The organism is Nitrososphaerota archaeon (genome assembly GCA_027887005.1).
Taxonomy (GTDB): domain Archaea; phylum Thermoproteota; class Nitrososphaeria; order Nitrososphaerales; family Gagatemarchaeaceae; genus UBA183.
Genome location: JAPCJI010000003.1, coordinates 57008 through 170881, shown reverse-complemented (window position 1 = coordinate 170881; position 113874 = coordinate 57008). Strand labels below are relative to the sequence as shown.

The window sequence follows — 113874 nt, the reverse complement described above, 5'->3', positions numbered from 1 at the left end:
ACAGAAGCCAAGATTAGCGAACCCGCTGATCTTGTGGGCGCCAAGGTTGGTATCCCTGAATGGCAACAAACCGCTTCCATTTGGATAAAGGGAATACTTCAACACGAGTATGATGTGCCAATTCGATTGATAGATTGGGTCAGGTTCAGGGGCGAGAGGTACCCGATGAAGCGTGTAAGGAAATTCAAGATACTCGAGGCCCCTGACCTCACTCCCGAGACATCCATGGAAAGAGCTGGGGTCGCCCTTGAAAAGGGAGAGATCGACGCGCTGATAAGTTCAAGGCCCCCAGCAGGGCTGTACAACGGCAAGAGAACAAGGCGGCTCTTTGTGGAATGGAAAGCGGAAGAAGAGCGGTATTTCAAACGTACGGGCATATTTCCCATAATGCACACCGTTGTCCTACAGAGGCAGGTGTACGAAAAGAATCCATGGGTGGCCAAAAGTCTCTTTGACGCCTTCCAGACCTCGAAGGAGTCAGGTTACAGGTATCTGGAGGATCATGGCGACAAGATCAGCCTCGCATGGGCACGGAGTGCGTTGGAGGAGCAGCGGGCGTTGATGGGTCCAGATCCCTATCCCTACGGACTAGGGGATAACAGAAAGACAATCAGCACGTTCATGGAATATCAACGAGAGCAGGAGGTAATCGCGAGGACAGTCCGATTAGATGATGTTTTTCTGCAAGATTTCTCGACCGGATGAAGACCCGAGACTTTCCACGTTTCCTCGTCCACCATCTCCCTTTCGCCATTGAGCATCGGCGAATGGGATGCTAGACCTCTGATTCCGGAAGTGTCACTCACAGTAATGAATCGAATTCGGATGAAGTTCAAGATTTATAATCATCACGAGCCGCGAAACGAAAAAGTTGTCTAGTCAGGAAGAGGTCCTCCGTCAGCCCGAAACCTCCCTGGTGGGGGTGTCCCTCCCTCGCGTTGATTCAAAACTGAAGGTGAGTGGCAAAGCCCTCTACACAAGAGACATGAGTCTGCCCAACATGCTCTACGCAAGGATAAAGCGCAGCCCATTCTCACATGCTCGGATACTCCGCATTGACATGCGTGCGGCTCGGGAAGCCCTCGGTGTCAAAGCAGTCATAACGGGAGAGGATTTCCCTGAGATAGGTACGGAGGACACACCGGCGCTTGCGCGTGGGGAGATTCTTTACGCGAACCAGGCAGTAGTTGCAGTCGCCGCAGAAACACGAGCTCTTGCGAATGGAGCAGTCGACCTCATCGAGGTGGAATACGAGGAGCTCCCACCAATTCTAGATGTAGAGGCTGCTATGCTGCCCAATCCCCCCTCTGTTATCAGCCATCCAGGCGAGAAAACGGAATCGCCCAATGTGGGAAGGCATCTCAAGATTAGGAAGGGAGACGTTGAGGAAGGCTTCCGACACTCAGGCATGATCGTCGAGAACACGTACACGACCGCCATGGAATCCCACTTCCAACTTGAGCCGCTGACCTTCCTCGCGCAACCTGATCCTGACGGAGGCGTAACGATCTGGGGCACAAGTGCTGGTCCGCACAAAATCCAGGCCGAGGTTTCGACTTACATCGGCGTTGATCGCTATCTTGTGAGAGGCAGAGTCCCGTACATGGGCGGGTGGTTCGGAAGCAAGGAGGAATCTCACGTCGCGGCGGTGTGCGCGATGCTCGCAATGAAGACGGGCCGACCCGTCAAGCTCGAACTCTCCAGAGAAGAAACCATGACTGCAACTGGGGTTCGACACTCTTCCAGAATCAGCATAAGAGATGGGCTAAGCAAGGATGGAAAGATACTCGCCCGCGAGATAAGAGCGCTCTACAACGGAGGTGCTTACGGCTCGCTTGGAAATAACGTTATGCGAAACAGCTTATTCGCGGCATGCGCCGTCTACGACATCCCTAACCTCAAGATCGACACATACAGAGTCTACACAAACCTTCCCCCCGGGACAACAAAAAGGGCGCCACTCGGTCTTCAAATGGTGTGGGCGATAGAGTCGCAAATGGACCTGCTAGCATCCAGGATTGGTTCAGACCCCATTGAGTACAGAAAGTGGCATCTTCTGCAAGATGGGCAGGAGAATGCGATGGGTGAACTTGTAGAAGACGCCTCTTTCGAGAGGTGCCTCAATGAAACGGCGAAGTCTATCGGGTGGGGAGTGAAACCGCAGGGAGAAGGAGTTTGGAAAGCAGGTAAGGGAGTCTCGTTGGCTGCGAAGTGGGGGCCCGTTGGCCCACACCAGGCGATGGTCAGAGTAAGAGAGAACGGGAAGGTCGAAATCTGGGCCGAGCTTGTAGAGAATGGTGCGGGAATCTACACGAGTATAGCACAGCTGGTCGCGACCGAGTTTGGGATATCCGCAGGGGACGTAATTGTTATGCCATTTGTTCTAGGCTACTCCGATTCTTCCACGAGTGGACTCTCGGGAGGTGCATCAGCAAGCAGACAACTTGTGAACGTTGGTCGCGCGACCCAACTGGCCTGCCAAGATGCAAAGAGGAAGATTGCTGAGCGCGGGGCCAGAATTCTACACACTTCACCCGAGGGAATAGAAGTAAGCGGAAAAAGAGTATTTGCGAAGACTGACCCAAGAAGGTCAATCATGATTTCGGATCTATTCACGCAAGCGAACATTCTCGCTGGAAAGCTCGCCGTGAGCGGATTGGTGGAAGGGATGGAATTTGTAGGGTACGGGACCGTATTCAAGAAGGCGGCTGAAACTGACCCAGAGACCGGTCGGACGCTGGGGGGAAGAATCTCTCCTTACTATATTCCGGTGTGTCAGGCGGCAGAGGTTGTCGTGAATATTGAAACAGGGTTAGTGAGAATTAGGCGCATCGCTGCTGCAATGGACGTGGGGAAAGCAATAAACCCCGAAATAGTGAAGGCGCAGATCATAGGATCCGTGGCGATGGGTGCAAGCGCTGCACTCGGTGAGGAGATGGTGGTTTCCAATGGAAAGACCGCAAATGCGAATCTGGCTGATTACAAGCTGCTTAACGTGCTGGATGCCCCTGATATTGACCCATTAATCATAGAGACTGCATACCATGATGGTCCATATGGGGCTAAAGGAGCTGGTGAACCTTCAACTCTCCCAACTGCAGCTGCAATTAGGAATGCAATTCATGATGCAGTTGGGGTGTGGCTCAACGACTTGCCAATGACGCCAGAGAGGGTCTTGGAGGCGCTGTCGAAGCGCGTTGAGACACATGCCTAGTTACGGTCCAACGACACTGTTGAGGCCTAAGGACGTTGACGAGGCAGTGAAGCTGCTCAGGGAATACGGAACTTCGGCCAGACTCGTCGCAGGGAATACAACGATCTACGAGCTCGTCGCGCAGGGCGCGCTGGTCGACATTGATTGTCTGATAGATATCACTCATGCCGGCCTGAGTTACGTCAAGGAACGAGAAAATGGGATCAGCATAGGTGCCGCAACCACATTCGCGGAAATGGCGAGGTCACCAGTGCTCGAAAGACCGGAGTACTTTGCCATCAAGGAGACAGCAAAGAAGCTCACCCCGCCTCAGGTGAGAAACATGGGCACCTTGGGAGGCGCGCTTTGCAGTGGGATACCATTTTATGACATGCCGACAACGATGCTCGCACTAGGAGCACGGCTCAGGATTGCCACCACAGAGGGAGAGAGAGAACTTAACGTCGAAGAGTTCTTTCTTGATTATTTCATGACGGCAGTTTCTCCCGAAGAGATTCTTACCGAGGCACGGGTTGAGGGAAACTTGAACACAGGAACTGCGTTTGTCAAGCTGGGAAGGACATCGTCCGATTTCGCGGTTGTAAATGCAGCAGCCAGAGTGGTGCTTGATTCGTCGAAAAAGAGAATTGAAGAAACTCGTATTGCCCTCGGCGCCGTGGCCAACAAGCCAGTCCGCATGGAGATGGCCGAAGGAGCTCTCGAAGGGAAAGTTGTTTCAAAGGACGTCATATTGAGGGCAGCAAAGGAGGCGGCAACCATGGAGCCAACGGCCTCTATTCACGCCTCCAGTGACTACAAGAAGCGGGTCATCCCTGTTCTCGTAAGGGATGCGCTGCTATCGGCAGTCAGCAGAGCGGGGGGGAGTGCAGAAAGTTGAAGATGAATTTGGAGATCAACGGAGCATTACAGGAGGTCGAAGTATCAGTCTCAACATCTCTTGCGGACATGCTTAGGGAGACACTCGGAATGACGGGAACAAAGCGGGGATGCGATTCTGGTGGGTGTGGCATGTGCTCCGTAATTCTCAATGGGTTGATTGTCTACTCCTGCATGACGCCCGCTTGGAAGGCGGAAGGAGGGAAGCTTGAGACTGTCGAAGGACTCGAAAGGAAAGGCAAGCTTCACCAACTTCAGGACACTTTCGTAAGGAATTCCGCTTCACAGTGTGGCTACTGCACCCCTGGAATACTTATGGCGGCGAAGGCGCTCATTGACTCGAATCCCCACCCGACGGAAGATGAGATCAGGGAGGCACTGTGTGGTGTCCTGTGCAGATGCACTGGCTACGTTCCCTACTTGAAGAGCATTCGCGAAGTAGCGGTGCAAAGCGCTATCAGGTGAGAACCAAGAAACCTTGCCCACAACAAATACCGAGTTCTCTCTGGGACTCCCCCGCGACAAACTTTGGGAAATGTTGAATGACCTCAAAAGTTTAGGAAAATGCATACCTGGTTGCGAAGCGGTTGATGTACTCGGGCCTGATGATTCCAGATGGAAAATGAAACTAAGCGTGGGGATTGTAAGCCGCAGGATAGAGGCAAGAGCTCATGTTGCCGAGAGGGTGAAGCCTGAGAGCCTGGTGATCAACCTACAAAGTATTGATGGAGATTTGACAGGAGTTTGGAAGCTGCAGCTGAGCGAAGAGAACCCAACCTCGACCAAGGTGAAACTTACTGCGGAAATTACGGCACGAGGAGCCTTCGAATGGGCTGTCAACCAGATTATCAAATCACAGATGAGCAAAATGGTCTCCCAATTCGTAGATTGTATTTCGAAGTCTATCGAAGGCTGAGCTCCTGGGAGGATCGGGGAACTAGCTGGCGGCAGACTCTATGGTCACTGTTACTCTTTACAACCGTCACATCTCGGAAGTGTTTCACCGAGTCGACAGAAACTCAAACCAAAAGCTGGAACACTTATTACAATAATGTCTTTCGGATTATCGGCCATGCCAGTTTGGGATGACCTCATCAAGGTCTCAGACCAGATGATATTCCGGAGGGCGGGGTACGGTGGCAAGGTTAGGCCCCGAAGGAGACCCGCTTTGCTTGTAATAGATGTGACAACCGCCTTTGTGGGTGACAGACCAGAGCCAATCTTGAAATCGATCGAACGTTTCCCGAACAGTTGCGGCGAAGCCGGGTGGAGGGCCGTCCACAAGATCAAGGAACTGATGCAAGCGGCTAGGTCAAGGTCGGTTCCGGTGATATACACCGCGGGGGTAAGAAGCAGCAAGGCAGAAGCGGGAATGTGGGCTGAGAAGCACAAACGCGTATTGGAAGCAACCGATGGCATCTACAATACGGTTGAGAGTGTTCCAAATGAAATAAAGCCCCAACCTGGAGACATCATAATTTCCAAACTCAAGCCAAGCGCCTTCTTCGGAACACCGTTGGTTGCTCAGCTCGTCTCTCTGGGGATAGACACATTGCTTGTCACGGGCTGCACCACGAGCGGGTGCGTGAGGGCCTCCGTTGTGGACGCCTTTTCTTATAACTACCCGACCCTCGTCGTTGAGGAATGCGTCTTCGACCGGTTCGAAATCTCGCACAAGGTCAACCTCTTTGACATCAATCAGAAGTATGCCAGTGTGATCTCCTTGAGCGAAGCCAAGGCTTACTTGGCCTCCTTGCAAGGGAGGGCGGTGAGGAAAGGAAACAAGGTCTGACTCCCTGCTTCACAACGCGTGGGCGCCGACATCAGGCTCACGGGGGCCCGTTCACAATAGCAAGATGGAGCGGCAGAACGGGAGGTGGAGGGACAGGGAGAAGGTCATGCGGGGCCTCAAGAGGGCAGATTCGCCCGTTGTCAGCGGCCTCCAAATCTTCCACAACTACTTCAGGCCGCACGGAGGGCTTGGAGGCAAGATCCCAGCCGAGGCCGCTGGAAAGTCGCGGGTGAGAACAAGTGGATAACCTTGATACAAAACGGGGCTCTCGCGTGCCGAGTTGCCCAAGCTCAGGATTCCGAGCGACCCAAGGAGGGTGTCGCGGGTCTGTGAGAAGGGGCTTCACGAAGTCCCTCTCAGTTTGGGGAATGGGGCGGCACACGCATGGGAGGCAAGTGAAGAAGAGTCGGCATTCTGGAACATTCTCACAGGTATTCACAGAGATGCCCTTGTCGAACATCAAAACGATAAATGCTTCCTCTGCGGTATCGACTCGATGATGCCATAGGAGCCGAATCTTGATGACCTTGATTCAGAGGCTCAGGGCCCGACGCTTGACTGGAAGAACTAAGGCCCGTCAACTTGACAGTTCGCCCATGGGCCGACGCTTGACGGAGGAGTCGGTGAGCCGCTGTCTTGACAGAACTGTGGAGTGCCCTTCTTATATACGCTGACAGGCCGAGGTCGGCACATGGAAAGAGTCGGACTCGGTCTCGGTTACAGCCCAGAACTCACCGTGAATGACATGTCGAAGTGGGTAATTGATGCAGAGGAGAGGGGTTTCGAGTTGACTTTCTTCTCCGAGACAATAATGACAATGAGAGACGCAATCACGTCATTGACCGCATTTTCTGTCAGGACAAGTAGGATGAGATTTGGATGCACCCAGATACTGAGGATTAGGACTCCTCTGGTAATTGCTCAGACCTTCACGTCTCTGAACGAAATCTCCGGGGGGAGGGTCATACTCTCGGTTGGCGCCTGCACGGATTCCCATGCACGCAAGCACGGACTCCCCCTGCAGAACCCTGCGAAGGTATTGAAGGAACATGCGACGCTGATAAAGAAGTACTGGGAGAACGAGACGGTCAGCTTCAAGGGCGAAACGATTGAGGTAGAGGGGGAAGGTTTGGCGATCAGACCGAAATCTAAGATCCCTCTGCTCCTTGCATCGACAAGCAGGACCGGACTTCGGATTGCGGGGGAAGTTGGCGACGGTGTAGTCGTTAATGCCACCACATCGCCCGAATACGCCCGCAATGCACTCGCTGTAGTAAAGCAGGCGGCCGAGGCGGCTGGGAGGAACTTCAACGACTTCATTATTACAGGTTTGGTAGTGTCGGGTGTTACGGATGGCACCAAGGAAGCAGAGAACGCACTCAGGTGGGAGCTCGCGAGCAAGTTCGATCCTCTCCAGGTGGACTTCGCGGTCAGGCCTCGAATAAGGGTGGGCGAACCTGTGGTTACCGAAGCCCTGATTCAGAAGCTGTCAGAATCGTACAGAATCGGGGGGAAGGAGAAACTGGCCCAGGACATCCCTGAGGACGTAATTCGCAGCCTCACTGCATTCGGAACGGCCCGAGAGGTCAGAGAGCGAGTCGAAGAATACAGGAAGGCTGGCGTGCAACTCCCGATTGTCAGGCCGGCGAGTTCGAAGCTGATGAAATCCGTGATGGACGCCGTTTCATAAGAATCTACACGACGGATGGATTAGGAAACGAAATAGCGGGACATGATGCCGTGCTTTCTCTATGCCGGGGGACCTAGCAATCCATTCTTGAAGTGCAATAAGGTGTGAAGCCTCACCCTCGCTTAGATGGAACCCAGCGAACCAATTCTAGCGAGCGCTTCCTTAAGCTGATGCCTAGGCGCGGCGTAGGAGAATCTCAGGTATCCCTCACCTCTAGAACCGAACGAAACACCAGGAACGGTGGCAACTTTTGCCTTCTCAAGCAGACGGAGGCAAAGGTCGAAGGAACTCGCGTCGACAGAGCTTGCGTTGGCGAACGCGTAGAAGGCACCTTTCGGCGTCATGGATCTGAAACCCTGAATCTGGTTCAAACCTTTTACAAACATGTCTCTCCTGGATGCGAATTCTCCAACCATCTCCTTTACGCAGTCCTGCGGGCCATTTAGTGCCGCCACCCCCGCCGCTTGTGATACAGACGACGAGCAGGTATTCATGCAGGAATTCAATCTAACCATTGCGCTAATTACTTCCTTGGGTCCTGCGGCGTAGCCGAGCCTCCATCCAGTCATCCGGTAAGTCTTCGAAAACGCGTTTATCGTGACGGTTCTGTCTTTCATCCCCTCAAATTTCGCGATGCTGTGGTGCTCGGCCCCGTCGTACACCAATTTCTCGTAGACCTCGTCGGCAATCACGAGAAGGTCCTTCTTTCTCGCCAGATCGGAAATCCCTTCCAAGTCATCCTTCTCCAAGACGCCTCCAGTTGGATTGCTGGGAGAATTTAGGAGAATCGCACGCGTCCTGTCGGTAACGAGCGAAGTCATCTCGCCGATTCTAGGCCTGAACTGGTCTTCCTCTCTGAGGGAATAGTAGGTCGGTGTCGCTTGAACTAGTTTCATCAAAGGCTCGTAGTTCGCCCATCCTGGGTTGGGTGTCAGCACCTCTGAACCCGGGTCGACCAGGGCGAGCATTGCCAAGGAGAGGCCTACATTTGCCCCGCTGGTGACTACGATCTCAGAGGAATCGTAGTCAAGGCTGTTCTCACTGCGTAGCTTTCTTGCTATCGCTTCTCTCAGTTCGGGAGTCCCCGCGCTGGGGGTATAGCGAGTAAGACCATTCGATATGGCCTCTTGCCCTGCCTTGGCGATGTGCGCTGGAGTTGGGAGGTCTGGTTCACCTATCTCCAAGTGTATGACATCAGGGATGAGCTGAGCCTTGTCGTAGATTACACGTATGCCAGAAAGAGGGAGGTCGCGTGCCTTGGTCGAGAGTCTGGCTTGCGCTCCTTTCGTCTTCACTGCACCTTTTCCAGTAATCGTCGCTTCATCTATTCATCCTCGACGTGATTCGGGAGAATTCTTGGTCGGTCAGTGTTCTCTTCCTTCTTATCGCTTCGTCTTTGACGGCCAGCAGAACTTTGTCCACTTTCGCCTCGTCCACGGTCAACCCGAGCTTGTCCGCCCTGTAGAATATGGAGTCTCTCCCGCTTTTCTTTCCGACTGCGATTCTCACCGGGTCATGCCCAACGACGCTAGGAAGGAATGGGAACATTTCGAGTGGCATTCCCAGCTTCTCCAACCGCCTCCACCATCCAGCGATGATTCCAGACTCGGTCTCGAAGAGTCGATCCCCAACCACTGGTTTCTGGGGTGTGAGTCTAACGCGCGAGAGTCGTTCAACCAATTTGGACAGGCTGCGCAGCTTGTCCAGTTTCATGTCAGTCTTCACTCCATATAGCATTTTGAGCGCGACGGCGAGCTCCTCCAACGACGCGTTCCCGCTTCTTTCGCCGAGTCCGTTTACAGTGACATGAGCCACCTCCGCGCCAGCCGCCAGGCCGGCCAGTGTGTTCGCTACCCCCAACCCGAAGTCGTTGTGAGCGTGAATTTCAATGGGTTTCTGGGTGACTTTCCTGATTCGCTTGACAAAATGCGCGTAGGCTTGGGGGTTCATGACGCCAAATGTATCAGCAACGACAAGAGAATCCATGTGTCCCTTGGTCGCGACCTGACTTATGAGCCTCCAGAACACCTTGAAATCTGCCCTTGTTGAATCAATGGTGAAGAAGGCCACGTAGAGCCCATGGCGGTGAGCGTAGTCAGTCGCTTCCACAGCCAAGTCGATCGCTTTGTCTTCGGTCCAACCGTACCCGTATTTTATCAGGTGGTCACTGGAAGGTATCTCCATCACCAAGCCGTCGACGTCGACTCTCAATGCGTTGTCGACATCAGACTTCATGCAACGAGAGAAAGCGAATATCTTCGATTGGAGTCCGAGATGTGTGATTTCCTTCACGGCCTTCGCGTCATCGCTTGAAACAGAAGGTAGACCTGCCTCGATTCTGTTCACGCCAGCTTCGGCCAAGGCCCGCGCTATCCTGACTTTCTCTCTACTCCTGAAGACGACGCCGGCCTGTTGTTCCCCGTCCCTTAGCGTAACATCATGAATTCGAACCTTCTTTGGGAACCCGAGACCTGCACGAACTTCGTCTTCGAAGTTGTAGGCGCTGACATAGTAACCTCCTTTTCTGAAAGACGAAGTCATGTGTTCGCGCGCTCGACTCACTGCTTTAAGCGTATGTCCCTTCAAATCTTGCAAAGGATCATTCCGCGTTAAACACTTATTGGGGCGATACGACGACCGAACGACGTGGTTCAACCGAAATTCTCTATGAAACGCTTTACCGATGCCATGGATCAGAAAGGCCTTGACTTCCTTGTGGTAACAGTTCCTGAGAACATATTCTACGTAACGGACCTCCCGGTCTCCCCCGTTTCACCAAACAGACTATTGAATTGTGTTAAGAATTCCTCTCCTGCCTTCGCCACAATCAGCAAGACCGGAGAAGTCACGCTTGTAGTAACGAGCGCCGCAATTGAGCTTGTGCAAGAAAGTTCATGGGTCGAGGATGTAAGGACCTATGCAACAGGGACCTATATTGTAAGACCGGGTCGGCAAATCCCGAAAGATGTCGCTGCAGATCCTTTGGAGGCCGTTGCGAGAATAGTCAGGAAGAGCAATGCAAAGAAGGTAGGCTTGGACATGAAATATGCGACCGTGTATGCTTCTGAACGATTGCGGAGTCTGCTGCGGGACATCGAAATAAGTGATGAGACTCTCATGTTTGAGCTGCTGAGGATGGTGAAGAGCAAGGAGGAGCTAAGACGATTCAAGGAAGCGAACAGGATACTCTGCGCAGCGATAAGGAAAGTCATGGCCGAGACTCGTGTGGGAATTCATGAGCGGGAACTTCAGCTTGTGCTGAAGTCGGCCATCCTGAGGGATGGTGGCGATATGTGGCAGCAGACCTCAATTGCTGCGGGGCCAACTGATGGGCCGAACATCTACAGCCAACCCACGGACAGGAGAATTCAGAAAGGAGACATAATAAGAATTGACGTTGGTTGCGTCTACAAAGGGTATACGGCCGACCTATCTCGGACTCTTGTCGTGGGCAAGGCGCCGCCGGAAGCACGGAAGATCTACAGAGTCCTTCAAGAGGCAGAGGAGAGGTTGATTGACGCGTGTGGGCCAAGCCATAAGGCATCTGAGCTGCATGCAATCGTCGTCAATTATGTCAAGAAGAACCTAGACAGCAAGTACACGAGAGGAAACGTTGGGCATGGAGTTGGGGTCGAACTCTACGACAGGCCGTTTCTCTCAGGAAATGATGACACGCAACTGCAGGCCGGGATGACCCTATCTCTTGAGGTTCCGTATCACAAGTTCGGGCTCGGAGGCTTCAATGTCGAGGATAGCGCCATCGTGACAAAGGACGGCTGCGATATCGTTTCCGACTTACCGCGTGAATTGATAGAGGTCGGGTAGAGGGGACTAGACTATGTACGGAATAGTAGTTCACGGTGGGGCTATCAACCCGCTAAGTGCAGAATTCAACAGAGGGGTCAGTGACGCCCTGTTGATTGGAAGGGGCCTGCTCGACCAAGGGGGAAAGGCCATTGACGCTGTAGCTCAAACCATCGTTGCCATGGAGGACAACCCGATTTTCAATGCTGGAACCGGTTCTTGGGCGAACCTGGCGGGAGACGTCGAAATGGATGCCATCATAGTCGACGGCTCAAAGGGGACTTCTGGAGCTGTCGCCTGCATAAGGAATGTGCAAAATCCGATACTCGTTGCGAGAAAAGTGATGGAAGAGACCGACCACACCCTTCTTGCGGGCGAAGGAGCGACAAGATTCGCCCGAACCCTCGGGTTTGGCGAATACAATCCTCTGACAAAGGAACGCGAAGCCACATGGAAGGACCTGCGCGATAAGCTGAGCCGTGGGGAGCAAACGAATCTCACGAGGTACTGGTCAAAGATTGCCAAATTCGCCAGGGCTGATACGGTCGGGTGCGTAGCGCTTGATCGCCAGGGGGGACTTGCTGCGGGCACGTCGAGTGGGGGGTTTCCTATGAAGCTGCCAGGGAGGATAGGCGACGTGCCCATACTCAATGCTTCCACGTTTGCTAGCAGGAGTTGTGGCGTCTCGCTCACGGGTCACGGCGAGATAATCGTTCATCACATAGTAGCCCGAAGGATACATGACCTGGTCCAGGAAGGGATGAATCCACAGGAGGCGATCGAGAAGGAGTTTCGGGAAGTGTTGCATGGACTGCCCTCCAGTGAGGGTGTACTAATGGCCGGGATTGTTCTGAACGACAAGGCAGAGGTGGGAGTGGCCAGAAACGTCGACGCGACCCCGCATGCCTACATAAGGGAGGGCATGAGTGAAGTGCAGATAGGGTTCGGACCCCAGATTCACTGAAAACATCAACCCCCCACATCCAGAGTGTCTGAACAGGCTTTGACGCTGTGATAGCGGCCTGAACCCTTGGGCCGGGCAGATTTGGCCTCTGCAGCGCTTCAACAGAGCTCGCCGGGTTCTGTGGAAGCTCTATTCCACGTGGAATGCGTTGATGCCTGGAACTGATCCCTACCGCTTTGCGGGGTTGCCTCCCACTCACGCGTGGGAGGCGCCTGCCACACTCCGACGCTTCCGCACGTTCGTGGGTGTTGCATTCGCCCGTAGCGCTCTCTTCTGACAGACGATAGCACCGTCAATCGCTTTGTGAACGGGCAACCTCACGTTTTCCAACCAGTAACTGTAGATCGTTGGCTCCTTCTCGAGTTCGGGTGCGGTGTTGTCCAGATATGAGAGGGCAGCTTCAAGAACTCTCTTCGATCTTTTCATCAACATGTTGACGAGATCTGGGTCTTGATCCAGCTCTGTTGATTCCAGTCTCATGTCCGATTCGACCTCGGCAAGGTCTAACGCTCTAGCCGTTTCAAGACCATTTTTGATCAGTTGCACGGCTTTCTCGAGAACACGGACTGAGATCCGGCGCGTTGCTATGAGATCGGCGAGTTCCTTCACCGCCATTGGGTTTTCGGAGATGGAAGCGAGTTCCTCGACATGACTGACCGACAACTTCCTTTCGCCTAGGAGTTGTCGTAAGGTCGATTTCGGAAGGCGAAGCAAGCCAATTCGGTTGGAAACATACTCTTGGCTTTTCCCAATCCGTTTGGCAAGCTGGGTGATCGAACCATATCCCAAACCGTCCTCCTCTTTCGAACAGACATAATCGTAGAAAGCTCGCGCTTCATCGAGAGGGTCCAAGGTCTGCCGCTGCACGTTCTCTGTAAGAGAAATCTCGAAGCACTTCTTATCGTCCGCTTCAATGATTATGGCTGGTATGCTCGGGTATCCCAGGCGTTCAAAGGTCTTTAGTCGCCGGCTGCCGGCTACAACCTCGTACCGAGAAGCTCCAACTCTGCGAACAAGGATTGGGTTGATAAGCCCGTGCTGAGAAATGGAATCGCCGAGACCCTCAAGATCGCCCAGATTCGAACGCGTGTTTGGTTTCCCGGAATGGATCAAATACAGCAGAATGTCAGCCGTCTCTCCATGGAAAGAATCTTCGCAGCCTTTCTGCAAAGATTGCATCGCACAGTCTCTTTGTATAGTCGTATTTATAGTTGACTTGATATTGTCTTGCGAAATCATTATGTCTCTTTACGATGGTTGATGATTGACGGCCTAGTCTTCCCCTCTTTTCTCGCAAGCGAAATTCTGTAAGTTGATATCCTTATACAAGACGACATGTCAAAGCAGCGCAACCATGAAGAAGCGCGATGGCAGTCAAGTCAATCTGGATCGGAAGGACGAGTTGTTGATCTCCATCCTTCAGAATGATGCAGAGCTGTCGCTGTCAGCAATTGGGGAGCAGGTGGGACTCAGCAAGATGGCTGTTTCGAACAGGATCAAGAGCCTCAGAGATGCGGGAATCCTTGAAGGATCGCACTACCGAGTGAACCCTCAAAAGGTGGGACAGGACTATCTGATGGTGAGTCAAGTCATTTGTGATGCGTCAGGGCCTGAACAGGAGGAAGTGGGGTCTCAAATCGCAAGGCTCCCCGGCGTTCAGACAGTGTACTTGAATTTCGGTTCCTATGATATCCTATTTGTTGCGAGAAGACGGGACAAGCAGTCGGCAAAGGAACTCCTGTACAAAGTCTCGCGCATTCATGGCATCAGGAATACCCTGACAACAATTCCGCATACCGTGATTAAGGAAAGCCTAGAAGTAAGACTGGAACCCTGATTTGCCTCGTCTGCTCTGAGCCCTTCAATGGAATGCCCTCCTTGTCCCCAAAGGCCCATTAGGGTCGCGGGAGGACAGCGGTGCGTGAGAGTAGGCTTAGTAGGCGGAACTGGTCTACTGGGGAGAGCGCTCGCCTCCAGACTGGCCAGCAAGCATCAAGTTCTGATAGGGTCGAGAGAGAAACAGAGAGGCGAGAGCGTAGCCGAAGCAATTCGGATATCCTCGGAAGGGGAGGTCAGCGGTGGGACCAACATGGAAGTAGCCGAGGCGTGTGAAGTGGCCATACTCGCGGTTCCGGACCTGGACTTGGCATTCCTTGAAGCACTGAGAACCAAGTTGGGAGGAAAGGTTGTGATTTCGCCCGTCGTGCCGATGCGTGTAGAAAACGGTTTCATGATTCATTCGAGGGCTGAAGGCTCAGCCGCTGAGGGAATCGCTTCCGTCCTGAAGGAGAGCAGAATCGTGGCGGCTCTCCACAACATACCAGCGGCTACAATCCTGAAGAAAGACAGGAAGGTCGACTTCGATGTCCTTGTTGCATGCGACGCGAAGCCGGATTATGAAGAGGCTTCGAGGCTGATAGCGAGCATCGAAGGTCTGAGGCCGCTGTACGTTGGGTCCCTCGCCATGGCTAGAACTATCGAGGAGATTACGCCCTTGCTCCTGAACGCGGCGAAGCTGAACGGGTTGAAGAGATTGTCAGTCAAGCTGGTCTCTTAGAAGGGGCAGAAACGGCGTTCAACTAATTTGATCTGGATGTGGAAGGAACCGGAGTGTTTTGAGCCTACTGCATTGCTTTCTTCTTTGCTGAGCCCTGCATTATCACGCCGGCTGCGATGACTATCGCACCAACGATGATCAGACCAGCACCCAAGTCGATGTAGGTTGTGTTCGGTGTGGTGGTAATGATATTTGTCGTAGAGGTGGTGGTTCCGTTTGCTGCGTACACTGCCGGAGCGACGGCGTTGTAGTACTCATTATCGAACGACACATAGAAGCTGCCATTGTTCGGAACAGTCCAGGTGACTGTATAGGTTCCGCTGCTTGGGAGCGTCCAATTATCCAGGGAAGGCGATGCGCAGGGCGCGCAGTTCCCCCACGCAATGAATTGAGAGATGCTCTGTGCGTACATGAAGATTGGACCCACCGACGAACTATAGTTCGATATTGTGAACGTGCCAGTTACGACTTCTCCCTTTGTGAGTACGGCTGCAGCCGGCGCCCAAATCCCAAAGGCGTCGATGCTCCTTGTTGTTTTCGGAGTGACCACAGTGTGGACCGTTGTTGTCTTCTGCGATGTCTGGCTCAGTGGGCTCGTAACACCGTATGCGACTAGCCCCACCCCTATCAATAGTACGACAACCCCCAGGACTGCGACGGTTGCTTTCATTAAGCATCAGACCTACGGGAGAGGTCGTTCGTTGCAAAGATCAGGAAATTTGTCCCCGGAGTGACGCCCGATGCTGATGCGAGCGTGAAATTCAACACGGGGATGCTAGGATCAGGATAGCCCGTCGGTGGACCCGTGTAATTCCCAAGTGCCGATACCGCGTTTGTCTGGAAGCTCATATCCACCCAGTATTTTGGAGGCAAGAAGGTTGCAACTACTGAGATGTTCACGTAGTAGTTGTTCGAGTAGATAACGCTCGACTGCGAGAGTCCGCCGTACGGACTCCACATACCCATGTCCATCCAGATTTTCCAAGCAGCACCCGCCTGCGTGTCGTTTATCCCTGGGAACTGTAGGTTCGCCTCGGCGATCCATTGAGTTTCGTTGTGAGCCCATCTGTCAGCCAAGAGCGTGGCTTCGGTGAGCTTCAGGATAACATCCGGATGCGCTGTTGCGTATGCCCGACTGGTGTACAACGTGTTGAAGAGCAGATGGGGGAATATGTGAGGAACGCTCGCAATAATGTGGAAATGCCCAGTTTGAACAGCTACGATGATATCGAACGGTTCGATTATGCTTCCCACAAGTTGTCCTGATAACATCGCCTGAGTTCTGGTTGGGTCGTTGCCGGTCGGTTTGCAGTTGACTTGGCTCCCGGTAAGGCCGTGCTGCTCCAATAGCTGGTGACAAAGTATGTCTGATGCGGCTCCGGGACTGAACACGCCGATCGGCTGTCCGGCCAGTTGACTCCAACTAGTTATTGAGTTGCTAACGACCAACGCGAAGTCATTCGTTGTCTCGTATGATGCGAACACCTCGAAAGGATAGCTTCCTGAGGCGTTTCCGGCAGTTTCAACGGCGTTGAGAACAGAACTAACCCCTCCTTCGGCGACGTCGACACTGCCAGCTACCAGTGCTCTGGCTACAGTCGGATCGCCGTCAAAGTATTGAACTTGAACGTTGAGATTTAGTTGCTTGGCGTATGTCTGCCAAAGCAAGAATCCTGGCGTGTCTGTCACGTCTGGAGTCCCAGCGAAACCGAGGATAACAGATTGGGATGCTGTCGTGTTCGTGGATTGCGTACTCTGAGTGGATGACGAACCAAGGGAAACCGCGTAGTACGCTCCAATTATGGCAGCAAGTATGATAATTACTGCTACTGCGAAAGATCCCACCCTGGAAATGCCCGAACGGTGCAGGTTAGACTTCCGCACAGAGCAAGTTGGACTCGCAGGAGCTATATAAGAATATTAACGCCGCCGGGTGACACGAATACATTCAAGGGATCCGAATTATCAAAAAGAATGGCCTACGGGAAATGGCGCGTGCGCGATGGCTGGGGGAAACTCCCCTTTGCCGTTCTTCTTACCTATTCACTGCTCGGGCAAAACAGAGTACCCGGTGACGGTGCTTTTGCTTGGGGTTTGAAGCTGCGGTTCTAAATGGAATCCAGCAACAACCCAAGGCGGGCTGTACTATCTTCCAAATGGGGAATCCGAGCAATATCCGTAGCGGTAGTTCTCGCAGTATGGCAGTTGGTTGCCGGTGAGATTGTTAAGAACGAGCTCATTGTGCCCACTCCGACTGGTGTAGCCGCCGGTTTTGTTTACCTCGTGTCCAACAATATTCTCCAACCCCCACTGGCAGACACATTATGGACTTTCGCAATAGGATTCACGATCTCGGTTGGCGTGGGCATCCCAGTTGGAGCGCTAATGGCGAGGTCGAGGGTCATCGAAAACATCCTGGATCCATGGGTCAACGCATTGTACACGACGCCATATGTTGCACTGGTCCCTCTTTTCATAATCTGGCTGCACACAGATTTCAACGTCAGAATCACAGTAGTGGTCCTGGCCGTAATCTTCGTCGTAATAGTCAACAGTTTCCATGGTTTCAAGAACGCCGACAAGAGCCTGGTCGAGGCTGGCAGATCTTTCGGAGTATCAGGCGTGTCTCTTTACAGAAAGGTTGTCTTGCCGTCTTCCTTCCCCTACATCGTCACTGGGCTCAGACTCGGCATTGGAAGAGGTCTGGTTGGAGCGATAGTAGCGGAAGAGTTCTTTCAGCTTGTAGGATTGGGATATCTGATACCATTCTACGCGTCATTCTTTCAAGTCGGCAAGGTGATTGCAATCGTGATGACAATAGGACTGATAGGGTTGACTCTTACTGAAACTCTCAAATACGGAGAAAGGAGAGTTTCGGTATGGCGAACGGCTTCGACGGGTGGTTAAGCTGGCGGTGAAACTTGAGGTTGAAAGGATCAGCAAGAGCTTCGTTGCCGTTGATGATAGTAAGAAGGGCACCGAAGTACTGAAAGATATTTCCTTTTCTGTAAATGAAGGAGAAATCTTTTCGATAATCGGACCTACAGGTTGCGGCAAGACCACCCTGCTTCGAATAATAGATGGAATCATCAAGCCTGATTCAGGTCGCGTGCTAATCAACAACCAAGAAGTGCAGAATTTCAAGAACCCTTCTTGCGGGATGGTTTTCCAGAACTTCAATCTCTTCCCTTGGAGGTCAGCAATCAAGAACATCGAATTCGGCTTGGAAGAGACAGTTGAACCTACAGAAAGGCGCAAGATCGCCCAAGATTATATCGAACTGGTCGGTCTGAAAGGCTACGAGAAATATCACCCGCATGAATTGTCTGGCGGAATGCAGCAACGAATCGGTCTCGCTCGAGCACTCGCAATAAACCCGGAAGTCGTCCTACTTGACGAACCATTCAGCTCGGTAGACCTCTTGCTGCGAGAATCACTTCAAGAGGAAGTCATGAGAATCATGTCCAGAACCAAGAAAACGGCAATATTCATCACGCACAATGTAAGTGAGGCGCTCTATCTTTCAGACAGAATCGTCAGTCTTTCGAAAAACCCTGGAATGATCAAGAACATTTACGATGTCAAGATCCCGCGCCCCAGAACACAGGAAGTTCTTGAGTCAGCCGAAGCTCTGAAGCTCTCTGACCTCATGAGGCATGACTTGATGGAGAGTTTGAACAGACAGGGAGGGATCCCGGGTTGACTGCGGACCCGTGGCGGAACCATCGCAAAGATGATCTGATTTGAGCGTCAGAACGATTCTGCTCAATCGTTGGATCATCAGATTGTGTTCAGTAGTCGTCTTCTTGATAGTCTGGCAGCTTGTCGGGGAGTCAATCAGCCCATTGAGTTTCTCTCCGCCCACGGTCGTACTCGTGGTTTTTGGGCAGAATTGGGCTAACGGAATCCTGCCAAGCGCAACACTCATCACCCTTCAGACTGTGTTCGTTGGCTTCATGATATCGATGTTGGTGGGGATCCCGCTCGGTCTCATAATCGGTCGTAGCAGGAACACTGAATACGCCTTGGACCCTTACATCAATCTGATCTATTCGACCCCGGTGGTCGCGATCATTCCTCTTGTCGCGATATGGTTCGGCTCCAACTTCCTCTCCAGCTACCTGGTTGTGCTCATAACCGCGCTCTTTCCGATCATGATTAACACAATAACTGGTGTGAAGGACGTCAACAAGTCTTTGCTGGAGACCGGCCGATCCTTTGGATTCAGTGGATTGAAGCTCTGGAGAAAGGTTGTTCTTCCGTCTGCTACCCCATATATAATGACAGGATTGCGATTGGGAATAGGCGCCTCGATTATTGGCGCACTGCTAGCGGAGCTCTTCATGTACGATGTTGGTCTTGGGTACGTACTGGTCAACTATGAATCACGTTTTGACACGCCAGTGGTGATCTGTGGCGTGCTCATCATAATGGCCTTGGGCATAGGACTTACTGAAGTTGTGAAGTTTGCCGAAAAGAAGATCTCCCCATGGGCGATTCACGCGACAGGTGTGTCCTAGCGGACCTCAAAGGCGAGATTGCAAACTTACTCATATCGGCTACCTTAGGTTCGCGAGGAGCCCCTCCCTCTTCAGTCCGTCCGTCGGCCCGGGATGTACATCGAGGTTGGCCACGATTCAGTTGAGATTCAACAGTTTGGAAGCCGTGCGGAAGAATACATCTTCCTTTTGATCTTCGCTCAAGTTGGATCTAATAACAGCGTCTACATGTTTTGTGGAGTCCCAGAACGGGTAATCGCTTCCGAACACGATGTGATCCGAACCGAAATAATCATGAGCGAACTCGAGTGGCCGACTATCCATGGTGACAGTGTCCACATAGAGCCGCTTGATGTATTCGCTTGGTTTCTTTGCGATCTTTGTTTCCGGCGCTCGAGCAAATTCGAACTCGTCGTCCATTACGTTGGATATGAAGGATAACGTACCTCCAAGGTGAGAAACAATCAACCTGAGTTCCGGATTCTCTTCAAGACCAGAGCCAAAGATCAATCGTAACAAGCTCAAAGAGAGATCGACTTGCAGACCGAAAGTGGACGCCAAACGGTGTTCGGCCATGTCGTCGAGCACGAATGGGATAGTCGGATGAACGAAGACTGGCACGCCCAACTTGCTGGATGCCTTCATTACTTCTCGATAGTCCTTCGAATCGAGGAACTTCCCATTGGTGTTCGAGTGAACATATGCTCCCTTCAGTCCTAGATCCTTTACGGATCGTCTCAACTCTTCGACGGCTTCCCCCCCAGACTGAAGGGGAAGCAAAGCAAATCCAACGAATTTGTCAGTATTCTTTTCACAGAAATCTGCAATGCCATTATTAGCTCCCCTGCAAATCTCAACCGCAGATTTTTGGTCCATCTTGTCGACGCCTGGGAATGGTATCGAGAGTACCTGCAGATCAATCCCGGCGGACTCCATATCCTTCAATCGAGTTTGTCTATCAGTGAATTTCGCCAGAAGTCTTTGGCGGGGAATCTTGACCTTTTCTCCGTATTCCAGCACCAAACCGCCGTTCTCGTCGATTGCAAATCTGGGAAACTCGCTTCTCTCTTTAAGCTTTGAGATGAATTCTCTTGGGTAATAGTGCGTTTCGAAATCGATACGCAAACCGTGATACCCAAGTCATTGGGCGGACGGTGTTAAATCTTTTCTCGAGAGCGGACTTCTTGTCCGACTGTTTCAAACTGAACGGTATCCCCATGGAAAGGCGGGACTAGAAACTGGGAATGACTTCCTTTGAGAAGAGTTCCAGTTGCTCTCTAAAGTGTCCCATCGATTGGTAGATAAATTTCATTTCGTAGTAGTTGACCCCAGCCTCGCCATACCTCCTGATCTTTTCGATTATTTCCTTGGGTGAACCAACCAAGCTCACATCTGAGGCCCTCTCAAAGGCGTTCTCGCCGATAAAGACGTCGTATGCCTTGGAGTTGTTAAGTAGTGTTGCCCTGGCGTTTTCCTTCGCCTTATCAGGAGAGGTATCGATGCTGACGTAAATCTGGTTCGCCACTTTCAGATGGCTCAGGTCTCTACTAAACTTCTCCTTCGCCTCACGCTTGATGAACGCAACACTCTTGGCATATTCCTCTGGGGATAGGCCCCCTGGAAGCCATCCTTCTCCATACTTCGCAACTCGCACCAGGGCCTTTTCGATTGTCCCTGCAAACCAGAATGGCGGCCGAGGTTTCTGGATGGGCTTCGGAAACATTTCAGCATCGCTGAACTTGAAGAATTTGCCTGTGTAAGAAAACTTGTCCAGGTTGTGGTCCCACAGTCCAGTCAAGATTTCTACGAGTTCGTTGGTTCTCTCATTCTTCTCAAGGCGGCTGACACCCAGAATCTCAAAATCGACATTCTTTGTGGCTCGTGTCGCGCCTATCCCTACTCCAGCTATCAATCGCCCATTTGAGAGGTTGTCAATGATTGACAGCTGCTTTGCTGCCAATACGGGATTCCTCAGGGGAGCGATCAGGACAGATATCCCCAAGGTGAGTCTTTTCGTAAGCCCGGCAAGATATGCAAGCGTAGAAATGGACTCGAAGAAATTTGGTTTCTGATCAGGACGAAGTGTTTCAAGACTCCCGCATGAGATATGGACATTGTGAAGTTCCTTTGTCCAAGTGATGTAATCGTGACACCAGACACCGTCGAATCCTAGAGATTCTGCAGCAATAGCAGTTTTCGCAATTGCATCCGCGCCCGCAAATGGTCCGCTTATCGGGACCCGAACTCCAAAACCTGTTCGCTCAACCACGTTGAGATAGGTGGCGAGTAGTTGCGGATATATCTTTTCTGGTAAGCTTTTGCGTTCTGAAGTTTGCACGACTTCTCCGAGTGAATCTCATGACTTGCGAGTGTGCGAACAGGTCTGTTGTGCGGCACGTTTCAAATCCTCCGCAGAAATCTTTCTTTCGCCCCGAACTCTTCCTCACCATTTCCCCACTGCAGTCGGGTTGACGACCCGTCCTCTAGCCACGGCGTGTGTTGACACTCTCGAATGCTTAAATCAAGAAATTGGGAAGCGAGATTATGCCCAGCAAGATCTCACCACAAGCCTCGAAAGTTCTTGATAGGATAGACATAAACGAACTATCAAATCTTGCGCTCGACCTGGCACGTATCCCCAGTCCTAGGGGATTTGAGAGACAGATCGGCGACTTCCTCTTAGAATGGATGGCAAAGAATGGTTTCGAATGTTCCAAGCAGGAAGTCGCGGAAGGAAGGAATAACATAATTGGAATACTGAAAGGATCCGAAGGACACCCAAAGCTGGTCTTCAACAGTCACATGGATGTCGGACATGGTCTCCCCGAGGATTACTGGATCTATGGAGACGATAGGAAGAAGATTGCTGCGGAGGGCACGGAACGGGGGAACCTCCTTGTCGGAAGAGGCGTGATAAATGATAAGGGCCCAATGGCTGCATTCTTGGTTGCGACCAAGGCGATCAAACAGAGCGGGATCAACCTCAGGGGCGACATAGTCATGACATGCGTCGTGGGAGAAATAGGTCAGACGCCGATAGACGAATTTCAGGGTGACAGGTACGAAGGAAAGGGATTCGGAACTCGCTACTTTGTCAGTCACGGGGGTGTTGTCGATTACGCCCTCGTCGCAGAGGGAACAAATTTCGCGATTACTCGAGCTGAGGCGGGCGATGTGTGGTTCAAGGTAACCATACTGGGGAAAGGTGGAATCTACACTCCCTTCATCGAACGACCTTTCGACTTTGAAAACAACCCAAACGCGATATTCAAAGCAGCCAAGGTCGTTCAGAGAATAGAGGAATGGGCAAACGACTACGAAAAGGAGCATCGGCTGACGTTTGAGGACGGAACGATAATTCCAAAGGTCAATGTCGGCGCGATACGCGGCGGACTGCCAGTAAGGCCAACGCAGGTCCCTGGTGTCTGCAGCATCTACATCGATGTGCGACTGTCACCTATGGCTGATGCTGAAAACGTTCGAAAAGAGCTGGAAAAGGTGGTGAGCTCGTGCGATGTGAAGTTCACGATTGAGGCGTACCTCTACCGCAAAGGGCACATAGGTAAGAACGTCGACCGTCTGTTTGATGCTGTGAGATTGGCCCACAGGAATGTCTTCGAATCGTTCCCGAAGAAGTGCGCGCCCCCGTACACGAGTATGTGGCGTGACCTTAACGTGTTTAACGAGTCGGGGATACCGAGCGTCACATATGGCCCCCCGTCGTTCACATATCAGGAATTGACAGGAGAGGCGGTTCCCTCGATGAAGAAGGAGGATCTGCTCGCGGCCGCAAAGGTGTACGCTCTCGCGGCTCTGGAGCTCTGCGCCTAGTCCGTGCCTTCTCTTTTAAGATGCCTTTTCGCGTTGGGAGTAGGAAGATAGAATTCAACTCTGACGCATGTTCCACTTCCGGCTCGAGTGGGATTTGTCATTGCTCTGTTCTCTGTAACGTAGATCGAGGATATTTCAGGTTCCTAGTCTGGATAGCAATCACCTCTTCTCTCATGTTCACTTTTTGTTTGAATCAAGTGACAACACTTGCGTCGGGACTTCGTGACACTACTATGTGGCCACTAAAAAGGGAGGTGACATTGGGCAATGAACCGTATGTGCGGTATAGGGGGCAGCAAGTCGGATTTGAGCGTTAGCTCATTTGCAAGTCCCGAACGAACCCTAGGTCGCGGGTTCAAACCCGACGGGGCTCGCTGTCAGGGATGGGCTGGAATGCATGCCTCCGTCCACTCCCCCATCTGTTCCTCTGCCGCGATTCCTCAATGTGGAAGCCTCCTTCATGATACCGCCAGACTATCTTCTGACAGCCAGTAGTCCCAGCCTTCAGCCCCACTGTGTCATGCCCCCTGCGAGACGTTCCTCATCCACCTGCCCCATTCTTCACAGGAAACCATTCCCGCTTGAAATCTCGTAAGGTACTGGACTAACGCTAGGCGACCCGTTCGAGCAAGATGCGTCCATCGGCCAACTGAAGCTTGGCAGTCCATCCCTCCCTCAGGGCCGCATCCAATTCGTCCGGTCTGACAGTTCTCTGTGACGGCCCATTGGCTTTGGATGTCTGAGATGCGAGTTCTTCCCGCACAGACTTGATAATGTCGGGAGGAACTCCGGCTGCCTGAAGACTCTCGTCGCCTCCTGGGAGAGCCAATGCTGAAAGCGTGGCCAAGATGATGTCTTGAACCTCCTTTTCGGTCATCATCGGCTTTGGAATGGAGGTCGTCAAGTAGGACTCGAGTTTCTTGTAGTCGGTGACCCGGTCTTCTTCGGACTTCACGTAGTATGTCGACATGTACGGATTATGACCGAGCAGTGCGTGTGCGGCCTGGTCGCCGATGGTGTCAGCAGCCTTCGTGAAGAAGTTCTTTCGAAAAACGTGAAAGTGAAGGGTGTGGATTCGGTGACCCTCGATCTTGGCGTCGAGCCCAGCCCTGGCGACCATTTCTCGGAATGTGCGGTTACACGATTTCTCCCGTTGGTGGACGTCGGCCCCGGCGTACGTGAAAACCAGGTCGTCTTCCTTCGCGTTACCTTTGAGCCGCTGCAGGGCATCCTTCGCTTCTTCACTGAGAAAGGGCGTTCGCGCCTCTCGGGTCTTCGTGATTTCGACCCGCAGGTTGATCGTGGCTGGACTCTTACTCAGATCCACATCCTTCCACCTTACGCTAAGCGCCTCGCCGATGCGGATGCCCGAGCTGAGCAGCGTCAGCACCAGTGCCCTGTTCTTGGGGCTTGGTCGGCCCCTGGTCAGGAGGGTTCTCACCGAATCCATTGAGAGGGGCTGGTCGGCTATCTTCATGGTCCGCGGGAGTGTGACTTTGGACTTGAACCGATCACTATCAATTGCAATATCGTTGTAGGCCAAGAAACGTCTGACCGCAGAAACGTTGTTCACGATGGTCTGTGGTTTCAGGCCCCTCTTGTCCTGGGCACCGACCCAGTCGTCTAATAATGCGTACACGTTGCTTTCATCGATTGACTTGACCCCTTGTGCGTCGCAGAACTGCTTGAAACCCTTGATTCCTACTCGGTAGTGCCGGACGGAGTTGTCTGACTTGGATTTCCGGTACGCCCTGTCAAGGAATTTATCGGTCGAATCCCAAAGCATGCCATGGAGAGTCGGTTTTGGGCGTTATAGGCTTTACGTCCCGACACTTTAGAGAAGGCCGAGACTACTACGTCGCATCGAGGAAGGAAGAACCCCTTGAGGCTGGTAAGGAAGGCAGCAGAGGAAGCTAACCTCGAGCGCCCGGGGCGGGTCGCAACGGGGGTAGATGTCATCGGCGACCTGGCGATAATCAGACTCGACGGGCTCACCAGGCCAGAGAAGAAGCGGTTGGCCGAGGCGATTCTGAAGGAGGTCAAGAACGTCGCAGGGGTCTTTGACCAGGAAGGTGGCATCGAAGGCGAGTACAGGCTGAGGACCCTCAAGCACCTCGCTGGGGAAGAGAGGACGATGACCCTGCACAGGGAGAACGGCTGCGTCTTCAAAGTGGACGTTGCGAAGTGTTACTTCTCTCCGAGGCTCTCGACCGAGAGGCTCAGGATTGCGAAGGAGGTCACTAGGCGGGAAAAGGTCCTGAACATGTTCGCCGGCGTAGGCCCGTTTTCTATCCCGATCGCCCGGTCCTCCAGTGCCAGGGTGACAAGCTGCGAGATCAACGAGCTCGCTTGCACCCTACACGAGGAGAACGACCGGCTCAACAAGGTCGATCAGCTCGTGGAGGTGATCAGGGGGGACGCGTTAGAGCTCCCCGCGAGGGTGGACTCTAGATTCGACAGGGTCCTCATGCCTCATCCCTCGCAGGCGGACAGGTTCCTCCCCACCGCCCTTGCGCTGACGAAGAAGGGTGGTCTGATCCACTACTACAGGCACGTCCTCGGTAGGGATGACGAGGAAGCCACGGAAAGCATCAGGGCGGAGCTCTCAGGGCTACTCCCGAATACAGCTACCTACCAACTCAGGCGGGTCAGAGCCGTCGGGCCCAGGTGGGTCGAGATGGCGGCCGACGTAAGGGTCGGCGCCTAGAAGGGAAGACTCTGGCCGTACCTGTAGAGGTGGACGATCACGCCGAAGGTGATGAGCACGGCGCCGACGTCGAAGAGCGCCATGTTCCTCAGCCCTGTGAGCGTGGCCTGGGCCGCGAGCCCGTTCAGGACGACCTGGGCAAGGATCAGAAGGAGGAAGATGACGTACACCCACTTCTTCGTCAGGATCGCCCCTATGGGGGCACTCGCCTTCCGCACCCTCTCCTTGGCCTTCAGGTACCTAAGGAAGCCATAGGTCAGAACAAACGAGAGAGCCGTGACCCCGAGCATCGAGCCGAAGTATAGCACTGGGGGAACGAAGATCCTGCAGAGCGGTCCGGAGATCGAAATTCCGTTGACTACGCAGCTCGGGTTCGTGTTGGGGTCTACGTAGAAGCCCCAGGCGGTGGTGATGAGAATCTGGGCGATGCTCGTTATGCCCAGCGCCGTGAAGAACGGCCTGTCCTTCCAGCTGAGCTTCTTCGAAGTGTCGACGAACGGGACGGCTATGGCCATGAGGAGCAACAGCAGGGGCATCAGCCCCCCCATCACGAACTTGTCGAATTCCGTCCGAAGGAGGGCGTATATGCCGTCGATGTACCATTCGGGGATTGTGATCTGGGGGTTACTCGGGTTGTATGGTATGCCTACTGCCACCGGGAAGATAGCCGCGATTACGAACAACCCACCGGTGATTGTAGAAATTACCGGGAGGTCGAAAACAAGGTACCTAGGGAAGTGTACGAAGACTAGGATTATCATTATCATCGGCAATATGAAGACATGGTAGGAATAGAGCCTGAGGATGAAGTCGGAGAATCCTGCCCCGAATGTCGCGAACCGGAAGGCCCCCCCTATTACCGGACTGGAATTCGCCAGTGAAGCCCCTATCTCAATGGCCAGACCCGCCCTCTGGTTGAACAGAAGGTCGTAGCCTGTGAACGCCTCGACGCCTGTAATGAGCCCAAAGATGGCCCCGGTAACCCAGAGCACTTCGTTCTTGATCTTGAACCTTCCGCTGAAGTATTGGTAGTACAGGTGGAGGACCGCTAGAAGAACCATCGCGTTCGACGCTGTGTAGTGGATGTTCCGAAGCAGCCAGCCCCCGGGCACCAGGTCGTTAATCCGTTCTATGCTAGCGAAGGCGCAGGTAAGGCTCCCGCAGCCGGCAAGGGTCGGTTGGTAGTAGATCATGAGCAGGCCTCCCGTTACGCCGAGGATCAGGAAGGTGATTCCAGTTAGGACGCCCAGGTATCCCAGGGGGCTGACGAAGCGCTTTGGGAAGGTGTACTTGACTCCCATGTACACAGTCCGGTCGAGTCCGTCCACTATCCACTTGTAGAGCTTGGCGATGAAGTTGGGCTCCTTCGGAGTCTGACCCATCTAGGCGACCTCCGTGGTCAGGTCCTTCGGGTCGGCCGGGAGCTGGGCACTGGGTTTGATGAAGCTCTCGTAGCTGTTGTAGTCCCTTCCGTAGCCGAGCTCACCGTCGGCTGCAAGGGGGTCCCCAACCGGCTTCTTCGTCGCAGGGTCGTAGTTCGGGTAATAGGCATACAGATTACCGCTCGAGTCGGCTTGAAGAGTGATCATTGGGATCGCGTTGGTCGGCGCAGGTTGAAGGAAAGCAGGCCCTGCGACGGCCTTTCCGTCGGGGATTCTGTAGGTGCTCCCGTGGCAGGGGCAGACGTATTGCTGAGAACTTGCGATAGGGATGTAGTTGGGGCTACACCAAAGATGGACGCAGACCTTGCTGAACGCAACAAAATCAGAGGCAGACTTGGTGGAACCCGCGGCCCCTGGCAGGCGGATGAGTTCGTACTTCTGGAAGGTGTCGACGTTGTCGGCATCTATCTTCGGGTCCCCGGAGGTTGGGTAGGTGACGACCCAGTGGCCGTTGGCTGGGAAGGTGGACAGGTCGTTGACGTTCACCTGCTGGCCGGCTGCGGTCCCGTATTTCGAGAGGTCGTCTATCACCATCTTTTGAAGGAGGTACTTCTTGCCGCTTCCGGTGATTGTCGAGGACAGGAACGACCCCCAGGGGACGAACGGGATCATCGAAAGCACAGCCCCGACCACGAGGAGGCCCTTCAGAAAGCTGCGCCTGTTTGAGCTTCCCACCGGCTGAGACTTGGCTGCTGAGGCGGGGGGAGGGACTGGCGGACTTGCCAACTGGACCGGAGGCCGCTGCGGCGAGGGAGCGACCAAGGGCTTCGGAGGGGAAGTTTGAAGAGCTGCGGGCTTCTTCTCAGCTTCGGGAGGATTCTGCGAAGATGGTTTCTCCGTGCTCTCCTCTACCATCTATGCTCCGCTTGTAGGGCCGCGGGGTCGGTTTTTAACCTTCGTTGCGTCGTCGGCAAGTGCCTTTGAATCCGCAAAAACTTAAAGAGCGTTATCATCGAGCCAGTCGAGAAACCTCGTGAGCAGCAAGACTGGCCCGCTGGTCGGGGTCGTTGTCGCAGTCCTGATCATCGGAGCGCTCGGGTCAATCGGCTACTACCAGTTCGAAGTTGCCCCGAAGCTGACCACGTTCACCACGACGACGACTTCGTCGCAGGCAGGCTGCACCAGGACGAGCTGCGTCAACGTGACCATCCCCTCGGGGGCCTCGGTCCCGAACGCCGAAGGGTTCGCGCCGGGAAGCGTAACCGTGGTCATTGGGGTGAACAACACCATCATCTGGACCAACGCGGACCAGGCGCCGCATACGGTCACAGCGACGGACAACAGCTTCAACAGCCACAACATGGACCCCGGAGCGACCTTCGAGTTCACGTTCACCCATGCCGGGACCTTCCAGTATGGCTGCAGCTATCACGGATGGATGCATGGGACTGTAATAGTAAAGAGCGCCTAGTGGGGCACAGGCCGCCGAGGGATAGTCGCGGGGCCTTGGTCAGTTGAAGATTCTCTCTAGCGAGGAGCAGCTTGAATCTCTGTCACGAGACGCAGGGATGGTCAGAATCAGGCCTAGGGCAGGCTACATGGCCGAGTCCGAAGAGGATGTAGTTGAGGTCATGCGCAGGTCGGCGGAGCAAGGAGTCTCCATCACACCCAGGGGAGGCGGGACGTCCATCCCAAGCCAGGCCATCGGGAAAGGGTACGTGGTAATGCAGGACAGGACCAGGGTAGCGCTTCTGGCCAGCGGAAGCGTCAGGTGCGAGCCCGGCCTGGTCAAGGCCGACCTCAACCGGGTGCTGGAGCCAGGTGGCAGGTGGATGCCGGTCGACCCTTCGAGCTACCTGAGCTGCACAGTTGGGGGGATGGTCGCAAACAACTCGTCTGGGATCAGGACCCCGAAGTACGGCTCCACCGTTGATTTCGTGGAAGGGCTCGATGTGGTGTGCCCCGGAGACGGACCAGCCTCTGCGCTCTCGATGCCGATGGATGAGGTCTTACATTCAGGAGGCAGGGTCGGAAAAGCCGCGGCGCTAATTCTTGACAACTGGAAGGAAATCGTCGACGAGCAGCCACGGGTCACCAAGAACTCCTCGGGCTACAGGCTTGAGAAGACAATACATGACGGGCTCTTTGACCTCCCCAAGCTCTTCGTCGGGTCTGAGGGGACCCTTGGGGTCTTCACAGAAATCACATTCAAGACCCGACCACGCCCGCAATCGAAGGCTCTGCTCGCAGTTGACGCCAAGATCGGCGAGCTGGCCAGAGTTGTCGCCGCATTCCTGGAACATTCTCCGTCGGCGGTCGAACTGGTCGACAAGTCCGTCTTTAGGAGGATGGGAATGGAGGGGAGGGTCTCGAAGTATTCCCGGAAGGAGGGAGACTACCTTGTATTCTGCGAACTCGAGGGTACCGAGGCAGAAGTGCAGGCAGGCCTCGAAGATGCTGCCGGGTCAGCGGCGGGAGGCTACGAGCCGTTGGTGATCACAAGCGCTTCCGAGGTGGCCGATGCCTGGGGAGTCCGGAATGAGACCCTGAAGCTTGCCATGGATGTGAAGGAGGGGAGCAGGATCCTCCTCCCAGGGGTGGAGGACTTGGTGGTGCCCCCGGGGAGGTTGGCAGACCTCGTGAGGTTGCTCGTGTACCAGTTCGAGTCGCGTGGGCTGTCGCACATGATCTACGGCCATGCCGCTGACGCCAACCTGCACGCGCGCCCGCTGCTTGACCCCGATTCGTCCCGCGAGAGACGAATCCTCGAGGAGATCATGGAAGAGAGCTTCGAAGCCGTGTGGAAGATGGGGGGCTCGATGACCGGAGAGCACGGCGACGGGATGCTCAGAGCCCCCTACGTCCAGAGGCAGTATCCCCGGACGTTCCCGATCATGCAGGAGGTCCGGTCCCTCTTCGACCCGAAGCATATGCTGAACCCCGGCGTGAAGATCATCTGACGAGGACCGCCCTCGCGAGCAGCCTCGCGACCCTGACTGGCTCTGGAATGGAGCCCTGCCTGGTGAACCTGTCGATGGTGGACCTTGCTTCGCCCCTGTCAAGGCCGGACAGCCTTGCGAAGACGCGATGGCCGGACGCGAGGTTGAATCCCGTTCGTCTCCCTAGGCGCCTGTAGGCCTCGAGCTTCTCCTCGGCTCGCTCAGGAAAGTGCTTCCGGATGGAGCCCTCGATCCCGGACGTCTCCTTGTAGGTCAGACAGATGACCGGCAACTTGGTCTTGGCTGACAGCTCGTCTACGTCGATTATGTTGTACAGACTTAGGATTGCGCCGGAGACCATGATGAGGTTGATGTCGTTTCGCCTGAACCGTCGAAAAAGGGAGGCGATTGCCGCAGTCGCATCGTCCCCGCCCACCGACGTGTGGCCGAAGGCGAGGCCGTCGACGATCAGGTCGCTCCTCATTACGACCCCAGCGATCACCGACCTCTTCTGGCCCTGCTTGAAGCTCTCGGCGACTCCGAGCGCCCTGATTCCCGGCTTGTTCAGGTGGAGGCGCAAGCGAATCGGCCCGTGACCCTGCTTCCACGCTTTTAACCTGTGGCGACCCCTCCGTGGCGTGGCGAGAATCTACAACCTGCCGGCGGGTTCTACCCTGCCAGACGATGTACTAAGGATAGCTGTGAAGGAGAAGATCTCCACCGCCAGGGTCGAAGCGATCGGAGGGGTCAAGAAGCTCAGGCTCGCCTACTTCAATCACAAGGAGAAGGAATACGAGGAGCATCAGTATGACGAGTTCTTGGAGGTCACCGGGATCCTCGGGAATATTACGCTCAAGGACGGAAAGCCCTTCCTTCACGCCCACGGGACGTTTGGAAGGAAGGACATGAGCGTCCTCGGCGGCCACGTCATGTCTGCCATTGTCTTCCCCCTGCTCGAGGTTGTGATCACTCCTACTGAGAACACCGCTCTGAGGAGGTTCGATGACGAGACTGGCCTGAACCTTATCGACAGCACGCAAGGGTAGCTTAATACCGACCAGGCCTGCGACTCCCACGGCCCCTGTGACGTAACAGAGTTACGGGAAGGTCAAATATGACCGGAAGGCATTAGACTGAGGGGCCATTCAAGCAGGCCGAAGGGGAAGGTCGAGCACAGTCAGCAGGCCAGGCCTCGCTCCCCCGACCCTCTCGAGCGCGTGGACCACCAGCGCCACGGTCGCGGAATCGCCGAATACCCCCTTCTCGAACCTGAGCTTGAGGCTCGGCTCCCCCTTGACCTCGACCACGTCGAAGTCTGCCGATGTCAGCGACATTTCGAGGTCGAGCCGCACAAGGCAGTTTCCGGCCATCCCCTCGGCGAACTGCCTGACCCCCATCACATATTCCTCCGAACCTAGCACGGGAAAGATGCCCTGCTTGAGACCTAGGAGCTCCTTGCCGAGAGAGAGCGCGATGAGGTGGGCCGACTCGATCAACCCGACGTGACCGAGGATGCCCTCCTGCAGGTCCTTGTCGAACCTCGCCTTGGTGAAGCCGACCCCGGTCTTGGCCTGCAGCTGGCGTCGCCTCATGCTGACATCGACCGACCTGACGACGTGTATGCTCGTAGGGTTCTTGGAAGCCGACGCAACCACAGCGGGCACCCAGTCCATGACGAAGCCAGGGTTGACCCCGACTCCGACCACTGAGACGCCCTTCTCCTTGGCCAATGCGTCGAGGGCAGCGACTCTCTCCTTCCCCGAGAACTCTGGGTAGGCCATCTCCTCGGAGGTCGTCACCACGTCCAGTCCCGCAGACGCTGCGTAGTTGACGTCGTCGACCATTTCAGCGACACGGGACTTTGTCGAGAAGACCACCGCATCCGCGCCGTCGAGCTGGAGGTCGCGCAGCGAAGCCACCACCCGGGTCCCTAGGGGGAGCCCGGTCAGCTCCGCAATCGTCCTCCCGACCTTCTCCGGGTCGCTGTCTACCACCCCCACGACCGTGTGCGACCGCTCCAGCAGGTACCTCAGAATCTCAGTGCCAATGGCGCCCATCCCACAGAGGACGACCTTGACCACGACGAGGTCCGGGCCTCGGCGGTCTTATAACTACTGCCCGTGAGACGAGCTCAACGGAGCGAGAGGAACTCGGAGTAGGACTCGACTGAGTCCAAGAAGCTCCTCAGCGCTCCCAGCGGCACCACGGCGACCCCCTCCGCGAAGCTCCCCGAAGGCTCCGAGAAGCTTAGTATCACTGATACGATGGGGTTCGGGTCTGCTATCCTCTTCCTGAGGAGGTCGCTGCGCCTCAGTTGGTCTCTCGCGAATCTCATGAGGACGGAGGGAGAGTGGGAGCGCTTCCAGTGCTTGCAGTCCACGCTCAGGAGGTGGGACCGGCCCCGGGCCACCATATCTATCTGAACTCGAGGCCGTATCAGGACGACGTTCTCGGTGACCTCGTATCCGGAGGCCCGGAACAGCTTCGAGCAGAATGCTTCGAACTCCTTCCAGGAAAGATGCTTGGCGACGTCCTCGGGCCTCCAGCCCGATTGGCAGAGCGCGAGGGCGACGAGCGCCCGGTCTCCAGAGTCTGACCTGACCCCCATTTCTTCGGCAGTCGACTCTAGGATGGACTGTCCTCGTTTGGGGCCCGCAACTCGGACGAGCTCTGCGACAAGGTCCAATGGGAGAGGAAACCTATCCTTTGAGATATAAGCGACCGCCCAGCCAGGTTATCTAGACCTGGAGAGTACTGTGTAAATGACGTATCCTTGTGTGGTGAGCCTGTAGAACGTCTCGCGTGTTCCCCTCGGAATCGGCTCCACGATTCCTCTCGCCTTCAGCTCTGTGAGCGCCCTGCTGACGTGGCTCACGTGCTTCTTCTCCAGGGTCGCAAGCTGGCTGGTCGACTTGGGTCCCGTTATCAGGCCTACGAGAAGACCGAGGCGTACCTTGCTGTTGTTGACGAATTCAGCGCTCGCAAGGGCCGACCTTGTACTCATATGATATGAACATCACAATACTCAACTGCGTCTTATATGGGTTTCCAGAGCCTACTGTACGAGCCTGTAGTCCCCGCCTAGCTTGCTCATGGGGTCGAGCTGGGACGCTCTCACGAAGGCGTCGAACACTATGAAGTTCGTGGCTGCCTTGTAAGTATGCATGACGGTCGAGAACTGGCCGCGGGCGGTGGGGTAGTCGGGGAATTCGACGATCCTTGAGACGTTCAGTCGGGGCCCTGCCCCGTCGACCACAGTCATGGTCTTGGAGGAGGTGGATATCACCCCTGAGAAGCTGGCGACGCCCAGGCCGATGTGCCCACCGGCCCCCCCGGCAACGTAAAGCATCTGCCTGATGTCTGGAAGCCCGATGACCGAAGCGTTGTTCTCGGTGGGGACCCGCACTGCGTCAGTCATCGCCGTCAGTGCCTCTCCCGAACCGGGTGCGAACCCAACGGCGCGATCGCCAGGGATTAGCGCTAGCCAGCCGAGGACGGGCTTGCCTGTGGCAGTGTCGAGGACATTATACAAGGTGTCGTTGCCCACCAGAGTGCCGTAGCTCGTAATGCTCGAGAAGTTCTCCTGGACCGAAGCGAATGACGATGGGCTGAGGAAGGCGATGTCGACCGACGCGTTGGGGACGCTGAACTCCATGGCGACGAAGAGGTTCACGTTCCTGGTGGACAGCGTCACCTTGGGGTTAGTAAGATGCAGGATTGTGCTGAAAAAGGGGAGGGACGAGTTGAGCTGGTGGATGGAGGTGAAGTTCTGGAAGCTGAAAAGGATCACATCGTTGGGCACATACTTCGCCCAGACCGCCTCGTAGGGCGGGACGGAAGGAGGGATGTGTTTCACCGGTATTGAGTTCTCATAGACGTAGGCGTAGGCTCCGATGAGTAGAATAATCAGGATCGTGAACGTAACCAAGAAGGAACGCTTCAGCGCACTCCTCGGCCGCTTCCGTCTCTTCTGCAACTTACCTTGACCGCGGCCCCGTGAACGTTTTATAAGTGTTGGACGGCTTCAGAGGACAGGTTGCACTGGGCAGTCAAAGTGGGGCGAGACTCGGCCCTCGAATTAGTGGTTTTCAACGCGATAGCCGCCGGAATTGCCCTGGGCGCCCTGTTCATCCTAGGGGCGGACCTTTTACCTGCCTTCGGGTTCGTGGTCCTGTTGGAGTCGGTCGCCCTCATGCTGATCGGAGGTGCGATGGACCTCTCGACCACGGGCTCGATCAGGATTGTCACCCGTCAGTTCAAGATGATATTCAGGGGCAGCGTAGCCGAAAAGCCCGAAGAGCAGACGGCGGAGGAGCGCCGGAAAATCGGAGTGAGTGCAGCCACCTACGCTGTAACTGGAGTTCTGCTATTCGTCGAGGCCGGGATGCTTACTTTGCTGTTCGTGTAGAGAAAAACAGGGGAGGGTCTCTAGCTAGGCTTCCGTCGGCCCATAAATATAGCTATGAGACCCAGAATTATTGCTACAGCTAGTGCTGCGTATGCGATATAGGATACGTTGTTGATGTTGCCGTTGATTGTGTTGACCGCTGCCTGAAGGTCAGTCTTGGATGCCGCACTCGTCTGAAGTGCGGTTATGGCGCTGTTGGTACTCGTGGCGAGACCATTAATCGAACTTGTGGTCGATGCCGCAACTCCGCATGCCGCGTTGTATACCGCGACCGCGTCAGTTGCCGACAAGCTGCTGAGTGCCGACGCAATCACTTGCGATAGCGACCCGACAGTAATGGCTGTAACCGCGCTGTACCTGGTGTCAGTGACGTTGAGTAGTGCTTCCCCGTTGCTGGGGGCCTGAGGAGCCGTGTATGCCTCTGCGGCGGCTGGGCTCGTAGCGCCAGTGCCCGCGAGGGCGTTATTGCTTGGGATGCCCGTGAAGAAGGCCCTGTACCATACCTGGCCAGAGACCGTTGGTGTGTATGTGAAGGTGTAGTACCCTGCGTTGGTGGCTGCTGTCAACAGGACTGGTTGCCAAGTTGTTCCACCGTCTGTGCTCTGCTGCAACGTTGCGTACCACCCAGGATAGCTTCCGCCGACTGCCTGAGTGACACCGAACGTTCCAGTCAAAGTTAGGGAGTTACCAGAGATGAATGAAGGTACGGTCACCGCCCCACCTCCGCTGCCGGGGGAGGAACCGCATGTGACTGCTGTTGGAGGTGGAATCGTGACGGAACTAGTCGCACCATTGTTGTATCCTGCCGCCGCCAAGAACTGCGCCGACAACGAAAGGTCGAACGTGTCGACCGTTATGCCAGGCGTGTAAGCGAAGGCGAAGCAGGTACAGAACTCAGTGATGGCTGGCGTTCCTTGACCCTGTTGGAGATTGTTGATGATGTACTGTCTTGGAATCGCGTGGCTGAATGCCGTTCTCACATCTATGGCGTACTGTTGAGCGTGCGCCGGGTCCTTTACCCCATTGGGCGTTGCAGTGCCGGTGCCGTAGATCGGGTGGTTATCATTCAACGAGAAGTCTTGCCGTCCTGCTGACGGGCTGGACCTTTCGGTTGCATGGCCACCGTTCGCGGCTAGTACTGAGTAGTCGGCGGGCACGATTCCATAGTTCGAATCGAGGAAGTTGAGCTTGCCGCTAGCGAAGTCAGCTAGGGCCGCATCCTTGTTTGTGTCATGGACGATGTGGATCACCTGGGCGTTGAACTGTCCAAGGCTTTGGAGGCCCGTGGCGTTCCAATAACCGCTCCACTTGACTAGCGTCCCAGTCTCGGAGACCGAGTCGTAGCCGTGGTAGTAGTATGGTCCGTCACCGATTGGCCCGTAGGCCGTAGCGGTTCCATTGCCACCGTATGTCGAGGTTGACCAGTGATACACGTATGGTGTATTTTGGACCGTCGCGAATGGGCTCGTCGCCCATGAGAGGAACGGGATGGACTCGAATATGTGCATGGGTTCAGCGCTGATGCCCGTTATGACCGGGTCAGTGAAGAGGTAGGCGTTCGAGAGGGTGAAGGTGAATGATGTTGCGCTAGTGGCAGTCCATACTGACGTCGACACGAAGCCCGTTGGGGCCGCGCCGTGGGAGTAGGCGCCGTTCCAGACGTAGTCAGAAGTCCCGTTGGAATACTTGAAGGTGACTCCGCTGCAATTGCATGCGCCGCCTCCAAAGTTGCCCAATAAGCCCTGTAGAGTACCTGCTGACACGTAGCCGACATCATTGATGATGCCGCCCATGGTGCTGAACAAGTAGTCGTTGGCCGTTACCGGGACGCCGTCCTGGAAGTTGTGAGCAAGGAAGTTCACAGTCCATGTGAGGTGGTCGCTGGAGCCCGTGATCGAAGTCGCGAGGCTGTTGAAGTAGGCGAGCGTCCTTCCGTCAAGCTCCTCCAGGGGGACCGTTTGTGTGTTGTAGAGATACGCATCGTAGAAGGTGTTCGCAGCTGCTGTTACCCATTGGTTGACGGAGCTGATGTCGCCCGTCTCGCCAACGTTAATCGCTGTGTGACCGCCCGTCAGCTTCCAGTGCTGGAAGTCGTGGGTGACGGTACACGAACACTCGGAGTTGTTGTTGCCCCAGGGATTGATGTAGTTAGCGACTCCATATGTGTCCACTGGGTAGTAGATTGGAAGTGTGGGTCTGTCCTGCGCTACGATGGCAACCATCTTCTGTGCGATGGGTACCCTCGCCGCGGCGTTGAACTCGGCGTTGTACTGAGATGCAAGCGCGTTGAAGGTAGCGTTCCTGTACTGCTCGAAGTTGGCACCGATTGGCGACAGGTCCGCGTTGTTGAGACTTCTGTAGTCTACAACGTTCTGGGTTCCGAAGTCAGGCAGAGGCGTTCCTCCGCCGAATCCGACGAAGACCGCGTCGAAGCCGCCGTTGTCGTAAGTCTTGCCGCAGTTTGAGGCACTACACCCGAACGACAGTCCAGACATGGTTCCGAAGCTGGTATAGATCAACCGGGCATCGATGCCAAGAGATCTCAGGTTGTTCTGGATGATTGCTGCCCACTGCCTTCTTGCAGGGTTGGATGTTGGCGCTACCAAGGTCATGGTGAATAGGTACCCGTTAGACGTTGCCGCCTGGACGGGGATTGGTACTGCTGAGAAGATTAAGACGAATCCTATAAGTGCTAAAGCTGCACCTGTAGCTGTCTCTTCAATAGTAGAAGAGTGCAAAGTATTTTCACCGTGTAACGGCCCTTCAGGGTTTATAATGATTGTTACCACTTCATCTACAGAAACTTCTCGGCGTGGTGGCATGCGACGAGATGGTCTGGTCTCAGCTCCCTCAGGGCAGGCTTGTCAGTCTTGCAAATATCCGTGGCGTAGGGGCATCTTGGGTGGAAGCGGCATCCTCCTGGGGGGTTGACAGGGCTGGGCACATCGCCAGGCAGGATGATGCGGTTGATGTTCCTCTTCGGATCGGGGACGGGCACCGCGGAGAGCAGCGCGATGCTGTATGGGTTCAGGGGCTTCGCGAAGAGCTCACCGGTCGGGGAGTACTCGAATATCTCTCCCAAGTACATTACCGCTACATGTTGGCTTACCTGCCTGACCGAGCTCAGGTCGTGCGAGATGTAGAGGAAGGAGATTCCTTCTTTCTTCTGGAGCTCCTCGAGCAGGTTCAGGACCTGTGCCCTGACGGAAACATCGAGGGAGGAGACAGGCTCGTCAGCGACTATGAACTTGGGGCTCGTCGCCAGGGCCCGGGCGATTGAAATCCTCTGCCTCTGTCCGCCCGAGAATTCGTGGGGATACCGCTCCGCGTGGTACTCCTCGAGCCCCACCATGAGGAGCAGCTTGTAAACCCTCTCAGTCCAGTCGGAGCGCGGAATGTTCTTGTGGATCACGAAGGGCTCGGATATGATGTCGTAGACGGTCATCCTTGGGTCGAGCGACCCGTAGGGGTTCTGGAAGACCATCTGCATGTTCCGTCGAAGGTACTTCCTGTCTTCCATCTTCCCCTTGGTGAGAGTCTCGAAGACGTCCTTTCCTTCGAAGTAGACCTTCCCCGAGTCAGGTGGCTCGAGGTCGAGGACCACCTTCCCAGTCGTGGTCTTGCCGCAGCCGCTTTCTCCGACCAGCCCGAGTGTTTCGGCCTTGCCTATCTCGAAAGTTACCCCGTCGACCGCGTGGACGTCGCCCACCTTCTTCTTGAGGAGGATTCCCCTCTCATAGACTGGGAAGTACTTCACAAGGTTTTCGACCTTCAGGAGGGGGTCGGCCATCTAGAGCGCCACTTCCTTCTCCAGCTCCAGTTCCTTCCAGTGATGGCAGGAGACCTTCCGGTCGCCGAAGATGTTCTCTAGCGGAGGTATCTGGTCCGCGCATACCTGGGTCATGTACCGGCACCTCGGATGGAAGCGGCAGCCGCTGGGGGGGTCGATCAGGTTTGGTATGCTCCCTGGAATCGAGACTAGTGTCTCCTTCCTGTCAATCCGCGGGACTGCCCTGAGCAAAGCTGAAGTGTACGGGTGCTTTGGTACCGCGAAGATGTCGTTTGTCGAGGCGACCTCTGCGACCCTTCCAGCGTAGAGGACCACGACCTTCTGTGTCATCTCTGCGACGATGCCCATGTCATGGGTGATCATGAGAAGCGCCATGTTCAGCTCCTTCTGGAGGGTCTTCAGCAGCTCCAAGACCTGAGCCTGGATTGTCACGTCAAGGTTCGTGGTGGGCTCGTCCGCGACGAGGATGTCTGGCTCGCCGGCGAGCGCCCGGGCAATGGCTATCCTTTGCCTCATGCCGCCGCTCAATTCGTGGGGGTACTGCGTCATCCTAGCTTCAGGCTCTGCAATCCTTACCAGCTTGAGGAGGCCTATGGCTTTCTCGTCCGCCTCCGGTTGTCGGATCTCGAAGTGCATTCGTATGACGTCGGTAAGCTGCTTTCCGACGGTGAATAGAGGGTTGAGAGAGGAGTTGGGGTCCTGGAATACGACGCCTATGCTGCCCCCTCTCAGTTTTCTCATTTCGCCTTCCTTCTTCTTGAGCAAGTCCTCTCCCTTCAGAAGTATCCTGCCCGACATGATCTTGCCTGGGCGGGGCACGATCCCAAGTATGGACTGGGCTGTAACCGACTTTCCCGACCCCGACTCACCCACCAAGCCCAGCGGTTGATTCTCTTCCAGAACGAAAGAGACGCCGTCGACAGCCTTCACGACGCCCGCCTCAGTGAAGAAGTAGGTGTGGAGGTCCTCGACCTTGAGGAGTTCCTGGCCCATGGAGACTACTCTCTGAGCCTCGGGTTCAGCGCATCAGAAAGCCCGTCCCCGAGGAGGTTGAATCCAAGCACGCAGAAAACAACGGCGAGGCCCGGAAAGAGGGAAACCCACCATTGGGTCCTGATGTACCCGAAACCCTCCTGCAGCAGGAGGCCCCAGGTTGACGTGTTCGGATCCCCGAAGCCGAGGAAGCTGATGACGACCTCGGTGAGTATGTTCCCGGCGATCAGGAGGCTCGAAATGACGATTATGGGCGAGAGCATGTTGGGGACGATGTGCCTGAACAGAATCCTGCTATTGCTCGCCCCCAGCGCCTTCGCTGCCTGGACGAACTCGAGTTCCCTGATGCGGAGTATCTCCCCTCTCGAAACAAGGGCGATAGTCGGCCAGGAGAACACGCCGAGAATCAGCGTGATGAGGAGAAGTCCGAACCCAGCCGCCACCTCCAGGACGAAGATCCTGGCAAACAGGATGATTATCACCAGGACAGGCAGCACCAGGAATACCTGGGTGAAGCCAAGGAGCAACGCGCTGGAGGCACCTCTGACGTAGCCCGCGATGCTCCCGATTACGATCCCGATGCCGACGGCAATCGCGGTGGCCACTATTCCGACAAACAGGTCGTTCGGAGTTCCGTGGAGAATCTCGCTGTAGACGTCAATGCCGGAGATCTCAGTTCCGAGCGGGTGAGCCCAGTTCACGAAAGGTCCTATTCCTGCGCACCCCTGATAGAGGCACTGAAAACTCCTGACAGGGTAGGGGGCGAAGAAGTAGCCGAAGAACATGAGGAAGAAGAAGAACCCGACTATGGCCATTCCAGCAAGCCCGGCCTTATTCCGTCTGAACCTCCGGAATGCGACCGCCCATTGTCCCGCGGCCCTGCGAGAGGGGTTTTTCTTCGCGGCCATGGCAGGAGCTTTTGAAACGGGCGGTTTGTCGCTCAGCTGAGTCTCACTCTTGGATCAAGGTAGGCGTACGCCAGATCAGTCCCGAGGTTTGCGATGAGCACCAGGATGGTGATTATCATAGTGATAGCCTGGACCGTTGGGAGGTCAAGAACTAATGCGGCCTGCACGAACGCGTATCCTAGGCCCGGCCAGGAGAAGGTCGTTTCAAGTCCAGGAGCCCCGGCGAGGGCGAATCCGAAGGCAAGACCCACTATCGTAACGATCGGCGTTATCGCGTTCTTCAGGGCATACCGGTATGTGATTGTCCTCTCCTTGATCCCGCTAGCCCGTGCGGCGAGGATGTAGTCCTGCCTGAGCACCTCCAGCATGTTGGCCCTCACCAGCCTCACAATCGTGGCAATGGAGACGAAGGTCAAAACGAGTACAGGGAGCAACGCGTGGACCGCATAGTTGAGGTAGATGTTGCTGTCCCACCACGCCCCGGTATTGTAGAAATCTACAGCTCCACTGGCGGGAATCCAGTGCAGGTACAACGAGAATACCAGAATCCCCATGATACCAAGCCAGAAGGTTGGCATAGAGACTCCGAAGATTGCAGTTGTGGTGACAGCAACGTCAGACTTTTGGTATTGATGCTTCGCGGAGTAGATCCCCACGGGAACGCCGATCCCGAGGCTGAGTAGGAGCGCGGATATCTGCAACTCAAGAGTGGTGCCGATCCATGGGAGTATCTTGGTAGCGACCGGCTGCCCGGACTGAGGAGAGAATCCGAGATTCCCCACGAGGAACTGCTGGAGCCAGAGGAAGTACCTTACGAAGAGGGGTTGGTCTAGGTGATAGAACGTCCTGAGTGAAGCAAGCAGGGCTGGTGGCATTGACTTGAACTGCAGTCTGATTAGCTGGATAGGGTCGCCCGCGGAGTTGGTGATCAGGAATGTGAAAATACTCACGGCCAAGAACACCGGAATCATGAACAGAATCCTACGAACGAGGTAGGTTACAAGATTGGCCACGGGGCCGATTTTCTCGAAATCTGTCTAATATAGGTTATTACCAGCGCCCGCTTAGGGCCCTAGGCTTTTTACCCAGAGATACGGGGGGCGAATTCGTGGTCACGAAAATCCGCTCTCGGGTCGCCCTGGCGGTAGCGATCATAGGAGTGGTGTTCACATTGGCGACTGTCATCCTACCCCTGGTAAAGACCCATCAGACCGCCATCGCAACGGGGCCTTCCACCCCCTACGGGAACACGGACTCCACGTTCAGCGGGTACCTGATCCCCCCCGTAGACAAGGGCAGCACAATCTCCATTGTTTTGACAGGATACGCTCCCGATAGCCTTACGTTCTCGATGTTTCCCACGATCAGCGGCGACCTCGCCCCTGCAGGCCCGCCAATCCTGAGTCTCACTGATAGAGACTTCAGTACTCCAATCAAACATTTGATAGTCGTTTCGCCCGACACGCAAGCGTACGGGATATACATCGAGTCGTCCAATCGGACACAATTCGTAATTGCTGTCGACGGGACCTGGACTCCGTACTTCGACCTAAGAGGATACACCTCCGAAGGGCTATTCGCTACCCTGGGCGGTTTCCTTGCCTACTTCTACTTCAAGCACTTCGAGTTCCGGAGGTCAATCGAGGAGAAGGCCTTGGCCGAGCTGGAAGAGATCAAGAAGAAAGAACGTGAAAACGCGAAGTAAGGCTTCTCTCCGGTCGATTCGAAACTAATGAAAACTACTGCGCGGTTTGGTTGACAGCTTGGGGTGAATTGGCATTCGACCTTCGTGTCACAATCCCGTACAGATACCAGACGTTTACCACGACCAGCAGGACAGCGATGATCTGAACCCAGTCAAGGGTTAGCGGAGTCTGCAATGCGAGTCCCTTCCCAGTCATGCTGAAAGACTGGGTCAGCACCGAATAGAGGTATGAGGGGGTGAAACCATTCTGGGACGCGTAGCCGCTCCTCCATGCTAGGTCCTGAAGAACTAGGTAGGCACTAAGGAGGAGAACGGCGTCGACGACGAGGAGCTTCAGTGATGCCCTGACCACAGGCCTAGGACCATTGGAAGTCGATAAAAATGCTTTGACTTCAAATGTTTAACCGCGCAGTTTCAAGAAGCTCGCCTCTTGAAACTTCCGGGCCGAAGGACCTCCGCCTATATCACAGGGTTCGTCATCTTCATACTGGCTTTCGCATACCTGGAGCTGGCCTACGCCCGCAGAGTTGACAGCACAAGCATGCTACCCACTCTCGAACCTGGGGACCTGGTCGTCGTTCAACATGTGTCAATCAGCGACGTCAGAGTGGGAGACATAATCATCTACGATCCGCCCTGCTCAGCGACCGGGTACACGGTCATCCACAGGGTTGTCCAGATACAGAACACCGGACTGATCACAAAGGGCGACAACAACCCGGGCACGGACCAGTTCCTTGGGATAGCGACTTCCCCCATCACCCAGGACTGTCTTTCTGGAAAGGTCGTCTTCGTTGTCCCATACATCGAAAGGCTAGCGACCCTTCCATTTGGCACCAACTACATCCTCGCGATTCTGATTATCTTTGCAGTTCTCTACTCTGAGCTGAGCAGTAGAGGAAGGGATAAGTCTGAGGAGGACAATGAGAAAGGTGCCAGCGTTGTTCCAAAAGTAAGCCCGGACGGTTGAGTTCGGAGGAGGGGAGCGTCATAATGTGCGGCTGGTGAACTAAGGATGATGGCTTCAACTCTGTTCATCGCCGCTGGAGTCGCTTGGTGATTTGGAATCGTGGGCCTGGCCGTCTGGCATGCGCGTGCGATGCAGAGCGGTCCGCACCCGTCGCAGGTTTCGTGCTCCTGAGCCATGATCGAGGACTGATTCGCCTGACTTGAGCGCCTGACGTTATTAGGCGCACTCGCTGGATAGAAGGGTAGGCTGGAACTAACCGGAAATGGAAAGAATTATCACTTTCGCTTTCAAAATACGAAAAGGGGAGCGCACATACCGTCTCAGGCTGTGTTTGTGAACGGTGTCTGGAGGAACTACATGGAAGGACTCAAATACCACGAACCGAATCAAATTTGCCACGGCTTGAGCCAACCTGCGATTCGACGGGGTGATAGGCCTGCACTTTCGGCTTTGAGGGTCGCTATCGTGCTTGTTGCGGTTGTTCTGATTGCTGGCGTCGCTTTTTACGAATACTCCACCAATGGCCAAAGTCCCGGCACCCATACCACTATCGCCACCTCCAGCGTTGAGACCTCATCCATCGTAACCTCCCAGGGGACCACCGGAGCCGCCCAGGTCTTCACCAGCGTGGTCAGCTGCACCCAAGCCAGCGGCGCATGCGTAATCCTATTGACTGATACAGGCGGCGCCAGTGCCCAGGCGAACGGGTGCTCTATTTCGGGAAGCGGGGGGGGAACTGGCACGCTTTCGCCCAATCCCGCGGTGGTAGCGGCAGGGGGCAATGCGCAGGTGACGTGCACGAGTCCGTCCGGGCATGGGAGCGGTTCTGGGTCCGAAGCCAGCGGTTCGATATCATTTAGCAATGGCGTAACGGCAAACTGGACGGGGACCTGGGAGTAGGGCCGTCGGACAACTTCAACGCGAACCGGATTATCTATCGAACACCTGACGAAATTCCCTTTTCTTACGAGAGGGTTCCGGAAATTCCGGCTAAGGGCTTCTGAATAGATCAGGGTTGCAGCTGGTCCTGTCGAGGCCGCTGGAATCACGATTGAAGGCGAGAACAAATGGGAGACGGTGATTAGGAACGCTGCGGTAGGACACTACTCGGCCGATGGAGAGTTAAAGTGAATTTCCGTTTGTTATTCGGTTTATCCCTCGCGCTCCGGCGGCACTACACTAATTCTCGGAAGCAAGATGAGAATCCTCTATGAGTTCGGGTTTGTCTTTTACTTGCTGGCATTCGCCCAGAACATCCAGACTGGTCCAAGTGCCTCAAACAACTTGAACCTTATTCACACGTTCATCCCTCTGCTTGGAATCGCGCTGAGCATCGTTTGGTTTCTTGTTCAATACCGAAGTAGCAAATACGTCGAATATCGCAAGAAAGAGACGAATTACTATAGCGACAAGACCCATACGCCAAGGTTCTACCCGAAGAAACTCGGAATGAGTATAGAGATGAGGCACCTTACTCATTTCCTGCCAGCCATCTTCTTCGTGTTCTGGGTCGCCCTGCTGTTATGGTATGACTCACCACCCACCCTGAAACACCCTCAGCGAACACCCAGAGACGAGACAGAACCCTCACAGGTTCTGTTACCTCTTAGACGGATAGGGCTTTGATTTCTTGGTGTTACTTTTCGGGGGCAGAACCGCGCTTTGAGGCTTGACGGTCTCTAGAGACCCTTTCGTATTCCCTTTGATAGATTTTGAGGAAGTCAATATATTTCATGTCAAGATGATTGCACAGAATGAGGATGTAAGCAACATCTAACTTGTTCGACTTTTGCAGGACTACCTTGTCCTCGCCTGACACGTAGATTACGCGCTCGTCCTTTGTGATTGTCTGGTGATACCCCAGAGCGAGAAGGACGGTCTTGGCTTCGTGCCAGCTATGAGTGCTAGGCATCCATGCAAGCTTCCTCTAGAATGAAGGAACGGTAACCTCTATCGTCCGATACTCCAATCCTTTCTTGAAGATACCTGTGTATTGTTTCGCTGAGATATGCTTTGGCCACAGTTTGTCATGAAGTTCTGGATACTCTGACACTAGCAAGTCGAGAGATGTCGTGCATTCATCCTTGACGTGTTCTATGCTATCAGCTTGGACTACCACGCCTGGGAACTCTTTGACGTGTCCGACGAACACACCACTAACCCCTTTGGTAGTATAGAGCGTAACTGTGTGTTTTTCCTTGTCTGGATTAGTATCTACGTCAAAGATAGAGGGTTTGACCATTGCTTCCTGCCCTCGTAATTTGCGGACATACTTAAGCCTGCATTTTTGATTCTAATTCCTCTCATCTCTTGAAGCGTTCTGAATTAGTGTGAGCCATTTGTTTTTCCCCATCACCTTGATGCCTGCCAAATCCGCAGGGGTCTTCCCGTCCAAGGCCTGATGTGGCCTCACGAAGTTATGGTAAATCTGATACCCCTTCAAGATGGGCGTGTCCACGACCTTAAGGCCTCGCATCACCTTCTCGCGGTCTCTTAGCTCCCCGTTCATGCGCTCCATCTTGTTGTTGTGAATCTTCCCTCGGAGGGAAATCTCCTTGATGTGGACGGGCTTCTCTGGATACTTCCTCCACGCATAGACCTTCTTGAACGCGACATGGTAGGCCTTCAGCCCGTCGGTTATCAGGGTTGAGGGAACCTTTCCGCCTGCCTTCATGCTCTCGAAGAAGAAGTGCCTCGCGTCGAGCTTGGCCTTAGAGTCCGCGACCTCCTGAGCAATCCAGAAGCGGGTTTCGTCGTCCATCATGGCGAAGACATACTTCATGTTGCCTCGGAACTTGACATACACCTCGTCGGCTCGCCAAGTGTCCGAAACCTGAGGGGTAATCTTGTCGAGGTAGGTCTTCATCAGTCCGACGTATTTCTGAATCCACTTCCACACCGTCTTGTGAGAGACCTCTACACCCAAGAGCCTGAGAGATTTCTGGACGTTTCTCAAGCTCTCCCCTGAGAAGTATAGCTGAAGTGCGGTCGTTATTGCCTTCGGGTCGTGCTTCATCTTCTCGAAACCAACGTTCACGGAGAAATCGTATCCACACTCACGGCAGGTGAACCTCTGAAGGTCTCCCGCCTTGTTGTGGCGAACACCGTCCTTGATTACGTGCCTTGAACCGCAGAACACACAAAGCGTCTGTCGTGGTGAACTCTGCGAGAGTTCCAAGCTCTACGGCAGTTCGAATCTTCCGCGAGAACTCTACCGCGTGGATGTGCTTGCACTTGGACTGTCGGTAGGAGTAGTCGGGACAAGAGCAAGTCCATCCAAGTTCGGTAGCTCTGACTTGATACTGCCCGACTCCTGACTGACTCCTTACCGCGTATTCGTTGTCGTCTAACCTGCTTACCTCAGTCCCCTTGTCGCAGATTAGCCTGCCACGCTCAGCGCGATAATCGTAAGAAGGGGAATGGCTCATCTGTCCATCCACTCCTTTTCATTCTGCTTGGCTTCGAGCTGTTCGAAATATTCCTCATCGCCCATTTCTGCGCGGAGTTGTTCTCGGCTCATGGCAGTAGTATTGTAGCATACACTATATTAATACTACGGTAGAGGAATACTACCGTCTATGTTAAATACTACCCGTAGTATGCTTCCGTGATGGGCAATCCAACGGTAACGTCGGTGAAAGTGGACGAGGACATCTGGAAGGAGGCCAAGATTCAGGCCATCAAGGATGGTAAGAAACTCCAAGACGTGTTGAATGAAGCCCTGAAAGAATGGCTTGCGGAACAAAAGAAGCTCAAGAAGGAGTATCGGGAGATTGAGCAAGGACGCAAGTAAGGACGACTACTTCAACGAAGGCCAAAGGCACAGTCTCGTCCAAGATTTCTCGGTGGCTTACTATAACAGAGACGTAATTCCTGATGTGACGGACAAGGATGCCAACAATGAGGACGTGAACTTTGCCTTTTCCAAGGGGGAAAATGGGTCATACAAGAACTTCTACAAGCTAAGGAAATCGGAAGTGGTCTCTTATGAGTGGGATTCTTCGTATAGCAGATATGAAGTGAAGCTTGTTGACGAGCGATTCAAGGAGCTTAACGCTCTATTGGACAAATATTCAGATGCGGACACGCCCTCAACTGACAAGCTTCTTGTCGAGAAGGAACTGTATCGTCTAATTCGAATCCTGATGAAAGAAGGGCGCGTCCCAAAAACCTTCAAACTCCAACCCTTCCGTGATGCTCAGATGAGTCATCTGGCTTCCAGTTTGGAGAGAACCACCAAATTGCTTGATACCCTTGAAAAGAGGGTTCGTGGTCTCGAAGATTTGGCAGGGAAGATACCGAGATGAACCGAGAAGTCTGTCCCGAATGTGGTAAGGGATTCCTTTATGAAAAGAAGGACGGTCGATTTACTCTAAAGGCCTGTTACGTCTGCGGATACTACTGGAATGATTCTGAAGGCTATTCCGACTTGAGCAAGCGTCTATTCAAGGAATACTTCCCCACCGAGACGAGATGGTTGCCATCCCCCGAAAGTAAACAGGGAGACGAACTTAGGCGTAAACCCCGCGAAGGTAACAGTTCCCCCTCACACGTTTTATATACCCTTTATATACCGAATGAATTCCGCCTTTGCAAATGCCCCAAACCAAGGCGATAGTCAGCATCGAGAACGTAGTAGCTTCCGCATCGATCAACCAGACGGTCGACCTCAACCTCATCACAAAGAACTTCGTCACCGTCGAATACCACCCCGACCAGTTCCCCGGCCTGGTCTTCCGCCTGAGGAACCCGAAGACCGCCACCCTGATCTTCAGCTCGGGAAAGATGGTCTGCACGGGCGCCAAGTCCGAAGAGATGGCAAGGAAAGCAGTAGCAGAAGTGGTCCGGCAGCTCAAGAAGGGGAAGATCCCAATCAAGAACGAGGCCGAAGTGCAAATCCAGAACATAGTCGCGTCGGCAAGCCTGGGGGGCAAGGTCCACCTCGAGGAGGCGGCGAGGACCCTGCCCAAGTCGATGTACGAGCCTGAGCAGTTCCCGGGTCTTATCCACCGCATGGCCGACCCGAAGACTGTGATACTGCTGTTCGCTTCGGGGAAGCTCGTCTGCACAGGTGCGAAGAAGGAAAGCGAAGTCTACAGGGCCGTTAACAACCTACACGTAACTCTCGAAGAAAAGAACCTAATGGCCTATTAGCGGCCGCCCACGGATTTTGTGATGGCTTTCAGGTCTCTCTGGCTGATCAGTTCCATAGAAGCCAGGGTGTCCGCTAGTTCCATGACGTCGGTGACGCAGTGCAAAGTGATTCCCTCCTTGCTGAGCCTTTCCCTCGCTCCCTCGAGCCTGTCGATGACGACCGCCGCATGCTTGACCTCCCCTCCCGCCACTTCGACCGCCTTCGCCGAAGTCAGGATCGATTTGCCAGACGTCGCAAGGTCGTCCACCACCACGAGGTCCCACCCGGGCCTCACCTCTCCCTCCACCGCCTTCCCGCTCCCCTGGCCCCACATCCTGGTGTAGGCCATCGGTTTCTTCAGTGAAACGGCCAAAGGCGAGGCTATCGTCAGTCCCGTTCCCGAAGCTGCGAAGATGGCGTTCGCCTTAGGTGCCTTTGTCGACAGGAGGTCTCCCATTGCCCCTATCACCAGGCCGTATACCCCCGGGTAGCTGGGAAGCCCCCTCAGGTTGATGAAATACGAGCTCTCCATCCCATCGGGAAGTGTGAAGGTGCCGAACTGCAGGGCTCCAGCCTTTGCGAGCCCCTCGGCGAGGTCGCGAACGAGTTTTTGGCGCTTCCTCCAGGTCATCAGTCCTTTCCCCCCATTCGAGCTTATAAAACAACCACGCACCCGACATGATGTTTGCCAGAACTCTGGATTCCATATGGGCAGGTCGAAACGCTCATCACTGTGCAGGCCGAGAACCTGGGCACGGTCGTCGAGCCCGCGCCCGAAACCAGCACCGCAGAAATCGAACGGCTTGCCGAGGTTGTCAAGGAAGCCTCGTCCCTCTTCGTCTGCGACTCGACCCCGAGCACCCTTGAACTGCTCAAGCAGATTGTCCCCTCTATGGCACCCCCCGATGCCCTGAAGCTCTTCGCTGCCGCCCCGAAAAAGATCGAGTCTTCCATCGCTGAAATCAGGGGAAGAATTGCGACCCTCCCTCCTCCGCTGTCGTCTGCTGAGGGTGGGTTGGTACTGGCGCAGCCATTGACCCAACCTGGACGAAAGGCCTTCCTGGGCACGGCCAGACCCGACCCGCTTTTCGGCATCGTCGACGCCAAAGTCGAAGCCTGCCTGAACTGGGTCGCCCACTCCATGGCCGAGGCTGCGTCATCGAAGGTGATGGAGCCCTCACCCTTCCACAAGACCGACTCCCGCGAGAAGATGGAGGAGATCGCCGGGGGAATCACGGAGGCAAGCTACCTCAATGTCATCCCCAGGGGCGGTCGGGTGAAGGCGGTCATGGAGGACGCCCCCTTCGACGCGATCAAGAACGGTTTCATGGTCTCGAGCCTTCCCCAGGCCCGTGCCCTGGTCGTCGGCGCAGGGGGGAGGGGCTACGACGACACTCTGTCGTCATCGCTCAGGTGCGTCTGGAACGCGCTGGCCGGGGTCAAGAGGTCGGGCGCCGTCCTCCTGGTGGCCGAATGTTCCGAAGGCCTGGGTTCGACGGCACTCGAAATGCTGGCGACTGGGCGGATGACCGTGGACACGGGCAGGCGGAAGGAGAAGTACGTCGATGGCATGGAGGAGGTCTTCTATCTCAACAAGCTCAAGGAGGAATACGAGGTCCTCCTCCTCTCAGGCCTCCCGGAGGTCTACGCCAGGTCGAAGCTCGGGCTCACAACCGCGCGGGGCTCGGGGGAGGCGGTGGGGCGGATACTCAACAAGCTTGGGCGGACAGGCAAGATGAACGTGGTTACCCGGGCGGCCGAATGCTGGGTCTCGTCAGCCTAGGGGAAGGAAGGCCAGGTTCTGAGGCATGGGGACGCATAGGAAAGCCAGGACGAGCATCCCCAGGTAGATCCATCTCCGGCTGGCTGAAATGCGTGAGACCTCGTCGAGCAGCTGGGGTTCCGCAGGACGGCCGGCCACGAGCAGGACGATGATGGCCAGGGCCCAATAGTTGGGAGTGTCCAGGACGATAAGCAGGAACACGCTCAGGTAGGTCGCCACTCTCATCCCTCTCACCCCCCAGCCCAAGCTGAAGAGGTGTCCCCCGTCGAAGGAGGCCATGGGGAGGAGCCCGAAGAATGTCAGGAGGAACCCCACCGAAGCGCCGTCCTGGAGGGGAGAGAACCTCACAAACCCGGACGCCACGCCAGGAACGAGGGGACCCAGGAGCCGGTCCAAGGCTGTCTGGAGAATGCTGCTGTTGATGGTGCAGAATTCAACGTTCCCGACGTACTGGCATCCGCTCAGCGGCGAGGACGACGGGGCGGAAAAGAAGCCCCCGGCTGCATACAGGATGACCGCCACCAGGAAGCCCAGAAGAGGCCCCACGGCCATTATGTCGAAGAGCCGATCCCTGTTCACAGTCGGCTCCTTCTGCCGCGACAACGAACCCAGGGCGGGGAGGAAGGAGGTGACGTCGGGGATCCCGGGGATGAAGTAGGGGGTCGGAGGGGCGGTCCCCGACCTCTTCGAAAAGTACCTGTGACCCAGTTCGTGGGCGGCGAGCACCGCGATTACCGCGCCCCCGTAGGTGAATACGACCACGTTCCCCTGGAACCCGGACGCGAACTGCTGGTAGCTCTCCCTCTGGAATATGGCGAACACAAGGACTGAAACAAGGGTCAGGAGCCCGAGGATGACGGGCACCCTCGACCTCGACGGACCGACAGCCTGCTTCTTCCTCACTATCAGGGCTGCCTCCTCTCGGGTGCCGACCAGGAGGGGAGTGAATCCCTTGATGAGGAGCGAACGGTGCAGCTCCTCGAAGCGGACCCTGGAGTCCGGGCGGTATTCGACCTTGTACTCCACTTCTCCTTCCGCAAGCTGGAAGCTGTCCTTGACGGAGAACTTTGAGCGGACTTCGGAGTCGACCTCTGTCGGTTGCGGGTCCAACCTGGGTCCGCCTGCCCGCCTGCGATAATAAGGTCTCTTCACCCCCAGCAAAACTTAACCACTGGACATAGCAGAGGAAATGACAGGCTTGCAGAAGTCAGTCTTGGCCAAGGTGGGCGACTACGAGATACGCAGGTGCGACAGAGACGACGTCCCCGCAATTATCGACATCAACATGAAGACACTGCCTGAGCACTATTCGGACTATTTTTACTACGAGATACTTGGCGAATTCCCGGAGACTTTCCTGGTGGCTGAGTTGGGGGGCGAGCTGGTGGGATACATCATGTGCAGGGTGGAATACGGCTTCTCCCATCTGAGGAGGCTCGGTCTTGCGAGGAAGGGTCACGTGGTGTCGGTTGCGGTCACCGAGGAGCACAGGGGGAAGGGGATAGGGAGCAGGCTGATGGTCGCAGCCCAGGAGGAGATGGAAAAGAAGACTGCGACAGAGTCCTATCTCGAGGTCAGAGTCTCAAACCAGCTGGCGATATCGCTCTACGACAAGCTCGGGTACAAGGTCACGAACCGCCTCGAAGCCTACTACAGGGACGGAGAGGGGGCCCTGGTCATGGCCATACAACTCGGGAAATGAAACGTAGCCCAGCTTTCATCACGCTGGCCGATACCCTGGAGAAGTCCAGGGGGACGAGGAGCAAGACCGAGAAGGTGAAGATCCTTTCAGAGTACCTCAGGTCGCTTCAGCCTGACGAAGCACAGATCGCAGCCCGGCTGGCAGTCGGGAGTTCGTCGGAGAGAGGGAGCAAGGACGAGGCCCAGGTGGGCTACTCTGCTCTACTCGACGTCCTCAAGGAAGCGACGGGGGCAAGCCGGGAAAGGGTCTCTGAGGTCTACCTCAGGCACGGGGACCTGGGGGAGGTGGCAGCTGAGCTTCTGGAGGAGAAGCAGGAGCAGACGCTCTTCCAGGAACCTCTGACCCTTGCGGACATCGAAGCCGCTTTTCTGCGCCTCCGGTCGTCCAAGGGGAAGGGCTCCACCGCCAACAGGAAAGGGGTAGTGAAGTCTCTGATACTTAGGGCGGGCCCACTGGAGGGGAAGTACATTGTGAAGGTCCTGACGGGCGAGATGCGAACCGGGCTCGTTTCCGGACTCCTGGAAGAAGCAATCGCAAGTGCATACTCGGTCTCCAAGGCGGAGGTGGCCAGGGCCCACATGGTGGTGGGAGACATCGGCCTCCTCGCCAAAGCTGCGGCCGAGGGGAAGCTGAGCAGGCTGAGAATCACCCAATTCAGGCCCGTCAACTTCATGCTCGCCGAGCCCATGGCAACGGCTACGGAAATCGCGGAGCACTTCGGCAAAGAAGTCTACGCCGAGTACAAGTATGACGGAGTCAGGGCGCAAGCCCACAAGCTAGGCAAGGAGGTAAGGCTCTACTCCCGGAGGCTCGAGGACGTCAGCTCCAGCTTCCCGGAGGTGACGCAAACACTCGCGGCCGGGGAGGGGGATTTCATCCTCGACGGTGAAATCGTTCCCTTCGCCGACGAGAAGCCCCTCCCCTTCCAGCTCCTGCAGCGGCGGCTCAGGAGAATGGAAGACTTCGAGGAGGCCGCGAAGAATGCGCCGGTGGTATACTTCGCCTTCGACCTGCTCCAGAAGGACGGCCGGGAGATGGTGGGCCTCCCGCTGTCGCGGAGGAAGGAGGAGATGAACAAGCTCATCCAGGGGGGGAAGGTCAGGCCCGCGGAGTCTGAGAGAGTTAGGAATGCCTCCCAAATCCAGAAGGCCTTCAACCGAAGCAGAGCGCTGGGCTACGAGGGGCTCGTCGTGAAGGACCCGGCCAGCGAGTACACTATGGGAAAGAGAGGCTCAGGCTGGGTGAAGCTCAAGGAAGAGCTGGACACCATCGACGCGGTGGTAGTGTCGGCAGAGTACGGCCATGGGAAGCGTGCTGGCGTCATCTCTGACTACACCTTCGCGGTGAGGGACGGCGCCGCCCTAAGGACAATAGGGAAGGCGTACAGCGGACTGACCGACGTGGAGATCGCCCAGATGACGCAGAGGCTGAAGGAGATCACAATCGAGGACAGGGGCTACTGGAGAAGGGTGAAACCAGAGATCGTCCTCGAGGTCGCCTTCGATAGCATCCAAAGGAGCGGCAGGCACGACAGCGGGTACGCCCTCCGGTTCCCGCGAATCAAGAGGATCCGCACTGACAAGGCCCTCCCGGACATCGATGACATCAGGAAGGTGGAGCAGATCTTCCAAGGCCAGAAGCTCAAGGTCGAAGAGAGCTAGCGAAGGGATGACCGCTCGGCTCTTATATTGAGCCCTGGATTCCAGGGCGGTTGTACGCTCAGCTGCTCATCGGCGTCTCCTTGGCAGTCGCAGCCTATCAGGACATAACTGAACGGGCGGTCAATGACCTCGTCTGGGCGCCGGCGCTGGCAGGGGTAGCGTTCATTGTCTATTCGATGGTCATCTCCGCCAGCCCTGCCCCCAGCCAGGAGCTGCTCAAGCTGGGGCTGGTGGGGACTATAGCCCTTGTCTTCACCCTGCTGGGGGCCGTGGGCCAGGCGGATGCCATCGCCCTCGTGTTCGTCGCGGCCGACCCGTACCCTCTCTCTCCTTTCCTGCCGCTCTTCGCAGCAGCGGTCGTGGCCCTCTGTCACATTAGCTACGCCTTCCTGACCGGAGATGCAAGGGGAGGGAAAAGCATCGCAATTGAAAGGTTCCTCAAGGAGCAGAAGTGGATACCGAAGGCAATCGTGGCCGGGGGAGTCCGGACCGAGGTGAACAGGGACGTCAACGTGGCGAGGGAAGAGGTCGAGGCGAACCAGAAGCAGGGCGCGATGGTAGAGGTGAGCTACGGAGTCCCGACTGTCGCATACCTCGGCGTCGGGTACCTGGTGTATCTCGCCTACCTCGTGCTCTTCAACTACGCGGCGTTCGTTACCCTCCCCTAGCCCGACTGCCAGGGCGAGGTTAAATGCCGACTTGGAAGAGCGGTGGACTCGCATGGTTTTCCTCGTTCTCGAGGGGTTCTCTGGGACAGGCAAGACCAGCCTAGCAAAGGGCTTGGAGAAGACGGGATGGCTGAGGCTTCAGGAGTCGGCGCACGCGGTCCCCGAGGAGGTCCCTGTCGCTGACAGGGCAGACACCTTCGCCGACTACAGCCTGCTCGGGGCCACGATGATGTACAGCTCAATGATCTCGAAAATGAGGAACACCAAGGACATCGTCTCCGAAGGGTACCTCCTTTCCGACCTAGCCTACGCCAGGATCCGCTACGACCTGGGCAAGAGCGCGGCCTACCCGTCGATGCTGAAGATGGTCAGGGAGATCATGGGGAGCCCGCTGATGAGGCCAGATCTCTATGTCATCCTCGAAGCCGGTTTCGAGACCATCGAAGCGAGACAGTTGGGCAAGAGTGAAAGGGAGAGGAACATGACAGACTTCTTCAGGACGCGCTACTACACCGCCCTCGCCGAAGCCCACAGGGAGCTGGGGGAGGGGAATGTCAACAAGGTGCAGACCGACTCCAACCTGGAATCGACGCTCGGGGTGATAGTAGACCTCCTCAAGAAGAGAAAAGTGACCCCTGGGTGAACGCGAAGGAGGCTCCCTGGAGGGAGCTTATGGCAGAGGCCACTGCGAGGGTGAGGTCAAAGGTCTCCGAGCTCGTTCTGGGCGGAGAGGGCACGAAGGTCCTGGGGATCGGCGCTTCCGGTGACAAGACCCTGGTCGCCGACCAGAAGGCGGAAGGGGAGCTGTTCAGGGCCCTCTCGGAAATCCGCGGCCTGGGGTTCCTGAGCGAGGAGGCTGGTCGAAGGGGAGATTCCAAGCTGAGCCATCTCGCCATAATCGACCCGCTCGACGGCTCTTCCAACTTCGAGCGCGGCATCCCGTTCTACTGTTCGTCGGTGGCCATCGCCAAAGGGAAGAGGCTCGAGGACATCACCCACGCCTTCATCCGCGACCTCGTGACCGGGGACGCCTTCTATGCGGAGAGGGGGAGGGGAGCGACGAAGAACGGAGTAAAACTGAGGACCTCGAAGACCATGGTCCTTTCCTCGGCGGTGGTAGGGATCGACATCAGCATGGCAGAGCACGGGATGCTCCGTCGCATCGAACCTCTGATCCGAGGGGCGAAGCGACAGGTCCACTACGGGGCGAATGCACTTGAGCTATGCTACCTCGCAGACGGAAGGATCGACGCTTCAATAGACCTTAGGAAGAGGATGAGGATAACGGACTTCGCCGCAGGGTTCCTCATCGCAAAGGAAGCGGGCGCGACTATCACCGGGGATGGCCAGGCGGGGCTGAGGCCTGCCTTCGACCTCAGGGACAGGTTCAGCTACTTCGCCACGGCCAACCCTACCCTTCACCGGAGGGTTCTCCAGCTTTGCGTGGGCGGGCGGGCGGCACTTCGAAGAACGGCTTCGGCTGCCGGCTAGTGTGTTCAGAAGGCCCTAGCGTCTGCCGCGGCGCAGGAGGACCAGTGCGGCCCTGTTCACTAGAGTTCTTCGCTGGCTCCTCCCGACCCAGTCTGCCACGTCGAGGCGCTTCACTCCACCATGACCAAGGTATCCGGCGAACATCTGGACTGCGCTTCTGGGCGACCGGCGCGCGAGGAGTGCGCATCTGCCAAGGGCGTAGGGCCAGTAGTACCCCAGGGCAAACATCGCCCTTCCATACGGCACCCCCTTGGTCGCCGACGTCCTGCGTGAGACGGTCGTGGGCACGTCCTTGAAGCTCCTAGTCTGGCGACCGGTCTGAAGTGCCTTTAGGTACAGCCAGCTCTCCCATCCGTAGTCGACCGGAAACTTCACCCCGCCCACCTTCTCCCAGAAGTCGAACCTCACCAGCATGCTCGACCCCCTCGGAGCATGCTCCCAGTAGGGTTCATTGGCTATCCGCCCTCCTGCGACCGCAAGGAAAGGGTCAGCCTCGAATTTCTCTACTATCTTCTGCAGGTAGTTCGGCGGAAGGAGGTGGTCTCCTCCTAGGATCATCACGAAGTCCACTTTCGGACTACTGTCCCTCAGGACCTTCAAACCTGAGTTGAAGACCGCGGCGAGCTCCGGGAGCCCGACGTAGCTCTTTTCATGATACGGGAGGTTGACCATGGTCAGCTTGAACACGGAATGGCGGGCCGCGGCCTCAAGAATCTGTCCGCTGCGGTCTCTTGAGCCGTCGTCCACCACAACCACCTCGGTCGGGCGGAGTGTCTGGTTCTCGAGGGCTGCCAGTACGCCCGGGATCGACTTCTCCTCGTTCCTGGCGGCGAGGACCACGCCGACTGTCTTCAATTGCGTGCCGCTCCGCCTCGGACGAGAGCCTCGTAGACCGAGTGCCAACGTGCTGCCACCGCTTCGGGCCTGTTCTCCCCCGGCAGGCCTTCAAGGACCCGTCCGGACCAATCCACCACCTTGCATCCGCAGGCCAGCGCTTCCAGTGCGGCCTTGCCCAGAGACTTCACGGGCTCGTCGAACCCCATGGGCCTCCGAAGGTCCAAGTAGTACTCGAACTTGGAAAGAAGGCTGGCCATGTCGGCGTAGGTGACGCTCCCTCTGTCCACCAGAGAAAGGTCCAGGGACTTCTCAGCCGCGACCTTCCTGGCCTCTTCGTCCATCCCGTATCGTATGGTAAGGGCCGACCTCGGCGTCTTTTGACTTCCCGTATGGAAGAGGTCGGTGTCAACAGGGTTCGGAAGGTGGACCGCCTCGGCCGGTGCGCCTTCCGAGAGGTTCGGGGTCGAGTAGGCGATGAAGTCGGCGCGCCTCCACCTCCCCCTCTTCTCCTCCCACCTGCCAAGGATGTCAGTCCCGTGGTAGTGCATCACGACCGGCCTTCCGCCGTAGAGCCGTTTCAGCCAGGGGACGACCCTGTCCAGGGAATGGACGTGGACGATGTCGAAGTTGCGCGCCATAAGCTCCGCGCGAAGGAGGAAGACGAACGGCCCGTCGGCGTAGGTCTTCCCGTAAGTCGTGAGGCCGAACCTGTCCGAGTCCCTGCGCGTGACTACCAGGCTCTGGGTCTTGTAGTCCCTGTCGACGAATTTCGCTATGGTGCTCGCGACCCCCGCGGTGTTCCAGACGTGGAGGATCCTCAGGGATCTCCGACCTTCCTCATGCGATGCTCCCTTTCACTGGCGATGCGGCAAGCCTCTGGTATTTGAGCTCAAGCATATCTTCAGGGTCCCCGCCGCGGAAAGCGATAAAGCGAGGGCGAATGAGACGAGGCTTCTGATTAGGACGTGATGGTGGACGTCGTGGTTGTCGGAGACACAAGAAACCGGGGGCAGGGCAGGGACTACGCGGAGCTGCTCTCGGGATTCGAAGGCGTAAGACAGGTCCACCTCGTCTACGACAGGAACGTCGGGGCGGCGGTCAATCGAGGGCTAAGGAGGTCCAAGACTCCCTATGTGGTAATCGCGGGGGGCGACTGCTGGTTCGACCAGGGGAGTTTCAAGAAGCTCCTCGGACACACCGACCACCGTGGATACCGCTTTGCCCACCCTAGGGGTCTGCCGCTGCCTACTCGGGGCTTCCTTGACACTGGGATTGTGTTCAGAGAGTTCCTCCTTCAGAACCCGATGGACGACTGGCCAGACTATTGTGAAGAAGTGAAATTCCGCCAGCCGGAGTTCCAGGCAGGCCTGGTCAAGCCTATCGACGTGACCTTCGAGCACAGGCACGACCCTTCCCTCCCCCACATGAGTTCGCGCACAATGTGGACGAGGAAGCTGTGGTCCTACGCGTACAAGTTTCACGTAGCGCCCCCCTTGGGGGCGCTCAGGAGGGGGATTCTTGGCCAGCGGAAGGCGCCGGAGGCTCCGACCGGCGCGCACCTAGGCGGCTGACGCTCGAGCCCTCCAGAAACTGCAGCGCCATTCCCCGTACGCGTCTGTCCAAGATCAAGAGCAGTGAGAAGTAGAAGGCCGCGCCGATGGCGACTACGCCCATGGTCCTGAATCCAAGTAGGAACCGGTCCGCGATCGGCGGGAGCAGCCAACCTGAGATGAAATAGATCAGAAGGGCCATCAGCGCGGACAGGGAGAAATACCAACCCAGAGACCAAGTAAGGGAAAGCCTGACACGGCCCTTCAGCCGTCTTAGTTTGATCGCGGTGGCGACGACCAAGAATCCCAAGAGAGCGACGGACCAGGCAGTGACTATCGCTGAGATGTTCAACCCCGACGCGGTTCCGAAGTACACTATCAGGGTGACAGAAACGAGGTAGCCGGCCGCGTAGCCGATGTTGACAGCCGACACGAACCAGAACGCGCTCTTCAGGTACCTGGCGAAGCCTTTGTCTGGGTCTAGGTCGGCCCTTTCCCTGCCTATCAAAGTCGAATCGGAGAATGAGCTGACAGCAGACACCAAACCTGCGAACGCAAGGACCTGAAGGCCGAGGGAGACGTTCGCCCCGCCGGCGACGAGGGAGGCCGAGAGGACCCTGAGGAGGGTGGGGGCAAGGGCGATCACCCCCGCTGCCATTGGGGCCCCGAACATCAGGATAAGGTCGAGGGTGGCACTCGGAGCGTCCTCTGACCCTCCCCGCAGGAGTAGAGGGTACATCGCATAGGAGAGGAAGCCGGCGTATGAAACGAGAATCCCAACCTGGTAGGCGGCCTGGAAGTAACCTGAAAGCACGTAGGCCCCGGACACGAGGTACGCCGATACGGTGTCAGCCGTGAGTACTGCCCCGGCAAGCGAATAGGTAGCGGGCACCCATGAATCCCGAAGCCAACGCCGTCCCACATCCAAGCTGATGGGATCCTTCGTCGCGCCCCTCACAAGTAGGGTCGTGGCCACGGCTTGTATTGCGTAGGAGGCCATCATCGCTAGAATGACCCCAGTGATCTCTAGCTTCAGCACGAACAGGACGGGGTATGCGACGACCAGCTTGCCGACCTCCGCGAAGAGGATCGAGTATCCGAAGGCAGACGGCCTGTGGCCCGCAGCGATCGCGTTCGCAGCAGCGCCCCAGTAAGAGAGAGGGACGAGGAGGACCGCCAGGAGGAAGGCCGAGTAGTTTGTAACCGAGAGCGAGCCCGTGACCAGGCAAGCCGCGAAATACACACCGACGCCAAGGAAGCTCAAGGCCAGGTTGAGGAAGATGGCGGACTTCGCAACGAACTTTCCGCGAGCGACGTCTCTTGTCGCCCAGAACGTAAGCCACCCTGCCGGGTAGGAGGAGATCGCGACGAAGCTTAGGATGACTTCCCAAAGACCGAACCGCGCAAGGGAGAGCCAACCGGTGATCATCACAAGGAACACCATGCCGGAAAAGATGCTGAGAATCCTGGCGGAGAAGACGAGGATGCCCGTCCTGCGCAGGGAGATGCTACTCTGCAGGAGGACTACCGTCCGATGATTCAGAGGTCGTCCCGCGTGGTGCCGTCACGGTCTTGCAATGATCGGTAGTTTCCGAGCTTTCTTAAAGATGAGGCGACTCAAATTCGCCCTATCGAATGCCTCGCGGTATCGCCGAATTCCTAGGGCGCTGCTACTTCTTCTTGTCGTCCGACACGGACTTCGGGTCCGGCGCCATCTCGGGGATGTCCGTGATGGGTTCCGGTGGCGGGGTTGTCGCCATGGTGTACCCGATCCAGCCTAGGATTGCAAGCACGAGGAGCACGGCGAGGAAGGCCGTTATCTCGAGAACCAGCAGGGGCCAGTACCAGATCAGCAGTCCGTAGAGGATTATCCCGATGATGCTACCCGCGAAGATCGTCCCGCCGATTGCCCTGTCATTGGCCATGAGATGCGTTGGCGCCGTGGGTCGCAAATATAACGCTTGTGTCGGCGGTTCAGGAGAGGATATCCCTGGCGATTGAGGGCTCGCCCCGGGTTGAGACATAGACTCCTGGGTAACCGTCAAGCCTCAGGCGGCTGACCACGCTCCTGGCCTCGCGGATGAGGGCGGCGCTGCCCCCCTTTGCTATCCCGTGCAGCCTCTCCGGGAGCGTCCACCCGAAGTATTTCTCGCATTCTAGCACATCCTTTGTGTCTCGGAAGGGGAACGCGTTCAGCAGGACGCGCCCCTCCAACCCCGCGGACCCGATGGCCGCTTCGTGCTCGTCGAAAGTTTGGTGGGGGTCGGTGGTCGGGGGTTGGCCCAGGAAGAGGGAGGCCCCAGCCTCAGCCCTGCGCATCCCCAGCTTCGCCTGGCGCCCACCCTGGGGGGCAAGGGTGAAGGGGGTCAGGATCCTGGGATCGACTCCGGTCCTCTTCCCTATGCGCGACGCTTCGCCAATGACCTCCGCTAGCCCCTGGAAATCATAGACGTTTCTCGATCTTGCTTCTGCCGGGTATCTGTCCCCCCAGACCAGCATTACGGAGGTGAGCCCAAGAGAGTAGGCTGTGACGATCTCGGAGAGAAGTTGCAGGCGGCTCAAGTCTCTCGCAACAATCGAGGGGGCGGCCTGGATGCCTGACTTCGCCTGAATGAGCGCCGCCACCCTGAGGGTCGAGACCTTCAGTAGCTCAGGGTTCTTGACGTTCGCGACCAGGATGAGGTCAGCACAGTCCTTGATCTTGGTGACGTCTTCGACCAGGTCATCGAGTCGATTCTGAAGTTGGACGTCAGCTATTGTCCCCACGATCGGGAAGAGCGGCGGGAAGACTTCCACGACTCGAAGAAAAGCCATCTGATGTTACCGAGATGCGCGGCTCTCTCCACTACTAAACGATTGCCCGGGAATGACAGAAGCACGTCTGCCTTTGTTCAACGAATTCACTCGGGGACATAGGTTCAAGTCGCTGAAGGCGCTCAGAAACCCAAACTAGTGAAGTCGACTGTGGAAGGCGGGTAAAGTGCTTCTAGGGGCAGCTATGCCTTTGCGACTGCCTTCTCGACTTGGCCCTTCTGCGTGATTTCCCGCACAATTCCTGCTGCTACGGTTGACCCCATGTCACGAAGCGCAAACCTCCCCAATTCTGGGTATTCCTTGAACGTCTCGAGGACGATAGGTCGGAGTGGCTGGATCTTCACGATGGCCGAGTCTCCCGTCTTGATGGTCTTGGGCTTCTCTTCTGTGGGCTGGCCTGTCCTCGGGTCGATCTTTGCGACTATCTCGACGATGGTGGCTGCGACCTGGGCGGTGTGGGCATGGAGCACCGGGGTGTAGCCTGGGGCTATGGCTGTCGGGTGGTAGACCACGATTATCTGCGCGAGGAACTCCTTGGCGATGGTCGGAGGGTTGTTGGAAGGACCGAGGACTGAACCCCTTCGGAAGTCGGTCTTCGAGACTCCTCTCAGGTTGAAACCGATGTTGTCTCCTGCCATGGCCTCCTGCATCGCAGTGTGGTGGGTCTCTATGGACTTCACCTCAGCCGTCAGGCCTTCGGGCATGATCGATATGCTGTCTCCGACCTTGATCTTGCCAGTCTCGATCCTTCCGACCGGGACCGTGCCGACGCCAGTGATTGTGTAGACGTCCTGGACCGGGAGTCTGAGCGGCTTCTCGATGGGCTTCGGAGGCTCGGTGAACTGATCGAGGGCTTCCATCAGGGTCGGCCCCTTGTACCAGGGCATGTTGGTCGACTTCTTGACCAGGTTCTCGCCGGTCCAGCCGGATACCGGGATTACGTTGATCTTGGCGGTGTTGTACCCGACTGTTTTTAGCAGGTTCTCCACGTCCTGCTTCGCCTCGCCGAAGCGCTGTTCGGAATACTTCACAGTCTGGTCGTCCATCTTGTTTATCGTCACGACGAGCTGGGTCACGCCGAGGGTCCTCAGGAGGAAGGCGTGCTCCCTGGCCTGGCCGCCTGGGCCCAGGGCAACGTCCTCTTCGCCCTTCTTGGCCGAGACTACGAGGACCGCGGCGTCCGCCTCGGAGGCGCCCGTAATCATGTTCTTGATGAAGTCACGGTGCCCGGGGGCGTCGATCAGGGTGTAGAAGTACTTCGGAGTCTCGAACCTTTGGAATGCGAGGTCGATGGTAACTCCTCTCTCTCTTTCGTCCTTCAGCTGGTCGAGGACCCAGGCGTACTTGAACGAGTCGCCGGCTCCAGTCTTCTCGGACTCCTTCGCGAACTCCTCGATCATCCTTTGGTCGACCACGCCGAGGTCGAAGAGGAAGTGGCCCATTGAAGTGGACTTACCGTGGTCCACGTGACCGGTTACTATCAGGTTCAGGTGAGGCTTATTTGCCATGCTACGTCACTTGTTACAGTGAAACGGCCGCCTCTCAGTATATTTAAGCGTAATGGAGCGGATTTTGAAAAAGCATGGAAAAGACCGAGGTGACTTGGGCCGGGACTTGAACCGCACGACCGCCGAGGTTTCGTAGAATTCCCCTAGGGCCGCGGCTTCGTCGAAGACCTCGTTCTTTTCTTCGGGGGCGAGGTAAATGCTTCGACAGGCGCCACGCGGAGACCTGCGAGTGGGAGGGCCTGACCAGGGACAATCCACCCTGGTCGGGCTCCTGGGCATATATACGAAGGGCCACGTTTCTGTTGGGGTGGTCGACCTAGGCATCTTGCTGACAGCGGTCAGCACGGTGGCGGTCCTGCTGGGCGTGATAATAGGCGTCCGCGAGCTCCGGCACTTCACGAGGGTACGAGAGGCGGACGTAATACGGGCGATCTCCGAAAAGGTGTCAGACCCCGATTTCGTCAGGAATTTCATCCTCATCACCAAGATGCAATACAAGACCTACGACGAAATAGAGGGGAGACCCGAGGAGGTGGCCATGATAATCTGGCTGACTTTCATAGAAGGCCTGGCTCTGTTGGTCAAACGAGGGATAGTGTCGCTGGACGTCGTGGACGACTACTGGCACGGGACGGTTCGGACGGTCTGGACGAAGTGCGAGCCGATACTCCGCTCCTACAGGGTGAAGTACAATTTCCCAGAGATAGGAGAGTGGGCGGAGTATCTCTACCTGCGGATCTACGGGAAGGGGGAGACCGAGATGAAGAGGGTCGCGGAGATCGAGAAGAGCATCTACTCCAAGAGAATCAAGTGACCCTTCAAGGGAGGCTCAAAAAGCGCCCGCGAAAACGGGAAACGTCATCGACTGTAGCCGGGCTGGTGCCCGAAAAGCGCTATCAGTTCGATGACAGGTAGCTCCAGAGGATTACTCCGACGAGCATCACCAGAGAGCCCGCAAAGCCCGTGATGAGCCCTGCCGCGGCGTCAGCGCTGAGCCCGAGAGTCATTACGAAGTTAATGACGGGCGCTCTGACGAGGTAGGCGAAGAATCCGAGGGCGTAGCCCAGGAGCCAGAATCCGAGCAGTATGGTTTTTCTTCCCATGTCGTTTCGATGTATGATAGCGGCTCCAAAGTCGGTAAATGGGCGGAAGATAGTATTCCTTTACGGAATTGTTGATATCTTTAGACGAAGATTCCGGCCAGAGACAGCAGGTAGGTGGTCGCGACGCTGGCGCAGAGTCCGAGGGCCAGGGAGACCGCGCCCTCCACCAACACCCTCCTTCCTTCGCCGACGTACCTGTCCCTGATGCAGCCGAGCATGAGTCCGCCGAAGATCGAGGCCGGGTCCTGGCTCATTTCCGAATGCAGCAAATGGCTTTTCAGCCTAATTAACGATTGTGGAGACCGAATTCATCGGGGGTTCGAGGGCACGGGCGTGTCAATTTATCGCGACCCGGGCGAGGGTTCTTATACCGAGCGCAGTTTACGAATTCGGCAAGGTCTACAGCCTTGCCATCAACGTTTCTCTCGAAGCTCGAATCGGCCCAGAGTGTCTTCACCTTCAGGGACTTCATCCTCCTTCCGGGGAGGAGCGAGGCCGAGCCCAGGGACATAGACCTCTCGTCGAAGCTCACCTCTCACATCAGGCTCGAAGTGCCCCTGGTCTCGTCCCCCATGGACACGGTGACGGAGTGGGCCCTGGCCCTCGAGATGGCCAAGCTGGGGGGAGCGGGGGCGATCCACAGGAACATGTCCAGGGACGACCAGGTGGAGCAGGTCAGGAGGGTGAAGAGGGCCAAGGTCGAAGCGAGGAGCAGGGACGAGAAGGGGAGGCCTCTGGTAGGCGCGTCGGTCTCGCCGTTGGACCCGGAGCGCTGCAGGGCACTGGACAGGGTGGCAGACTTCCTTGTTGCAGACGTGGCGCACTTCCACAATTCGAAGATAATGGCAGCAGCCAAGAAGGTGATTCCCGACCTAAGCTCCGATTTCATCGCGGGGAACGTGGGGACGAGGGAGTCGGTGTTCGACATAGTGGACGAACTGCCGAGGGTGGAGGGGTTCAGGGCAGGGATAGGGTCAGGTTCGATCTGCATCACGTCAGAGGTGACCAGGGTGGGGGCACCGACCCTCTTCGCAGTGGCCCAGGTCGCGAGCGCCGTTGCCGAGCGCAATGTCGGGGTGCCGGTGATCGGGGACGGCGGGATAAGAGGGCCCGGGGACGCGGCTCTTGCCTTCGGGGCGGGTGCGTCGACCGTCATGCTGGGCTCGATGCTTGCCGGGACGGAGGAGGCGCCCAGCGGGGTGGTCGTCAGGGGAGGGAGGAAATTCAAGACCCACCGGGGAATGGCGAGCGCAGCGGCGCGGAAGGTCAGGTTCGCGGTTGACAGGTATTCGGTCCCGGCGAAGGGACTGGACGAGGGGGTGGAGGCCTACGTCCCCTACTCTGGAAAGGTCGAGGGGGTCGTTCGGACCATGGAGAACGGGTTGATGGCTGCCTTCGGATACGCGGGGGCCAGGGACGTCGGGGAGATGTGGAGGAAGTCGAGGTTCGGGGTGATGAGCTCCATCGGAGCCGGAGAGCTTGGGGCGCATTCCCTCGAGGTAAAGAGGTAGGACGGGTTTGGACGGGGAGCTGGCCGGGGGGATCGCCGTCCTCGACTTCGGAGGCCAGTACGCGCACCTGATCTGCAGGAGGGTGAGGGCCCTCGGGGTCTATTCTGCCCTGGTACCCCACGGCAGCGGACTTGAGGAGCTGAAGGCCATGGGGGTTGCAGGGGTGATACTTTCAGGGGGCCCCGCTTCGGTCTACTCCGAGGGGGCTCCCGTCGCCGACCCGGAGCTGTTCAACGGAGAGCTCCCTCTGCTGGGAATCTGCTACGGCTATCAGCTTCTGGTCAGGGCGAGGGGGGGTGAGGTGGGGAGGGTCGAGAGGAGGGAGTACGGGAGGTCGACCGTGACCGTTCTGGACAGGGGTGGTCTCTTCGAAGGGGTCGGGAAGGACAGGCTCGTCTGCTGGATGAGCCACTCGGATTCGGCCACCAGGATCCCCGGGACACTTAGGGCCATCGCAGAGAGCGAGGGCTCCCCCTATGCCGCGGTGAGGTCGTCGGAAGGGAGGCAGTACGGCGTCCAGTTCCACCCGGAGGTGTCCCACACCGAAGGGGGACAGGTCCTCCTTTCGAACTTCGTGTTCAAGGTCTGCCAGGCGGGGAAGAACTGGAGCCTGGAGGGATTCATGAAGAGGTCGGTCGAGTCGCTCTCTCTGCTGGAGGGTAGGGTGCTCTGCGCTGTGTCAGGGGGGGTCGATTCATCAGTGACCGCCGCACTTCTGCACAAGGCCCTGGGCGAGAGGCTTCAGTGCCTTTTCATCGAGACAGGGCTGCTCAGGTCGGGGGAGGCGGGCCAGGTCAGCGGGTTCCTGGCCAGGGACCTCGGAGTGAAGGTTGCGATAGTGGACGCGTCGGAGAGGTTCCTCGGGGCCCTGTCGGGCATCAAGGATTCTGAGGCGAAAAGGAGGGTGGTGGGGATGGTGTTTGCAGACGTTTTCGAGGAGTTTGCTGTGAGCGACGGGCCCTTCGCCCACCTCGCCCAGGGCACTCTCTACCCGGACGTGATTGAAAGCGGGAGGACGACTGGGCCCGCTTCGGTCATCAAGACCCATCACAACGTCGGGGGGCTCCCCCCGGGGCTTTCCATGAATCTGGTGGAACCTCTAAGGGAGCTGTACAAAGACGAGGTCAGGGAGCTGGGGGCCCTCCTGGGGCTCCCCAAGAAGGTCCTGCAAAGGCACCCGTTCCCTGGTCCGGGGCTGGCAGTCCGGGTCGTCGGGGACGTGACGCCGGACAAGCTGCGCATCTCGAGGGAGGCGGGGAGGATCGTGGAGGAGGTCCTCGAAGAGGAAGGGGTCTACGGCAGGGTCTGGCAGGCGTTCGCCTACGTCGGGGACGACAGGGTCACGGGGGTACTGGGTGACGAGAGGAGGCTGGGGTACCAGGTGACTGTGAAGGTGGTGGAGTCGGTGGATGCGATGACGGCTGACTGGGCCAGGCTTCCGGACGAGGTGCTGGAGAAGATGTCGAGAAGGATTACCAATGAAGTGGAGGGGGTGGTGGCTGTGGCCTATTCCATCTCCTCGAAGCCCCCGGCCACCATCGAGCCCCAGTGATCAGGATGGACAGGCTCGGGCCCCGGACTGAGCTGGCGGAGCTTCACGTGCACCTGGGAGGCTCCGTGGACCCGGCGGTGATGTGGGAGATAGCGCACGCCCAGGGGATCAGGCTCCCGACGAAAGACTACTGGAAGTTCGTGGAGATGATTACCGTCCCGGACAGCAAGAGGAAGTCCTTCGAGGAGTACCTAGCCCTGTTCCACTGGACGGAACTCGTACAGTCGAGCCCGACGGCGATCGAGCGTTCTGTCTACCAGACGATAGCAGGGGCATACAGGAAGAACAACATTACCCTCCTCGAGCTTAGGTTCAACCCGATGAAGAGGAACAGGGGAGGGGAACAGGACCTCGACCACATAATGATGGCGGCCGTGAGGGGGATCGACCGGGCGTCTCTGGAATACCCGGTTAAGACCGGGATAATAGTCTGCCTCGACAGGGGGTTTAGCCACAGGCTCAACGAGATCCTGCTCGACAAGGCGCTCCTCTTCTCCGGGCGAGGCGTCGTCGGGATCGACATGGCAGGGCCCGCCACTCCGGGATTCAAGTACTCCGAATACTCTGGGCTTTTCAGGAGGGCGAGGAAGGCTGGACTGGGGTTGACGGTCCATGCCGGGGAGGACGAGGGGCACGAGTCGGTTCAAGAGGTATTAGAACACCTTGAGCCAGAGAGGATTGGGCATGGCGTGCGGGCGACGGAGGACGAGGCGACCATGGACCTACTCTCCGAACGGGGGACGGTCTTGGAGGTTTGCCCGACTTCGAACCTCAACACCGGGGTCATCAAGGACGTCCGAGAGATGAAACGGGTGTTCCGGGCCATCAGGGGGCACCGATTGAAGTTCACGCTCAACACCGACGGGCCGGAGATGTTGAGGACGAATCTCAGGGGCGAGATGGAATTCCTCCAGAGTGTGGGCATCCTGAAGGAGGCGGACGTCCTGCAGGCGAACCGGGTCGCGTTCAGCTCTTCGTTCGTGAAGTGATGAGCGTTGTTTGAGACCGAACGAAAAGGTTTGAAAGGCAATCAGGGAAGGCGAACTTAGCATGGAGGCCACAGAGAAGCAGCTCGAGGTGGGGGAATTCTCCGTCAACTGTGCGTTCGCGGGAGCGGGGGAGACTGTCCTTCTCCTGCACGGGAGCGAGCAGAAGGAAAGCTGGAGGGTGTGGGAACCGATGCTCCAGCTCTCGGACTCCTACAGGCTTGTGGCGCCGGACCTGGTCGGCTACGGGAAGTCGTCCAGACCCCTTGAGACGCCTGACTATAGGACCCAGGCCCAGACCCTCAAGGACCTTGCGGAGAGACTTTCGATCGAGCGGATGACCGTGGTGGGGAGCGGGTGGGGAGGCCAGGTCGGGCTGGAACTTGCCCTCTCCTCGCCCGAGTCTGTGAAATCCGTAGTCCTCATCGCAAGCTCCTACGACAAGGAGCAGTTGAGGAGGCTGGAGAAGCTGCGTAGGCCGACCCTGATCGTGTACGCCGAAGACGACATGATGACCCAGTTGAAGGCCGGATACCTTCTGAGGGACGCGATCGGGACATCGCGGCTGGAGGTCCTGGACGCCGTGGCGAAGGACCCGAGGTATGACTTCAGAATGTCGCACAGGCTGCAGAAGTTCAGGGCTCCCCAGGTGATGCAGCTTGTCAGGCTCTTCCTTTCGAACCCGGGGGCGATGGTGGCAGAACCGCCGGAGCTCGAGAACGAATTGAAGGGGCTGGCTGTGAGAAGAGAAGAGGAGAAGAAGGGTCCTGATTCTAGCGGGAAGCCATAGCGACCCGTTCCTGCTCGTTCTTCTTCTTGACCGCGAAGCTGTTTGAGTCTCCAGAGGCCGCCTGTATGATCTCGTCGGCGAGGACCTGCTCGACCGTCCTTGGGGAGCCGAAGGCGGCCGTCCTCACTCCCTCGGAGATGAATCTGAGCGCCAGGTCGATCCTCCGGACGGGGGAGATGTCCACCGACTGGTGGTACACCACTCCTCCATAGCTCAGCCGCGTGGTGTCTTCGTTGGGAGAAGCGTTCTCGATGGCCTTCACCAGCTGCTGGACTGGGTTCTGGCCGGTGCGCAGCTCTACGATCACGAAAGCGGTCCTAACGATGTTCAGCGCCTTCTGCTTCTTGCCCCCCATCCTCCCGGTGTTCTTGCCGTACTTCTTGCCGAAGTGCATCATCTGGTTGACCATGCGTTCGACTATGTTGACCCTGGTCTTGCCGAACTTCTTGTGCTCGGCTCTCCCCCCGGAGTGTGGGACGAGGACCGGTTTCAGGCTGATCACGTTCTGGAGCCCCGGGTCTTCGATCTTGACCCCTGTCATATCCCACCTGTTCCAGAGGAGGAGGTTTGGATACTCGAGAGTCTGCTTGCTCATGGCTAGCGCCTCGGCTTCTCCTTCCTGCCGTAGACAAGCTCGTTGAGGGAAACGCCGTTGACCTTGAAGACTGTCCACCGGACCCCCGGTATGTCCCCCATGGCCCTTTTCATTGACCCTCCGATGCCCTGGAGGATCACTTCGTCGTGCTCGTCGACGAAGTTGAGCGCGCCGTCCCCCGGGAGGAAGGCGGTGATCTGCTTTCCGTTCTTGACGATCTGCACTCGGACGCACTTCCTGATGGCGGAGTTGGGCTGCTTGGACTCGATCCCGACCTTCTCGAGGACTATGCCCCGGGCCTGGGGGGAGCCTTCGAGGGGGTCTGACTTGTAGTCGAGGCCAAGCTTGCGCCTCTTGTACCACTTGTTCGACCAGCGGAATCGCTGCCTCTTCTGTGCGACCTGCCTGGCTGCGAATTCTCCGCGCGGGGGACCCGTCAATTTTCCAATCGCAACCCTTTCTCACCGTATTTAAATCGTTCAGAATTCCGAGGTGATCTGGACGTTGTTGACCCCGAAGTAGCGCTTCGCCAGGAGCCTCACCTTTTCCGCGTTTCTCCCCCCCACTCCGAGCACCGCCCCCTTCTTGCGCGAGTCGACCACCACCACGACCCCCTGGGTGCCGTCGAGGCTCTCGCTCAGCTTGACCTCCTGCACGTACTTCGCCCCGAGGGCGTTCCTCACGAGACCCTCGATGTCGTCGGCCCACTCGACCACTTCGACCGGCCTCCTCACGGCCCGCTCGGCCTTCTTGACCGACGCTCCCTCTTTGCCGATGGCCAGGCCCATCTGCCCTTTCGCGACCACGAAGATCAGCCTGTTCCTCTTCTCGTCCACGATGCAGTCGCGGGTGGTGGCCCCAGTCATGCCCTGGAACATGGAGAGGAGGGAGACTTCCTCGGAGTTCAGTTTGAATTCGGGCATTGGAGCATCACCGGATCAGGTGGTTGATGTCTGCCTCGCTGACGGAGCGGAGCCCCATGGCCGAGACGTTATAGGGCCTCCCGACCAGCCTTGCGAGGTCTGCGGAGGATATGGGCAGCTCCACCACAGGGACGCCCTGGGCCTTGGCCTCGGCCCTGAGCCTCTCCCCCAGGGCCGCAGGGACTGAGCGAGTGCAGAGGACCGCCTTGGTCCCCTTAATGGACGCGAGGGTCGCCTTGGCGCCGAGGGCGGACTTTCCCCCCTTCATGGCGTCCTTGAGGACCTTGGACAGCAGTGCGTTGTCTAACATCTGGATCAGCTCATGTAGAGGTCGATCATACCCGTCCCCACTGGGATGGGCAGGCCGACGATGACGTTCTCCGTTACCCCCTTCAGGTCTTCCACCTCCCCCTTCACCGCTGCTTCGGCCAGGGTCGGGACTGTGATCTCGAAAGCGGCCCGGGCGAGGACGCTGCTCTTGGTCCCTGCTATGCCGTGCCTTCCGATCTGCTGCAGGTATCCTTTCGACGTCATCAGGTCGGCGACCAGGAAGATGTGGCGGATGTCCACCTCGAGGCCCTGCTCGTCGAGGGTGCTCATGACTTCCCTGACCAGGGTGGACCGGGCAGCCTCGATCCCGAGGACCTGGGCGACTTCGTGGACGTTGTTGGTGTAGACCCTCGTGGGGTCGACACCCTGGACCTGGACGACCTTCCCAAGGTTTGAGCCTGCGGTCTGGATGAACCAATCCTCCCCTTCCTTGACGACGGTGACCCTGGTTATGCCGGGGATGCCCTTCAGCTTCATGTTTAGGATCTTGTTCCTGAGGGTGAAGAGGGCCGAGAGGTCTGCGTTCTCCATGCTCACGTGGATGACGTTCTTGTCCTTCTTGTCGGGCTGCACGTTCCTCTTGCCCGTCTCGATCACCTTCGAGATCTCCTCGGCGTTGGTGTCTCTGTCGACCAGCTGGTCGTGGCTGAGGTGCAGCTTGATTCCTTCGGTGGGGTCGACTTCGCTGAAGCTGACCACGTTCCCCACCTTGGTGAAAAGGATCTCCTTGGCAACCTTCACAGACTTCTCGTTCGAGGTGGAGTACTCCTTGGTCAGGTAGATGTCCATGGACGGGGTGGCGGGGATCTTGCGGGCGTCCACCAGCTCCATGAGCCTGGGGAGTCCGAGGGTGACGTCCCTTTCCCTGACCCCTGCGAAGTGGAAGGTCCTAAGCGTCATCTGGGTGCCGGGCTCACCGATGGACTGGGCTGCGACTATGCCGGAAGCCTCTCCCGGCTCCACGCGGGAGTAGTCGAGGCCTTCGTCCACCTTCTCGATGGTCTCCCTGGCGCCTTCCTCCGTCAGGTGGGAGCCTGCGAGCTTGTCTCTGAGCTCCTTGGCGAGCCTGTCGTTGAGGCCCGACTCGTACTTCTTGACCAGCTTGTCGATGGTGCCGTCGTCGAGCTTCGTCTTAGACTTGTGGAGGAGCTCCTCGGTCTCTACGAGCCTGTCCAGGTTGATCGGGCGGCCGTGGTCGCTCTTGGCGGGGTCGACGCCGTCCTCCCCGTAGAGGAACTGGATGATGTGACCGTGGGGGTCCCTCACCGTGAGGTCGTACTCCACCTTCAGGTGCTCCAAGGCGTTGACCAGCCTGCGCTGCATGTAGCCGCTCTGCTGGGTCCTGACGGCGGTGTCCACCAGCCCTTCCCTACCCCCCATGGCGTGGAAGAAGAACTCGGTGGGGGAGAGGCCGTCGCGGTAGTTGCTCTTTACGAAGCCCTTCGCCTCAGGCGAGGGGTCGTTCCAGGCGAAGTGGCTTAGGGCCCTGCCCCTCATCCCCTTCTCGATCCTCTTCCCTCTGACGGACTGCTGGCCCAGGGCCGCGGTCATCTGGCCCACGTTGAGGCTGGAGCCCCTGGCGCCTGTGCGTGCCATGATCATGCCCGAGTTCTCTGGGGGGAAGGAGCGGTCCGCGATCCTGCCTGCCCTGTCCCTGGCCCTGGCCAGTTCGTTGACCACGTAGGCCTCGAGGGAGTCCTCGGGGGAGAGGCCCCTGGTGAGCTGAAGGGTGCCGGCCTTGTACTTCTTGATCAGGTCGAAGACGTTGGTGTACGCCTCGTCCAGGGTGTCCTTGATGCCCTTCTTCGCTTCGTCCGGGAGCTCCAGTTCGTTGTAGCCGTAGGTGAAGCCCCTCCTGGTGAGGAAGTTCTTCAGCACCTTCAGGATTGAGTTCAGGAAGTTGCGGGCGTCCTCGTTGCCGTAGTCCTTGGCGATGCGGTGGAGGAGGGAGTCGGGCTCCTCGGCCCCGATGACCGCCTTGTCGACCACGCCGGAGATGAGGTGCCCGTCCTTGATCACGACGTCGTTTGAAGCCCCAGACTTCGATGCCTTCGCCCACTTCGAAGTCTGGACGTAGTTCATCCCCTTCGGGAGGAAGAGGGAGAAGAGCTGCTTGCCAGTGTACATGGGGTGGGCCCCCTTCACTTCCGGCTCGGGGAGGTCCCCTTCGTAGTCTCCGACGAGGGCCGAGTTCGAGAACTCTCCCGGGGTTAGAAGGGTCTCGTCCCTGGTGAGGAGGAAGGCGCCCGTGATGAAGTCCCTGATCCCGCCTATGATCGGGCCTCCGTATCTGGGTGAGATTATCTGGTCCTGGACCTTCATGAGCATCAGTGCCTCGGAGCGGGATTCCTCGCTCTGGGGGACGTGCAGGTTCATCTCGTCGCCGTCGAAGTCTGCGTTGTAGGGTGGGCAGACCGAAGGGTGTAGTCGGAAGGTCCGGTAGGGGAGGACCCTGACGAAGTGGGCCATGACCGACATCCTGTGGAGGGAGGGCTGTCTGTTGAAGAGGACCACGTCCCCGTCCATCAGGTGCCTTTCGACCACGTAGCCTGAAGCGAGGGAGTCCGCCAGGGCCTTCCTGTCGCTGGCGAAGTCAAGCCTGATCTTGACCCCGTCGGGCCTGATGACGTAGTTGGCGCCCGGGTGCTCGAAGGGACCCTTGACCACCAGGGCCTTCAGGTTCTCGAGGTTCCAGGGGGAGACCTTCTCTGGGATTGTGAGCTTCTTTGCGATCTCGAAGGGGACACCTACCTCGCCGATGTCCAGGCTGGGGTCGGGGCTGATGACTGTCCGTGAGGAGAAGTCGACCCTCTTGCCGGAAAGGGAGCCTCTGAACCTTCCTTCCTTTCCCTTGAGCCTCTGGCTCAGGGTCTTGAGGGGCCTTCCCGAGCGGTGGTGCGCCTGGGGGATGCCAGAGACCTCGTTGTCGAAGTAGGTCGTGACGTGGTAATGGAGGAGGTCCACCAGGTCCTGGACGATGAGGTGCGGGGTGCCTGACTCCTTGGACTCCCGGACCCTCTGGTTGACCCTGAGGATGTCCACGACCTTGTGGGTCAGGTCGTCTTCGGAGCGGATTCCTGATTCGAGGGTGATAGAGGGCCTCACGGTGAGGGGCGGGACGGGGAGGACCTGCAGGACGAACCATTCGGGGCGCGCGGCCTTGGAGTTGAACCCGAGCACATCGAGGTCCTCGTTGTTGACCCTCTCCAGCCTCTCGCGGATGGCTACGGGGAGGAGCCGGGTGGCGCCCCCTTCTTCGGTGATCTCGTGGAAGATGGTGGGCTTTGTGAACTCGATCTGGAACTGCTGCTTGCCGCAGTGAGGACAGAGCTTGACCTTCTTCGCCTTGGTGGTGATCTCCTTAGCCACCGCTTCGGTCAATGCGGGGCTGAAGTCCGTCTTTGCTGCCAGCTTGGCCCGGTAGGCGTCAAGCTCCTGCTGGGGAAGCAGGATCCTTCCGCAGGTCCGGCAGGTGGTCTGAAGGAGCTTGTTGATCTCATCTACGAAGGCGATGTGGAGGACCGGCTCAGCCAACTCCACGTGGCCGAAGTGGCCGGGGCATCGGCCAGCTGTGCTCCCGCAGGTGCCGCACTTCTGTCCTGGCTCAAGGGTCCCGAGCCGGCTGTCCATCAGGCCTCCCTGGACAGGCATCCCGTCTTCGTCGTAGGTTTCGGGCTGGGTGACCTCCGCCACAGAGTACTTCCTGACCTCGCTCGGGGAGAAGACCGCGAAGTCGATTCCGCGGATGGTCTTGAGGGCCTGCTCCATTGACATTTCTCTACACCTTGTCCTTCAGCATGAGCCGCGGGGCGATGTTCAGGCTCATCATCTCCTGGAGGAGTAGCTTGAAGGCGTAGGCGACGACGACGGTGGAGATCTTCGCGGCGTCCCCGTCGATCTTGCAGGTGTACTTTCTCTGCTTCGCGTCGTAATAGGCGATTAGGCCGCACTTCTCGCAGACGTAGATCTCGGTCTTGTCTGCCTCGTCCAGGAGGCGGTCCTTGAGGACCATGGAGGCGCCGTAGGCGATCAGGCAGTCCCTCTCCATCTCCCCGAACCTCAGGCCTCCGCCCCGCGCCCTGCCTTCGGTGGGCTGTTTGGTGAGCATCTGGACCTGGCCTCTTGCCCGCGCGTGGATCTTGTCGGCGACCATGTGGTGGAGCTTCTGGTAGTATACCACGCCGACGAAGACGTCGGCCGCGAGCTTCTTCCCCGTCTTGCCGTCGTACATGACCTCTCTTCCTGTCGCCTCGAAACCTCGGTCGCGGAGGACCTTTTCGAGGTCCTCGATGTTCTCCCCGGCGAAGGCGGAGCCGTCCACCGGCGAGCCTCGGAAGGCCCCCGACTTGCCGGCGATGGACTCGATGAACTGGCCGACGGTCATTCTCGACGGGAAGGCGTGCGGGTTAATTATGACGTCGGGGACCACCCCTTCTGCGGTGTAGGGCATGTCTTCCTGGGGGACCACCAGGCCGATGACTCCCTTCTGGCCGTGCCTGGAGGCGAACTTGTCTCCAATCTCGGGGACTCTCATGTCCCTGACCCTGACCTTGTACATCCTGCCCCCTTCGACGTTCTCGGTCATGAAGATCGAGTCGACTACACCGGTCTCCGATGGCCTTACGGCCACCGAGGTGTCACGCCTGTAGGGCCCTTTGATCTCGAACTCCTTGTACTCCTCCATGAACCTTGGGGGGCTTGTCCTCCCGATGACCACGTCCCCTCCGGTCACCTGGGATTCATGGGAGACGACCCCGTCCCCCTCGAGGAGGCGGTAGAACTTCTCGCCCCGGTAGCCCCGGATGTTGGACTCAGCGGCCGGGACCTCGAAGGTGTCCCTCATCCCGCCGAGGTACTGCTTGGCCTCCGCTTCGTAGAGGCGGTAGAAGAACGACCGGGCAAGCCCTCTTTCGACGCTGGACCTGTTCATTATGATGGCGTCCTCGATGTTGTAGCCTTCGAAAGAGAGGACGGCTACGACGCAGTTCTGGCCCAGGGGGCGGTCGTCGATCTTGAGGAGCTCCAGGGTCCTGGTCCTGACGACCGGGGACTGGGGGCTGACCAGAAGGTGCTGTCTGACGTGTGGGGAGATCGGGTAGGTCGGGGAGCTGAAGCCGAGGGACTGCTTGGCCATGGCAGATTCGTAGGTGTTCCTCGGGGACTGGTTGTGCTCAGGGTAGGGGATGATCGACGCGGCTATGCCGAACATGGCTGCCGGGAAGAGCTCCATGTGTGTGTTCCTCGTGGTGATGTCCTCCTGGCTCATGGCGACGAGGAGGTTCTCCTCTTCGTTGGCGTCCACGAGCTCCACCATTCCCTGCTCCACGAGGTCGCGCCAGGAGAGCTGGCCTGCGGAGACCTTCTCTAGGACTTCGGGGGTCAGGAGAGGCCTTCCGCTTTCGACCACGACCAGGGGGCGGAGGACGCGCCCCGAGCTGAGGCTGATGTAGAGGCGAGGGTAAGCACGGTCGTTGACCGGGGGAACGTAGAGGATGCTCGCGACCGGGTTGATCTGGCCCTCCCTTCTGAGCTTCCTGAAGGCCTTGGCCAGGCGGTCGCCGTCGTCTACGTAGCCGATGAATCTGCCGTCCATGAATATCCTGCAGCCCTTGTCTTGCATCTTCTGGTCGGTGTCCCGGATCTGGCGGGCGCCGAGCTCCCAGAGCTTCTCCTCGACCTCCTGTGAGGGGACGCCGACGGAGATAATGGCTGAGAGTGCGAGGTTCTTGACGAGGCCGCAGTTCACCCCTTCGGGGGTCTCGGAGGGGCAGATCCTTCCGAAGTGGGTTGCGTGCAGGTCCCTGGCCTCGAAGTTGGGCTGGCTCCGGCTCAGGGGGGACTGTACCCGCCTGAGGTGGCTGAGGGTGCTGAGGTAGTTGGTCCTGTCCAGGAGCTGCGTGACCCCGACCTTCCCTCTCCCCCAGTTGCCGGTGGCTATCGCGTTGTTGAGCTTATCAGTGATGATGCCCGTCCTGATGGCTGCGCCTACCACGTTACCTCCGCGCTTCTGGCCGGTCCTTTCGAGCTGGTACTTCATGTCCCTGACCAGGTTGCGGAAGGCGGTCCGGAAGAGGTCTGCGAGCATCTGACCGGCGAACTTGATGACCTTGTTGCCGTAGTGGTCCTTGTCGTCGGCGCCGATCCAGCCCAGCCTGAGCTCGAGGAGCTTGCAGACGGCTTCGCCCATGAACATCGCCTTGTCGTAGCGCTTGTCGTCGGTCTTCCCCAGGTGGGGGAGGAGGCCCCAGTCGAGCATGGAGAGCGCCCGCTTGACCCTGAACTCTTCGAGCATGCCGTGGGCGACCCTATTGCCGATGTAGACCAGGGAGTCCTTCTCGGTCGGCGCTTCGCCGGCCTTGTCGAAGGAGACCTCGAGGAGGTCCTGGATCTCCGACTTCGGGGATATGGCGTCGGCGATCTCCTTATCGGACTTGATCCCCATGGCGCGCATGACGATGACGAAGGGGAGGTCAACCGGACAGCTCGGGACCTTGACGTTGATGGCGCCGTCCTGCTTGAGGGTGAGCTCGAGTTTGGAGCGGTAGCCTACGACGGAGGAGTAGACCCTTGCCTTGTAGGTCGTGGAGCCGGAGAGCTTCTCCTGGTCGACTAGGATCTTGTTCGGGGAGAGGTCTTCGAGCCCTACTATGACTCGCTCTGCGCCGTTGATGATGAAATAGCCGCCTGGGTCGATGGGGTCCTCTCCGGATTCGATGAGCTGCTCCTTGGAGCGGTTAGCGAGCTGGCAGAGCTCGGACTTCACCATCACGGGGAGGTCACCGATGTGCTGGCGGGTGGTGTCTCGCGGGAGACCTTCCTCTTCGATGGTCATTTCGAGAAGTATTGGGGCGGAGTAGGTGAGGTTCCGGAGGCGTGCTTCCATTGGGAGGATGCTGCTCACCGAGCCGTCGATTTCCACGACCCTGGGGGAGCCGAGGGTTATGCGTCCGAATTTTATCTTGTATGGAGTGCTGACCGTTTCGACCTCTACTTCGCCGATTTCGTCGACGATGTTCTGGAGGCCGCGGGTGACGAACTCGTTGTAGCTGTTGAGGTGCTGCTTTGCGACGCCCTCCCTCTCCAGAAGGTCGCGGAGTACGATCCAGGAGTTCGACTTCTGTATCTGTTTGCTCATGGTCAGGCCTCCACCACGTATCGGTAGTAGATGCTGGAGCCGGCCGTCTCACTGCGCCTCGTTATCTTGATGAAATCTCCGGGCCTGGCGCCAGTCTCCTTGGCTATGGGGTCGGTCATCAGGATGTAGGGGAACTGGCTAGGGGTCGAATTGTAGGTCCCGAGTACCTTTCCTGCTTCTTCCTTGGTCAAGAGTTCGTGCTTTGGAACGAGGAAGTGAGTGCTCACCTTGAATGAGGGAACCTCTTCCTCCTTCACCTTCCGCTTTGCCGCCTTCCTGGGGGCTGTCTTAGCTGAAGCCTTGGCTGGAGCTATTTCCATCTACCCCCATTCAGACCTAATACTGACTGACGTGCACAATACAATGCGCAGGGCCCAATGAAAGGCGCCCTTGAGAGAGTATTTAGATTTTGCTGAGAGAGGTTCTTGAGAGGCGCCAAAGCGTTATGTAAGCCTGGCATGGGAGCGGGCTGTTGAGAGCAGAGTTCGCGGGCATAGGCGGGTTCCTCCTCGTGTTTGGGTTCCTTTGGCTGGTACTGGCCTATTCGGTGGCCTACACGATCTACGGGCAGAACGTAGACCCGTTTCAGCAGCTTGCGACTCAGCTTATCGGGCTCGTCCTCGCCTCGGTCGGGGCGGGGTTGCTCGCATATTCCATCGGTGCGAAAGCCTCGGAGCCGCGGACCTAGGCTTGATCAGACGGTAGCCGGCTCTGCTTCGTAGACCGGAGTCCCTTCTTCTGGCCTTTGCAGGATCTTTGTGAACTCCTGGTAGAGCTTCCGCGTCATCGGTCCGACTCCTCCTGAGCCTATCCTTGTCCCGCTGACCTCGCCGACGGCGAGCATCTCCGACTTGGTCCCGGCCAGGAATATTTCGTCCGCGGTTATCAGGTCGAAGGGAGTGACATCCCTCTCCTGAACGTCCTTGCCAAGGTCGGAGGAGAGCCTGATGAGGCGCGCCCTGGTGATGCCGTGGAGGATACCTGCGGCAGGAGAAGGGGTCGAGATCATGCGGTCCTTGACGATGAATATGTTGGTCACGCTCGCCTCCGAAACGAATCCCCTCTCGTCGAGGAGGATGGCGTCGTCGGCGCCGGCGTTGGTGGCCTCGATCTTCGCAAGGATGCTGTTCAGATAGTTGAGAGACTTGATTTCGTGGGTGGTCGCGGCCACGGAATCGCGCCTCACGGAGGATATAATGAGCTTCACAACCTTGGGGTCCCTGGGTGCTGGTCCGGACGCCGAGGGTTCAGTGATTATGAAGAGCGTGGGGTCCTTGCAGAGCTCTGGGTCTACTCCCAGGTCACCTGAGCCCCGGGTGACCACTAGCCTGACATAGGCATCGCGGAGGTGGTTCTTCCTGAGGGTCTCGAGGACAGCTTCGGACATCTCGTGTTTGGTGAGAGGGACCTTCAGGTGTATGCTCTTCGCTGAGTCGTAGAGCCTGTCGATGTGGTCCACGAGCCTGAAGACGTTACCGCCGTAGACGCGGATGCCTTCGAAGACGCCGTCCCCGTAGAGCAGCCCGTGGTCGAAGACTGAGACCACCGCCTTTGACTTCTCGACGAATCTGCCGTCGACATACACCAGCAGCTCCTTGGTCATCGGAGGAAATACGGTTTTTTTCGGTGTTAAAACGGTTGCGTCAGTGTACATTCTTGAGCAGTTTGTCGAATACGTAGGGGAGGACCCCGCCGCGACTGAGGTACTGCATTTCTGTCTCATTGTCCACCCGGACGAGGACGCTGAACTTCTTCTCCCCCGACACGCCCCTGGCGAACACCTCCGCCCACTGCTTGGGGGCGCTCATCGCTGCGATCCCGATAACGTCGAAGGTTTCTTCCCCTGTCAGGCCGAGGCTCTTCGCGCTCTCGCCCTGCTTGAACTGGAGAGGGAGGACTCCCATGGCGACGAGGTTGCTGCGATGGATTCTTTCGAAGCTCTCGGCGATCACGGCTTTCACCCCAAGGAGCTTCGGCGCCTTGGCCGCCCAGTCTCTGGAGCTCCCGGCTCCGTACTGCTTCCCAGCAAGGATGACCAGAGGGACTTTCTCCTTTGAATAGAGCACGGCCGCATCGTAGATGGGCATCACCTTCCCACCGGGGAAGTGCGCAGTGAAACCGCCCTCCTTACCCTTGGCCAGGTCGTTCCTGAGCCTGATGTTGCTGAAGCCCCCCCTCACCATTACCTCGTGGTTGCCTCTCCTGCTGCCATAGGTTGAGAGGTGAAGCAAGTCCACCCCCCGCTCGCCCAGGTATGTGCCGGCTGGGCTGTCGACCCCGATGGTGCCTGCGGGAGAGATGTGGTCGGTGGTGACCTTGTCCTCGAAGACTGCTAGCGCCCGGGCTCCGTGGACGTCTGACTTCGCGGAGGTCGACTGGGAAGGTTCGAACCACGGGGGGTTCCTGATGTAGGTCGAGCTTTCGTCCCAGTGATAGACCTCGTCGGCGAAGGTTGTCAGTGACTCCCACCTGTCGTCCCCTTTCATGGCGTCCGCGTACCTCTTCTGATAGAGTCCCGAATTGAGGGATCGTTCCACGGCTCCTTTGATTTCGGCAAGTGTCGGCCACAGGTCCTTCAGGAAGACCAGGGTCCCGTCCTTTCCTATGCCTAGCGGGGTGGCGGCGAAGTCGAAGTCGGCCCTCCCCGCGAGGGCGTAGGCCACAACGAGCATAGGCGACATCAGGAAAGAGCCCTTGACGAGCGGATGGATCCTGCCGTCGAAGTTCCTGTTACCCGAGAGGACGGCGACCGCGTACAGGTCTCTCTCCTTGATCTGGCGTTCCACTTCAGGGGACAGTGGGCCGCTGTTCCCTATGCAGGTCGTGCAGCCATAGCCGACGAGGCTGAAGCCGAGCCTGTCGAGATAGCCCAGGAGGCCGGCGTTCTGCAGGTAATCGGTGACGACTGTGGAGCCTGGTGCCAGGCTGGGCTTTACCCAGGGCTTCACTGTCAGCCCGGCTTCGATGGCTTTCTTGGCTATAAGCCCGGACCCCACCATCACCGTCGGGTTGGAGGTGTTGGTGCAGCTCGTGATGGCCGCGATGACGACCCCGCCGTCCTGGAGGCCTGTGTGAATCGGACCGTCCTCCTCGAGCATCAGGGCAGAGCGGGTCGTGGCGGACGCGGCCTTGCCCTGCTGAGCCGCGGCCCTCCGCTCGTCCAGCATGGACCTGGCGAATGCTGGGACGGATTGGAGCGCGTGCCTTTCTTCCGGATTCCTCGGACCGGCGATTGAAGGTTCTATCTTGTCCAGCTCAATTGTGATCACCTCAGAGTAGCGAGGTTCGATGTCCCCGACGAAGAACCCGAAGGCCCTGGCGTACTTCGAGACGAGGTCCACGTGACTCCTCGGCCTGGCGGTTCCAGTTAGGTAGGTCAACGTGGCATCGTCGATTGGGAAGTAGCCCGCCGTCGCCCCGTACTCCGGGGACATGTTCCCGATGGTAGCCCGGTCAGGCACGGAGAGCTCTCCGTAGGCCTCACCGAAGTATTCGACGAACGACCCCACCAGATCTTTCTGACGGAGTTTCTCGGTGACCGTCAGGACGAGGTCGGTGGGCGTGACCCCTTCGTTGAGGTTTCCGGTGAACCTTACGCCCAGGACCTTGGGGATGGGCATGTGGTAGGGCTCGCCAAGCATGACTGCCTCGGCTTCTATGCCGCCGACCCCCCAGCCCAGGCACCCGAGCCCGTTCACCATGGTCGTGTGCGAATCAGTGCCGACGAGGGTGTCGGGGAAGGCAAGGAGACCGTCGTACGATTGTGCCTTAGCCACGACCTGGGAAAGGTACTCGAGATTGAACTGATGACAGATCCCCTTTCCGGGAGGGAAGACCCGCATTCCTTTGAACGAGGACTGGGCCCACTTCAGTAGCTGGTAGCGCTCCGAGTTCCGCTCGTACTCCTTCTCGAGGTTTACGTTGAAGGCGAGGTCGTCCCCCCAGGCGTCAACCTGTATTGAATGATCGATCACGAGGTCGACGGGGACGTCGGAGTTCACCTTCTTCGGGTCCACTCCCCGAAGTCTTGCCGCGTCCCGCATTGCCGCAAGATCGACCACCAGGGGGACTCCGGTGTAGTCCTGAAGCAGCACTCTGTAGGGCATGAAAGGGGTCTCCGTCCCGATCGAGTTCGGCCATTGGGCGAGGGCGTGAGCGGATTCGAGGGCTCCTTGGACCTTCCCAGAGTGCCTGGCGGCGTTTTCTAGAAGGACCCGTATGGAATAGGGAAGCCGTTCTACGTCGTACCCGAATTCTTTCATTTTCAGGATGTTGAACGCCGTCGCTGTGCCGGACGGAGCCTCGAACTTCTCCCGGATCGATTCCAAGCTCTCGAGAGGCATTCTAATCGGCTGAGAGCGAGGTCGCCGCGCCTGTATTTGAATCTGAATCGGGTTCCTTGTCATTGGAAACGACGCGCCGTCCCCTGAGGAGAGAGGGGATGATGGCGACCGTGTTGATGACGACGAGGACGCGGTAGACGTTGTTGAGCCCGGCCACGAAGAGGTCCTTGTCGGCGAGGGTGACGTGGACGCCGGAGGCCGAAGAAATTATGCTCGTTATCACCGCGTAGGGGACGGAGAGGGCGAGGATGAGGATGACGATGTTGAAGCTCAGAGTGTAGCCGACGTTGAAGAATGTGGCCCTCAGGCCAGACGCAACCCCCCGCCTGTGGGCCGGTACAGACCCCATGATCGAGCTCATGTTGGGGGAGACGAAGAGCCCCATGCCCCCTCCCCCGATGACAAGGTAGACGAGCACTGTGGAGAAGGGCGTGGCGGGCCCGAGGGTCGAGAGAAGAAACAAGGAGACGCTGACGGTCGCCAGGCCGGCGGTGGTGAAGGGCATGGTGCCGTACTTGTCGGAGAGCCGTCCGCTGGTTGGACCGACGATCAGGAAGGCGACGTCGAAGGGGAGGATGGATATGCCTGCCTGGATGGGCGAGAGGCCCTGGACGAGCTGCAGATACAGACTGAGGAGGAGGATGAACGCCCCCCAGGCCATGGCGTTGAGGAGCTGGGTGGTCACTCCCCCAGCATACTCCCTTATCCTCAGCAGGCTGAGGTCGAGGAGAGGGGTCTTGGTCCTCTTCTCAATGAGAAGAAACGAAGCGAAGGCCAGGGTCGAGATGAGCCCCAGGGCGGCCACGACCAGATCCTCGGCCGTGCCGTAGGCGGCGAAGGTCAGCGCGAGGAGGAAGCTCGTTATCGACGTGCTGAAGGTGACGAAGCCCGGCCAGTCCATGGGAGCGCCGCGCTCGCGCTCGCCGATCTCCTTCAGCTTCCTGTGCGCCCAGAGGGTCCCGAATATCCCCACAGGGATGTTGATGTAGAAGAGAAAGCGCCAATCGGCTATCGACAGGATGAAGCCGCTTAGGGTGAGGCCGAGCATGGAGCCAGCCCTGAAGGCCACGGAGTTGATGCCGAGCGCCTTTCCGAGCTCTGTGGTGGGGAACGCATCAGTGACAATGGCTGCGGAGTTGGCGAACAGGGCGGAGGCTCCCAGGCCCTGGAACATCCTCGATGCGATGAAAAGGTCGGGAGTGGTGGAGAAGGAGGTGAGAACCGAGCCGATGGTGAACACTGTAAAGCCTAGGGTGTAGACCTTGACGCGGCCGAAAATGTCGCTTACCCTTCCTATGAAGAGCAGGGCGATGGTGCTGCCTATGGTGTAGGCCTGGGTGAACCAGATGGCCTGTTCGGCGTCGGCGTGCAGCGCTGCGGCCACGGTCGGGAGACCGATGATTACTATGCGTCCGTCGATGCCGCTCATGAGGACACCAACGGTAGTAACGGTGAGGACCGTCCACTTGTATTGCAAATTCCATTCACTCAAGAATCCAATTCTTGTGTCGTTGGGTTCGCGAGCCTTCGATATGAGAGTCTATATAGACCAACCGTCTGTTCCTGGGTGAGAAGGCCCTCACACAGTCGCAGTCTGCCTTTCCGCCCTTTTGATGGAGGGATAGAGGACGCGACGTACATTAAGTTCTTCGCTCTAGGAGACCTAAGGGTCCAAGAGCACGGAAGGAAGGTGAGAGCTGAGCTCAGCACAACGCATCCTGCCCAACTCAAACTTGTATCTAGTTTGTTTTCGAAGTACGCGAGGCCAATAATCTACGGAATGCCTAATCCTACTGGGTACGCGTGGCGCGTTGTCTACCATCTTGATGAGTCATTCGGGTTCCTGTTGGACGAGCGGAAGGGGCGGCTCCTTGAATTACGAGATCCGCGCCTATTCCCTTTTGCCCTCGGCGGATTCACAGACGCGGAGGGACATGTCGGATTGAGAAAATCGGGAGACCTTTGCAGGGCAGAGTACATGCTCAGTAATAGGAAGCGAAGAATTCTGGCAGAAATGCAACGCGCCATCAATGACTACGGGATACCGACCTCCCTTCGCGGAAGGATAGCCTCCTCAGATGTTCAATGGGAACTAAGAGTTTCTGGCAAAAGCGCTTTGAGACTGACCAATCTTATCCAGATTCGGCACCAAGAAAAGCTTGCCGCGCGAGAGATAGCCAACCTTGGCGATGGGAAACCTTGGTCCGAATTCGGGCCTCTCTATCGTTCTTTGAGGAAATCGATACTTGATGGCAGAGACAGGTGCGTCCAGACGGCCAGGCGTAGCTACCTCTACCGCGATACGAGGGCCATTATGAAGAAATCGCGACTGGATGACCTTGCAAGAGAGGCAGGCCTCAAACAATATGAGGGTCAGACGGTCCATGAGATAGGAAACGCTATAGGCGTCTCCGAAAGGACAGCATACAGATATCTCAGGCGTTTCCATGAAATCAATGCGACCCCAACCCAGAGAGAAGAAGAATAGCCTGGCATCGGAAAAGAGTCCGTACTTGCGAAAACATGCAAACAATCCGGTGAACTGGTATTCTTGGACGGAGGAAGCCCTCCGGAGGGCGAAGAATGACAATAAACCAGTATTCTTGAGCATCGGCTACTCAAGCTGTCACTGGTGCACGGTGATGTCGCGTGAATCGTTCGAGAACCCAGAGATAGCTGCGATCATCAACAAGAACTTCATCCCCATCAAGGTCGACAGGGAGGAGAGGCCTGAGCTGGACGCCTACTACATGAGCGCCGTCCAGTCGATGACAGGTTCTGGAGGGTGGCCACTGAACGTCTTCCTCACGCCTGACCTGAAGCCGTTCTACGGAGGGACGTATTTCCCTCCTGAGCCGCGTTTTGGGATGGCAAGCTTCAGACAGGTGCTGGAGTTTGTCGCACAGGTCTGGAAGGACAAGAGGGGGGAGATAGTCGAGAACGCGGACCAGATCGCGAAGGCGCTCACGATGGATGTCCGGGGAAAGGACTCCAAGGAACTCACACTCGCGAACCTGGACGATGGGTACGCCGCGATGGTGTCTTCATTCGACCAGGAGCATGGTGGGTTCGGAGGAGCTCCGAAGTTCCCGCTTCCGCTGGCGTCCTCCTTCCTGCTGCGATACCATTACCGGACAGGGAAGGAACTTGCGCTGAGGAGCGTGACGAAGACTCTGGACGAGATGGCGGCCGGGGGGATACACGACCACCTGGGGGGCGGTTTTCACAGATACTCTACAGACAAGGTTTGGCTCGTCCCTCACTTCGAGAAGATGCTCTATGACAATGCCCTGCTCGCGAGGGTCTACACCGAAGCGTACCAGGTCACGGGGAAAGAAGAGTATGCGAGGACGGTGGAGGACATCTTCGGCTGGTTGATGAAGGAGATGAAGGACAAGGGGGGCGGATTCTATTCGGCCCAGGACGCGGACACAGAGGAGGGAGAGGGACTCTACTACACCTGGACCCCGGCCGAGGTCGAGGAAGTCCTGGGGGCAGCAGACGGGGGCGAGTTTTGCAGAGTGTATGGGGTAACCAACAGCGGGAACTTCGAGGGAAGGTCGATTCTCCACTTGAAGGTGTCGGAAGAAGTTGGCTCGGAGAAGGTGAGAGGTTGGCGGTCCAAGCTTTACGAAGCGAGAATCATGAGACCGAGGCCTGCCACCGATGACAAGATTCTTACTTCCTGGAACGGGCTGGCGATCTCGGCGCTCGCCTATGCTGGCGCAGCCCTGTCAAGGCCGGAGTACCTGAAGGCGGCATCCGAGGCTGCGGAGTTCGTCCTGAGCAATTGCGCAAAAGAGGGGAGGCTTCTTAGAAGGTATGCGGGAGGCGAGGCGAAGCTGGAGGGGACGCTGGAGGATTACACGTTCTTCATCCAGGGCCTTCTGGACCTCTTCGAGGCGACGTCAGAGCCCGGCTGGCTTCAGGAGGCGAAGGGACTCGCGAAGGTTATGGTGGATGACTTCGAGGACAAGGAGAAGGGGGGGTTCTTCCTGACGGTGGACGCCCAGCCTGCCAGGCTCAAGGAAGGGTATGACGGGGTTACGCCGTCGGGCAACTCCGTGGCGATGGTGGACCTCGTAAGACTCAGCGAGCTGACCGGGGACGGAGAGACCAGGAGAGCGGCCGAGCGCGCACTGCGTTTCTTCAGCTCAGACGTGGAACAACAGCCCACAGCCCACGCGAACATGCTCGTCGTCCTGGACTTGCTTCTGAACGGGATGAAGGAGGTGGTCGTAACCTCTCGGACCCTAGCGGGGGCGGCGACCCTCTTGGCGGAGGTGCGGCGCCCCTTCCTTCCCGACAAGGTGGTCCTGACGGCGACGGAGGAGAATCATGAGCGGCTGGAGGGGCTGACCACGTTGTTGGAGGGGAGGAAGGTGGGGGCGAAGGCGAGGGCCTACGTCTGCCAGAACTTCACCTGCAAACTCCCCGCGGATACGGCCGAGGGGTTGAGGGCCCAATTGATTCCGAAGTAGGGCTAGTTTTTATGTGGAGACTGAGGTAGGTGCTTGCGTGGCAGGCTCGTGGGAGATTAGGGGGCTTTTCGGTAATGAGTACGCCATGGAGCTCGCCGTCGAAGAGCTGAAGAAGCACAAAGGCTTCGAGTGGGCCGTCCTCGACAGGAGGAATCTCTCTGTGAGGTTCGGAAAGAGAGACCATGAGACGGAGGAAGTGGTCAAGAGGGCTATCGAGATCTACCACGGGTATGTCGAGCACGCGGGTCCGCTCGGGGAGTACGACAGGACAAAGCGGGAAGAACGGGAAAAGAAGCTCAAGAAAGAAGCACAGAAGAAGTCGAAGTCTCACTAGGTTCCCAGGAAGGAATTCAGACTAGAACGTGAGGTTCTGGTAAACGGTCGGGTTCGCTTCGATTAGGATAAGGTTCAATTTCAGCACGTTCACGTAGGGGCTTCCGAATATCCATATCGTTCCCTCCACGTTCCCGTTCACAATCGAGGTGATGGTGGTCGAAGGAATGTTAGTCGCCGAGCTTATCCGCGGGACCTGTAGGAGAGCGTCCGAAAGCGGGATGTCAGGGTCCACCCCTGACGCGGACTGGTTTGAGGCCCTGGCATGGAACAGCTTCGGGGAGTTGAATCCCTGGGCGATCAGGCTGGAGCCGACCGAGTGGCCGTTGAGCTGAACGATTTCACCATTCGCCTGAAACGGGAGGATGACCTGAGCGATGCCCGTTATCGCTAGGGGGAAGAGCAGTCCGCATATGACAAGTGACAGAACCGCAAGTCCGACCACAGGCCTGTAGTTTGGTTTAGAGTTTTCCAATTCATTCACCTATATTGTCGAAATCAGGATGTCGATCAGCTTTATCCCGACGAATGGAACTATGATCCCCCCCACCCCGTAGAAAAGGACATTCCGCAGGAAGATGGACATGGTACCGGCGGGTCTGAAGGTGACCCCTTTCATGGCTATGGGGATCAGAACCGGGATAATGACCGCGTTGAATATGAGAGCAGAGAGGACCGCGCTGTTCAAGCCGAGCCCAAGGATATTCAGTGCAGTCAGCTGGGGAATCGTGGCTGCGAAGAGGACAGGCACTATCGCGAAGTATTTCGCCACGTCGTTGGCGATGCTGAAGGCGGTCACCGCTCCCCTGGTCATCAAGAGTTGCTTGCCGAGCAGCACCACGTCTATCACCTTCGCGGGATTGGATTCAAGGTCCACCATGTTCGCTGCCTCCTTCGCGGCTTCTGTTCCGGAGCTCATGGCAAGGCCCACGTCTGCTACGGCCAGGGCAGGGGCATCGTTGGTGCCGTCGCCGATCATCGCGACGATGCGTGATTCGGCCTGCTCCCTTTTGACGATGCTGAACTTCAGCTCTGGGCGCGCCTGGGGGACGTACTCGTCAATCCCCACTTCGGCGGCGATGCTCTTCGCTGTGAGAGGCTGGTCGCCCGTGATCATCACAGGCCTAATGTCCATGGCCTTTACAGACTGGATTTTCTCTCGTATTCCCTCCTTGAGGACGTCCTTCAGCCGGATGATCCCCAGCGCTTTGTCCCCTCTCGACACAACGATTGGGGTTTCGCCAGCCGCGGCTACGCTGTTGACTAGCTCGTTGTAGTTCGAGGGGACCGACGAGAGACGCTCCTTGATGGCGTCGGGGGCTCCTTTGATCACCTCGACCTCCGGTTCCGACTGGTTCCAGTCCTCGAAGAACCCCGAAACCTTCCTCCTGAACCTTAGGCGCTCCCTTCCCAGGTCAGGCCCTTTCGGCAGGTTGAGGGCCGCTCCCCTGTTGATCTTCACTCCGCTAGTCCGAGAGGCGGCAGAGAACTCGTAGACCTCTGAGAGCGCAAGGGTGTTCAGTTCTCTGGGAGTGAACCCGCTCTCGTAGGCGAGGTCGATTATGCTCCGCCCCTCGGGGGTGTCATCATACCATGAAGAGAGGAACGCGGCCTCCCCCACGTCGCCAACCGTATGCCCCTCGAATGGAATGAATTGGATGGCCCTCCTGTTCCCTACGGTGATTGTGCCGGTCTTGTCGAGGAGAATGACATCGACGTCCCCCGCTGTTTCGATGGCCCTTCCGGACTTCGCGACTATCCTCTTCTTGTAGAGCCTAGACATGCCAGACAGGCCGATGGCAGGGAGAAGAGCGCCGATTGTGGTCGGGAGGAGGCAAACGTAGAGCGCGATCAGGACGGAAAGGTCCGCTCCAAGGCCAAGGGTTACTGAGAGACTGAACAGGGATATGATTATGATGCTGAAAATGGCAGTCAGACCGAGCAGGACTATGGTCACCGCCTGTTCGTTGGGGGTCTTGGGCCTCTTTGAGGACTCCACCATCCTGATCATCTGATCGATGAATGTCTCGCCTGGGTTCACCGAGACTTTGCCCGTGAGGGTGTCGGACAGTAGCCTCGAGCCGCCGATTAGCGTGTCTCCGGGCGCCTTTCGCACGGGTGCGGATTCCCCTGTGAGCAGAGATTCATCGACCATCGCGATGCCCTCGATCACATCCGCGTCGATGGGGACTGTGTCTCCGGTTTCGAGGAGGATCAGATCTCCCTTCCGGAGGTCTGAGGACCTTGTCGGTACTACCGTCGTAGTCCAGCCTTCCTTCAAGACCTTCTTGCTAAGCACCTCGGTCTCGAGCCGCCGGAGGCTGCTGGCAGTGCTCCTGGCTTGCTGCTCGGCAAGCGAGTCTGAGAGAGTGCTGAACCAGACGGTGATTAGGAGTATGAGGGCAACTTCAACGTAGAAGGCCTGATTGCTGGGCTTGGCGACAGGGACGAAGCCCTGGGGATAGACCGCCATTGCCCCCACTATGAAAAAGGTAAGTTCCACAATGAGCATGACCGGGTTCGACCGCAGCGAAATGGGGCTCAGTCTCAGGATCGAGTCCTTGAGGACCCGGGCCGAGAAGAGTGGAATCCGGCGGCGGACGGCCCTCGCACCCTGGAGGCTAGCCAAACCCATTCACGTTTCCCTGGAAGTAGGACAGGATCGGGCCGAGAGCGAGGAAGGGGAAGAAGGTTAGCACGACGAGGACAAGAATCGTTCCGATGAGCACGATGGAGAAGGTGAAGCTCTCGGTCTTTAGTCCGGAGACCACGCTCCTCTTTCGGCCGATCATCGACCCTCCGAGGGCCATGAGGATCCCGATCGGCGCGTACCGCCCAACGAGTATCACCATCGCCGTTGAGACATTGAAGAAGGGGGTATTTGCAAGGGTGCCGAGGAAGTCGGACCCGTTGTTCGCAGCAGATGTCGTGAACTCATAGAAGACCTGAGTGAAACCGACCGCGCCGCCCCCAAGGCCGATGGCGGCGACTGCACCAGAAGCATAGGCCACGACTGTAGGGATCAGGATGATGATCGGATGGACGAGGAAGGCGAGCATCACCAGCTTCACATCCCTGCTCGTGATCTTGATTCCTAGGTATTCCGGGGTCCGCCCGGACATCAGACCGACGACGAAGACTGTTATGATGATGTACATCATCATGTACATCAGGCCGACGCCCTTCCCGCCCGGGGTGGCCTGGATGAGCATGCCCATGAAGGCCGAAAGGATGACGAGAGGATGCATGGCGACGAGGGTCGTGTTGACCGAACCTGTGGTGACGGCGGTCGTCACGACGGTCCAGAATGCGGACATGAAGCCCCCTATCCTCGTCTCGATTCCCAGGCCGAGAGGGGTGGTAGGGATGAAGGCTATGGCCAGGTCGATGATGAAGAGGCCGTAGGCCCCGATCAGAAAAGGTCTGACCTCCCTCTTCTTGCCCAGGAGCTCCCCGAAGACGAAGAGGAGGGCCGTGGGAAGGAGGAGCATCAGGCCGATCTCGAGGATGTCAGTTATCTGGCTCGGGTTCATGAAGGGATAGGCCGAGTTCGCTCCGAAGTATCCACCCCCGTTGGTGCCGAGCTGCATTATGGCCACGAGTGAGGCTACCGGCCCGACGAGTATCGATTGGGTTGCTCCCTCCACAGTGGTCACGGATGTGTACCCGCCTAGGGTCTGGGGGACGCCGAGTGCGACCAGCAGCAACGCGGCGATGAAGCAGAAGGGAAGAAGGATGCGCGTGAGGGTCCTGACGAAGTCCACATAGAAGTTACCCATGTCCTTGGAACCGACGACGAAACCTCTCACCATGGCGATGCCCATGCACATCCCAGTCGCAGCGGAGGTGAACTGGAGGAACTGGATTGCAGTCATCTGGCTGAGGTAGGAGAGAGAGCTCTCACCCGCATAGTGCTGGAGGTTGGTGTTGGTGGCGAAGGAAACGACGGTGTTGAAGGAGAGGTCCCAGCTCAGCCCGGGGAAGCCCTGGGGGTTCAGAGGGAGAAAGCCCTGGGAGGTCAGAATCAGGAAGGCTAGCGCCATCTGGACGACGTTGACTAGAACGCCTGCGAGGAAGTACTCCTTCCACCCCATGACGTGCCCGGAGTCGACTCCCAATAGCCGGTAGATCCCGTGTTCAATGGGGATCAGAACCCTGTCGAACCGGCTGGGCGTCCTCCTATAGACCCTCGCGAGATACGGGGAGATGAGCCAAGCTAGCCCGAGAGCAGATCCAAGGATCAGGATGAGGGAAAGGGTCTGAGGTGCGTCGATCACGAGTCAGGACCCCGATGGTTTAGAGCCGGCCTAGTCAAGAGGATGCACACAGCTGGGACGGCCTACTGGCGTGGTCGCCGTGGACCCTGCGACCCGTCTGACCGTGGTCCCTTGTGGGTGTGTAGGACTACGGAGCTTACAGTGCTCTTCACACCCTTTATCTTTAGTATCTTGTTCTTCAGAATCTCCCGGAACTCCTCAATGTCTGAGGCGGACACGAGCGTGACTATGTCGAACTCTCCCGTGACCTCGTAGAGCTCATCTAGCGTTTCAAGCTTGGAAAGAGCGGCAACAACGTTGTCCATCTCCGCCGACTCCACAAAGATATCCACGAATGCCAGTATCTTGGACAAGTTGTCTCATCTTCGCCGTTGGTCGCGCCGACTGAAATCGCCTTATATCTCTTTCAGTTCCATTTGCACGTCTCACGTTTTGGGGGTTTAGGAGTTTTTCCTCCTTGCCCTCATGGATTAATCATCCTCAGACCAGGGTCGACAGATGGGACTGCCCCTCGACTGGCTTATCCAGCTTGTAGTCATCTTCATCATTTCCTTTGCGTCAAACGTCACACCGTTCGTAGGGGCGTCCTACACTCTTCTTGGAGCCCTCAACCTTTCGTTGTTTGGTTTCACGCCTTTTGGGTACCTAGCGGTGGTGCTGGTGACAGCAAGCGGGGCGACTCTTGCGAAGGTGGGGATCTACTACGGTTCCTTCGGGCTAAGGAGGTTCCTGCTTCCCAACAAGAACGTCCGGCTGATTGGAAGGATTGCAGGGCAGAGGAGCTTCTATGCCGGTCTCTTCGTCGCGGCGGTCATGCCTGTCTTCCCATTCGATGACTACCTGTTCATAGGCGCAGGCGCGAACTCCGCCACCCTCGCCCCCATGACTTCGGTCACGTTCCTCGCGAAGCTGGTGAAGAGCTCCGTCGAAATCCCATTGGAATACAGCCTACTTAGCACCCTGACAAACACCTTCGGAATAACCTCGACTGTGACCACAATCATCACCGTGATAGCGTTCATAGGAATCGGAGTGGTCGTCTACAAAGTCGATTGGGAAGCGACATTTGCGAGGTTCAGAAGGAAGCCAAGCGCACCCGGCGGGTCGAGGGGTGACGCCTGAGCCTGTTCCGTGTGCCAGGTAAACCGTTATAGTTTCACGCACCTGCCGTCCGTTCGCTGCGGGGGTCGCCCAGCCTGGTCAACGGCGCGAGGCTTAGGACCTCGTCCCTCAGGGGTTCGTGGGTTCGAATCCCACCCCCCGCACACTGGTTTCATTCCAATTCTATTGCAATGGCTTGATGCACTTGGACTGGGATGGCTAGTCAGGACTACGCGTGAATGACCACGAAGAGTTTATCGCCATAGCGAGGGATGGGCCTTCGGATGGGGCCATAGAAACGGCGCGAACAGTCACAGCGAACCTCTACATGACGCTGGATGGATACGGCGAGTTCCCAAAGTATCCTGGATCCGACGCTCATTCGAGCGAGCCGGGTGAGGTATTCAAAGATCTGTGGATCAGACGATACAACTCGGTAGACACGATCATCTACGGCCGGCGGTCCTACGAGGACCACGTGTCATACCACTCGTTATCGGCGAGAAAGCCCTCTGATCCGGAGTATCTGTTCGAGTTCTCCCGATTCCTTGAGCGGAGTCAGAAGATCGTTCTCTCTCACAATCTGAAGAAGACCGAGTGGCAGAACTCCAGGGTGATGAAGGGGGACCTCGCCCGGATTGTTTCCCGTTTGAGAGCCGAACCTGGAAAAGACATCATTGTAGACGCGGGCCCTTCAGTCTCACAGGAGTTCATCCAAAGAGGCTTAGTCGACGATTATAGGATCATGGTCATGCCTGTCATCCTCGGACGCGGGAAGCTCTACTGGGGTTCAATGATAAGACAACGAACTCTGAAGCTCCTGTCAATCAAGACAGATAGAAATGGAGAGCTCGTTCTCCATTATGGAGCCGTGAGAAGTCCTCCGGGACGATAGCGCGGACCCGGTTTGCTCAGAGAACCTCATGTATGCTTGGAGTTCCCCCCCCCACTATTCGGCTTCGATGTTTTGTTGCGTGGCTCCGCCAGTCTTGAGAAACCCGTTACTCTGCGTGCAGTTCGTGATATGATTCGACAGCTTCTCTCGCCACGAAGGCTAGTATCACCCCAGTGGCGACATAGTCGACCCACCAGAGCCCTGTGAGGTATTCAACGACCAAGCCGCCGAGGAGGGCTATGGACATGAAGAAGCATGTGACTGATTCTATCGCGTCCATCGAAAGAGGTAGAGACCGCGTCTCCCTGCCTATCCTGCTTTTCTGAAGCCAAAGATAGGGCATCATGATGACAGCTCCTATGCCCACTGTTATGCCGAGTGGAGAGGCTTCCGGCCTGAGTCCTGCAAGATATGAGTAGGTGGCCCCGAGTCCGATCGTTGGAATCAGCGCGAAGAGAAGGGCACTCGTGACCTGTGCGGTTCGGCTGCTTCCATGCATTTCCGTGCCGCTCGAATCCTTTCGCAGATAAGCAAGCACGGCCAAACCAGATATTAGTTCAATCACGCTGTCGCCACCGAATGCTAGGAGAGCTAGGCTACCAGCCATGAGACCAAATGCGATGGAACCTGCGGCCTCGACCGTCATCCACGCTGTGCTCAGATATTCGACCCTAATCCCAGTTCCGATCCTCATGCGCCTCCAGGCGACATGATTGTTGTCGCAGCAACAGGAGACACAGCAAGAGCAATCGGCCGGAGTCTGGCAGGTTGCACAGGACGTCTCAATGCAACCGCAGGTTTGACACCCTGAGGACGAAGGCATCATAGACATCAACTTGCTCCAGGCTAGAATCTACGGTGCTCTTAATGATTGACGCCTCCTTCCAAGAGCAGACCCCGGCGACTCCCTCTGTGTCGGTTCAGCACCCTAGAGTGCAGAGTAGAGCAGGGCGATGTTGAGAGAGATTATCGTAATGGCACAGAGTATCCCCAGAACTGTGGTAATCCTCCTGTTCACAAACTCGCCCATCACCCTCCTCCTGCTCGTATAGATTATCAAGGGAATCATCGGTAGGGGTATCATCAAGCTGAGGATCACTTGGCTGTAGATCAGTAACGAGAGTGGATTGAGTCCGATCAGGATCGCAGCAGTGGTGGGAAACACGTTCACTAGCCGCGTCACGACCCTCCGGAGGTTCTTGTTAACATGGCTGCCCAAGAGTCCGTCCATGATGGAAATGCCTGCGAGTGTGCCGGTAGTCGAAGAAGCGAGGCCCGAGGCCAATAGGGTTATGGCAAACACGGCGCCTGCCAGGTAGCCATAGAGGGGCACCATTATCTGATAGGCATCGTTTATTGTGGACACCCCGCTGTAGTTGAGATGGAAAGCAGCGGCAGCCGACACGAGGATTGCTACATTGACAAGTCCAGCGAGCGTAAGGGTAACGATGACCTCCCTGAGGTGCAGTCGCCTGTGCCTTCTCTTCTCTTCAATGCTTCCTGTGGTCAGTTTGTTCCTTGTCAGGGTGGAGTGGACGAAGAGCGCGTGTGGCATCACAGTGGCACCTACTATTCCGACTACCAACAGGATGGTCTGGCTGCTGATGGAGATTGCCACGGAGTGGTATGCTATCTCGGAAAGGCTTGGCCCAATGATGATTACCTGATAGAGAAAACCTATGCTTATCACGGAAACGAAGAGCATGAAGAAATACTCGATGACCCTAAAACGTTCCTTCATCAGGACCAGCAGAAGTATCACGTCTGCAGCCCCGAAGATGGCGGCGAACAGAAGTGGGACACCGAACAGGAGATTGAGAGCGATGACAGTCCCAAGGTACTCGGCCAGGTCTGTCGCGGCCGCAGCCGCCTCCGCCGCCAGCCAGTAGGGGATTGTGAACTTCTTGTGCTTCAGCGATCCACGGATGAGTTCTGGAAGGTCCTTTCCGGTCGCGATTCCAAGCTTCCCAGAGAGATACTGCAGCTGCATAGCCATGAGGTTGGCCATCCAGACTGCCCACAACAAGTCGTAGGCGAAGGAGGCCCCGCTCTGGATGTCCGTCCCGTAATTCCCCGGGTCCATGTAGGCCATGCTCACGATGAGTGCTGGGCCGAGATACACGAACAGGTTGCGCAGGGAAATGCGGTTGCGCGCCCGCTCAAGTTTCTCCTCCTTGAGCTGCTCTGATGACTTCAGAGTCCTGTTCCAAGGAACGTGCATGATTCTTTTCGTCGGGAAACCTCTGTCGTATATAAGTTAGACGCACCTAACATAATTAGGGCTGCCATCTCTTTGGAGTCGCGCCTAACTATTTGAGAAGGCTTTTTAATGAGTGGAGGCCTGCTTTCTCAAGAGGGACGATTTGGCAAGGGTTACCCAGACGGAGCAGCAAGAAGCTCATTCAAGGCTGGAAGACTACCTTGAAGTGATCTACCACCTGATACATGACAAGGGCTACGCGAACACTGTCGACATCGCTGAGAGACTCGGGGTGAAACCCCCAACAGTCTCAAGCATGCTTCAGAGGCTGGCCTCTAGGGAGTATCTGGTTCACGAGCCTTATCGGGGCATCAGGCTGACCGACAAGGGTGTTAGGATTGCGAAGTCCGTTATCAAGAGGCACAGCATCATCTCGGAACTGCTGTTGATGCTCGGCGTGGAAGACGATGTGGCCTATCAGGATACAGAGGGGATAGAGCATCACATCCAGCCCGTGACGATCAGCAGGATCGAGGGACTGGTCGATTTCCTTCGGAAGGACCCCAAGCTCGTCCGCGCAATCCGCGATCACATCGAAGGATAGGACGAAGGCCGAACAGCTTGCCATTGCTGGGAGGCTAGCGGGCGAAAAGAGATTCGTCGATACCCGACGGGGACCTGGGCGCAAGTACGCAAGTAAATGAGGGGGGTCTGGTCAGGAGACTACATTTCGCCTACTAGTTTCGCGAAATCCTGCTCAGACCATGCCTTAGTAGTGGTCGTTCGCACGTTACCCAAGCTGCCGACGGTGAGGAAGAACTTGTTCGCGGCGGCGTCGTCAGGGAACTCGCTGATGGCCACCAGGTCGTACTTGCCCATGGTGTACCAGAGCCAAATCTTCCCGCCCATCTGCTCAGCCAGTTTCCGGGCGGCCTCGGCCCTCTTGGGGGTTTCCTTGAAGTTCGTGATTCCCTTCTCGGTCCATTTCAGGAAGGACACGTAGTGAGGCATGTGCCGCCCCGGGGAGTTTCGGCTATAAAGAGATTAGACCGCAGCCTTGCTTGGTTCGTTGGGTCCTGCGCCGACCGATGACGGGTTCTCGAACAAGGAATTCTTGCTGTAGTAGAGAAGATAGCTGATGACGATGAAATCGAGTACGATGGCCACATGCATCATCGTGCAGTAGATGCAGATGGCTTTGAGAAGGAAGAGTTCTACGAACACAAGGTATGGGACAATCAGTACCCCGAGGAACCTCCAGACGAACAGGATGTCCAGACTTCGTTCAGCGGACCGGGCGCTCGCGAATGCGATGGTGAATACGAGCAGGATGTTGACGATGAAGTAGATGACCGCGAAGAGTTCGAGGGGAATACCAAAGATTTGGCTGTACGAACTGCCGAGAACTACGTTGCAATCGAAGACAAACCAGCCTCCCGGTTGGGAGGTGCAAAGGGGAAGAGCCTGGTGAAGGTAGTAGTAGACTATTAGCACCTCGGAGGCCGCCCACAGCCCGAAGGCCGACATTGCGACCAGGAGGAGGAGCTTCAGACGGGAGATTCTCAAGTGCCTATCCCTCGTTGCGGGACACGCTCGCCCTTGAAGGGACTGAGACTATCCCAACCCTCGCTACTGTTGGGGCGGCAATCCCGCTGCTGGTGGTGGCGATGGGGTAGGTGTGGCACACCCTCGATGGCTGGCTATCGGTCAGCTTGCATATGAGAGAGGTCATCAGGTTTGCCGACTTCTTGACTTGGAGGCCGAAAGAATCGCCGGAGGCTATCCCCCGGAGCACTTGAGTCCAGTTCTCCCCTGAGATTGTGTTTGACACTGTCGAGCCGGGTGAGATGTATCTGTTGCCGAAGTTCAGGAATGGGTATCCTGCTCCGTGCGCCTGCCACGGGGCTGAGTAGTTAGACGGCACCGACTGGAGGGGATTCCTGTTCCGGTCCTCGTTCTCATATGGCTGGAAGACGACATACTTGCTTGTGTAAGTGCTCCCGACGAAGGTGAAGGTCGGCGAGTTGGGGTACACATCGCTCCCGCTCGACAGGGTGTAGTGCAGGTTGGAGAAGTTCCCGAACCTCATGAGCGAGATGATCAGGGGCCATCTCTCGGCAGCGCAGTAGGGGCAGAATTCGGCCCCAATGTAGACCACGATAGGTTTCGTCCCTGAGAGATAGGGGGAACCTGTGGAACTTATCACAGAGTGCAGCGTCGCGTTGTCAGGGGGCTGCCCATAGGGTACTACCAGGGAACTCGAATAGAGCGAAGCCATGTCAGGGGAGGCCACCAGGGTCCCTATCTTGGGCGCCAGTGGGCTCTGTGCCGTCGAAACGAGGTAGATCCCCACTGCCAGGGAGACTCCGACGATGAGTATGGTTCCGACGATTGTGATGCGCCTGATCCTCTGGCGTCTCTTCATCCTCGCTCTCAAGTTGCCAGCACCATTCGCAATGGCGTTGAGGATGCCGTCTATAAGGAAAGTGCTCGACCTTCCCAAAGACCGGTCCGGGGCCTCCTCGGCCCGAGAAGACTTTTAGCGCGTGGGCTAGGCTAAGGTCGGAAGGTCATCCGGAATTGCTCTCAAAGGAATTCGAGGCCCGTGAATACCAGAAGAGGATAGCCGAGAACGCTGCATCTTCGAACACCCTGGTCGTGCTTCCCACAGGGCTCGGCAAGACGATGGTCGCGATCATGGTGGCTTCGGAGATACTACAGAAGTTCCCGAAGTCGAAGGTGATGGTCCTGGCTCCGACGAGGCCCCTGGTCATCCAGCACTTCGAGAGCTTCAGGAAGCAGTTGAACCTCCCTCAGGAGTCGTTCGTCGTTCTGACCGGAACAGTGGACCCGGGGGAAAGGGAAGGACTTTGGCTGACGGCACGACTGATCTTTGCTACGCCCCAGACCGTCTACAACGACGTCAAGCACGGAAGGGTGTCGCTCACAGATGTCGCCCTTGCGGTCTTCGACGAGGCGCACAGGAGCGTGAAGGACTACACCTACACAAAGTTGGCTGAGGCGTACCTTGAGCGCGCGGAGCATCCACTGATTCTTGGACTGACCGCGTCTCCAGGGTCCTCGAAGGAAAGGGTGAACGAGATCCGGAGGAGCCTCTTCATCGACCGCATCGAGGCGAGGAGCGAAGAGAGTGATGATGTGAAGGAGTACGTTGAGCAGACGAATATCGAGGCTATCAAGGTAAAGGTGCCTGACGAGTACTACGACGTGACCCTCAGGCTTAGGGAGCTCTACAACGAGAGGGTGAAGAAGCTGCTGTCGGGGGGTTTCCTCAGGTCGAACAGAGTGTCGAAGAAGGCCTTGCTTGCGGCGAGGATGACCATCTCCGCCAGGCTCAAGTCGGCCCAGGGAGGCCAGAAGGGGTACATCTTCGGGGCAATCATGAACCAGTCTCAGGCCGTAGTCATATTGCACGCGCTAGAGATGATAGAAACCCAGGGGGCGCCATCGCTTGCCAGGTATCTCAGGAAGCTCAGGGAGAGGACGGACACAGGCAAGTCGACGAAGTCCCTGTTGAAGGACCCAAGGTGGCTGAAGATCGAGGAAGAAGCCGAGGCGCTGAAGGCGGTCGAGCACCCCAAGGTGAGCGTGATGCTCGACGTGGTAAAGGGTCAGTTTGCCAGGAGGCCAGATTCCAAGGTCATAGTCTTCACTCAATATCGAGATACGATAGAAGACATCATTCGGGCCCTGGGCCGAGATGGGCGGGTCGCGCAGAGGTTCGTAGGGCAGTCTGACAGGGAGGGGAGCGAGGGGATGGACCAGGGGACACAGACACGGGCGTTGGAGAGGTTCACCCTTGGAGACTTCAAGATCCTCGTCAGCAGCAGCATCGGTGAAGAAGGGTTGCACGTCCCTGACGTCGACCTTGTGGTCTTCTACGAGGCCGTTCCATCGGAGATCAGGTACATCCAGCGGCGCGGCAGGACGGGTAGAACCACCGAGGGCAGGGTGGTCATACTTCTGGCCGAAGGCACCGTCGACGAGAGCTACTACTACAGCAGCCTGTCCAAAGAGAGCAGGATGAAGGAGCTTGTCAGGGAGGCCAGCGAGAAGCCCACGAGGAAGAGGCGGGCGAAGAGCCCCACTCTGATGGACTTCGTAGAATAGGTAGTCAGGTGCTTACTACGCCCGGCTTCCGACAGTCGAGACTTTGATCACGTTCGTGGTGCCCTTCATCCCTGGGGTCCCCGAGGTGACCACTATCCGCTCTCCCTTCTTGGCGAACCCGAGCCTTTCTGCGGCCTGGTCTGCCTTCGAGAAGAGCCAATCCGTCGTCTTCGCTTGCTGCACCACTACCGGAACCACGCCCCGGTACAACTTCATCTGCCTGACGATTCTCAATTCCGTACAGAGTGCCACTATCGGCTGCCTGGGCCTGTACATGGCGACCCTCCGGGCCGTGGAACCCGTCTGGGTGGGAGCCACGATCGCCTTCGCGCCCACGTAGTCAGCGAGCCTGCAGGCAGCGCGGCCTATGGCCTCAGCCGTGTCCCCTGTCTCGGCTTCTGTGCGTGACGTCGGTACGGCTTGGGGCATCTTCTCGGCGGAGCGGGCGATCCTGTCGAGCATCTTGGCCGACTCCACGGGATATTTCCCGACCGCCGTCTCGTCTGAAAGCATCACTGCGTCGGTGCCGTCAAGCACCGCGGTCGCGACGTCCGTGACTTCGGCACGGCTAGGGACGGGGTAGTTTACCATGCTGACGAGCATCTGAGTGGCGACTATGACGGGTTTTCCCACGCGATTACACTTCCCGATGATTTCCTTCTGGATGGCAGGCACCTTTTCGATCGGGACCTCGATGCCCATGTCTCCCCTCGCGACCATTATGCCGTCAGCTTCCGAAAGGATCGCGTCGAAGTTGCGGACTGCCTCACGCTTCTCTATCTTTGCCACAAGCATTGGTCCTCTCTGAGGCAGGTGTCTTCTCAGGGCCTTTAGGTCGGTTGGGGACCTTACGAAAGATGCGGCTATGAAATCGACGCTGTGCTTGAGTCCGAACCTCAGATGAGCGGAGTCTGCGGCTGTTGGATAGTCCACGTTCATCCTTACGCCGGGCGCATTGACCCCCTTCCCAGAGCTTAGGATTCCTCCAGCGAGTACCGTGCAAAGGACCCCATCCTTATCCTTCCCGTCGACCCTCAGCCTGATGAGCCCGTCAGCTAGGTGGAGGAGGTTTCCCTTCTCCACAGAATCCAGGAGGTTCGGATAGTTGATGCTCACCCGCGTCGAATCTCCGACGACTTCTGAAGAGGACAGTAGAAACTCACTGCCCCGCGTAAGTTCCGCTGCTCCATTCGCCATCTTGCCGACTCTGATTTTGGGGCCTGGCAGGTCCTGAAGGATGGCTACCGTCCTGCCCGCCCTTCGTGCCTCCCCCCTGATGGTGCTTAGGTCGCGGAGGTGGCTCTTGGTGTCACCGTGAGAGAAGTTGATTCTGAAGACGTCAACAATGGGGACAAGGCGACGGATAATCCTCACTGAGCTGCTCGAAGGTCCTACGGTGCAGATGATCTTTGTCCTCCTCATAGGGCAACGTCACCTGACTGATTCAATCTAAGCTTAGCGGACAGCCTTTGCCCGCGCTGGAGCGACGAGTCGCTTCTCCAGGTTCGCGTTGATCCAGTCCATTTGGTTCTCAGTTATCGTTCGAAGGTCCCTTAGGGCCGCCGTCCTTTCAGGCTCCGGGAGCTCCAGAATTTTCGACCGGAGGAACTCTGCACCGTCCCTGCTGCGGTTCAGGAATAGAGTCACAAGGGTCCTGCCTTCCATGAGGTCAGAAACCAGCCTCATTACCGCCCTTTCCTTTCCACCGAACGATGCCATTTCCGCCCTCATCGCTAGGAGTTCACCCCGGCCTGCATCAGTAATTGTATAGGCGATGCGGGAGGTCTTCTTCGACCTTTGTGAGTGCGTGACTAGCTTCTCGCGCACTAGGCTCTTGAGAAGAGGGTAGATGGTCCCCGGTCCTGGACGCCAAACCCCCTCGGTTTTCTCCTCAATCCGCTGCATGATGTCGTAGCCGGTCATCGGGGACCTCGAAAGCGCAGTGAGGATATACACCCGAAGGAAACCCCTTGGAATCGCCTGCGGATGTTTCCAATGTCTTGAGCTGGGGGCTGCCACTGTGACAGCCGGGGACTCCATGACCTCTTTTTAAGCTATCGCTATACGATATACATATCAGTATAGTATTCGATATGTTTATATCGGTTCTTCGGTCTGCGCCCTCGAATGGCCGAGACTATCAAGGTCGAAGACCTGGTTGAGATCTACTCAGACGGGACCAAAGCCGTCGACGGAATATCCTTCGAAGTCAACGAAGGGGAATTCTTCGGTTTCCTGGGCCCGAACGGCGCGGGCAAGAGTACTACGATAAAGGTGCTTACGACGCTCCTCAAGAAGACATCAGGCAAGGTGACCGTTGCGGGGTTTGACGTTGAGAAGCATGGTAACGAGATAAGGAAGCTAATCGGTGTTCAGAGTCAAGAGACGGTGGTCGACCCTGATCTTACCGGGAGGGAGAACATGATGCTCCAGGGACATCTCCATCAGATGGGGGGAAAGGACCTGGAGAATCGAGTGGTCGAACTCATGAATCTAGTAGGCATCGCGGATGCCGCAGACAGGAGTGCAGGTCATTATTCAGGGGGCATGAAGAAGAGATTGGACCTCGCATCGGCTCTAGTTCACAAGCCAAAGGTGCTTTTCCTGGACGAACCGACCACAGGTCTTGACCCACAATCGAGGGCCGCGATTTGGGAATACCTGTCCAAACTCAACAGAGAGGAGGGAATCACAATCTTCCTCACCACTCAGTACATGGAGGAAGCAGACAAACTCTGCCAAAGGCTCTACATTGTGGACCAGGGAAAGATAGTCGCCAGCGGGACCCCCGAATCATTGAAGCGCGAGGTCGGGGCGGACTCGATCACGATGACCCTCGAGAACGGAAGTGCGGCCTCGGAGACCAAGGAGAAGGCGAGGAAGGTCCTGGGGGGACTCCAAGGGATAAGCAAGATTCTCGATTCAGACGGCGGGCTCACGGTGTACGCGAAGAACGCGAGCCTCATAATAGCCGACATCGTTAGGACGTTTGACGCGAACAATATTCACCTCTCGTCAGTAAATTTCGCGTCCCCTACATTAGACGACGTGTTTCTGCAGCACACAGGAAGGAGGATCAGGACGGAAGAATTGAACACGAAACAGACTACCCGCGCTAGGTTCGGGGCAGCCAGAAGGCCAGTGAGACAATGAGCCTATTCTCAGACACCTACTATCTCTTCATTCGGGCCTTGAAGAAGCTCATTAGGAATCCCATCCTGCTCTTCTTCTCCCTTCTCCAGCCCATAATCTTCTTAGTTCTTTTCACACAGCTATTCTCGAAGTTTCCGCTAGCTGCCTTCGGCCTGGCGCCTGGTGTTTCTTATCTCGCATTTGCCACTCCTGGAATATTGCTTCAGAACGGGTTCAGCAGTGCGCTTCAGTCGGGTACGTCGATAGTTGATGAACTCAACTCAGGTATGCTGCAGAAGATTCTGGTGACCCCGGTCAACCGGTCAGCAATTCTGCTTGGGAGGCTTGTCACGGATGCGTTCAGAGTGCTTATCCAATCGGCAATCATCCTCGTGCTTGCATTCATCCTCGGGTTCAACGTCGCGACCGGGGTGGGTGGAATTGCTCTGATTCTCTTCATAATTGCGTTCTTCGGCCTCGCTTGGTCTGGCATATCACTCGCAATCGGACTACGAACGCGCAGCGCTGAGACGGTATTCGGGATTGGTGGCTTCTTGACATTTCCTCTGCTGTTCATGAGCACCGCTCTTGTGCCTACGAAGGCGATCCCCGACTGGATGGCGAGCGTCTCAAGGGTCAATCCGATTAGCATCTCGGTCAATGCTATTCGAGACCTATCTCTTCCCAACTCGGTGGTTGGTGGAGACATAGTCTGGGCTCTGGCCGTGATCACGGGTATCGCCATCGTCACTCTGGGCGCAACGCTCTACCTCTTCAGGAAAGTTGTAACATAGGAGAAATGGCGACATGTCAGGACCCTCAATCGAAGCGGCGAATCTCTCAAAGTCCTTCGGTTCCTTCGCGGCCGTTTCGAGCCTCAACCTGAAGCTCGAGGGCACCAAGTGCATCGGATTCCTCGGTCCCAACGGCGCCGGGAAGACGACGACCATGAAGATGTTCACAGGCCTGATAAAACCAACCCAGGGACGGGCGATGATCAACGGAGTGGAAATCCGGGATGACAAGAGGAAGGCTCTCGCTTCGTGCGCGTCACTAATCGAGACCCCGGAGATCTATCCCTCTCTCACCGCCAGAGAGGCACTGACCATGCTATCAGAACTGAGAGGCGTCCCGAAGTCAGAGAGAACCAAGAGGATAGACGAGGCACTTGGGAAGGTAAAGATGCAGGAGTGGGAGGATAAGAAGGTCGGGAGCTTCTCGAAGGGGATGAAGCAGCGGGTCAACGTGGCATCCACCCTGTTGAGCGACCCTCAAGTGATTATCCTTGACGAACCCTCAACTGGGTTGGACCCCAGGGGAATGAGTGAAGTCAGGGACATTGTAAAGTCTCTCGGGAACAGGCTCGTCTTCATGAGTTCCCATCTCCTGAGCGAGGTCACCGATGTATGCCAGGAAGTCGCGATGATAGACCATGGCAAGCTCCTCGTCTACGACACGATTGGCAATGTGACAGCGAAGTTCGCCGGAGATGGAGGAGCAGCTGAGGCCGGCTTCTCCCGAGACGTGGACGAAGCGATCCTGTCCAAGATATTGCACCTCGAGGGCGTGGAGAAGGCCCAGAAGACAGACGCGAGGCACCTCAGTATTAGGTTCACGGGAGGACTCCAGGCTCAGGAACGCCTCTTCACCAGACTTGCAGACATGAACGTCGGCATCGTGAGCTTCCGGGAGACGTCGACTGGCCTCGAAGACGCCTATCTCAAGCTGATCAAGGAGACTCTGTAAGCACCATGTCGACAGAGACACAGAGCGACTACGCGCGGGTCAGCACTCTAAACCATGTCATGATAATGACGAAGTACGCCTTCTTGAACTATTTCAGGGCAAGGAGGTTCTACGTGATGCTCGCCATCGTCTTGCTTATCAGCGGCCTCCTCACCTTCGCCATCGGATACTACAGACCCGCGGGAATCCTCCTGAGCGTCCTGGGATTCTACGGAGCGGGGTGGGGGAGCTTTTCAGGTTTCGTAGTGATACTTTCGACAGCCTTCTTCGGGGGGGACGCTATCTCAAGCGAGTTCCAGAACAGAACTGGGTATTTCTTGGTTCCCAATCCGATAAGAAGGTCAGCGATCTATGTGGGGAAGTGGCTGGCTGCGCTCGCGGCTTCGACGATAGTTCTACTGGTATACGCCGCAATAATCATTGCGAACGGCATCTATTACTTTGGACCCACAGTGCCCTGGGAGTTCCTGCAGTCAGTCGCATTCGCATGGATCTACCTCATCGCAGCGCTCTCTCTGGCCTTCGCGTTCAGTTCGCTCTTCAAGAGTAGCTCCATCTCAATCCTGATGAGCGTCATACTGTTACTCTTTGTATTCAACGTCGTCGACACGATCTTCTCCACCGTCATCGGCATCGAGCCGTGGTTCTCGATCACCTACGGAGCCGGGATCGTATCCAACATACTTACATTTCCGTTCCCACAGCACTTCTCGACTGCGTCCTTCGGTGGGCCCGGAGGGCCGGGGAGGTTCAGCATTTCAACCTTCAATGCCACGGTTCCTGAAGGGCTTGTGATAATGGCGGCCTACTTCGTCATATCAGCCGCGCTGGGCCTATGGCTCTTCGAAAGGAAAGAGTTCACGTCCTAGAGTCGAAATCAACCGCTGGTTAGAAGGAACTCCTTCACTTTCCCGTCGGCCAAGTTCACCAACGCCCCCCTGAGCATCCCGTCCGCGTATTCGCTCCCGGGGTTCATGCACAGAGTCCTTCCAAGGCGCACGAACCCTTTGGATTCATGGATGTGTCCGTGGAGACCTAGCATGGGAGCGTGCTTCTCTATGGACTCCCTGACCGCCGAGCTCCCTACATGTATGAACTTGATTCCTAGTCCCTCCTTGACGTACTCGAAGTCTTTGGAGACGGCCGGCGCCCTGTCCAGTTCGGTGTTGATCGGGGGGACGTGGAGATTGAAGATTGCGGTCTGGGGCCGCTGGACCTTAGACGCAAGATTCTCAATCATCCTGCCAAGTTCCGGTTCGCTTACCTCTCTCGGGCTCTTCCAGGGCGTAGGGTTGGCGTAGCCGAGAGTTATCATCTCGAAGCCGTTCTTGAGCTCGACAATCCGGTTCTCGGGGTTCACTAGGTGTCCCGAATCGACGAGGAACGAGTCGATCTCAAATTTGTCGTCGTTCCCGGGAGAGATGTAGCATATGATCTCGGTGCCCTTCAGGCGCTCCTCAAGCAACAGGACCCAGGACCTGAGGACCGAGGCCATGGCCTCGTTGAACACCTTTTCTTCCTTCGCCTTGTCCGACTGTATCTCCAGGACCTCGCTAGGGGTGGCCACGAAGGAGTATTGGCCCGCGTCTGAAAGGAACTTCTGAGTCTCCTGGAGACGACTTCCCTTGATCGTAGAGTCCTCCCCGAACAGACGGAGCGTGTAGGTTCCGTCCGGGTTCTCTACTATGGGCACCATCACCTTGCCGGTGATGTCCCCTCCTAGAATGAGAGTGTCGGCCTTGTAGACCTTGGCTGCATTGAGGAACTTCCGGAAGCACTTCTCAGACCCGTGTACGTCGGTGATGAAGAATAGCCTGGGCACGTTGGACTCCGAAGTGCCGTCAAATTCCTGTAGATATTTAATGATGTTTTCTCAAAAACCTGTTAATTCCGAATCCTCCAATCCTGCCAGCACATCACGGACTAGCCGTGATTCTTGAGGCTGGACCGCGTAGAAGGCTAGGGTCCTTTGAAGCGCAGGTTCTCGCAGAAGAAGGCGTTCTGACCTGATTCGTCGAAGCTAAGGTGTTCGCTCACGATGCGCATCGTCTTCGTCCTTGCTGCCTTCGCCTTTTTCCAGATGAAACCCGTGGGAACATGCACCTCGGTCTGGACCTCCGCTCCCGAGACCGCATCTCTGAAAGGTTCCACCTGCACCTCCAGGACACCCGGAACCGAGAAGCTGCTCGACTTGCCAGCAATCTTGTACTTCAGGTCAACGAATTCGGTGTCGTGGACGTACTTCAGGGTGGTGGCGAAGATGGCGAATGGCCCGTTGCCCTTGGCCATTCCCTTGAAGATCATGTCTATGGCCTCCCTCTGCTTCGGAGTAGCCTTCTCGCTCGAGTAGAGTTGCATGGTCCCGCTCCCTTCGTGAATCGCCTTCGGCCAGGATGCGACATAAACCACCGGGAGACCGTCAAGGACCGTGTCGCCATAGAAGCCTTTGTTGATCTTGTAGAGAACGAGCGCCCTGCAGAACCCGTCGGTGGGGTGGCCGCTGAAATTGCAAGGGCATCCGAAGGTGCAGTTGCACGTCTCGACGTAGTCAACTTGGATTTCCCACTTCGGGATCTGGACGGTCTTTGTCAGGGGTATCCTAGCTGGCACGTGCGACCATGGAAGCTAAGAGGCAATAATTATGCGTTTTGTTCGGAGAGGAAACCCAGTACATGCTTCCCTCTCGACGCCTGCACAGCCCCGATGAGCATCCCCGCGCTCCAGGACTGGCCGAACTGGCCTAGGGGCTCTCCTGTCTTCCCATGGATCCACTCGTTGAACCCAATCTTCTCGTCCTTCCTGCACAAGGAATCAGCCCTGGCGAGACTCTCGAGCTCCGTGGATGCGTAGTCGATGCCCATCTTGCTCAGGGCAGCCACGTGCAGACCGCCAATGAACGGCCAGACGGCACCGTTGTGGTAGGCGTAGGGGCTGCTCCTGTGCTGTACGGGCAGGGAGGAGTCGAACGCCCTGTCGAAGCTCACCCCCTCGCCTCGGTATGGAGGGTCGAGGCACCTGGTCGGGTATGGTTTCGAAAGGCGCCGTGAACTCATGTTGGCCAGTATGGACAGGGACGTTTCTGTGCTCGCCAGGCCTGAAAGGATGCAGAGCAGGTTGGAGAGAGCGTCGAAGTGAATATCAACCCTGGAGAAGGAGACGTAGTGAAGGTAGTAGCTTTGGGAGAAGTTCAGAGGCTTGGCTCCCCTGAACGCGCCCGACAGCCTCGGCCAATAGGCTGCGATCCTCGCAGGGCTCTCGAATTCCGGCAGGAAGACGTCGTTGAACCTCTTCTTGAGTTCTGACGGGTCAATCCAGTACGGCTTCGCGATGGATAGCCTGGAGGCCGAAAGGAGGAGCGCCATGGAGTGAGCGGCGATCAGGAAAAGCGAGTTGTTGTAGAGGGTCTTCCCCGCCCGCTGGACGGAAGCGTCCATCCAGTCGGCCCCCGGGGGAGAGTCGATCAGCCATGAGTTGTTGGCATCCTGGTACCTGAGCCACTTGAAAGCAGCGACTGCAGCGTCGAGAGGCTCCTCGAGGAGGGCCCGGTCCTCGGTCGCGCGGTAGAGGCTTGCGAGACCAATGATGTACCAGCAGGTCGAGTCAGTGGAGCCGGAGTACCCGTACTCCGGGCCATCGGTGACCAGGTCGTAGAAGTTGGCGATCTGGCCCATGGGCGAGGCGGTCTTTGCGAAGGTGGAGACAGTGGTTTTGGCGCACCTCATCAGTCTTGGGTCTCCTATCAAGTTCGCCCCCAGGAAGCTGATGAACGCGTCCCTCGCCCAGATTTGGTTGTAGTATGCCGCTGATGTCCTCAGCCCTTTCTCCACTGCGTTCTTGTGGAGAACGTCCAGAGCGCGGCCGAACATGTCACCTGCTAGATTGGCCAGACCCTCGGCCCCCTAGGTGCTGGCTTCTACGGCGCGGGTTATGCCCTCGAATATCTCGCCCACCTTCTTTGCTGCGAATCCTCGAAGGACAGTCGAACCGAGACCGGCCATGACGCCGCCGATTTCGGCATCGGCAGACCATCTCATGGTCGTAGGGCTCTCACCTTCAAGATTGAAGACACTGGTGATCTTCATGGTGCTTCCGCTTCCTGACCCCTCCGCCATCAGGGTCGCCTTAGAGGGCGGTTGCATGTCCGTCAGCCTAAGCTTCACGTTGAGCCTACTGCTCACCACGGCCAACCTGAGTTTGAGTTTCGCTTCAAGGCTCGACCCGTCAAGGACATGGACGTCTTCTGCGTCGGGAAGGGTCTTCGCGAGGAAGTTCGGGTCGGTCAGGAGACCGAAGACCGTTTCGCGGCTCGACTTCATTGTGTTGGAGCCCTCCAGGTGGATTTGCATATCTCCCAGTCGACTCCTTCGCAGTATAAGGCTACTTGTAGGCTTCGAAGTCCTTGCCTAGGATCGAGGAGGCGATCTTCAGCTCCATGATCTCGTCGGTCCCCTCGTAGATGCGCGCGACCCGGGCGTCGAGGAAATGCTTGGCCACGGGAGACATTATCGAGTATCCGAAGCCACCGAAGACCTGTACCGCCCTGTCCGCGGACTCGAACGCTCCCTTCGAGGCCATGTACTTCGCAACGGCTGAGAGCCGGTCTGCGTCCCCCCTCAGGGCAAGGTTCTTTGTGTCCTTTTCGTATTCGTCCTTCTTGATCGCGGCCCTGTAGACGAGCCACCTACATGCCTCCAGATTCGATTCGATGAAAGCTATGTGCTTCTGAACCAGCTGGTGCTTCCCGATCTGCTTACCATGCTGTACTCTCGAGGACGCCCTCTCTTTGACTTGGTTGAGACAATCCTCCATCACGCCGATGCACCCCGAGCCGATCCCTATCCTCCCGTTGAGGAGGGCGGAGTAGGCAACCGCGAGCCCTTTTCCTTCCTGCCCCAGCAGGTCCTCGCTGGCGACGAAGACGTCCTCCAGCGATAGCAACGAGGTGTCCGAGGTGAAGAGCCCAATCTTCTCGTCCAACCTCATGTCTACGTAGAATCCCTTCTGCTTGGTGTCGACGATGAAGGCACTGGGACCCCCGCCTCCCTGTTTCGGGTAGGCGAAAATGATTACGTTGGTCGCGATTGACCCGTTTGAGATGAGGTACTTCGAGCCCGTCAGTCGATAGCCCGCTCCGTCTTCGGCGTAGGTTGTCTTCATCGAAGTAGGGTCGCTCCCCGCTTCGGGCTCGGTCAGACCGTAGGCAAGCACGGCCTCCCCCGAGGCAGCCTTCGGAAGATGACGCTGTTTCTGCTCTTCGGACCCCCAGTCCTGGATGGCGAGGCTGCCCAGGCACTGATGGACGTCGGCGAAGGTGATCACTCCCATGCCCGTTTGCCCCATACGCTCAAGGAAGAGCGACTGGACGAGCTGCCTCGCCCCCCTCCCGCCGTACTCCTCGGCGATGGGCACTCCCATCAGGTTGTGCTTCTTGAGGACCAGAGCAGTTTCCGGGTTGTACTTCCGTGCGACATAGGACTCGAACTCCGAGGTGACGAGGTCGTTTGCGGCCGCGTCGGCGTCCTCCAGGATGGCCAGCTCCTTCTCCTTGAGGCCGATGAGCCTGGAGACCTCGTCAACGGATGCCCGAAAGAGAGGTTCCATGCCGGTGCTACAAGCCGAACGAGTCGTCTCTTTAACCATCGCGGATTGCGAAGCAGGCTTTTCTATAGGTGAAGGCCGAGTTGCGACCATGAAGATTGAGAAGGCGGGAGACTTGATCTTCTGGACGTACTTCATGATAGATTGGCAGAAGGTAAAGCAGAGTCCTTCGGACCAGAGGTGTGCAGAGTGCGGGACGATGATGAACAAGTCCGAACAGGCCGTCGATTCGAAGGGACAGGCCTACGACGGATACGTGTGCCATAAGGACAAGCGGCTGATCTGGATTAGAGCGGGCTAGGCGCCCGTGGGGCCCTCCCTGAACCCCTCTCCGTACCTGTGGGGCCTGGACAGGTTCTTGGCCAGCTTCTTCTCGAACACCTCATCTAGGTTTGCCTTCGGGTCAATCAAGCGCGACGCATCGAGGACGTAGAATATGACGTCTATCAGTTCCTCGATTGTCTCCTCCTTGGGCCTGCCCTTCTTCCAGGAGTCTCCCGCTTCACCGAGCTCGATGAATGCGAAGAGAAGCTTGTTCGGGATCTCGTCAGGCGTGTTGCCGAAGCTCTTCTCCTCGACGAGTTTTCGAACAAGGGCCTTCGCCTCTTCTAATGTCGGCATGGCATCACCTCGGTAACACACCCCGGCTCTTGCGTTCATATTCATAAAGGATGTTGCAATTCGCGCACCTGATGTCGAAGTCTGCCCTGTTTCGCTTGCCCTTTATGATATCTCTATATGCTTGTACGGGGTTATTCTTGAAGTCTTTCGTCCCACCACCATACTTATGGTTGATCTGTAGGAGTCGAATGTCACAAATACCACAATTGCTGCAGACTCCACCTAGTATCCCAACTGCCTGGTGGCGTACTTTGTCGTAGTTGCGTCGGCGAGTTCTGAGCCACACTTGGTAGTGTTCGATGTGACCTGGACTTGGGCATGAAGGTTGGCGTCCCAGACGTTGACATGACGGACACTTCCATCCCCTTCTCGCCACAGATGAGCCACGCTTCTGTTTGTAGCCGTGCTAACGCGCTTATCAGGATTCAGATAGAGGTAATAATTGCACCAGGGGACTTACGCGAAACTATTTCCTTCCTCAGGACTGGAGGTTTGAGTGCTTATGCTCTCGGAACTCAACAGCTTCGCGCCTGGGAGCAACTACCTGTTGGTAGTAACGACAGACTCCTGTCAGTGTGCAGGAGCCGCAGTGAGGTCCGACAGGCTTGCAGGTGGTCTGGCCGAACCTCACGAATAGGTCGTTCAGGTCCAACCAGTACTTCTTTGGAACCGTCTTGACAAGCTCGGCTTCTGTGTCTTCGGGCTCTCTTGTGCTGACCAGGCCCAGCCTGTTTGAAATCCTGTGGACGTGAGTGTCGACTGGTATCGCGGGCTCGTTGAAGGCGTAGACCAGAACGCAGTTGGCGGTCTTCCTCCCGACTGAGTGAAGCTTGAGCAGGTCATCCATCCTGTGCGGGACCACCCCTCCGAATTCCTTGATGAGCTGTCTTGAGACCCTGATAATGCTCTTCGTCTTCACGTTGTAGAAACCCGACGGCCGTATGAGTTTCCTGACGGCGCGCGGGTCGGCGTGGGCCAGCTCTTCGGCCGTCCTGTACCTTGAAAACAGGTTTTCAGAAGCCTTGGCAGTGTTTTCATCTCTCGTCCTCTGCGAAAGGATCGTGCCTATCAGTACCCGGAAGGGGTCTCCCTCCTCGACGTCCTTCAGCTCCGCCAGGGCAGTCGCCCGCTTATCCTTTGAGCCGTAGACCATCATCCTAATCTTCCGGAGTGTGGTCGGGATGTTCAGGCTCTGTCTGTGGCCCAAGGCTCCTTCTTGTACCATCTTGCGATTTCTTCACAGGTCGTCCTGCTGTTGAAGACAGGGGAATAGCCGAGTTGCTTCCAGCCAGACTGCGCTTCGATTGCAAGGGACGCCTTGAGCTGTTCAGAGGCGTAACTGCCAAGGAGAGACTTCGAGAACAGGCCCTCTTTGCGCACTTCGGCCTCTGCCCCCACCGCGGTGACTAGCTCCCGGGACAAGGCCTCGGGGGTAGCGTCGAATGACTTCACCAGGTACAGGGAGCCGGATGGAACCTGGCCGGTGGCTGCCTTGTACATCGCCTGAGCAATGTCCTGCGGATGAGAGAAGGACATGGAACTCGACCCCGGGAGCACCACCTTCCCCGACTCGATCATGCGAAGCAGGGGGATAGTGAGGGACTCATCGCGGGAGCCGACGGCCCTTGCCGCACGGATGATGACCACCCTCAGGGACGGGGTCCTCTTCGCAGACTCGCCCAGGATGCGCTCCGCTTCGGCCTTCCCCTTTTGGTATTCAGTGACGGGCTTGACTGGGCTGGATTCTGAAAGCTCCCTCGTACCGAAGCCGCAGACGTCCAATGTGCTTAGGTGGATGAGGGTCTTGACTCCCAGCTCTGTCGCGACTTCCAGGAGGTTCAACAGACCTTCGGTGTTGACCTCCACAAAATCCGTGTCAGAGTCGGGCATCGGGGACGCTATGTTGTAGATCGTGTCCGCGCCCTCCATCGCCTCGTGGAGTGAGTGGTGGTCGAGCAGGTCGGCCTCCATCCCCTGAACTCCGCTCGCGTCCATGATCTTGAGGTGCGAACCCTTCCTGAAGGTCCCCTTCGAGATCTCCCCTTGCTGGAATAGGTACTCAACGATATGACCGCCGACGAAGCCAGTCGCGCCCACGAGTAGGTTCAATCGGATTCACCGCTCCGGGCTTACGCCCATGTGCTTGTGATGATGGTGTTCATTCTTGCCCGGCCTGGCATCGAAATCGCCCCGTACAAGTCTGAGCTGGACGTCTTCCTCAAATTTGTTGAAGTCACCCACCATCGACGAGAGTATCTTCTTTGCGGCAGGTGAGAACTGCGGCGAGAAATTCTGACCTCCGAACCGGCCGTAGGCGACACCGGAGAACCGGACGCGGTTGCCGTCCAGCTCGACATAGCCTCTTATCAGGTTGGCCACCTCGCCCTCGCTGACGTAGTCAATCACGATGTTGTAACTGGGAAGGCTCAACTTCTCCTTAGCCCCGCCGTGCAGCGCTTTAAATCAAGTTTCGCGCGGTTACATCTCGAAGTCGGGAGGCCTGTAGCGGGCCTGCACCATCTCCTTGAGAGAGGTGACGAGGGCGAAGCTGGAATTCACGATGTCAGTCTGGGTGACAATCCCGACGAGCGTGTCCCCATCCATCACTGGAAGCTTCTTCACACCAGCCGTTGCCATCAGCTTGGCTGCGACCTCAAGTCTTTCTCCGGGTTCGACGGTCACGAGCTTCTTCCTCATCGCGGCAAGCGGAGTCTTGGTGGGGTCGGCACCCTTTGAGACGAACTTCGAGACATCGCCCTCGGTTATGATACCGACCGGCTTCTTGCCTTGGACGATCACCAGGGACCCGATCTTCCACTTCGCCATTGCCTTGGCGGCCTCGACCATGTTAGACTCGGAGGATATGGTGCGCACTGAGGAGGTCATGACGTCCCGCACGTAGATCAAGATACTACCGGACCACCAGGACGGGGCACTCGGCGTCGTGGACAAGACCGCTGGAGACGCTCCCCATGATGAGCCGCTTGAAGCCTGACATCCCGCGGTTGCCGACGACTATGAGGTCCACCTTCTCGTTCGTGGAATACTCTACCAGCGCAGAGAGGGTTGAGCGGGCCTCGAGAAGCTCCCCTTTGGCCTTCACGTGCCAGGTCTCGGCAACTTCGAGGCCTTCGCTGAGGACGACGAGCCCATCCTGTTTTGCAAGGTCGGCGGCCTCACCCATTTCTGGAAGGGGCATGGTGGACCCGCTGGCGTAAACAGGGATGGGGACGGTGTAGACGTGGGCGATGATCAGGGACGCCCCGTACTTCTCCGCGAGGGAGCACCCTATGTTGAGTGCCCGGAGGGAGTCACTCGAGCCATCGAAGGCTACCAGTATCCTTTCGATGTGCGGCTCGCGAATGTCCATGGTTCGCTGATTCGGTCGTTCATATTTAACGAGTAAACCCGATTCCCAAGGATGGAAAACGTCTCATCGAAGGCGAAATCCCAGACCTGATTATCAAGGAGGAAAATCGTCTTCCCGTCTTAAATATGCAGACATTCGAATATGGCCTATAGGAACGAAATAGAAAATGCAAGAAATACAAGGCAAATGGGCGGGCAGATTCATCTGGGCCGCCGTCATCCAAGGACTTGCAGCAACCATCATCACCATCATGGTCCTCGACCCCCTCCAGTACGTCACTGGTACAGCTAGCTACTTCTCGCCAGCAAGGGTAATCGCCGGCGGCAGCGGGGGAACCTGGTTCTTCACAGGCTACATCTCCTACATGGTCGTCGGAGTGGTCGCCACTGCGGTCACTGCCATCTTCTACTTCTACATTGAAGGGATCAAGGGCAGAGTCTACAGGGGCTACACTAACCTTCTTGCCTGGGGTCACCTTCTCTTCATGAACATCGGAGTCGCGGGCGCGATGTTCCTGATGATGTATGGGGGCTACATGGCAGGG

General features: G+C 57.1%; 121 protein-coding genes and 1 tRNA gene (2 of these 122 only partly in view). 55 read left to right on the top strand and 67 right to left on the bottom strand.

The window, feature by feature from the left end:
- The 9 genes from OK438_04295 to OK438_04255 all read left to right on the top strand — a co-directional run.
- A protein-coding gene (locus OK438_04295; protein ID MDA4124656.1) for an ABC transporter substrate-binding protein crosses the window boundary here: on the top strand, nt 1-705 show its 3' portion. The gene continues 276 nt to the left of window position 1, outside the view; 705 of the gene's 981 nt are visible here — the last part of the coding sequence; its start codon lies off the left edge, out of view; it ends in the stop codon at nt 703-705.
- 166 nt (nt 706-871) lie between these two features.
- A complete protein-coding gene (locus OK438_04290; protein ID MDA4124655.1) occupies nt 872-3214 on the top strand; it encodes a xanthine dehydrogenase family protein molybdopterin-binding subunit in 2343 nt (780 codons plus the stop codon).
- A complete protein-coding gene (locus tag OK438_04285; protein MDA4124654.1) occupies nt 3207-4091 on the top strand; it encodes an FAD binding domain-containing protein in 885 nt (294 codons plus the stop codon). The genes OK438_04290 and OK438_04285 overlap by 8 nt, the downstream gene beginning before the upstream one ends.
- Before the next feature lie 2 nt (nt 4092-4093).
- The gene (locus tag OK438_04280; protein ID MDA4124653.1) at nt 4094-4555 is read left to right on the top strand and encodes a (2Fe-2S)-binding protein; all 462 of its coding nucleotides are present in this window, start codon (nt 4094-4096) and stop codon (nt 4553-4555) included.
- A gap of 13 nt (nt 4556-4568) precedes the next feature.
- Nucleotides 4569-5006, top strand: coding sequence for an SRPBCC domain-containing protein (locus OK438_04275; protein MDA4124652.1), 438 nt, complete (start codon nt 4569-4571; stop codon nt 5004-5006).
- A gap of 156 nt (nt 5007-5162) precedes the next feature.
- Entirely contained in the window at nt 5163-5882 is a 720-nt protein-coding gene (locus OK438_04270) for an isochorismatase family protein (GenBank protein MDA4124651.1), read from the top strand.
- Between the two features lie 64 nt (nt 5883-5946).
- The gene (locus tag OK438_04265) at nt 5947-6129 is read left to right on the top strand and encodes a transposase (protein MDA4124650.1); all 183 of its coding nucleotides are present in this window, start codon (nt 5947-5949) and stop codon (nt 6127-6129) included.
- 33 nt (nt 6130-6162) lie between these two features.
- Nucleotides 6163-6390 carry a hypothetical protein gene (locus tag OK438_04260; protein ID MDA4124649.1) on the top strand — a complete coding sequence of 76 codons (228 nt, stop codon included), beginning with the start codon at nt 6163-6165 and terminating at the stop codon, nt 6388-6390.
- 183 nt (nt 6391-6573) lie between these two features.
- Nucleotides 6574-7572: an LLM class flavin-dependent oxidoreductase gene (locus OK438_04255; GenBank protein ID MDA4124648.1), complete on the top strand. Its 999-nt coding sequence runs from the start codon at nt 6574-6576 to the stop codon at nt 7570-7572.
- Nucleotides 7573-7694: 122 nt separating this feature from the next.
- Here OK438_04255 and OK438_04250 read toward each other — a convergent pair whose 3' ends face one another.
- Complete coding sequence (locus OK438_04250; GenBank protein MDA4124647.1) at nt 7695-8867, bottom strand: pyridoxal phosphate-dependent aminotransferase; 1173 nt, start codon at nt 8865-8867, stop codon at nt 7695-7697.
- Between the two features lie 25 nt (nt 8868-8892).
- Entirely contained in the window at nt 8893-10113 is a 1221-nt protein-coding gene (locus OK438_04245; GenBank protein MDA4124646.1) for a pyruvate carboxyltransferase, read from the bottom strand.
- Between the two features lie 105 nt (nt 10114-10218).
- Between OK438_04245 and OK438_04240 the strand changes: the two genes are divergently transcribed.
- On the top strand, nt 10219-11397 hold the full coding sequence (locus OK438_04240; GenBank protein ID MDA4124645.1) for a Xaa-Pro peptidase family protein: 1179 nt from the start codon (nt 10219-10221) through the stop codon (nt 11395-11397).
- A 13-nt stretch (nt 11398-11410) separates the two neighbouring features.
- On the top strand, nt 11411-12340 hold the full coding sequence (locus OK438_04235; GenBank protein MDA4124644.1) for an isoaspartyl peptidase/L-asparaginase: 930 nt from the start codon (nt 11411-11413) through the stop codon (nt 12338-12340).
- Nucleotides 12341-12535: 195 nt separating this feature from the next.
- On the opposite strand, the gene OK438_04230 is transcribed toward OK438_04235, so the two are convergent.
- Nucleotides 12536-13519 (bottom strand): ParB/RepB/Spo0J family partition protein, encoded by a 984-nt coding sequence (locus tag OK438_04230; GenBank protein MDA4124643.1) that lies wholly within the window; start codon nt 13517-13519, stop codon nt 12536-12538.
- A 175-nt stretch (nt 13520-13694) separates the two neighbouring features.
- On the opposite strand from OK438_04230, the gene OK438_04225 reads away from it, so the two are divergent.
- Both OK438_04225 and npdG read left to right on the top strand, forming a co-directional pair.
- Nucleotides 13695-14177 carry an Lrp/AsnC family transcriptional regulator gene (locus OK438_04225; GenBank protein ID MDA4124642.1) on the top strand — a complete coding sequence of 161 codons (483 nt, stop codon included), beginning with the start codon at nt 13695-13697 and terminating at the stop codon, nt 14175-14177.
- A gap of 84 nt (nt 14178-14261) precedes the next feature.
- Nucleotides 14262-14897 carry an NADPH-dependent F420 reductase gene (gene npdG, locus OK438_04220; GenBank protein MDA4124641.1) on the top strand — a complete coding sequence of 212 codons (636 nt, stop codon included), beginning with the start codon at nt 14262-14264 and terminating at the stop codon, nt 14895-14897.
- Between the two features lie 64 nt (nt 14898-14961).
- On the opposite strand, the gene OK438_04215 is transcribed toward npdG, so the two are convergent.
- Both OK438_04215 and OK438_04210 read right to left on the bottom strand, forming a co-directional pair.
- Complete coding sequence (locus OK438_04215; GenBank protein ID MDA4124640.1) at nt 14962-15567, bottom strand: hypothetical protein; 606 nt, start codon at nt 15565-15567, stop codon at nt 14962-14964.
- Nucleotides 15567-16586 (bottom strand): ABC transporter substrate-binding protein, encoded by a 1020-nt coding sequence (locus OK438_04210; GenBank protein ID MDA4124639.1) that lies wholly within the window; start codon nt 16584-16586, stop codon nt 15567-15569. The genes OK438_04215 and OK438_04210 overlap by 1 nt, the downstream gene beginning before the upstream one ends.
- A 423-nt stretch (nt 16587-17009) precedes the next feature.
- On the opposite strand from OK438_04210, the gene OK438_04205 reads away from it, so the two are divergent.
- From OK438_04205 to OK438_04195, 3 genes are read left to right on the top strand one after another with little or no spacing between them, the layout of a single operon-like run.
- On the top strand, nt 17010-17804 hold the full coding sequence (locus OK438_04205) for an ABC transporter permease (protein MDA4124638.1): 795 nt from the start codon (nt 17010-17012) through the stop codon (nt 17802-17804).
- Nucleotides 17797-18600: an ABC transporter ATP-binding protein gene (locus OK438_04200; protein ID MDA4124637.1), complete on the top strand. Its 804-nt coding sequence runs from the start codon at nt 17797-17799 to the stop codon at nt 18598-18600. The genes OK438_04205 and OK438_04200 overlap by 8 nt, the downstream gene beginning before the upstream one ends.
- A gap of 40 nt (nt 18601-18640) precedes the next feature.
- Nucleotides 18641-19417: an ABC transporter permease gene (locus OK438_04195; GenBank protein ID MDA4124636.1), complete on the top strand. Its 777-nt coding sequence runs from the start codon at nt 18641-18643 to the stop codon at nt 19415-19417.
- 117 nt (nt 19418-19534) lie between these two features.
- Here OK438_04195 and OK438_04190 read toward each other — a convergent pair whose 3' ends face one another.
- A complete protein-coding gene (locus OK438_04190) occupies nt 19535-20521 on the bottom strand; it encodes an amidohydrolase family protein (protein MDA4124635.1) in 987 nt (328 codons plus the stop codon).
- 106 nt (nt 20522-20627) lie between these two features.
- The gene (locus OK438_04185; protein ID MDA4124634.1) at nt 20628-21734 is read right to left on the bottom strand and encodes an LLM class flavin-dependent oxidoreductase; all 1107 of its coding nucleotides are present in this window, start codon (nt 21732-21734) and stop codon (nt 20628-20630) included.
- Between the two features lie 206 nt (nt 21735-21940).
- Between OK438_04185 and OK438_04180 the strand changes: the two genes are divergently transcribed.
- A complete protein-coding gene (locus OK438_04180; protein ID MDA4124633.1) occupies nt 21941-23227 on the top strand; it encodes a M20/M25/M40 family metallo-hydrolase in 1287 nt (428 codons plus the stop codon).
- Nucleotides 23228-23837: 610 nt separating this feature from the next.
- Here OK438_04180 and OK438_04175 read toward each other — a convergent pair.
- Entirely contained in the window at nt 23838-25013 is a 1176-nt protein-coding gene (locus OK438_04175; protein MDA4124632.1) for a tyrosine-type recombinase/integrase, read from the bottom strand.
- 96 nt (nt 25014-25109) lie between these two features.
- Between OK438_04175 and OK438_04170 the strand changes: the two genes are divergently transcribed.
- Nucleotides 25110-25934, top strand: coding sequence for a class I SAM-dependent methyltransferase family protein (locus OK438_04170; GenBank protein MDA4124631.1), 825 nt, complete (start codon nt 25110-25112; stop codon nt 25932-25934).
- Here OK438_04170 and OK438_04165 read toward each other — a convergent pair.
- Nucleotides 25931-27316, bottom strand: coding sequence for a cytochrome b N-terminal domain-containing protein (locus OK438_04165; protein MDA4124630.1), 1386 nt, complete (start codon nt 27314-27316; stop codon nt 25931-25933). The genes OK438_04170 and OK438_04165 overlap by 4 nt on opposite strands.
- Complete coding sequence (locus OK438_04160) at nt 27317-28231, bottom strand: Rieske 2Fe-2S domain-containing protein (protein ID MDA4124629.1); 915 nt, start codon at nt 28229-28231, stop codon at nt 27317-27319. It lies immediately after the preceding gene.
- Nucleotides 28232-28349: 118 nt separating this feature from the next.
- Here OK438_04160 and OK438_04155 point away from each other — a divergent pair, with 118 nt between their 5' ends.
- Nucleotides 28350-28787: a cupredoxin domain-containing protein gene (locus OK438_04155; GenBank protein ID MDA4124628.1), complete on the top strand. Its 438-nt coding sequence runs from the start codon at nt 28350-28352 to the stop codon at nt 28785-28787.
- A gap of 43 nt (nt 28788-28830) precedes the next feature.
- Nucleotides 28831-30276 carry an FAD-binding oxidoreductase gene (locus tag OK438_04150; protein ID MDA4124627.1) on the top strand — a complete coding sequence of 482 codons (1446 nt, stop codon included), beginning with the start codon at nt 28831-28833 and terminating at the stop codon, nt 30274-30276.
- On the opposite strand, the gene OK438_04145 is transcribed toward OK438_04150, so the two are convergent.
- Nucleotides 30269-30835: a DUF99 family protein gene (locus OK438_04145; GenBank protein ID MDA4124626.1), complete on the bottom strand. Its 567-nt coding sequence runs from the start codon at nt 30833-30835 to the stop codon at nt 30269-30271. The two genes, OK438_04150 and OK438_04145, sit on opposite strands and share 8 nt — an antisense overlap.
- 58 nt (nt 30836-30893) lie before the next feature.
- Here OK438_04145 and OK438_04140 point away from each other — a divergent pair, with 58 nt between their 5' ends.
- Nucleotides 30894-31301, top strand: a complete 408-nt coding sequence (locus OK438_04140; protein ID MDA4124625.1) for a DUF296 domain-containing protein — start codon at nt 30894-30896, stop codon at nt 31299-31301.
- A gap of 99 nt (nt 31302-31400) precedes the next feature.
- On the opposite strand, the gene OK438_04135 is transcribed toward OK438_04140, so the two are convergent.
- From OK438_04135 to OK438_04120, 4 genes are read right to left on the bottom strand one after another with little or no spacing between them, the layout of a single operon-like run.
- Entirely contained in the window at nt 31401-32336 is a 936-nt protein-coding gene (locus OK438_04135) for an NAD-binding protein (GenBank protein MDA4124624.1), read from the bottom strand.
- Nucleotides 32337-32386: 50 nt separating this feature from the next.
- Nucleotides 32387-32941: a restriction endonuclease gene (locus OK438_04130; GenBank protein MDA4124623.1), complete on the bottom strand. Its 555-nt coding sequence runs from the start codon at nt 32939-32941 to the stop codon at nt 32387-32389.
- A 48-nt stretch (nt 32942-32989) separates the two neighbouring features.
- Complete coding sequence (locus OK438_04125) at nt 32990-33259, bottom strand: hypothetical protein (GenBank protein MDA4124622.1); 270 nt, start codon at nt 33257-33259, stop codon at nt 32990-32992.
- Between the two features lie 51 nt (nt 33260-33310).
- Entirely contained in the window at nt 33311-34231 is a 921-nt protein-coding gene (locus tag OK438_04120) for a hypothetical protein (protein ID MDA4124621.1), read from the bottom strand.
- A 60-nt stretch (nt 34232-34291) separates the two neighbouring features.
- On the opposite strand from OK438_04120, the gene OK438_04115 reads away from it, so the two are divergent.
- Nucleotides 34292-34663, top strand: coding sequence for a hypothetical protein (locus tag OK438_04115; protein ID MDA4124620.1), 372 nt, complete (start codon nt 34292-34294; stop codon nt 34661-34663).
- 20 nt (nt 34664-34683) lie between these two features.
- Here the strand turns inward: OK438_04115 and OK438_04110 are convergent, their stop codons facing one another.
- The 5 genes from OK438_04110 to OK438_04090 all read right to left on the bottom strand — a co-directional run bounded on the left by OK438_04110 (nt 34684) and on the right by OK438_04090 (nt 41367).
- On the bottom strand, nt 34684-37275 hold the full coding sequence (locus OK438_04110; GenBank protein MDA4124619.1) for an ABC transporter substrate-binding protein: 2592 nt from the start codon (nt 37273-37275) through the stop codon (nt 34684-34686).
- Nucleotides 37276-37457: 182 nt separating this feature from the next.
- Nucleotides 37458-38453 (bottom strand): ATP-binding cassette domain-containing protein, encoded by a 996-nt coding sequence (locus OK438_04105; protein MDA4124618.1) that lies wholly within the window; start codon nt 38451-38453, stop codon nt 37458-37460.
- Nucleotides 38454-39446, bottom strand: a complete 993-nt coding sequence (locus OK438_04100; protein MDA4124617.1) for an ABC transporter ATP-binding protein — start codon at nt 39444-39446, stop codon at nt 38454-38456.
- A gap of 5 nt (nt 39447-39451) precedes the next feature.
- On the bottom strand, nt 39452-40354 hold the full coding sequence (locus OK438_04095) for an ABC transporter permease (GenBank protein ID MDA4124616.1): 903 nt from the start codon (nt 40352-40354) through the stop codon (nt 39452-39454).
- A gap of 32 nt (nt 40355-40386) precedes the next feature.
- On the bottom strand, nt 40387-41367 hold the full coding sequence (locus tag OK438_04090) for an ABC transporter permease (GenBank protein ID MDA4124615.1): 981 nt from the start codon (nt 41365-41367) through the stop codon (nt 40387-40389).
- Nucleotides 41368-41462: 95 nt separating this feature from the next.
- Here OK438_04090 and OK438_04085 point away from each other — a divergent pair, with 95 nt between their 5' ends.
- Entirely contained in the window at nt 41463-42059 is a 597-nt protein-coding gene (locus tag OK438_04085; protein MDA4124614.1) for a hypothetical protein, read from the top strand.
- A gap of 34 nt (nt 42060-42093) precedes the next feature.
- Here the strand turns inward: OK438_04085 and OK438_04080 are convergent, their stop codons facing one another.
- Nucleotides 42094-42411, bottom strand: coding sequence for a hypothetical protein (locus tag OK438_04080; protein ID MDA4124613.1), 318 nt, complete (start codon nt 42409-42411; stop codon nt 42094-42096).
- A 78-nt stretch (nt 42412-42489) separates the two neighbouring features.
- Between OK438_04080 and OK438_04075 the strand changes: the two genes are divergently transcribed.
- Both OK438_04075 and OK438_04070 read left to right on the top strand, forming a co-directional pair.
- Nucleotides 42490-43029, top strand: a complete 540-nt coding sequence (locus OK438_04075; GenBank protein MDA4124612.1) for a signal peptidase I — start codon at nt 42490-42492, stop codon at nt 43027-43029.
- A 402-nt stretch (nt 43030-43431) separates the two neighbouring features.
- Nucleotides 43432-43929 carry a hypothetical protein gene (locus tag OK438_04070; GenBank protein ID MDA4124611.1) on the top strand — a complete coding sequence of 166 codons (498 nt, stop codon included), beginning with the start codon at nt 43432-43434 and terminating at the stop codon, nt 43927-43929.
- Nucleotides 43930-44665: 736 nt separating this feature from the next.
- Here the strand turns inward: OK438_04070 and OK438_04065 are convergent.
- The 4 genes from OK438_04065 to OK438_04050 are packed head-to-tail and all read right to left on the bottom strand — an operon-like array spanning nt 44666 to nt 46457.
- Nucleotides 44666-44941 carry a hypothetical protein gene (locus OK438_04065; protein MDA4124610.1) on the bottom strand — a complete coding sequence of 92 codons (276 nt, stop codon included), beginning with the start codon at nt 44939-44941 and terminating at the stop codon, nt 44666-44668.
- A 15-nt stretch (nt 44942-44956) separates the two neighbouring features.
- Nucleotides 44957-45271 (bottom strand): hypothetical protein, encoded by a 315-nt coding sequence (locus OK438_04060; protein ID MDA4124609.1) that lies wholly within the window; start codon nt 45269-45271, stop codon nt 44957-44959.
- Nucleotides 45272-45322: 51 nt separating this feature from the next.
- Entirely contained in the window at nt 45323-46168 is an 846-nt protein-coding gene (locus OK438_04055) for a DDE-type integrase/transposase/recombinase (protein MDA4124608.1), read from the bottom strand.
- A complete protein-coding gene (locus OK438_04050; protein MDA4124607.1) occupies nt 46086-46457 on the bottom strand; it encodes an SWIM zinc finger family protein in 372 nt (123 codons plus the stop codon). Before OK438_04050 ends, OK438_04055 begins: the two co-directional genes overlap by 83 nt.
- A 182-nt stretch (nt 46458-46639) precedes the next feature.
- Between OK438_04050 and OK438_04045 the strand changes: the two genes are divergently transcribed.
- The 3 genes from OK438_04045 (at nt 46640) to OK438_04035 (ending at nt 48183) form a co-directional block, all read left to right on the top strand.
- The gene (locus tag OK438_04045) at nt 46640-46822 is read left to right on the top strand and encodes a hypothetical protein (GenBank protein MDA4124606.1); all 183 of its coding nucleotides are present in this window, start codon (nt 46640-46642) and stop codon (nt 46820-46822) included.
- Nucleotides 46803-47336: a hypothetical protein gene (locus OK438_04040; protein MDA4124605.1), complete on the top strand. Its 534-nt coding sequence runs from the start codon at nt 46803-46805 to the stop codon at nt 47334-47336. Before OK438_04045 ends, OK438_04040 begins: the two co-directional genes overlap by 20 nt.
- Nucleotides 47337-47625: 289 nt before the next feature.
- Entirely contained in the window at nt 47626-48183 is a 558-nt protein-coding gene (locus tag OK438_04035; protein MDA4124604.1) for a TATA-box-binding protein, read from the top strand.
- On the opposite strand, the gene OK438_04030 is transcribed toward OK438_04035, so the two are convergent.
- Nucleotides 48180-48794, bottom strand: coding sequence for a hypothetical protein (locus tag OK438_04030; GenBank protein ID MDA4124603.1), 615 nt, complete (start codon nt 48792-48794; stop codon nt 48180-48182). The genes OK438_04035 and OK438_04030 overlap by 4 nt on opposite strands.
- A gap of 54 nt (nt 48795-48848) precedes the next feature.
- Here OK438_04030 and OK438_04025 point away from each other — a divergent pair, with 54 nt between their 5' ends.
- The gene (locus OK438_04025) at nt 48849-49946 is read left to right on the top strand and encodes a hypothetical protein (protein MDA4124602.1); all 1098 of its coding nucleotides are present in this window, start codon (nt 48849-48851) and stop codon (nt 49944-49946) included.
- On the opposite strand, the gene OK438_04020 is transcribed toward OK438_04025, so the two are convergent.
- The gene (locus tag OK438_04020) at nt 49938-51056 is read right to left on the bottom strand and encodes a hypothetical protein (protein ID MDA4124601.1); all 1119 of its coding nucleotides are present in this window, start codon (nt 51054-51056) and stop codon (nt 49938-49940) included. The genes OK438_04025 and OK438_04020 overlap by 9 nt on opposite strands.
- 88 nt (nt 51057-51144) lie before the next feature.
- Between OK438_04020 and rimI the strand changes: the two genes are divergently transcribed.
- From rimI to OK438_03995, 5 genes are read left to right on the top strand one after another with little or no spacing between them, the layout of a single operon-like run.
- Nucleotides 51145-51648, top strand: coding sequence for a ribosomal protein S18-alanine N-acetyltransferase (gene rimI / locus OK438_04015; GenBank protein ID MDA4124600.1), 504 nt, complete (start codon nt 51145-51147; stop codon nt 51646-51648).
- Nucleotides 51645-53309 (top strand): ATP-dependent DNA ligase, encoded by a 1665-nt coding sequence (locus tag OK438_04010; protein MDA4124599.1) that lies wholly within the window; start codon nt 51645-51647, stop codon nt 53307-53309. The genes rimI and OK438_04010 overlap by 4 nt, the downstream gene beginning before the upstream one ends.
- A gap of 50 nt (nt 53310-53359) precedes the next feature.
- Entirely contained in the window at nt 53360-53977 is a 618-nt protein-coding gene (locus OK438_04005) for a hypothetical protein (protein ID MDA4124598.1), read from the top strand.
- Nucleotides 53978-54029: 52 nt separating this feature from the next.
- Nucleotides 54030-54620: a hypothetical protein gene (locus OK438_04000; protein MDA4124597.1), complete on the top strand. Its 591-nt coding sequence runs from the start codon at nt 54030-54032 to the stop codon at nt 54618-54620.
- A complete protein-coding gene (locus OK438_03995) occupies nt 54617-55468 on the top strand; it encodes a hypothetical protein (GenBank protein ID MDA4124596.1) in 852 nt (283 codons plus the stop codon). The genes OK438_04000 and OK438_03995 overlap by 4 nt, the downstream gene beginning before the upstream one ends.
- 15 nt (nt 55469-55483) lie before the next feature.
- Here the strand turns inward: OK438_03995 and OK438_03990 are convergent, their stop codons facing one another.
- Complete coding sequence (locus OK438_03990; protein ID MDA4124595.1) at nt 55484-56323, bottom strand: glycosyltransferase family 2 protein; 840 nt, start codon at nt 56321-56323, stop codon at nt 55484-55486.
- On the bottom strand, nt 56320-57042 hold the full coding sequence (locus tag OK438_03985) for a glycosyltransferase family 4 protein (protein MDA4124594.1): 723 nt from the start codon (nt 57040-57042) through the stop codon (nt 56320-56322). Before OK438_03985 ends, OK438_03990 begins: the two co-directional genes overlap by 4 nt.
- 231 nt (nt 57043-57273) lie before the next feature.
- Here OK438_03985 and OK438_03980 point away from each other — a divergent pair, with 231 nt between their 5' ends.
- Nucleotides 57274-57876, top strand: coding sequence for a glycosyltransferase family 2 protein (locus tag OK438_03980; protein MDA4124593.1), 603 nt, complete (start codon nt 57274-57276; stop codon nt 57874-57876).
- On the opposite strand, the gene OK438_03975 is transcribed toward OK438_03980, so the two are convergent.
- The 4 genes from OK438_03975 to tuf all read right to left on the bottom strand — a co-directional run bounded on the left by OK438_03975 (nt 57809) and on the right by tuf (nt 62177).
- On the bottom strand, nt 57809-59284 hold the full coding sequence (locus tag OK438_03975) for a hypothetical protein (protein ID MDA4124592.1): 1476 nt from the start codon (nt 59282-59284) through the stop codon (nt 57809-57811). The genes OK438_03980 and OK438_03975 overlap by 68 nt on opposite strands.
- A gap of 241 nt (nt 59285-59525) precedes the next feature.
- A complete protein-coding gene (locus OK438_03970) occupies nt 59526-59780 on the bottom strand; it encodes a transcriptional regulator (protein MDA4124591.1) in 255 nt (84 codons plus the stop codon).
- A gap of 49 nt (nt 59781-59829) precedes the next feature.
- Nucleotides 59830-60669 (bottom strand): hypothetical protein, encoded by an 840-nt coding sequence (locus OK438_03965; protein MDA4124590.1) that lies wholly within the window; start codon nt 60667-60669, stop codon nt 59830-59832.
- Between the two features lie 182 nt (nt 60670-60851).
- A complete protein-coding gene (gene tuf, locus OK438_03960; protein ID MDA4124589.1) occupies nt 60852-62177 on the bottom strand; it encodes a translation elongation factor EF-1 subunit alpha in 1326 nt (441 codons plus the stop codon).
- A 307-nt stretch (nt 62178-62484) separates the two neighbouring features.
- Between tuf and OK438_03955 the strand changes: the two genes are divergently transcribed.
- Nucleotides 62485-62991, top strand: coding sequence for a hypothetical protein (locus OK438_03955; GenBank protein MDA4124588.1), 507 nt, complete (start codon nt 62485-62487; stop codon nt 62989-62991).
- A gap of 82 nt (nt 62992-63073) precedes the next feature.
- On the opposite strand, the gene OK438_03950 is transcribed toward OK438_03955, so the two are convergent.
- Nucleotides 63074-63280, bottom strand: a complete 207-nt coding sequence (locus OK438_03950) for a hypothetical protein (protein MDA4124587.1) — start codon at nt 63278-63280, stop codon at nt 63074-63076.
- Nucleotides 63281-63360: 80 nt separating this feature from the next.
- Nucleotides 63361-63534: a hypothetical protein gene (locus tag OK438_03945; protein MDA4124586.1), complete on the bottom strand. Its 174-nt coding sequence runs from the start codon at nt 63532-63534 to the stop codon at nt 63361-63363.
- A gap of 153 nt (nt 63535-63687) precedes the next feature.
- On the opposite strand from OK438_03945, the gene OK438_03940 reads away from it, so the two are divergent.
- From OK438_03940 to OK438_03925, 4 genes are all read left to right on the top strand, one after another.
- Nucleotides 63688-64791: an IMP dehydrogenase gene (locus tag OK438_03940; protein MDA4124585.1), complete on the top strand. Its 1104-nt coding sequence runs from the start codon at nt 63688-63690 to the stop codon at nt 64789-64791.
- Between the two features lie 7 nt (nt 64792-64798).
- A complete protein-coding gene (gene guaA, locus OK438_03935; protein ID MDA4124584.1) occupies nt 64799-66343 on the top strand; it encodes a glutamine-hydrolyzing GMP synthase in 1545 nt (514 codons plus the stop codon).
- A gap of 5 nt (nt 66344-66348) precedes the next feature.
- Nucleotides 66349-67332, top strand: a complete 984-nt coding sequence (locus OK438_03930; protein MDA4124583.1) for an amidohydrolase family protein — start codon at nt 66349-66351, stop codon at nt 67330-67332.
- 61 nt (nt 67333-67393) lie between these two features.
- A complete protein-coding gene (locus tag OK438_03925; GenBank protein ID MDA4124582.1) occupies nt 67394-68119 on the top strand; it encodes an alpha/beta hydrolase in 726 nt (241 codons plus the stop codon).
- On the opposite strand, the gene OK438_03920 is transcribed toward OK438_03925, so the two are convergent.
- The 7 genes from OK438_03920 to OK438_03890 are packed head-to-tail and all read right to left on the bottom strand — an operon-like array spanning nt 68103 to nt 77329.
- On the bottom strand, nt 68103-68714 hold the full coding sequence (locus OK438_03920; protein ID MDA4124581.1) for a 30S ribosomal protein S7: 612 nt from the start codon (nt 68712-68714) through the stop codon (nt 68103-68105). The genes OK438_03925 and OK438_03920 overlap by 17 nt on opposite strands.
- Before the next feature lie 2 nt (nt 68715-68716).
- Nucleotides 68717-69154, bottom strand: coding sequence for a 30S ribosomal protein S12 (locus OK438_03915; GenBank protein MDA4124580.1), 438 nt, complete (start codon nt 69152-69154; stop codon nt 68717-68719).
- Between the two features lie 39 nt (nt 69155-69193).
- Nucleotides 69194-69637 (bottom strand): NusA-like transcription termination signal-binding factor, encoded by a 444-nt coding sequence (locus OK438_03910; protein MDA4124579.1) that lies wholly within the window; start codon nt 69635-69637, stop codon nt 69194-69196.
- 7 nt (nt 69638-69644) lie between these two features.
- Nucleotides 69645-69947 (bottom strand): ribosomal L7Ae/L30e/S12e/Gadd45 family protein, encoded by a 303-nt coding sequence (locus OK438_03905; GenBank protein MDA4124578.1) that lies wholly within the window; start codon nt 69945-69947, stop codon nt 69645-69647.
- Nucleotides 69948-69952: 5 nt separating this feature from the next.
- Complete coding sequence (locus OK438_03900; protein MDA4124577.1) at nt 69953-73741, bottom strand: DNA-directed RNA polymerase subunit A'; 3789 nt, start codon at nt 73739-73741, stop codon at nt 69953-69955.
- A 4-nt stretch (nt 73742-73745) separates the two neighbouring features.
- The gene (locus tag OK438_03895) at nt 73746-77102 is read right to left on the bottom strand and encodes a DNA-directed RNA polymerase subunit B (protein ID MDA4124576.1); all 3357 of its coding nucleotides are present in this window, start codon (nt 77100-77102) and stop codon (nt 73746-73748) included.
- A gap of 2 nt (nt 77103-77104) precedes the next feature.
- On the bottom strand, nt 77105-77329 hold the full coding sequence (locus OK438_03890) for a DNA-directed RNA polymerase subunit H (protein MDA4124575.1): 225 nt from the start codon (nt 77327-77329) through the stop codon (nt 77105-77107).
- Between the two features lie 245 nt (nt 77330-77574).
- On the opposite strand from OK438_03890, the gene OK438_03885 reads away from it, so the two are divergent.
- Complete coding sequence (locus OK438_03885; protein ID MDA4124574.1) at nt 77575-77790, top strand: hypothetical protein; 216 nt, start codon at nt 77575-77577, stop codon at nt 77788-77790.
- A gap of 6 nt (nt 77791-77796) precedes the next feature.
- Here OK438_03885 and ilvE read toward each other — a convergent pair whose 3' ends face one another.
- Genes ilvE through OK438_03870 form a run of 3 tightly spaced genes read right to left on the bottom strand, consistent with a single transcriptional unit; the run spans nt 77797 to nt 82922 of the window.
- A complete protein-coding gene (gene ilvE / locus OK438_03880; GenBank protein MDA4124573.1) occupies nt 77797-78705 on the bottom strand; it encodes a branched-chain-amino-acid transaminase in 909 nt (302 codons plus the stop codon).
- A 40-nt stretch (nt 78706-78745) separates the two neighbouring features.
- Nucleotides 78746-81445 (bottom strand): aconitate hydratase AcnA, encoded by a 2700-nt coding sequence (gene acnA, locus OK438_03875; protein MDA4124572.1) that lies wholly within the window; start codon nt 81443-81445, stop codon nt 78746-78748.
- A 1-nt stretch (nt 81446) separates the two neighbouring features.
- Entirely contained in the window at nt 81447-82922 is a 1476-nt protein-coding gene (locus OK438_03870) for an MFS transporter (GenBank protein ID MDA4124571.1), read from the bottom strand.
- Between the two features lie 369 nt (nt 82923-83291).
- Between OK438_03870 and OK438_03865 the strand changes: the two genes are divergently transcribed.
- The 3 genes from OK438_03865 to OK438_03855 are packed head-to-tail and all read left to right on the top strand — an operon-like array spanning nt 83292 to nt 86260.
- Nucleotides 83292-83933 (top strand): hypothetical protein, encoded by a 642-nt coding sequence (locus tag OK438_03865; protein MDA4124570.1) that lies wholly within the window; start codon nt 83292-83294, stop codon nt 83931-83933.
- Nucleotides 83934-83958: 25 nt separating this feature from the next.
- On the top strand, nt 83959-85926 hold the full coding sequence (locus OK438_03860; protein MDA4124569.1) for a thioredoxin domain-containing protein: 1968 nt from the start codon (nt 83959-83961) through the stop codon (nt 85924-85926).
- Between the two features lie 37 nt (nt 85927-85963).
- Nucleotides 85964-86260: a hypothetical protein gene (locus OK438_03855; GenBank protein MDA4124568.1), complete on the top strand. Its 297-nt coding sequence runs from the start codon at nt 85964-85966 to the stop codon at nt 86258-86260.
- Between the two features lie 21 nt (nt 86261-86281).
- Here OK438_03855 and OK438_03850 read toward each other — a convergent pair whose 3' ends face one another.
- From OK438_03850 to OK438_03835, 4 genes are all read right to left on the bottom strand, one after another.
- Nucleotides 86282-86734 (bottom strand): potassium-transporting ATPase subunit C, encoded by a 453-nt coding sequence (locus OK438_03850; GenBank protein MDA4124567.1) that lies wholly within the window; start codon nt 86732-86734, stop codon nt 86282-86284.
- A 9-nt stretch (nt 86735-86743) separates the two neighbouring features.
- On the bottom strand, nt 86744-88888 hold the full coding sequence (locus tag OK438_03845; GenBank protein MDA4124566.1) for an HAD-IC family P-type ATPase: 2145 nt from the start codon (nt 88886-88888) through the stop codon (nt 86744-86746).
- Entirely contained in the window at nt 88881-90536 is a 1656-nt protein-coding gene (gene kdpA, locus OK438_03840; GenBank protein MDA4124565.1) for a potassium-transporting ATPase subunit KdpA, read from the bottom strand. The genes OK438_03845 and kdpA overlap by 8 nt, the downstream gene beginning before the upstream one ends.
- Nucleotides 90537-90598: 62 nt before the next feature.
- Nucleotides 90599-90889: an Lrp/AsnC ligand binding domain-containing protein gene (locus tag OK438_03835; GenBank protein ID MDA4124564.1), complete on the bottom strand. Its 291-nt coding sequence runs from the start codon at nt 90887-90889 to the stop codon at nt 90599-90601.
- Between the two features lie 145 nt (nt 90890-91034).
- On the opposite strand from OK438_03835, the gene OK438_03830 reads away from it, so the two are divergent.
- The 3 genes from OK438_03830 to OK438_03820 all read left to right on the top strand — a co-directional run bounded on the left by OK438_03830 (nt 91035) and on the right by OK438_03820 (nt 92532).
- Nucleotides 91035-91658: a hypothetical protein gene (locus OK438_03830; GenBank protein MDA4124563.1), complete on the top strand. Its 624-nt coding sequence runs from the start codon at nt 91035-91037 to the stop codon at nt 91656-91658.
- Between the two features lie 58 nt (nt 91659-91716).
- Nucleotides 91717-91801: transfer RNA gene (locus tag OK438_03825), tRNA-Leu, on the top strand.
- A gap of 71 nt (nt 91802-91872) precedes the next feature.
- Nucleotides 91873-92532: a dihydrofolate reductase family protein gene (locus OK438_03820; protein MDA4124562.1), complete on the top strand. Its 660-nt coding sequence runs from the start codon at nt 91873-91875 to the stop codon at nt 92530-92532.
- A 106-nt stretch (nt 92533-92638) separates the two neighbouring features.
- On the opposite strand, the gene OK438_03815 is transcribed toward OK438_03820, so the two are convergent.
- Together OK438_03815 and OK438_03810 are read right to left on the bottom strand one after the other, a co-directional pair.
- Entirely contained in the window at nt 92639-93226 is a 588-nt protein-coding gene (locus tag OK438_03815) for a cation transporter (protein MDA4124561.1), read from the bottom strand.
- Nucleotides 93227-93460: 234 nt separating this feature from the next.
- Complete coding sequence (locus OK438_03810; GenBank protein ID MDA4124560.1) at nt 93461-94753, bottom strand: Nramp family divalent metal transporter; 1293 nt, start codon at nt 94751-94753, stop codon at nt 93461-93463.
- A 142-nt stretch (nt 94754-94895) separates the two neighbouring features.
- Here OK438_03810 and mntR point away from each other — a divergent pair, with 142 nt between their 5' ends.
- Entirely contained in the window at nt 94896-95336 is a 441-nt protein-coding gene (gene mntR / locus OK438_03805; GenBank protein ID MDA4124559.1) for a transcriptional regulator MntR, read from the top strand.
- Nucleotides 95337-95455: 119 nt separating this feature from the next.
- Here mntR and OK438_03800 read toward each other — a convergent pair whose 3' ends face one another.
- From OK438_03800 to OK438_03790, 3 genes are read right to left on the bottom strand one after another with little or no spacing between them, the layout of a single operon-like run.
- Nucleotides 95456-95743 (bottom strand): GYD domain-containing protein, encoded by a 288-nt coding sequence (locus OK438_03800; protein ID MDA4124558.1) that lies wholly within the window; start codon nt 95741-95743, stop codon nt 95456-95458.
- Between the two features lie 33 nt (nt 95744-95776).
- On the bottom strand, nt 95777-96298 hold the full coding sequence (locus OK438_03795) for a vitamin K epoxide reductase family protein (GenBank protein MDA4124557.1): 522 nt from the start codon (nt 96296-96298) through the stop codon (nt 95777-95779).
- 4 nt (nt 96299-96302) lie between these two features.
- Nucleotides 96303-97169, bottom strand: a complete 867-nt coding sequence (locus OK438_03790) for a DUF929 domain-containing protein (protein ID MDA4124556.1) — start codon at nt 97167-97169, stop codon at nt 96303-96305.
- A gap of 143 nt (nt 97170-97312) precedes the next feature.
- On the opposite strand from OK438_03790, the gene OK438_03785 reads away from it, so the two are divergent.
- Nucleotides 97313-98863 carry a DEAD/DEAH box helicase family protein gene (locus OK438_03785; protein MDA4124555.1) on the top strand — a complete coding sequence of 517 codons (1551 nt, stop codon included), beginning with the start codon at nt 97313-97315 and terminating at the stop codon, nt 98861-98863.
- A 15-nt stretch (nt 98864-98878) separates the two neighbouring features.
- Here OK438_03785 and pyk read toward each other — a convergent pair whose 3' ends face one another.
- Both pyk and OK438_03775 read right to left on the bottom strand, forming a co-directional pair.
- Nucleotides 98879-100285 (bottom strand): pyruvate kinase, encoded by a 1407-nt coding sequence (gene pyk / locus OK438_03780; GenBank protein MDA4124554.1) that lies wholly within the window; start codon nt 100283-100285, stop codon nt 98879-98881.
- A gap of 33 nt (nt 100286-100318) precedes the next feature.
- The gene (locus OK438_03775) at nt 100319-100882 is read right to left on the bottom strand and encodes a PadR family transcriptional regulator (protein ID MDA4124553.1); all 564 of its coding nucleotides are present in this window, start codon (nt 100880-100882) and stop codon (nt 100319-100321) included.
- Between the two features lie 108 nt (nt 100883-100990).
- Between OK438_03775 and OK438_03770 the strand changes: the two genes are divergently transcribed.
- Genes OK438_03770 through OK438_03755 form a run of 4 tightly spaced genes read left to right on the top strand, consistent with a single transcriptional unit; the run spans nt 100991 to nt 104610 of the window.
- On the top strand, nt 100991-102016 hold the full coding sequence (locus OK438_03770) for an ATP-binding cassette domain-containing protein (GenBank protein MDA4124552.1): 1026 nt from the start codon (nt 100991-100993) through the stop codon (nt 102014-102016).
- The gene (locus OK438_03765; GenBank protein MDA4124551.1) at nt 102013-102789 is read left to right on the top strand and encodes an ABC transporter permease; all 777 of its coding nucleotides are present in this window, start codon (nt 102013-102015) and stop codon (nt 102787-102789) included. Before OK438_03770 ends, OK438_03765 begins: the two co-directional genes overlap by 4 nt.
- A 13-nt stretch (nt 102790-102802) precedes the next feature.
- Nucleotides 102803-103741 carry an ABC transporter ATP-binding protein gene (locus tag OK438_03760; protein MDA4124550.1) on the top strand — a complete coding sequence of 313 codons (939 nt, stop codon included), beginning with the start codon at nt 102803-102805 and terminating at the stop codon, nt 103739-103741.
- A 5-nt stretch (nt 103742-103746) separates the two neighbouring features.
- Nucleotides 103747-104610 (top strand): ABC transporter permease, encoded by an 864-nt coding sequence (locus OK438_03755; protein MDA4124549.1) that lies wholly within the window; start codon nt 103747-103749, stop codon nt 104608-104610.
- An 8-nt stretch (nt 104611-104618) separates the two neighbouring features.
- On the opposite strand, the gene OK438_03750 is transcribed toward OK438_03755, so the two are convergent.
- From OK438_03750 to OK438_03730, 5 genes are all read right to left on the bottom strand, one after another.
- Nucleotides 104619-105563, bottom strand: coding sequence for a metallophosphoesterase (locus OK438_03750; protein ID MDA4124548.1), 945 nt, complete (start codon nt 105561-105563; stop codon nt 104619-104621).
- 137 nt (nt 105564-105700) lie between these two features.
- A complete protein-coding gene (locus OK438_03745) occupies nt 105701-106351 on the bottom strand; it encodes a DUF1326 domain-containing protein (protein ID MDA4124547.1) in 651 nt (216 codons plus the stop codon).
- A 29-nt stretch (nt 106352-106380) separates the two neighbouring features.
- Nucleotides 106381-107607, bottom strand: coding sequence for a hypothetical protein (locus tag OK438_03740; GenBank protein MDA4124546.1), 1227 nt, complete (start codon nt 107605-107607; stop codon nt 106381-106383).
- Nucleotides 107608-107640: 33 nt separating this feature from the next.
- Nucleotides 107641-108087 carry a carbon monoxide dehydrogenase subunit G gene (locus OK438_03735; GenBank protein MDA4124545.1) on the bottom strand — a complete coding sequence of 149 codons (447 nt, stop codon included), beginning with the start codon at nt 108085-108087 and terminating at the stop codon, nt 107641-107643.
- Nucleotides 108088-108118: 31 nt separating this feature from the next.
- Complete coding sequence (locus OK438_03730; GenBank protein MDA4124544.1) at nt 108119-109342, bottom strand: acyl-CoA dehydrogenase family protein; 1224 nt, start codon at nt 109340-109342, stop codon at nt 108119-108121.
- 88 nt (nt 109343-109430) lie between these two features.
- Here OK438_03730 and OK438_03725 point away from each other — a divergent pair, with 88 nt between their 5' ends.
- Nucleotides 109431-109640 carry a hypothetical protein gene (locus tag OK438_03725; GenBank protein MDA4124543.1) on the top strand — a complete coding sequence of 70 codons (210 nt, stop codon included), beginning with the start codon at nt 109431-109433 and terminating at the stop codon, nt 109638-109640.
- On the opposite strand, the gene OK438_03720 is transcribed toward OK438_03725, so the two are convergent.
- The 6 genes from OK438_03720 to OK438_03695 form a co-directional block, all read right to left on the bottom strand.
- Nucleotides 109637-109960: a hypothetical protein gene (locus tag OK438_03720; GenBank protein MDA4124542.1), complete on the bottom strand. Its 324-nt coding sequence runs from the start codon at nt 109958-109960 to the stop codon at nt 109637-109639. The genes OK438_03725 and OK438_03720 overlap by 4 nt on opposite strands.
- Before the next feature lie 478 nt (nt 109961-110438).
- Nucleotides 110439-111116, bottom strand: coding sequence for an endonuclease III (locus tag OK438_03715; protein MDA4124541.1), 678 nt, complete (start codon nt 111114-111116; stop codon nt 110439-110441).
- A 29-nt stretch (nt 111117-111145) separates the two neighbouring features.
- Nucleotides 111146-112069, bottom strand: coding sequence for an NAD-dependent epimerase/dehydratase family protein (locus OK438_03710; protein ID MDA4124540.1), 924 nt, complete (start codon nt 112067-112069; stop codon nt 111146-111148).
- A 6-nt stretch (nt 112070-112075) separates the two neighbouring features.
- Complete coding sequence (locus OK438_03705; protein MDA4124539.1) at nt 112076-112390, bottom strand: hypothetical protein; 315 nt, start codon at nt 112388-112390, stop codon at nt 112076-112078.
- A gap of 48 nt (nt 112391-112438) precedes the next feature.
- Nucleotides 112439-112858 carry a CBS domain-containing protein gene (locus OK438_03700; protein ID MDA4124538.1) on the bottom strand — a complete coding sequence of 140 codons (420 nt, stop codon included), beginning with the start codon at nt 112856-112858 and terminating at the stop codon, nt 112439-112441.
- A 13-nt stretch (nt 112859-112871) separates the two neighbouring features.
- Nucleotides 112872-113330: a universal stress protein gene (locus OK438_03695; GenBank protein MDA4124537.1), complete on the bottom strand. Its 459-nt coding sequence runs from the start codon at nt 113328-113330 to the stop codon at nt 112872-112874.
- 166 nt (nt 113331-113496) lie between these two features.
- On the opposite strand from OK438_03695, the gene OK438_03690 reads away from it, so the two are divergent.
- Nucleotides 113497-113874 carry the 5' portion of a hypothetical protein gene (locus OK438_03690; protein ID MDA4124536.1) on the top strand. 168 nt of this gene lie beyond the right edge of the window, so 378 of the gene's 546 nt are visible here — the first part of the coding sequence; the start codon lies at nt 113497-113499; the stop codon falls past the right edge of the window.

Bases quoted from the DNA above. Each gene is read 5' to 3' on its own strand.
- OK438_04270 (MDA4124651.1), top strand. From the start codon at position 5,163: ATGCCAGTTTGGGATGACCTCATCAAGGTCTCAGACCAGATGATATTC.
- OK438_04205 (MDA4124638.1), top strand. From the start codon at position 17,010: ATGGAATCCAGCAACAACCCAAGGCGGGCTGTACTATCTTCCAAATGG.
- OK438_04265 (MDA4124650.1), top strand. From the start codon at position 5,947: ATGGAGCGGCAGAACGGGAGGTGGAGGGACAGGGAGAAGGTCATGCGG.
- acnA (MDA4124572.1), bottom strand. From the start codon at position 81,445: ATGCCTCTCGAGAGCTTGGAATCGATCCGGGAGAAGTTCGAGGCTCCG.
- OK438_03950 (MDA4124587.1), bottom strand. From the start codon at position 63,280: ATGGGAAGAAAAACCATACTGCTCGGATTCTGGCTCCTGGGCTACGCC.
- OK438_03755 (MDA4124549.1), top strand. From the start codon at position 103,747: ATGTCGACAGAGACACAGAGCGACTACGCGCGGGTCAGCACTCTAAAC.
- OK438_04045 (MDA4124606.1), top strand. From the start codon at position 46,640: ATGGGCAATCCAACGGTAACGTCGGTGAAAGTGGACGAGGACATCTGG.
- OK438_04230 (MDA4124643.1), bottom strand. From the start codon at position 13,519: ATGCAATCTTTGCAGAAAGGCTGCGAAGATTCTTTCCATGGAGAGACG.
- OK438_04000 (MDA4124597.1), top strand. From the start codon at position 54,030: ATGGTTTTCCTCGTTCTCGAGGGGTTCTCTGGGACAGGCAAGACCAGC.
- OK438_04225 (MDA4124642.1), top strand. From the start codon at position 13,695: ATGAAGAAGCGCGATGGCAGTCAAGTCAATCTGGATCGGAAGGACGAG.
- OK438_04065 (MDA4124610.1), bottom strand. From the start codon at position 44,941: ATGCCTAGCACTCATAGCTGGCACGAAGCCAAGACCGTCCTTCTCGCT.
- OK438_04030 (MDA4124603.1), bottom strand. From the start codon at position 48,794: ATGACCTGGAGGAAGCGCCAAAAACTCGTTCGCGACCTCGCCGAGGGG.
- OK438_04010 (MDA4124599.1), top strand. From the start codon at position 51,645: ATGAAACGTAGCCCAGCTTTCATCACGCTGGCCGATACCCTGGAGAAG.
- OK438_03945 (MDA4124586.1), bottom strand. From the start codon at position 63,534: ATGAGCCAGGACCCGGCCTCGATCTTCGGCGGACTCATGCTCGGCTGC.
- OK438_04255 (MDA4124648.1), top strand. From the start codon at position 6,574: ATGGAAAGAGTCGGACTCGGTCTCGGTTACAGCCCAGAACTCACCGTG.
- OK438_04180 (MDA4124633.1), top strand. From the start codon at position 21,941: ATGCCCAGCAAGATCTCACCACAAGCCTCGAAAGTTCTTGATAGGATA.
- OK438_04035 (MDA4124604.1), top strand. From the start codon at position 47,626: ATGCCCCAAACCAAGGCGATAGTCAGCATCGAGAACGTAGTAGCTTCC.
- OK438_04215 (MDA4124640.1), bottom strand. From the start codon at position 15,567: ATGAAAGCAACCGTCGCAGTCCTGGGGGTTGTCGTACTATTGATAGGG.
- OK438_03830 (MDA4124563.1), top strand. From the start codon at position 91,035: ATGGGACTGCCCCTCGACTGGCTTATCCAGCTTGTAGTCATCTTCATC.
- OK438_04245 (MDA4124646.1), bottom strand. From the start codon at position 10,113: ATGACTTCGTCTTTCAGAAAAGGAGGTTACTATGTCAGCGCCTACAAC.
- OK438_03800 (MDA4124558.1), bottom strand. From the start codon at position 95,743: ATGCCTCACTACGTGTCCTTCCTGAAATGGACCGAGAAGGGAATCACG.
- OK438_04060 (MDA4124609.1), bottom strand. From the start codon at position 45,271: ATGGTCAAACCCTCTATCTTTGACGTAGATACTAATCCAGACAAGGAA.
- OK438_03910 (MDA4124579.1), bottom strand. From the start codon at position 69,637: ATGCCCGAATTCAAACTGAACTCCGAGGAAGTCTCCCTCCTCTCCATG.
- OK438_03770 (MDA4124552.1), top strand. From the start codon at position 100,991: ATGGCCGAGACTATCAAGGTCGAAGACCTGGTTGAGATCTACTCAGAC.
- OK438_04100 (MDA4124617.1), bottom strand. From the start codon at position 39,446: ATGGGCCAGGAACTCCTCAAGGTCGAGGACCTCCACACCTACTTCTTC.
- OK438_04235 (MDA4124644.1), top strand. From the start codon at position 11,411: ATGTACGGAATAGTAGTTCACGGTGGGGCTATCAACCCGCTAAGTGCA.
- tuf (MDA4124589.1), bottom strand. From the start codon at position 62,177: ATGGCAAATAAGCCTCACCTGAACCTGATAGTAACCGGTCACGTGGAC.
- OK438_03930 (MDA4124583.1), top strand. From the start codon at position 66,349: ATGGACAGGCTCGGGCCCCGGACTGAGCTGGCGGAGCTTCACGTGCAC.
- OK438_03720 (MDA4124542.1), bottom strand. From the start codon at position 109,960: ATGCCGACATTAGAAGAGGCGAAGGCCCTTGTTCGAAAACTCGTCGAG.
- OK438_04280 (MDA4124653.1), top strand. From the start codon at position 4,094: ATGAATTTGGAGATCAACGGAGCATTACAGGAGGTCGAAGTATCAGTC.
- OK438_03765 (MDA4124551.1), top strand. From the start codon at position 102,013: ATGAGCCTATTCTCAGACACCTACTATCTCTTCATTCGGGCCTTGAAG.
- OK438_03920 (MDA4124581.1), bottom strand. From the start codon at position 68,714: ATGAGCAAGCAGACTCTCGAGTATCCAAACCTCCTCCTCTGGAACAGG.
- OK438_04165 (MDA4124630.1), bottom strand. From the start codon at position 27,316: ATGGGTCAGACTCCGAAGGAGCCCAACTTCATCGCCAAGCTCTACAAG.
- OK438_03905 (MDA4124578.1), bottom strand. From the start codon at position 69,947: ATGTTAGACAACGCACTGCTGTCCAAGGTCCTCAAGGACGCCATGAAG.
- OK438_04125 (MDA4124622.1), bottom strand. From the start codon at position 33,259: ATGAGTACAAGGTCGGCCCTTGCGAGCGCTGAATTCGTCAACAACAGC.
- OK438_03925 (MDA4124582.1), top strand. From the start codon at position 67,394: ATGGAGGCCACAGAGAAGCAGCTCGAGGTGGGGGAATTCTCCGTCAAC.
- OK438_03725 (MDA4124543.1), top strand. From the start codon at position 109,431: ATGAAGATTGAGAAGGCGGGAGACTTGATCTTCTGGACGTACTTCATG.
- OK438_03970 (MDA4124591.1), bottom strand. From the start codon at position 59,780: ATGGCCAATGACAGGGCAATCGGCGGGACGATCTTCGCGGGTAGCATC.
- OK438_03715 (MDA4124541.1), bottom strand. From the start codon at position 111,116: ATGATGGTCTACGGCTCAAAGGATAAGCGGGCGACTGCCCTGGCGGAG.
- OK438_03895 (MDA4124576.1), bottom strand. From the start codon at position 77,102: ATGAGCAAACAGATACAGAAGTCGAACTCCTGGATCGTACTCCGCGAC.
- OK438_04175 (MDA4124632.1), bottom strand. From the start codon at position 25,013: ATGCTTTGGGATTCGACCGATAAATTCCTTGACAGGGCGTACCGGAAA.
- OK438_04110 (MDA4124619.1), bottom strand. From the start codon at position 37,275: ATGACCTTGGTAGCGCCAACATCCAACCCTGCAAGAAGGCAGTGGGCA.
- ilvE (MDA4124573.1), bottom strand. From the start codon at position 78,705: ATGACCAAGGAGCTGCTGGTGTATGTCGACGGCAGATTCGTCGAGAAG.
- OK438_03740 (MDA4124546.1), bottom strand. From the start codon at position 107,607: ATGTTCGGCCGCGCTCTGGACGTTCTCCACAAGAACGCAGTGGAGAAA.
- OK438_03965 (MDA4124590.1), bottom strand. From the start codon at position 60,669: ATGGCTTTTCTTCGAGTCGTGGAAGTCTTCCCGCCGCTCTTCCCGATC.
- OK438_04285 (MDA4124654.1), top strand. From the start codon at position 3,207: ATGCCTAGTTACGGTCCAACGACACTGTTGAGGCCTAAGGACGTTGAC.
- OK438_03695 (MDA4124537.1), bottom strand. From the start codon at position 113,330: ATGGACATTCGCGAGCCGCACATCGAAAGGATACTGGTAGCCTTCGAT.
- OK438_03975 (MDA4124592.1), bottom strand. From the start codon at position 59,284: ATGATCACCGGTTGGCTCTCCCTTGCGCGGTTCGGTCTTTGGGAAGTC.
- OK438_04105 (MDA4124618.1), bottom strand. From the start codon at position 38,453: ATGGCCGACCCCCTCCTGAAGGTCGAAAACCTTGTGAAGTACTTCCCA.
- OK438_04050 (MDA4124607.1), bottom strand. From the start codon at position 46,457: ATGAGCCATTCCCCTTCTTACGATTATCGCGCTGAGCGTGGCAGGCTA.
- OK438_03735 (MDA4124545.1), bottom strand. From the start codon at position 108,087: ATGCAAATCCACCTGGAGGGCTCCAACACAATGAAGTCGAGCCGCGAA.
- OK438_03760 (MDA4124550.1), top strand. From the start codon at position 102,803: ATGTCAGGACCCTCAATCGAAGCGGCGAATCTCTCAAAGTCCTTCGGT.
- OK438_03730 (MDA4124544.1), bottom strand. From the start codon at position 109,342: ATGGAACCTCTCTTTCGGGCATCCGTTGACGAGGTCTCCAGGCTCATC.
- pyk (MDA4124554.1), bottom strand. From the start codon at position 100,285: ATGAGGAGGACAAAGATCATCTGCACCGTAGGACCTTCGAGCAGCTCA.
- OK438_03810 (MDA4124560.1), bottom strand. From the start codon at position 94,753: ATGCACGTTCCTTGGAACAGGACTCTGAAGTCATCAGAGCAGCTCAAG.
- OK438_04160 (MDA4124629.1), bottom strand. From the start codon at position 28,231: ATGGTAGAGGAGAGCACGGAGAAACCATCTTCGCAGAATCCTCCCGAA.
- OK438_03980 (MDA4124593.1), top strand. From the start codon at position 57,274: ATGGTGGACGTCGTGGTTGTCGGAGACACAAGAAACCGGGGGCAGGGC.
- OK438_03900 (MDA4124577.1), bottom strand. From the start codon at position 73,741: ATGTCAATGGAGCAGGCCCTCAAGACCATCCGCGGAATCGACTTCGCG.
- OK438_03815 (MDA4124561.1), bottom strand. From the start codon at position 93,226: ATGAGGATCGGAACTGGGATTAGGGTCGAATATCTGAGCACAGCGTGG.
- OK438_04095 (MDA4124616.1), bottom strand. From the start codon at position 40,354: ATGGCCGCGAAGAAAAACCCCTCTCGCAGGGCCGCGGGACAATGGGCG.